This window comes from Natronorubrum halalkaliphilum (assembly GCF_009834785.1).
GTDB classification, from domain to species: Archaea; Halobacteriota; Halobacteria; order Halobacteriales; family Natrialbaceae; genus Natronorubrum; species Natronorubrum halalkaliphilum.
In genome coordinates, this window is record NZ_WUYX01000021.1 from 1 (window position 1) to 110,810 (window position 110,810).

At 64.7% G+C, this 110,810-nt stretch carries 110 protein-coding genes and 2 pseudogenes; 50 read left to right on the forward strand and 62 right to left on the reverse strand.

The window, feature by feature from the left end:
* On the reverse strand, window positions 1-406 hold a 406-nt coding region (locus tag GS429_RS05265), incomplete at its 3' end, for a hypothetical protein (RefSeq protein ID WP_160063413.1).
* A 349-nt stretch (window positions 407-755) separates the two neighbouring features.
* On the opposite strand from GS429_RS05265, the gene GS429_RS05270 reads away from it, so the two are divergent.
* From GS429_RS05270 to GS429_RS05280, 3 genes are all read left to right on the forward strand, one after another.
* The gene (locus GS429_RS05270; RefSeq protein ID WP_328821252.1) at window positions 756-1,937 is read left to right on the forward strand and encodes an inorganic phosphate transporter; all 1,182 of its coding nucleotides are present in this window, start codon (window positions 756-758) and stop codon (window positions 1,935-1,937) included.
* Between the two features lie 272 nt (window positions 1,938-2,209).
* Complete coding sequence (gene fer / locus GS429_RS05275) at window positions 2,210-2,599, forward strand: ferredoxin Fer (protein WP_160063415.1); 390 nt, start codon at window positions 2,210-2,212, stop codon at window positions 2,597-2,599.
* A 150-nt stretch (window positions 2,600-2,749) separates the two neighbouring features.
* The gene (locus GS429_RS05280) at window positions 2,750-3,853 is read left to right on the forward strand and encodes an A24 family peptidase C-terminal domain-containing protein (protein WP_328821253.1); all 1,104 of its coding nucleotides are present in this window, start codon (window positions 2,750-2,752) and stop codon (window positions 3,851-3,853) included.
* A 25-nt stretch (window positions 3,854-3,878) separates the two neighbouring features.
* Here GS429_RS05280 and GS429_RS05285 read toward each other — a convergent pair whose 3' ends face one another.
* The 3 genes from GS429_RS05285 to GS429_RS05295 form a co-directional block, all read right to left on the reverse strand.
* Window positions 3,879-4,103, reverse strand: a complete 225-nt coding sequence (locus GS429_RS05285) for a hypothetical protein (protein ID WP_160063417.1) — start codon at window positions 4,101-4,103, stop codon at window positions 3,879-3,881.
* A gap of 73 nt (window positions 4,104-4,176) precedes the next feature.
* A complete protein-coding gene (locus tag GS429_RS05290; RefSeq protein ID WP_160063419.1) occupies window positions 4,177-4,596 on the reverse strand; it encodes an HIT family protein in 420 nt (139 codons plus the stop codon).
* 440 nt (window positions 4,597-5,036) lie between these two features.
* Window positions 5,037-5,753, reverse strand: a complete 717-nt coding sequence (locus GS429_RS05295; protein ID WP_425438179.1) for a uracil-DNA glycosylase — start codon at window positions 5,751-5,753, stop codon at window positions 5,037-5,039.
* A gap of 94 nt (window positions 5,754-5,847) precedes the next feature.
* On the opposite strand from GS429_RS05295, the gene GS429_RS05300 reads away from it, so the two are divergent.
* Window positions 5,848-6,090, forward strand: coding sequence for a DUF8151 family protein (locus GS429_RS05300; RefSeq protein ID WP_160063421.1), 243 nt, complete (start codon window positions 5,848-5,850; stop codon window positions 6,088-6,090).
* Between the two features lie 98 nt (window positions 6,091-6,188).
* Window positions 6,189-9,416, forward strand: a complete 3,228-nt coding sequence (gene ileS, locus GS429_RS05305; RefSeq protein WP_160063423.1) for an isoleucine--tRNA ligase — start codon at window positions 6,189-6,191, stop codon at window positions 9,414-9,416.
* Window positions 9,417-9,496: 80 nt separating this feature from the next.
* Here the strand turns inward: ileS and GS429_RS05310 are convergent, their stop codons facing one another.
* Window positions 9,497-9,691: a hypothetical protein gene (locus tag GS429_RS05310; protein ID WP_160063425.1), complete on the reverse strand. Its 195-nt coding sequence runs from the start codon at window positions 9,689-9,691 to the stop codon at window positions 9,497-9,499.
* A gap of 125 nt (window positions 9,692-9,816) precedes the next feature.
* Between GS429_RS05310 and GS429_RS05315 the strand changes: the two genes are divergently transcribed.
* On the forward strand, window positions 9,817-12,021 hold the full coding sequence (locus tag GS429_RS05315; RefSeq protein ID WP_328821254.1) for a CARDB domain-containing protein: 2,205 nt from the start codon (window positions 9,817-9,819) through the stop codon (window positions 12,019-12,021).
* A gap of 34 nt (window positions 12,022-12,055) precedes the next feature.
* Here the strand turns inward: GS429_RS05315 and GS429_RS05320 are convergent, their stop codons facing one another.
* From GS429_RS05320 to GS429_RS05335, 4 genes are all read right to left on the reverse strand, one after another.
* Window positions 12,056-12,598 carry a heme NO-binding domain-containing protein gene (locus GS429_RS05320; protein ID WP_160063427.1) on the reverse strand — a complete coding sequence of 181 codons (543 nt, stop codon included), beginning with the start codon at window positions 12,596-12,598 and terminating at the stop codon, window positions 12,056-12,058.
* Between the two features lie 231 nt (window positions 12,599-12,829).
* Window positions 12,830-13,684 (reverse strand): ribose-phosphate diphosphokinase, encoded by an 855-nt coding sequence (locus tag GS429_RS05325; RefSeq protein WP_160063429.1) that lies wholly within the window; start codon window positions 13,682-13,684, stop codon window positions 12,830-12,832.
* Between the two features lie 235 nt (window positions 13,685-13,919).
* Window positions 13,920-14,462 carry an Ig-like domain-containing protein gene (locus GS429_RS05330; RefSeq protein ID WP_160063431.1) on the reverse strand — a complete coding sequence of 181 codons (543 nt, stop codon included), beginning with the start codon at window positions 14,460-14,462 and terminating at the stop codon, window positions 13,920-13,922.
* Window positions 14,463-14,547: 85 nt separating this feature from the next.
* On the reverse strand, window positions 14,548-15,453 hold the full coding sequence (locus GS429_RS05335) for an HVO_0234 family beta-propeller protein (protein ID WP_160063433.1): 906 nt from the start codon (window positions 15,451-15,453) through the stop codon (window positions 14,548-14,550).
* An 82-nt stretch (window positions 15,454-15,535) separates the two neighbouring features.
* Here GS429_RS05335 and glmM point away from each other — a divergent pair, with 82 nt between their 5' ends.
* Window positions 15,536-16,900 (forward strand): phosphoglucosamine mutase, encoded by a 1,365-nt coding sequence (gene glmM, locus GS429_RS05340; RefSeq protein WP_160063435.1) that lies wholly within the window; start codon window positions 15,536-15,538, stop codon window positions 16,898-16,900.
* A gap of 225 nt (window positions 16,901-17,125) precedes the next feature.
* Here glmM and GS429_RS05345 read toward each other — a convergent pair whose 3' ends face one another.
* The 5 genes from GS429_RS05345 to hisI form a co-directional block, all read right to left on the reverse strand.
* Window positions 17,126-17,617, reverse strand: coding sequence for an HPP family protein (locus GS429_RS05345; RefSeq protein ID WP_160063437.1), 492 nt, complete (start codon window positions 17,615-17,617; stop codon window positions 17,126-17,128).
* A gap of 123 nt (window positions 17,618-17,740) precedes the next feature.
* Complete coding sequence (locus GS429_RS05350) at window positions 17,741-18,166, reverse strand: universal stress protein (RefSeq protein ID WP_160063439.1); 426 nt, start codon at window positions 18,164-18,166, stop codon at window positions 17,741-17,743.
* A gap of 150 nt (window positions 18,167-18,316) precedes the next feature.
* A complete protein-coding gene (locus GS429_RS05355; protein WP_160063441.1) occupies window positions 18,317-19,765 on the reverse strand; it encodes an amidase in 1,449 nt (482 codons plus the stop codon).
* Window positions 19,766-19,912: 147 nt separating this feature from the next.
* A complete protein-coding gene (locus tag GS429_RS05360) occupies window positions 19,913-21,079 on the reverse strand; it encodes a DUF7118 family protein (RefSeq protein ID WP_160063443.1) in 1,167 nt (388 codons plus the stop codon).
* A gap of 6 nt (window positions 21,080-21,085) precedes the next feature.
* The gene (hisI, locus tag GS429_RS05365) at window positions 21,086-21,457 is read right to left on the reverse strand and encodes a phosphoribosyl-AMP cyclohydrolase (protein ID WP_160063445.1); all 372 of its coding nucleotides are present in this window, start codon (window positions 21,455-21,457) and stop codon (window positions 21,086-21,088) included.
* Window positions 21,458-21,865: 408 nt separating this feature from the next.
* Here hisI and GS429_RS22580 point away from each other — a divergent pair, with 408 nt between their 5' ends.
* Window positions 21,866-21,994 carry a DUF7577 domain-containing protein gene (locus tag GS429_RS22580; protein ID WP_425438180.1) on the forward strand — a complete coding sequence of 43 codons (129 nt, stop codon included), beginning with the start codon at window positions 21,866-21,868 and terminating at the stop codon, window positions 21,992-21,994.
* Between the two features lie 210 nt (window positions 21,995-22,204).
* Here GS429_RS22580 and serA read toward each other — a convergent pair whose 3' ends face one another.
* On the reverse strand, window positions 22,205-23,791 hold the full coding sequence (gene serA, locus GS429_RS05370; RefSeq protein ID WP_160063447.1) for a phosphoglycerate dehydrogenase: 1,587 nt from the start codon (window positions 23,789-23,791) through the stop codon (window positions 22,205-22,207).
* A 213-nt stretch (window positions 23,792-24,004) separates the two neighbouring features.
* Between serA and GS429_RS05375 the strand changes: the two genes are divergently transcribed.
* A complete protein-coding gene (locus GS429_RS05375; RefSeq protein WP_160063449.1) occupies window positions 24,005-24,790 on the forward strand; it encodes an MOSC domain-containing protein in 786 nt (261 codons plus the stop codon).
* A gap of 213 nt (window positions 24,791-25,003) precedes the next feature.
* On the opposite strand, the gene GS429_RS05380 is transcribed toward GS429_RS05375, so the two are convergent.
* From GS429_RS05380 to GS429_RS05410, 7 genes are all read right to left on the reverse strand, one after another.
* Window positions 25,004-27,277 carry an ABC transporter ATP-binding protein gene (locus GS429_RS05380; protein ID WP_160063451.1) on the reverse strand — a complete coding sequence of 758 codons (2,274 nt, stop codon included), beginning with the start codon at window positions 27,275-27,277 and terminating at the stop codon, window positions 25,004-25,006.
* A gap of 6 nt (window positions 27,278-27,283) precedes the next feature.
* The gene (gene nikC / locus GS429_RS05385) at window positions 27,284-28,213 is read right to left on the reverse strand and encodes a nickel transporter permease (protein WP_425438181.1); all 930 of its coding nucleotides are present in this window, start codon (window positions 28,211-28,213) and stop codon (window positions 27,284-27,286) included.
* Window positions 28,210-29,154 carry a nickel ABC transporter permease gene (gene nikB / locus GS429_RS05390; RefSeq protein WP_160063453.1) on the reverse strand — a complete coding sequence of 315 codons (945 nt, stop codon included), beginning with the start codon at window positions 29,152-29,154 and terminating at the stop codon, window positions 28,210-28,212. Before nikB ends, nikC begins: the two co-directional genes overlap by 4 nt.
* A 1-nt stretch (window position 29,155) precedes the next feature.
* Window positions 29,156-30,694, reverse strand: coding sequence for an ABC transporter substrate-binding protein (locus tag GS429_RS05395; RefSeq protein ID WP_160063595.1), 1,539 nt, complete (start codon window positions 30,692-30,694; stop codon window positions 29,156-29,158).
* 344 nt (window positions 30,695-31,038) lie between these two features.
* The gene (locus tag GS429_RS05400) at window positions 31,039-32,484 is read right to left on the reverse strand and encodes a DUF6498-containing protein (protein WP_160063455.1); all 1,446 of its coding nucleotides are present in this window, start codon (window positions 32,482-32,484) and stop codon (window positions 31,039-31,041) included.
* 74 nt (window positions 32,485-32,558) lie between these two features.
* Window positions 32,559-33,455, reverse strand: a complete 897-nt coding sequence (locus GS429_RS05405) for a DMT family transporter (protein ID WP_160063457.1) — start codon at window positions 33,453-33,455, stop codon at window positions 32,559-32,561.
* 121 nt (window positions 33,456-33,576) lie between these two features.
* A complete protein-coding gene (locus GS429_RS05410) occupies window positions 33,577-34,320 on the reverse strand; it encodes a DUF7978 family protein (protein ID WP_160063459.1) in 744 nt (247 codons plus the stop codon).
* Window positions 34,321-34,440: 120 nt separating this feature from the next.
* On the opposite strand from GS429_RS05410, the gene serB reads away from it, so the two are divergent.
* Complete coding sequence (gene serB / locus GS429_RS05415) at window positions 34,441-35,091, forward strand: phosphoserine phosphatase SerB (protein ID WP_160063461.1); 651 nt, start codon at window positions 34,441-34,443, stop codon at window positions 35,089-35,091.
* A 400-nt stretch (window positions 35,092-35,491) separates the two neighbouring features.
* Window positions 35,492-35,872, forward strand: coding sequence for a hypothetical protein (locus GS429_RS05420; protein WP_160063463.1), 381 nt, complete (start codon window positions 35,492-35,494; stop codon window positions 35,870-35,872).
* Window positions 35,873-35,915: 43 nt separating this feature from the next.
* On the opposite strand, the gene metX is transcribed toward GS429_RS05420, so the two are convergent.
* The 3 genes from metX to GS429_RS05435 all read right to left on the reverse strand — a co-directional run bounded on the left by metX (window position 35,916) and on the right by GS429_RS05435 (window position 39,342).
* Window positions 35,916-37,121, reverse strand: a complete 1,206-nt coding sequence (gene metX, locus GS429_RS05425) for a homoserine O-acetyltransferase MetX (RefSeq protein ID WP_160063465.1) — start codon at window positions 37,119-37,121, stop codon at window positions 35,916-35,918.
* A complete protein-coding gene (locus GS429_RS05430; protein ID WP_160063467.1) occupies window positions 37,118-38,464 on the reverse strand; it encodes an O-acetylhomoserine aminocarboxypropyltransferase/cysteine synthase family protein in 1,347 nt (448 codons plus the stop codon). The genes metX and GS429_RS05430 overlap by 4 nt, the downstream gene beginning before the upstream one ends.
* A gap of 221 nt (window positions 38,465-38,685) precedes the next feature.
* Entirely contained in the window at window positions 38,686-39,342 is a 657-nt protein-coding gene (locus tag GS429_RS05435; RefSeq protein WP_160063469.1) for a DUF6517 family protein, read from the reverse strand.
* Between the two features lie 123 nt (window positions 39,343-39,465).
* Here GS429_RS05435 and GS429_RS05440 point away from each other — a divergent pair, with 123 nt between their 5' ends.
* The 3 genes from GS429_RS05440 to GS429_RS05450 all read left to right on the forward strand — a co-directional run bounded on the left by GS429_RS05440 (window position 39,466) and on the right by GS429_RS05450 (window position 42,596).
* Window positions 39,466-40,698, forward strand: a complete 1,233-nt coding sequence (locus GS429_RS05440) for an MFS transporter (RefSeq protein ID WP_328821255.1) — start codon at window positions 39,466-39,468, stop codon at window positions 40,696-40,698.
* 128 nt (window positions 40,699-40,826) lie between these two features.
* On the forward strand, window positions 40,827-41,294 hold the full coding sequence (locus tag GS429_RS05445) for a plastocyanin/azurin family copper-binding protein (protein WP_160063471.1): 468 nt from the start codon (window positions 40,827-40,829) through the stop codon (window positions 41,292-41,294).
* Between the two features lie 189 nt (window positions 41,295-41,483).
* Window positions 41,484-42,596, forward strand: a complete 1,113-nt coding sequence (locus GS429_RS05450) for a pyridoxal-phosphate-dependent aminotransferase family protein (protein ID WP_328821256.1) — start codon at window positions 41,484-41,486, stop codon at window positions 42,594-42,596.
* A 101-nt stretch (window positions 42,597-42,697) separates the two neighbouring features.
* On the opposite strand, the gene GS429_RS05455 is transcribed toward GS429_RS05450, so the two are convergent.
* Window positions 42,698-44,068, reverse strand: a complete 1,371-nt coding sequence (locus tag GS429_RS05455; RefSeq protein WP_160063473.1) for a S8 family peptidase — start codon at window positions 44,066-44,068, stop codon at window positions 42,698-42,700.
* 498 nt (window positions 44,069-44,566) lie between these two features.
* Between GS429_RS05455 and GS429_RS05460 the strand changes: the two genes are divergently transcribed.
* Window positions 44,567-44,845, forward strand: coding sequence for a hypothetical protein (locus GS429_RS05460; RefSeq protein WP_160063475.1), 279 nt, complete (start codon window positions 44,567-44,569; stop codon window positions 44,843-44,845).
* A 224-nt stretch (window positions 44,846-45,069) separates the two neighbouring features.
* Here GS429_RS05460 and eif1A read toward each other — a convergent pair whose 3' ends face one another.
* Window positions 45,070-45,360, reverse strand: a complete 291-nt coding sequence (gene eif1A, locus GS429_RS05465) for a translation initiation factor eIF-1A (RefSeq protein WP_006065309.1) — start codon at window positions 45,358-45,360, stop codon at window positions 45,070-45,072.
* A gap of 126 nt (window positions 45,361-45,486) precedes the next feature.
* Here eif1A and GS429_RS05470 point away from each other — a divergent pair, with 126 nt between their 5' ends.
* Window positions 45,487-45,666, forward strand: coding sequence for a DUF7470 family protein (locus GS429_RS05470; RefSeq protein WP_160063477.1), 180 nt, complete (start codon window positions 45,487-45,489; stop codon window positions 45,664-45,666).
* Window positions 45,667-45,892: 226 nt separating this feature from the next.
* Here GS429_RS05470 and GS429_RS05475 read toward each other — a convergent pair whose 3' ends face one another.
* A complete protein-coding gene (locus tag GS429_RS05475) occupies window positions 45,893-47,866 on the reverse strand; it encodes a DUF460 domain-containing protein (RefSeq protein WP_328821257.1) in 1,974 nt (657 codons plus the stop codon).
* Window positions 47,867-47,957: 91 nt separating this feature from the next.
* Here GS429_RS05475 and GS429_RS05480 point away from each other — a divergent pair, with 91 nt between their 5' ends.
* A complete protein-coding gene (locus GS429_RS05480; protein WP_160063481.1) occupies window positions 47,958-48,737 on the forward strand; it encodes an ABC transporter permease in 780 nt (259 codons plus the stop codon).
* 208 nt (window positions 48,738-48,945) lie between these two features.
* Window positions 48,946-49,734: a pentapeptide repeat-containing protein gene (locus GS429_RS05485; protein WP_160063483.1), complete on the forward strand. Its 789-nt coding sequence runs from the start codon at window positions 48,946-48,948 to the stop codon at window positions 49,732-49,734.
* 342 nt (window positions 49,735-50,076) lie between these two features.
* Here GS429_RS05485 and GS429_RS05490 read toward each other — a convergent pair whose 3' ends face one another.
* Window positions 50,077-51,429 (reverse strand): TIGR00341 family protein, encoded by a 1,353-nt coding sequence (locus tag GS429_RS05490; RefSeq protein WP_160063485.1) that lies wholly within the window; start codon window positions 51,427-51,429, stop codon window positions 50,077-50,079.
* 144 nt (window positions 51,430-51,573) lie between these two features.
* On the reverse strand, window positions 51,574-52,500 hold the full coding sequence (gene rnz, locus GS429_RS05495; RefSeq protein ID WP_160063487.1) for a ribonuclease Z: 927 nt from the start codon (window positions 52,498-52,500) through the stop codon (window positions 51,574-51,576).
* A 185-nt stretch (window positions 52,501-52,685) separates the two neighbouring features.
* Here rnz and GS429_RS05500 point away from each other — a divergent pair, with 185 nt between their 5' ends.
* From GS429_RS05500 to GS429_RS05510, 3 genes are all read left to right on the forward strand, one after another.
* A complete protein-coding gene (locus GS429_RS05500) occupies window positions 52,686-53,909 on the forward strand; it encodes a DUF7282 domain-containing protein (protein ID WP_160063489.1) in 1,224 nt (407 codons plus the stop codon).
* A 219-nt stretch (window positions 53,910-54,128) separates the two neighbouring features.
* Window positions 54,129-55,133: an AAA family ATPase gene (locus GS429_RS05505; protein ID WP_160063491.1), complete on the forward strand. Its 1,005-nt coding sequence runs from the start codon at window positions 54,129-54,131 to the stop codon at window positions 55,131-55,133.
* Window positions 55,134-55,258: 125 nt separating this feature from the next.
* A complete protein-coding gene (locus GS429_RS05510) occupies window positions 55,259-55,702 on the forward strand; it encodes an acyl-CoA thioesterase (RefSeq protein WP_160063493.1) in 444 nt (147 codons plus the stop codon).
* Window positions 55,703-55,757: 55 nt separating this feature from the next.
* On the opposite strand, the gene GS429_RS05515 is transcribed toward GS429_RS05510, so the two are convergent.
* On the reverse strand, window positions 55,758-57,146 hold the full coding sequence (locus GS429_RS05515; protein ID WP_160063495.1) for a hemolysin family protein: 1,389 nt from the start codon (window positions 57,144-57,146) through the stop codon (window positions 55,758-55,760).
* Window positions 57,147-57,248: 102 nt separating this feature from the next.
* Between GS429_RS05515 and GS429_RS05520 the strand changes: the two genes are divergently transcribed.
* The 3 genes from GS429_RS05520 to GS429_RS05530 all read left to right on the forward strand — a co-directional run bounded on the left by GS429_RS05520 (window position 57,249) and on the right by GS429_RS05530 (window position 58,769).
* The gene (locus GS429_RS05520) at window positions 57,249-57,560 is read left to right on the forward strand and encodes a glutaredoxin family protein (protein WP_160063497.1); all 312 of its coding nucleotides are present in this window, start codon (window positions 57,249-57,251) and stop codon (window positions 57,558-57,560) included.
* Window positions 57,560-58,072, forward strand: a complete 513-nt coding sequence (locus GS429_RS05525) for a redoxin domain-containing protein (RefSeq protein WP_160063499.1) — start codon at window positions 57,560-57,562, stop codon at window positions 58,070-58,072. The genes GS429_RS05520 and GS429_RS05525 overlap by 1 nt, the downstream gene beginning before the upstream one ends.
* Before the next feature lie 70 nt (window positions 58,073-58,142).
* On the forward strand, window positions 58,143-58,769 hold the full coding sequence (locus GS429_RS05530; RefSeq protein WP_160063501.1) for an L-threonylcarbamoyladenylate synthase: 627 nt from the start codon (window positions 58,143-58,145) through the stop codon (window positions 58,767-58,769).
* Between the two features lie 270 nt (window positions 58,770-59,039).
* Here GS429_RS05530 and GS429_RS05535 read toward each other — a convergent pair whose 3' ends face one another.
* The 3 genes from GS429_RS05535 to GS429_RS05545 form a co-directional block, all read right to left on the reverse strand.
* On the reverse strand, window positions 59,040-59,399 hold the full coding sequence (locus tag GS429_RS05535) for a hypothetical protein (protein ID WP_425438182.1): 360 nt from the start codon (window positions 59,397-59,399) through the stop codon (window positions 59,040-59,042).
* 118 nt (window positions 59,400-59,517) lie between these two features.
* Complete coding sequence (locus tag GS429_RS05540) at window positions 59,518-60,204, reverse strand: CRISPR-associated protein Cas4 (RefSeq protein WP_328821258.1); 687 nt, start codon at window positions 60,202-60,204, stop codon at window positions 59,518-59,520.
* A gap of 298 nt (window positions 60,205-60,502) precedes the next feature.
* Window positions 60,503-60,901 (reverse strand): hypothetical protein, encoded by a 399-nt coding sequence (locus GS429_RS05545; protein ID WP_160063503.1) that lies wholly within the window; start codon window positions 60,899-60,901, stop codon window positions 60,503-60,505.
* A 252-nt stretch (window positions 60,902-61,153) separates the two neighbouring features.
* Here GS429_RS05545 and GS429_RS05550 point away from each other — a divergent pair, with 252 nt between their 5' ends.
* Window positions 61,154-61,744, forward strand: a complete 591-nt coding sequence (locus GS429_RS05550) for a diacylglycerol/polyprenol kinase family protein (RefSeq protein ID WP_160063505.1) — start codon at window positions 61,154-61,156, stop codon at window positions 61,742-61,744.
* Between the two features lie 62 nt (window positions 61,745-61,806).
* Here the strand turns inward: GS429_RS05550 and GS429_RS05555 are convergent, their stop codons facing one another.
* Window positions 61,807-62,145: an ABC transporter permease subunit gene (locus GS429_RS05555; protein WP_201293961.1), complete on the reverse strand. Its 339-nt coding sequence runs from the start codon at window positions 62,143-62,145 to the stop codon at window positions 61,807-61,809.
* A gap of 155 nt (window positions 62,146-62,300) precedes the next feature.
* Here GS429_RS05555 and GS429_RS05560 point away from each other — a divergent pair.
* Window positions 62,301-62,444 (forward strand): annotated as a pseudogene (locus GS429_RS05560) (MFS transporter); the annotation flags it as partial.
* A gap of 48 nt (window positions 62,445-62,492) precedes the next feature.
* On the opposite strand, the gene GS429_RS05565 reads toward GS429_RS05560, so the two are convergent.
* Entirely contained in the window at window positions 62,493-63,002 is a 510-nt protein-coding gene (locus GS429_RS05565) for a TspO/MBR family protein (RefSeq protein ID WP_160063507.1), read from the reverse strand.
* A gap of 66 nt (window positions 63,003-63,068) precedes the next feature.
* Window positions 63,069-63,347, reverse strand: a complete 279-nt coding sequence (locus tag GS429_RS05570; protein WP_160063509.1) for a hypothetical protein — start codon at window positions 63,345-63,347, stop codon at window positions 63,069-63,071.
* A 264-nt stretch (window positions 63,348-63,611) separates the two neighbouring features.
* Between GS429_RS05570 and GS429_RS05575 the strand changes: the two genes are divergently transcribed.
* The 3 genes from GS429_RS05575 (at window position 63,612) to GS429_RS05585 (ending at window position 69,903) form a co-directional block, all read left to right on the forward strand.
* Window positions 63,612-65,282, forward strand: coding sequence for an HTTM domain-containing protein (locus GS429_RS05575; protein ID WP_160063511.1), 1,671 nt, complete (start codon window positions 63,612-63,614; stop codon window positions 65,280-65,282).
* A 134-nt stretch (window positions 65,283-65,416) separates the two neighbouring features.
* A complete protein-coding gene (locus GS429_RS05580) occupies window positions 65,417-67,927 on the forward strand; it encodes a DEAD/DEAH box helicase (RefSeq protein WP_160063513.1) in 2,511 nt (836 codons plus the stop codon).
* Between the two features lie 389 nt (window positions 67,928-68,316).
* A complete protein-coding gene (locus tag GS429_RS05585; RefSeq protein ID WP_160063515.1) occupies window positions 68,317-69,903 on the forward strand; it encodes an HTTM domain-containing protein in 1,587 nt (528 codons plus the stop codon).
* 442 nt (window positions 69,904-70,345) lie between these two features.
* Here the strand turns inward: GS429_RS05585 and GS429_RS05590 are convergent, their stop codons facing one another.
* The 4 genes from GS429_RS05590 to GS429_RS05605 all read right to left on the reverse strand — a co-directional run bounded on the left by GS429_RS05590 (window position 70,346) and on the right by GS429_RS05605 (window position 73,608).
* Complete coding sequence (locus tag GS429_RS05590) at window positions 70,346-71,128, reverse strand: Sjogren's syndrome/scleroderma autoantigen 1 family protein (protein WP_160063517.1); 783 nt, start codon at window positions 71,126-71,128, stop codon at window positions 70,346-70,348.
* 136 nt (window positions 71,129-71,264) lie between these two features.
* Window positions 71,265-71,711 (reverse strand): GNAT family N-acetyltransferase, encoded by a 447-nt coding sequence (locus GS429_RS05595; protein WP_160063519.1) that lies wholly within the window; start codon window positions 71,709-71,711, stop codon window positions 71,265-71,267.
* Between the two features lie 160 nt (window positions 71,712-71,871).
* A complete protein-coding gene (locus GS429_RS05600; RefSeq protein ID WP_160063521.1) occupies window positions 71,872-72,336 on the reverse strand; it encodes a TIGR00725 family protein in 465 nt (154 codons plus the stop codon).
* Window positions 72,337-72,384: 48 nt separating this feature from the next.
* On the reverse strand, window positions 72,385-73,608 hold the full coding sequence (locus GS429_RS05605; protein WP_160063523.1) for an MFS transporter: 1,224 nt from the start codon (window positions 73,606-73,608) through the stop codon (window positions 72,385-72,387).
* A 179-nt stretch (window positions 73,609-73,787) separates the two neighbouring features.
* Here GS429_RS05605 and mdh point away from each other — a divergent pair, with 179 nt between their 5' ends.
* On the forward strand, window positions 73,788-74,702 hold the full coding sequence (gene mdh / locus GS429_RS05610; protein WP_160063525.1) for a malate dehydrogenase: 915 nt from the start codon (window positions 73,788-73,790) through the stop codon (window positions 74,700-74,702).
* Window positions 74,703-74,762: 60 nt separating this feature from the next.
* On the opposite strand, the gene GS429_RS05615 is transcribed toward mdh, so the two are convergent.
* Window positions 74,763-76,205: a cytochrome P450 gene (locus tag GS429_RS05615; protein WP_160063527.1), complete on the reverse strand. Its 1,443-nt coding sequence runs from the start codon at window positions 76,203-76,205 to the stop codon at window positions 74,763-74,765.
* Between the two features lie 81 nt (window positions 76,206-76,286).
* Here GS429_RS05615 and GS429_RS05620 point away from each other — a divergent pair, with 81 nt between their 5' ends.
* Window positions 76,287-76,940 carry a helix-turn-helix domain-containing protein gene (locus GS429_RS05620; protein WP_160063529.1) on the forward strand — a complete coding sequence of 218 codons (654 nt, stop codon included), beginning with the start codon at window positions 76,287-76,289 and terminating at the stop codon, window positions 76,938-76,940.
* A 5-nt stretch (window positions 76,941-76,945) separates the two neighbouring features.
* On the opposite strand, the gene GS429_RS05625 is transcribed toward GS429_RS05620, so the two are convergent.
* Complete coding sequence (locus tag GS429_RS05625; RefSeq protein ID WP_160063531.1) at window positions 76,946-77,191, reverse strand: ferredoxin; 246 nt, start codon at window positions 77,189-77,191, stop codon at window positions 76,946-76,948.
* Between the two features lie 114 nt (window positions 77,192-77,305).
* Here GS429_RS05625 and GS429_RS05630 point away from each other — a divergent pair, with 114 nt between their 5' ends.
* Both GS429_RS05630 and GS429_RS05635 read left to right on the forward strand, forming a co-directional pair.
* A complete protein-coding gene (locus GS429_RS05630; protein ID WP_235920741.1) occupies window positions 77,306-78,148 on the forward strand; it encodes a class I SAM-dependent methyltransferase in 843 nt (280 codons plus the stop codon).
* Window positions 78,149-78,244: 96 nt separating this feature from the next.
* Window positions 78,245-79,453, forward strand: a complete 1,209-nt coding sequence (locus GS429_RS05635; protein WP_160063533.1) for an inorganic phosphate transporter — start codon at window positions 78,245-78,247, stop codon at window positions 79,451-79,453.
* Window positions 79,454-79,523: 70 nt separating this feature from the next.
* Here the strand turns inward: GS429_RS05635 and GS429_RS05640 are convergent, their stop codons facing one another.
* Window positions 79,524-79,751 (reverse strand): hypothetical protein, encoded by a 228-nt coding sequence (locus tag GS429_RS05640; RefSeq protein WP_160063535.1) that lies wholly within the window; start codon window positions 79,749-79,751, stop codon window positions 79,524-79,526.
* A gap of 48 nt (window positions 79,752-79,799) precedes the next feature.
* Window positions 79,800-80,291: a universal stress protein gene (locus GS429_RS05645; RefSeq protein ID WP_160063537.1), complete on the reverse strand. Its 492-nt coding sequence runs from the start codon at window positions 80,289-80,291 to the stop codon at window positions 79,800-79,802.
* A 105-nt stretch (window positions 80,292-80,396) separates the two neighbouring features.
* Between GS429_RS05645 and GS429_RS05650 the strand changes: the two genes are divergently transcribed.
* The 3 genes from GS429_RS05650 to GS429_RS05660 all read left to right on the forward strand — a co-directional run bounded on the left by GS429_RS05650 (window position 80,397) and on the right by GS429_RS05660 (window position 84,067).
* A complete protein-coding gene (locus GS429_RS05650; protein WP_160063539.1) occupies window positions 80,397-82,742 on the forward strand; it encodes an ATP-dependent DNA helicase in 2,346 nt (781 codons plus the stop codon).
* The gene (cgi121, locus tag GS429_RS05655) at window positions 82,742-83,275 is read left to right on the forward strand and encodes a KEOPS complex subunit Cgi121 (RefSeq protein WP_160063541.1); all 534 of its coding nucleotides are present in this window, start codon (window positions 82,742-82,744) and stop codon (window positions 83,273-83,275) included. Before GS429_RS05650 ends, cgi121 begins: the two co-directional genes overlap by 1 nt.
* Window positions 83,276-83,503: 228 nt before the next feature.
* The gene (locus tag GS429_RS05660) at window positions 83,504-84,067 is read left to right on the forward strand and encodes a carboxymuconolactone decarboxylase family protein (RefSeq protein WP_160063543.1); all 564 of its coding nucleotides are present in this window, start codon (window positions 83,504-83,506) and stop codon (window positions 84,065-84,067) included.
* Window positions 84,068-84,262: 195 nt separating this feature from the next.
* Here GS429_RS05660 and GS429_RS05665 read toward each other — a convergent pair whose 3' ends face one another.
* Window positions 84,263-84,844: a VIT1/CCC1 transporter family protein gene (locus GS429_RS05665; protein ID WP_201293962.1), complete on the reverse strand. Its 582-nt coding sequence runs from the start codon at window positions 84,842-84,844 to the stop codon at window positions 84,263-84,265.
* Window positions 84,845-84,846: 2 nt separating this feature from the next.
* Complete coding sequence (locus GS429_RS05670; RefSeq protein ID WP_160063545.1) at window positions 84,847-85,131, reverse strand: DUF211 domain-containing protein; 285 nt, start codon at window positions 85,129-85,131, stop codon at window positions 84,847-84,849.
* A 116-nt stretch (window positions 85,132-85,247) separates the two neighbouring features.
* On the opposite strand from GS429_RS05670, the gene GS429_RS05675 reads away from it, so the two are divergent.
* Window positions 85,248-86,612: an oxidoreductase gene (locus GS429_RS05675; protein WP_160063547.1), complete on the forward strand. Its 1,365-nt coding sequence runs from the start codon at window positions 85,248-85,250 to the stop codon at window positions 86,610-86,612.
* A gap of 15 nt (window positions 86,613-86,627) precedes the next feature.
* Here GS429_RS05675 and GS429_RS05680 read toward each other — a convergent pair whose 3' ends face one another.
* Both GS429_RS05680 and GS429_RS22090 read right to left on the reverse strand, forming a co-directional pair.
* Window positions 86,628-87,386: a rhodanese-like domain-containing protein gene (locus GS429_RS05680; protein ID WP_160063549.1), complete on the reverse strand. Its 759-nt coding sequence runs from the start codon at window positions 87,384-87,386 to the stop codon at window positions 86,628-86,630.
* A 358-nt stretch (window positions 87,387-87,744) separates the two neighbouring features.
* Window positions 87,745-88,530 (reverse strand): homing endonuclease associated repeat-containing protein, encoded by a 786-nt coding sequence (locus GS429_RS22090; RefSeq protein ID WP_328821259.1) that lies wholly within the window; start codon window positions 88,528-88,530, stop codon window positions 87,745-87,747.
* 118 nt (window positions 88,531-88,648) lie between these two features.
* Between GS429_RS22090 and GS429_RS05690 the strand changes: the two genes are divergently transcribed.
* The 4 genes from GS429_RS05690 to cysE all read left to right on the forward strand — a co-directional run bounded on the left by GS429_RS05690 (window position 88,649) and on the right by cysE (window position 91,948).
* Complete coding sequence (locus GS429_RS05690; protein WP_160063551.1) at window positions 88,649-89,239, forward strand: IMP cyclohydrolase; 591 nt, start codon at window positions 88,649-88,651, stop codon at window positions 89,237-89,239.
* A 163-nt stretch (window positions 89,240-89,402) separates the two neighbouring features.
* A complete protein-coding gene (locus GS429_RS05695) occupies window positions 89,403-90,071 on the forward strand; it encodes a metallophosphoesterase family protein (RefSeq protein ID WP_160063553.1) in 669 nt (222 codons plus the stop codon).
* Between the two features lie 66 nt (window positions 90,072-90,137).
* Window positions 90,138-91,208 (forward strand): aminotransferase class I/II-fold pyridoxal phosphate-dependent enzyme, encoded by a 1,071-nt coding sequence (locus GS429_RS05700; RefSeq protein ID WP_160063555.1) that lies wholly within the window; start codon window positions 90,138-90,140, stop codon window positions 91,206-91,208.
* 230 nt (window positions 91,209-91,438) lie between these two features.
* The gene (cysE, locus tag GS429_RS05705) at window positions 91,439-91,948 is read left to right on the forward strand and encodes a serine O-acetyltransferase (protein WP_160063557.1); all 510 of its coding nucleotides are present in this window, start codon (window positions 91,439-91,441) and stop codon (window positions 91,946-91,948) included.
* Window positions 91,949-91,982: 34 nt separating this feature from the next.
* Here cysE and GS429_RS05710 read toward each other — a convergent pair whose 3' ends face one another.
* Entirely contained in the window at window positions 91,983-92,354 is a 372-nt protein-coding gene (locus GS429_RS05710) for a hypothetical protein (RefSeq protein ID WP_160063559.1), read from the reverse strand.
* Between the two features lie 224 nt (window positions 92,355-92,578).
* A complete protein-coding gene (locus tag GS429_RS05715; protein ID WP_160063561.1) occupies window positions 92,579-93,979 on the reverse strand; it encodes a phosphoglucomutase/phosphomannomutase family protein in 1,401 nt (466 codons plus the stop codon).
* A gap of 167 nt (window positions 93,980-94,146) precedes the next feature.
* Between GS429_RS05715 and GS429_RS05720 the strand changes: the two genes are divergently transcribed.
* Window positions 94,147-94,740: an NADPH-dependent FMN reductase gene (locus GS429_RS05720; protein WP_160063563.1), complete on the forward strand. Its 594-nt coding sequence runs from the start codon at window positions 94,147-94,149 to the stop codon at window positions 94,738-94,740.
* Between the two features lie 29 nt (window positions 94,741-94,769).
* Here the strand turns inward: GS429_RS05720 and GS429_RS05725 are convergent, their stop codons facing one another.
* The 4 genes from GS429_RS05725 to larB form a co-directional block, all read right to left on the reverse strand.
* Window positions 94,770-95,795 carry a DUF8054 domain-containing protein gene (locus GS429_RS05725; RefSeq protein ID WP_160063565.1) on the reverse strand — a complete coding sequence of 342 codons (1,026 nt, stop codon included), beginning with the start codon at window positions 95,793-95,795 and terminating at the stop codon, window positions 94,770-94,772.
* An 84-nt stretch (window positions 95,796-95,879) separates the two neighbouring features.
* A complete protein-coding gene (locus GS429_RS05730; protein WP_160063567.1) occupies window positions 95,880-96,128 on the reverse strand; it encodes a GIY-YIG nuclease family protein in 249 nt (82 codons plus the stop codon).
* Between the two features lie 84 nt (window positions 96,129-96,212).
* Window positions 96,213-96,362, reverse strand: coding sequence for a DUF7563 family protein (locus GS429_RS21750; protein ID WP_201293963.1), 150 nt, complete (start codon window positions 96,360-96,362; stop codon window positions 96,213-96,215).
* Between the two features lie 128 nt (window positions 96,363-96,490).
* Complete coding sequence (larB, locus tag GS429_RS05735) at window positions 96,491-97,249, reverse strand: nickel pincer cofactor biosynthesis protein LarB (RefSeq protein ID WP_160063569.1); 759 nt, start codon at window positions 97,247-97,249, stop codon at window positions 96,491-96,493.
* A gap of 279 nt (window positions 97,250-97,528) precedes the next feature.
* Here larB and GS429_RS05740 point away from each other — a divergent pair, with 279 nt between their 5' ends.
* The gene (locus GS429_RS05740; RefSeq protein WP_005578700.1) at window positions 97,529-97,696 is read left to right on the forward strand and encodes a DUF1931 family protein; all 168 of its coding nucleotides are present in this window, start codon (window positions 97,529-97,531) and stop codon (window positions 97,694-97,696) included.
* 101 nt (window positions 97,697-97,797) lie between these two features.
* Here GS429_RS05740 and fni read toward each other — a convergent pair whose 3' ends face one another.
* Complete coding sequence (fni, locus tag GS429_RS05745; RefSeq protein WP_160063571.1) at window positions 97,798-98,859, reverse strand: type 2 isopentenyl-diphosphate Delta-isomerase; 1,062 nt, start codon at window positions 98,857-98,859, stop codon at window positions 97,798-97,800.
* Window positions 98,860-99,006: 147 nt separating this feature from the next.
* On the opposite strand from fni, the gene GS429_RS05750 reads away from it, so the two are divergent.
* Both GS429_RS05750 and GS429_RS05755 read left to right on the forward strand, forming a co-directional pair.
* The gene (locus GS429_RS05750; RefSeq protein WP_160063573.1) at window positions 99,007-99,441 is read left to right on the forward strand and encodes a hypothetical protein; all 435 of its coding nucleotides are present in this window, start codon (window positions 99,007-99,009) and stop codon (window positions 99,439-99,441) included.
* 61 nt (window positions 99,442-99,502) lie between these two features.
* Entirely contained in the window at window positions 99,503-99,919 is a 417-nt protein-coding gene (locus GS429_RS05755) for a hypothetical protein (protein WP_160063575.1), read from the forward strand.
* Between the two features lies 1 nt (window position 99,920).
* Here GS429_RS05755 and rpiA read toward each other — a convergent pair whose 3' ends face one another.
* From rpiA to GS429_RS05770, 3 genes are all read right to left on the reverse strand, one after another.
* Window positions 99,921-100,628 carry a ribose-5-phosphate isomerase RpiA gene (gene rpiA / locus GS429_RS05760; RefSeq protein ID WP_160063577.1) on the reverse strand — a complete coding sequence of 236 codons (708 nt, stop codon included), beginning with the start codon at window positions 100,626-100,628 and terminating at the stop codon, window positions 99,921-99,923.
* A gap of 234 nt (window positions 100,629-100,862) precedes the next feature.
* Window positions 100,863-101,714, reverse strand: a complete 852-nt coding sequence (locus GS429_RS05765) for an ABC transporter permease (protein WP_328821260.1) — start codon at window positions 101,712-101,714, stop codon at window positions 100,863-100,865.
* On the reverse strand, window positions 101,711-102,643 hold the full coding sequence (locus GS429_RS05770) for an ABC transporter ATP-binding protein (protein ID WP_328821261.1): 933 nt from the start codon (window positions 102,641-102,643) through the stop codon (window positions 101,711-101,713). Before GS429_RS05770 ends, GS429_RS05765 begins: the two co-directional genes overlap by 4 nt.
* 144 nt (window positions 102,644-102,787) lie before the next feature.
* Here GS429_RS05770 and GS429_RS05775 point away from each other — a divergent pair, with 144 nt between their 5' ends.
* The 3 genes from GS429_RS05775 (at window position 102,788) to GS429_RS05785 (ending at window position 105,406) form a co-directional block, all read left to right on the forward strand.
* Window positions 102,788-103,195 (forward strand): DUF5788 family protein, encoded by a 408-nt coding sequence (locus GS429_RS05775; RefSeq protein ID WP_160063611.1) that lies wholly within the window; start codon window positions 102,788-102,790, stop codon window positions 103,193-103,195.
* A gap of 103 nt (window positions 103,196-103,298) precedes the next feature.
* Window positions 103,299-104,096 carry an ABC transporter ATP-binding protein gene (locus tag GS429_RS05780; protein WP_160063579.1) on the forward strand — a complete coding sequence of 266 codons (798 nt, stop codon included), beginning with the start codon at window positions 103,299-103,301 and terminating at the stop codon, window positions 104,094-104,096.
* Window positions 104,096-105,406, forward strand: coding sequence for an ABC transporter permease (locus GS429_RS05785; RefSeq protein WP_160063581.1), 1,311 nt, complete (start codon window positions 104,096-104,098; stop codon window positions 105,404-105,406). The genes GS429_RS05780 and GS429_RS05785 overlap by 1 nt, the downstream gene beginning before the upstream one ends.
* A gap of 39 nt (window positions 105,407-105,445) precedes the next feature.
* Here the strand turns inward: GS429_RS05785 and GS429_RS05790 are convergent, their stop codons facing one another.
* Both GS429_RS05790 and GS429_RS05795 read right to left on the reverse strand, forming a co-directional pair.
* Complete coding sequence (locus tag GS429_RS05790) at window positions 105,446-106,000, reverse strand: DUF5518 domain-containing protein (RefSeq protein ID WP_160063583.1); 555 nt, start codon at window positions 105,998-106,000, stop codon at window positions 105,446-105,448.
* Between the two features lie 261 nt (window positions 106,001-106,261).
* Entirely contained in the window at window positions 106,262-107,398 is a 1,137-nt protein-coding gene (locus tag GS429_RS05795) for an AI-2E family transporter (protein ID WP_328821262.1), read from the reverse strand.
* 89 nt (window positions 107,399-107,487) lie between these two features.
* Here GS429_RS05795 and GS429_RS05800 point away from each other — a divergent pair, with 89 nt between their 5' ends.
* Both GS429_RS05800 and GS429_RS05805 read left to right on the forward strand, forming a co-directional pair.
* Window positions 107,488-108,687: a thiamine ABC transporter substrate-binding protein gene (locus GS429_RS05800; protein ID WP_160063585.1), complete on the forward strand. Its 1,200-nt coding sequence runs from the start codon at window positions 107,488-107,490 to the stop codon at window positions 108,685-108,687.
* 270 nt (window positions 108,688-108,957) lie between these two features.
* On the forward strand, window positions 108,958-109,269 hold the full coding sequence (locus GS429_RS05805) for a DUF7521 family protein (protein ID WP_160063587.1): 312 nt from the start codon (window positions 108,958-108,960) through the stop codon (window positions 109,267-109,269).
* Between the two features lie 171 nt (window positions 109,270-109,440).
* Here GS429_RS05805 and GS429_RS05810 read toward each other — a convergent pair.
* Window positions 109,441-110,733: pseudogene (locus tag GS429_RS05810) on the reverse strand (ATP-dependent DNA helicase); the annotation flags it as partial.
* Window positions 110,734-110,810 lie beyond the last annotated feature (77 nt).

Sequence of the window (110,810 nt, forward strand, 5' to 3'; positions counted from 1 at the left end):
TCTCCTCGACGGTTTCACCGACTGTCTCTTCGACGGTTTCACTGACACTCTCCTCGACAGTTTCGCCGACTTTCTCTTCGACCGTCTCGCCGACCGTCTTCTCGACCGTTTCGCCAACCTGCTTTTCGACCGTCTCACCGACCTGCTTCTCGACAGTCTCGCCGACGCTCTTCTCGACGGTTTCACCGACGCTTTCTTCGACCGATTCCTGAACGGCCCTGGTCATCCAGTCGGGATCGAAACGCGCCATCTTCCAGACGACGTGAACGACGTAGGAAGCGAACACGCCGACCCCGAACGCGATTCCGACGTTCGTCCCGAGGACCATTATCAGGACGATCGACAGGGCAATCAGTGCACCGTACGCGAGGTCAACGGCCGCGTCGACCCGAACCGGATTTAGCATGGCTGATCGCCACCGATACGGCCGAATCGGACGGCTGTTGGCCGTTCGCTACCGGCGTCGGTCCCGATGGGCCGAGACATCGGTCGGATTCCCCCCTGCTGGTCTCTCGAATTGAGTGTCCTATCGAAATACATGATACTGTACTCCATGGTATGACTGTTGAAGTTCTTTAGGATCGAAACGCATCACGGACGATCGCCGAACGTCGGTGCTTCCGGGCCGACCGCGATGGATTGGCGACCGGCCAACCGGCGTGACAGACGGATGACCATTCGAACGGCGAGTACGCGGTTTCGATCGCTGGTATCAGATAGGCGTATTTTTAGGGCCGGATGATGTGAGTACGGACGTGACAGAAGTACTGCTTATCGTGGGGCTCCTGGTCGCGGTGTTCGTGGGCTACAACATCGGCGGTGCAACGACAGGGCCTGCGTTCGGTCCGGCCGTCGGTGCCAACGTGATCACGAAATTAATGGCGGCGACGCTGATGTCGATTTTCTTCTTCGTCGGCGCGATCACAATCGGTCCGCAGGTCGTCGACACGCTCGGGAACGACCTCGTCCACGATACGGGGATCTTCACCATGCGATCGAACGTCGCCGTCCTCTTTTTCATCGGCGGCGCGCTTTTCGTGGGCAACTACGCCGGCGTTCCCGCTTCGACCTCGATGACCGCCGTCGGTGCGATCGCCGCACTCGGTTTCGCGACCGGCGAACTCAACCTTGCCGTTCTGGGAGAGATCGTCGTCTGGTGGATCGTCGCCCCGATCATCGGGTTCTGGGTGGCTGGGGTCGTCGGGCGCTATTTTTACCCGCGAATCAACGCCTGGGTCGCTATCGAGGGGAACCGAGAGGGCCGCGAAATGGTCACCGTCGACCGCTCGGGTCTCGCTCCTCGACTCCGCTTCGGGGAAAACGCCGATCGACGCGAGATTTCGGGCGCACTGGTCGTCGTCGCAATCGGCTGTCTGATGGCCTTCTCCTCGGGAACGAGCAACATCGCCAACGCCATCGCACCGATCTACGGCACCGGCGACATCGACATGATCCCCCTGATCCTGATCGGCTCCGCGGCCGTCGCGGTCGGCTGTTTTACCATCGCCCGCCGGACGCTTGACACGCTGGGCAACGACATTACGAACCTCCCGCTGACGGCCGCAATCGTCGTCGCCGTCATCAGCTCGGGAATCGTCATCGGCCTCTCGTGGATCGGTATCCCCGCGAGTTTCGTCGTCATCGCGACGATGAGCATCATCGGCCTCGGTTGGGGCCGGGCAACCCGGACGACCACCTTGTCGGACGTCAGAGCCGGCGAAGAAACCAGGGTCTCCGTCGGTGCCCTAACCGCCGAAGAGGAAGGCGAGCAGTCACCCGATATTGGCGAGGAAAAACCCGAAAACATTCCGAAAGCCTCCGACCTCTTCGATCCGTCGACGACGGCCCGTGTCGTCCTCATGCAAAACGTCGTCCCGGTTATTTCGACGGTCGGCGCCTTCCTCACGTTCCGGTTCGTCCCCATTTTCGGCTTCTGAGAGGACCGTCCCTCGACGTGTCCTCGATGCAAACGGCGTACGCGAACTCGTGTCTTCCCGCCCCGCTGTGCCCACCGAATCCTGACCGAACGAGCGAGACGCGACTCGCAGTGAAACGACGACCGAGCCAGCATTTCATTTTCTCAGCTAGTTTCCGACCCGTCGTTTGACGGATATTGAGATTCTTTCCTTCGAACGTCCGAAATCCGAGTGAAAGACAATTGAAGACCGAACAGCAAGCTATACCAGTGCGGGACTCGAATCATCGGGTGATGCCCACGGTAGAATACCTCAACTACGAAGTGTTGGACGACCACGGATGGGAGATGGACGACGACGATCTCTTCGACGAGGCCGCAGACGCCGGTCTCGACGAGGAGGACTACGGATCCCTCGACGTGGCCGAAGGTGAGTACATCCTCGAGGCTGCTGAGGCTCAGGGCTACGACTGGCCCTTCTCCTGCCGTGCAGGCGCCTGTGCGAACTGTGCGGCCATCGTCTACGAGGGCGAGATCGACATGGACATGCAGCAGATCCTCTCGGACGAGGAAGTCGAGGACAAGAACGTCCGTCTGACCTGCATCGGCTCGGCCGAGACCGACGAGGTGCAGATCGTCTACAACGCGAAACACCTCGACTACCTGCAGAACCGCGTCATTTAAGATCGCAGCGGAAACCGAACGGTTTCCAGGCGACCCCCGTCACCGGGGATGCATTTTCACGATCACAACGGCCAGCGAAGAGCCACGGCGCACACTCCGGATCCGACGGAGCCGAAAGGATAACACTCCCCCACTTCGAGAGAGGTACCTGTGACACTCGCTGGCTCCGTGGCGACGACGCCCGACCTCCTTCGGCTCGTCGCCGTCCCCGTCTTCGCCTGGGTCGCGATTCGCGATATCAAGACCAGGCGGGTCTCGAGTACCGTCTGGATTCCCCTCGCCCTCCTCGGAGCCGTCCTGCTCGTCTGGGACGGCTGGCTCGCCTGGAACGCCGACAGCTACGCCTGGAGTCACGAGTTTCTCATCCCGACGGCGGTGAGTCTCGGCTTCGTCGTCCCCATCGCGTACCTGTTCTGGTGGTTCGGCGGCTTCGGCGGTGCCGACGCGAAGGCGCTGCTCGTTCTCGCGCTGCTGTTTCCGACCTTCCCCCAGTACGCGGTTGGGTCGTGGACGCTGCCGCTGACGAGCACCCCTATCGGGACGTTTTCGTTTACCATCCTGACGAACGCCGTCATCGTCGGGATCGCGGTTCCGGTCGTCATCGCGCTTCGCAACGCCGCCGCCGGCCGGGTTTCGTCGGTGATGGTCATCGGCTGGCCCGTCTCGACCGATCGGATTCCCGTGACCCACGGCCGACTCCTCGAGACCCCGGAAGGGCGCTCCCGCGGCGGCCTCGATCTGGACGCGCTGCGGATGTACCTGCGCTGGCGCGGACTCACGCTAGCGGACGTACGAAACCACCGCGATCGGTACCGCGATCCAGCGACGCTGCCCGACGAGCCGAATCCGCCGACCGACGGCGCGGTGACGGCGGCGGTTCGGAGCGACGGCGGGAGGGCACTCGAGGGTGCGGACGATCTAGACGAGGTCGAGGACGCAGACGATGCCGACGCACTCGGGGACGCAACCGAATCCGAACGGAACCTCGACACAGACGCCGAGTCGAGCGCAGCACCCGCCGGCGCTACCGACTCCGAATCGACAGCCGACCCGTGGGGTGCGGAGGCCTTCCTCGCCGATATCGAGGGCACGGCTTACGGCACCACGCCCGAGGAACTTCGGGAGGGACTCGAGGTGCTCGCCGCCAAGGAGACGGTCTGGATCTCGCCGGGAACACCGTTTCTGGTGCCGGTGTTCGCCGGGCTGGTGATCGCACTCGTCTACGGGGACCTGCTTATCGGGACGTTGTTCTGAGCGGTCACCGATCCCTGTGCTTGTGCTACATCGTTCGTTCGTACAGCGGCACCAGCGCCGTCCAGAAGACGACGAACGCGGCGCCGATTCCGATCAGCGCGAGCCACGGCTCGCCACGACCGGTCGGCGCGCCGCTGGAGAGCAACACGAGCGTCCCCACGAACAGCAGGAAACAGACGAGGACGCTGCCGAGTTCGAGGGCCGTGGCGATGGGGTGGGCCCGAAACTGCGCAGCGAGATTCGCGATCATACGCGAGCGTCACGCGCAAGCGAGAAAAGCGTCACGGCGGCGCACCCCCCGTGCCGATTAGTCGGAGCGGAGTTCAGGCTCGAGACTCGATGTCCGCGGCGATGTCGTCCAGTTCGTCGTCAGCGAGGTCCGGGACGTCGCCGGCGATCCCGTGGATGGGGCCACCGCCGTCGCCCTCGAAGCGGGGGACGATATGGCAGTGGACGTGTGGCACCTCCTGGCCGGCTTCCTCGCCGTTGTTGAACGCGACGGTCGTCGCGTCGGCGTCGACGGCGTCTTCGACGGCGGGCACTAACTGATGAATCGTCGCGTAGAGATCCGTGGCGACGTCGTCGGGCACGTCGTTCAGTCGTTCGTACTCCGCTTTCGGGATCACCAGTGTGTGGCCCGGTGCCAGCGGGTTGGCATCGAGAAAAGCGATCGTCGTCTCGTCTTCGTACACGATTCGGGCGGGGATCTCTCCCTCGATGATCTGACTGAAGATCGTGCTCATACGCGAGTGTGTGTCGGCCCGCTGTAAGAAACTTACCCGCTCGAGCACTCGCGATCCACCGAAGCAGGTGCCCGACCGAAGAGATTCACCCGTCTCAAGCGGTTAAACTGGGGTAAAGTCAGCGTAATCCGACTTATTTCTCGAGAATTGAGTTCGACGATCGCGAATGTTCAATACCGATGTCTGTCTCGGGTCGAGTGCCCACCAGGGCGTCACCGTATCGCATCTGTACCAGCACCACATCACGCATCCTGACACCACCGCTGTCGATTTTTTGGTAACGACTGCGTGAGCGCCAGATAAGCAGGTAGCGGCCGCCGTATCCGGGATGTTCGGTACCGATAGTGTGACCGATCGGTCGATCGGTCTGACCGGTCTCTCTCGCGGGGACGTTCCGGCGAACGATGACCGGAAACCGCAGCGAAGTGGAACCGCGGCAATTAGGCGTCGGACCGCGTTCGGACCGCTTCGAGCGTCGCTCGAATCTCCTCGAGATACTCCTCGGGTTCGAATCCGAGTCGGCCGATCCAGACGTCCTGGTACGACGGATGCAGTATCGGCACGAGCCAGACGCCGAGTCGGTCACAGCGAACGGGCTCGAGAACGCTGTCGATGAACCCCTCGAGGTGACGGTCTTCGGCGGCGAGGACCGTCTTCGTTGCGTGTTTGCCGGTCGCGAGGACCACGTCGGGCTCGACGGTTTCAATTTCGGTCAGCAGGTGACCGCGGCAGTTCGCCCGCTCCTCGGGCGCGGGTTCGCGGTTGCTCGTCGGATCGTCCGGGTCCGACGGAAAGCACTTGACCGCGTTCGTGTAGTAGGCGTCGTCCCCGTAGCCGATCCGCGCGAGCATGCGGCGGATCCGCCGACCGGAGTGGCGGGACGTGTACGCCTTGCCGGTCCAGTTCCCGCCCTGCCACCGGTCAGCGTCGGGATTGCCGCGGCCCGGCGCTTCGCCGACGACGAGGACGCTCGCGTCGAGCGGGCCGGTCCCCCACGAGATGCACTCTCGACCGTCTGTGAGCGCCGGACACCGGTCGCAGCCAGGTTCGATCACGTTTCGCGTGGCCGGAAAGGCGGGATCGGTCGCGGACGCGGACTCGCCGTCAGATGTAGTGGGATCGGGAGTCGAATCGTTACTGGAGGGTGACGGAGACACGACCGTATCGACGGCCTCGATCGGGTTAGATCGCTCGGGTCCGGATTTCGTCGGAGGGATAGGTTTACCTTTGTAGAGCGGCTCCCACCAGCAAATGGGATCGGCTACTCCGGAAGTACTCGCAGAACTACTGCCAATGCTCGCCTATACGATCATCGCCGGCGTGTTGACCGCGGGCGGTATCGCCGCCGAATACGCGAGTCTCCAGCACTTCGGCTCCGGCGAGGCCATGGTCGGCGTGTGGCTCGCCGCGATCGGCTGTATCATGCTGTATGCCGGCGTGTACGGAATCGGTTACAAGAAAGTGGCCGTGAACTTACTAAACGTCGGACAGTAGTCGAACCGCCTCCTTCTCTCACCGCCGCCGAACCGAACAGCTACGCCGTCGCCTGCAGGACCGATTCCCCTTTAATCACGGAGTGAGTGTGCTTGCGTATGAGCAGGTTCGACGAGGTCGACGACCAGTACGATCCCCACGCCGTAGAGCAACGGGTCTTCGACTACTGGGACGACGTCGACGCCTACGAGCAGACGGTCGAGCACCGATCGGACGGCGAATCGTTCTTCTTCGTCGACGGCCCGCCGTACACGTCGGGATCGGCACACATGGGAACCACCTGGAACAAGTCGCTGAAGGACGTCTACATCCGATTCATGCGGATGCAGGGGTACGACGTGACGGACCGTCCGGGCTATGACATGCACGGGCTTCCCATCGAGACGAAAGTCGAGGAACAACTCGGCTTCGAGAACAAGAAGGACATCGAGGAGTACGGCGAGGAGAACTTCATCCAGGCGTGTAAGGAGTACGCCAATGAGCAACTCGAGGGACTCCAGGAGGACTTCAAGTCCTTCGGCGTCTGGATGGACTGGGACGATCCCTACCGGACCGTCACTCCCGAGTACATGGAAGCCGCCTGGTGGGGCTTCTCGAAGGCCGCAGACCGCGGCCTAGTCGAGAAGGGCCATCGCTCGATTTCCCAGTGTCCACGCTGTGAGACCGCCATCGCGAACAACGAAGTCGAGTACGAAAACGTCGAGGACCCCTCGATCTACGTCAAATTCGATCTCTCCGAGCGCGAGGGCTCGATCGTTATCTGGACGACCACGCCGTGGACGATCCCCGCGAACACGTTCACCGCCGTCGACCCCGAAGGCGACTACGTCGGCGTCCGTGCGGTAAAAGACGGCGAGCGCGAGCCACGAGACGGAGAACTCCTTTATCTCGCCGAAGCGAAACACGAGGAAGTCCTCAAGGAGGGACGCTACGAAGAGTACGAAGTCGTCGAAGAGCTCACCGGCGAGGAACTGATCGGCTGGTCCTACGACCACCCTCTCTCCGAGGAGGTCCCCGACCACGCCGACCATGAGGGCGCACTCGAGGTGTACGCCGCCGACTACGTCGACACGCACGGCGACGGCACCGGGCTGGTCCACTCCGCACCCGGCCACGGTGAGGAGGACTTCGAGCGCGGTCGCGAACTCGGCTTCCCGATCTTCTGTCCCGTCGGCGGCGACGGCGTCTACACCGACGAAGCCGGCAAGTACGAGGGACAGTTCGTCAAAGAAGCGGACGAGGAGATCACGGCCGACCTGGACGAGAACGGCGCGCTCCTCGCGTCGGGTACCGTCCACCACAGCTACGGTCACTGTTGGCGCTGCGATACGGGCATCCTCCAGATCGTCACCGACCAGTGGTTCATCACGATCACGGACGTCAAAGACGAGTTGCTCGACAACATCGAGGACAGCGAGTGGCACCCCGACTGGGCTCGAGACAACCGCTTCCGGGACTTCGTCGAGGAGGCTCCGGACTGGAACGTCTCCCGTCAGCGCTACTGGGGCATCCCGCTTCCGGTCTGGACGCCCGAGGACCGGGACGACGACGAGGACCGAATCGTCATCAGCGAGCGCGAGGAGCTCGCCGAACGCGTCGATCAGGATATCGACCCCGCAACCGTCGACCTGCACAAGGACACGGTCGACGACCTCACCATCACCGAAGACGGAACTACCTACACGCGCGTACCCGACGTCTTCGACGTCTGGCTCGACTCCTCCGTCGCCTCGTGGGGGACGCTCGACTTCCCGTCCGACGACAGCCAGTTCGACGAGCTCTGGCCCGCCGATTTCATCCTCGAGGCCCACGACCAGACGCGGGGCTGGTTCTGGTCCCAGCTGGGGATGGGGACCGCCGCGATGGGCGAAGTGCCCTACGACACGGTCCTGATGCACGGCCACGCGCTGGACGAGGACGGCCGCAAGATGTCCAAGTCCGTCGGGAACGTCGTCGAACCAGACGAGGCTATCGAGCGCCACGGCTCCGACGCGATGCGCATGTTCCTGCTCTCGGCGAATCCACAGGGCGATGACATGCGCTTTTCCTGGGAGGAGATGGGGACGATGGAGAACCACCTCCGGACGCTGTGGAACGTCTTCCGGTTCCCGCTGCCGTACATGCGGCTGGACGGCTTTGACCCGGACGAAACCACGCTCGAAGACGTCGACGAGGATCTCGAACTGATCGACGAGTGGATTCTCGCTCGCCTGCAGTCCACCGAGGCCGAGATGACCGACCATCTCGAGGAGTTCCGCCAGGACCGCGCCCTCGAGGCGCTTATCGAGTTCGTCGTCGAAGACGTCTCACGGTTCTACATCCAGGCCGTTCGCGAGCGCATGTGGGAAGAGGAAGACAGCGACTCGAAAAACGCGGCGTACGCGACGATCTACCGCGTGCTTCGGGAAAGCGTCGCGCTCCTCGCCCCCTACGCGCCCTTCGTCAGCGAGGAGATCTACGGAACGCTGGCCGGCGACGCCGAGCACGACACCGTCCACATGGAGGACTGGCCGACGGTCGAGGAGTACTGGCAGGACGAACAGCTCGAGACGGATGTCGCCATCCTCCGTGCGATCGAGGAAGCCGGCGCGAACGCGCGCCAACAGGCCGGCCGGAAGCTTCGCTGGCCCGTCCCGCGCGTCGTCGTCGCCGCCGACGACCAGCGGACCGTCGAAGCCGTCGAGCGCCACACCGCGCTGCTCGAGGATCGGCTCAACGCCCGCGAGATCGAACTCGTCTCGCCAGACGACCGCTGGGGCGAACTGAACTACAGCGCCGAAGCGGACATGAGCGAACTCGGCCCGGCCTTCGGCGACCGGGCGGGCCAGGTCATGAACGCGCTCAACGAAGCCCGTATCGACGAACCGGGCCTCGAAGCGATCGAGGCGGCCGTCGAAGACGTGCTCGAAGACGGCGAGAAAATCGAGGAATCGATGGTTTCGTTCGTCACGCAGACGCCCGACGGCGTCGCCGGCACCGCCTTCGGCTTGAACGGCGACGACCGCGGCGTCGCCTACGTCGACGCCTCGCTGACCGACGACATCGAGAGCGAGGGCTACGCTCGCGAGGTCATCCGGCGAGTGCAGGAGATGCGCAAGGATCTCGAACTCGACGTCGAGGAACGGATCGCGCTCGAGTACGCGATCGACGACGACCGTATCGCCGACCTGGTCGCCGAGCGCGAGGACCTGATCCGCGAAGAGGTTCGCGCCGACGAGATGGGCGACCTCGAGGTCGACGACGGCAACCGGAAGGAGTGGGAGGTCGAAGGCGTGTCGATGGAGATTGCGATCGAACCGCTGGCCGCCGCTGAGGCGTCCGATTAACGACCGCCGAACGTCGCGAACCGATCTTTTCGATAACACCGTAATTCAGCGTAAAACGGCCGATTCGATGCAGATGCCGATCAGCCGTCAGTACCCCTTTTGAGCCAGAATAAGACCCCCGCACCCAAGAGAAGGACAACTCCCACTAGCACGTAGAAGACACCATCCGGTAAGTGATCCGGGAGGTCGAACGTGCCGCCGAGGATGAGCGCCAGGCCTATCGCGAGAAACACGAGTGCAACTATTCTGCCGTTCTGAGGGGTGTTGCTTGCCATCTATACTCACTGTTTGCTCGTGAGTGATAAGTGTGAGTACTGGTACACAGACGATAGAAAACATAACTGCACGGACAGTCTCGAGGTCACAAGAGTCATAATGGCTGATTTGCCAGAGAGGGGTAGTGACATCCCGGGCCGTCGTTCTCGTCATCGTTTTGCTGCTTCTCGGAGCCGTCCCAGCCGGTATCGCCGGCGTCGGTGGGTCGTCGACACCAGCCGGTTCCGAAGCCGGCGGTACTGAGCCACCCGTTGAAACTGCTGTGAGCGACGGCTCGAGCGCCGCCATAACCGACGAAGACGATATCCTGCATCGGACCACGGAACTCCGACAACTGCCGGATCGGCCGGGCGAGTTCGAGGCCGAGATTTCCGTCGAGGTTCCGGCCCCGATAAGCGGGCTCGAGATCGAACTCGAGCCCGAAGCCGACGTCGCGGACGCCGAGGGCTTCGAGGCGACCGATCAGGGAACGTACCGCTGGACCGAGACGACCGACGAGCCCGCGATTCGGCTGACGATGCCGGCTAATCGGACGGGTGACGTGGGCCACCACCACGACGAACACTCGGATTCGAACGGGACGCTGGAGTCGACGGCACCGGCCGCGTCCACGACGACACCAGCACCGACCGCGCTCGAGGACGGCTACACCTTCGTCGAGACCGGCGACTGGGGCGTCGTACAGGTTCCCGACGCGAGGCTCAGCTACAAGAAACCCGCGTCCGTCGCTATCGGCGTCGAGGAGACGGTTACCGTAGACGGTCCCGGCGCGGCCGGCAGCGACATGGCCGTCTTCGGACCGGTAACCGAATACGAGCGGACCGTAGGCGGAGAGACTATCCGGCTGGTCGTTCCCGACGCCGCCGACCTGCAGGAGTCCCCGGCGGACATTCTCGATAGTCTCGGGGCCGCAAGCGAACGACTCGACGTGGGCTCGAGCAGTCCCGAGGGAGTCGTCATCGCCGTTCCGAGCGACGTCGACTGGGGTCCAAGAGGGGTCCAGTACGGCCAATCGGACGCGTGGGTCGTCGCCGACGCGGGCCTCTCGGAGCCGACCAACGTCTGGCTCCACGAGTACGTCCACGTTCGACAGGGGTTTGCTAACGCCGGCACCGGGGCGTCAGCCGCGTGGCTCGTCGAGGCCCAGGCCGACTATTACGCCGGCTTGCTCGCCTACGAACAGGGGCTCGTCAGCTTCGACGAGTTCAGTCGGCTGCTCGAGCGCGGCGAGCGCTCACCCTACGCGGACGGCGTGCTCGCCGACCCGGGGAGTTGGGACCACGAACGGACCGACTACGCGAAGGGGGCGCTGGTCTACGGCGAACTGGATCGACAGCTGCGGCTGGCGACCGACGGCGACCGGACGCTCGATGACGTCTTTCGGACGCTGAACGCTCAGGACGGGCAGATCGGCGAGCGAGAGTTCCTGGCGGCGCTCGAGGCCGCGGGCGGCGAAGACGTGCGAGCTACCGCCGAGCGATACACGCAAACGGCGGCGACGCCTGACGCGTGGAGCCGATCCGAACACCGCGCGGCGTTCGATCAGTCGGGACCAGCCGTCGAGTATCGACTCGGATCGGCGCCGATCGAGGTCGCGGGCGAGCCGTGGGAGCGCTGGAATCGGAGCGAGCGAGACGGTGTCGACGATCGCGACGCTGCAGGCGGAACCGAAACCGAAAGCGGAGACGCCACCGCCGACAACGGCGTGCTGGCGGTGCCGGCCGGCGAACCCGTCACGGTCCCGGTCGAAATCGACAACGTCGGCGACCGAGCCGGCACCGCCGACGCGACCCTCCAGATCGACGGCGATATCGTCGACTACAGACGGACCGTTCTCGAGGCCGGCGAGAGCGCAGCCGAGACGTTTTCGTGGAAGCCTACGGAGCCGGGCGTTTACGACGTTCGTATCGGCTCGGATCGACTGACGGTGTTCGTCCGGTCGACGCCGAGCCTGACCGTGACCGACCTGCGGGTCGCCCCCGAGAGCGCCAATCCCGGCGAGTCGGTGACGGCAACTGCAACCGTCGCGAACGAGGGCCCCGTCCCCGCCGCGGGCACGCTCGAGTTCCGAACCGCAGTGGCTACCGCGGCCGGCCAGCCGATCGCACTCGCACCCGGCGAGACCGGGACCGTCGAGGCGACCCTTTCCTTCGACGACGAAGGTCGGTACGAGGTTACGACCGGCGGTCAGTCCGCGACGGCCACCGTCGGCGGCGTGCTGGGGCAACTCGACTCGGTACCCGGCTTCGGCGCCGCTGCCGCTGCTGCTGCGGTCGTCGTGGCACTGGGGGTCGTCCTCGCGGTGACGGTCCTCGGACGGCGGGGCTGACGCGCTGAACGCCGGTCGAGAATCCGTTACGTGGTTACGCGCCCTCGACCAGAAACACACACGCCTCGTCCCCGTCGCGAACGCAGGCCCGTTTCGTGACGGTCGCGTCGGCCTCGAAATCGGCGGCGAACCCCTCGAGAATGCCGTGGGCCAGCGCGCAGTAGACCGTCTCCCGATGCGTCCGATACGTGACGCGTGCACGAGCAGGCGACTCTCGAGTACAGGATACCGCCGGCAGCGAGTTCGCATTGGTCGTCGCGTCGACGGCCTCCGCGATCGACTCTACGTGCTCGAGAAGATCGAACAGGCCCCATTCGTTGCGAACGTGAGCGTTGAACGTGGTCAGCAGTTCGGGTCCGAGCGTCCGACCGAGATCGCGTTCGATCTGTGGCCGTTCCTGGACCGCCATCGACGACAGCGTCTCGAGGATCACCTCGATTTCGTTATCATCGTAGGCGGAGACGGGCAGATACAGCGTCGACTCGATCCCCGTGCGGTCGACGATCGACTGCCAGGTCTCCTCGTCAGTCTTCGCGACGACGTACTCTTTGACGGTTTTGTGGACGATTCCGTGCATCTGACCTGGTGTGTCGTGGACTGCTATTGAGGGTCGAACGCGCTGCGCTGTCCCGTCGGGGCGACCCCTTCGAACGGCTAGTAGGTTACTCAGTGTACAGTAGTCACTTAACAGTTACAAAGATAGCGGCCGAGGGGAGAGCGATACTGATACTGCTGGACAGAACTACTGTGGCGATTCGCCGTCTCCGTCCGGCGAATCTTCTTCGTCGACTTCTGCCCGGCAGTATGACTACAACTGCGCTGCGAGCGACGGCGCAACCGAAACTGCACTCGTCTGTCCCTCGATCGTATCGGTCCCGTAGATCGTCTCGACGCCCGCTCGAGACAGTTTCGTAACGGCGTTACGGGCGAGCAGCGGGTGGACGCAGGTGACGAAAACCCGACCGACGTCTCGCTCCTGCAGGACGCCAACGGCTTCGCTCATGGTCGACCCCGTTGCGATGATGTCGTCCGTGACGACGACGTCGCGGCCGGCGACGTCGACGTCGCTGGGCGTGATCTCGACCTCGGTGCCCGAGTGGCGCGTCTTCTCGAAGTAGTCCGTCTCGCCGTCGCCGTAGGCGTCTCGGACCGTTTCGGCGAGTTCGACCGCTCCCGCGTCGGGCGAAAGGAAGACCGGGTTCTTGAGGGCATCCGGGAGCGGTTCGGCGAGCTGGTCCGCCGCGTCGACGGCGGTCGCCGTCGGTTCGAAGAACTCACACACCGCTTTCTCGTGGGGGTTGACGGTCAGCACGCGATCCGCGCCGGTCGAAATCGCCCGGGCGACCGCCCGCGCGGAGACGGGGTGGCCCGACTCGAAGGCTCGGTCCTGCCGGCCGTAGCCCATGTACGGCACGACGGTGACGACGTCTTCGGCACCGGCCTCGCGGACGGCGTCTTGAAGCTGGAGGAGTTCGAGGTGTGCGTCGCTCGAGACCGTCGAGCCGACGATGATCGCCCGATCGTCGTCGAACTCGGGAACGGCGGCGAGCAGTTCGCCGTCCGGGAACCGGTCGTACTCGACGACGGCGAGCGATGCCTCCAGTTCGCGGGAGAGCGCAGCGGCAAGCGCCTGCGATTCGGAGCCGCTGACGATCGTAGTCATACTCGAGTGGACAGCGCGGGGGATAAACCAGTTTTCGTTCTCGATGTCGGTCACGTCGAGTGGCGGGTGACGGGACGGTACCGGAAGGCGTCGGTTGTGGGGATGGAACCAGCGGTGAGCGTCGGCAATCGTAGAGCCGGCACAGGACGACTACAGTAGCTACCGAAAGTCAATACGCATCTGACCGGACGATAGCGTTTCGATCAGTATGGAAATCGGTTCAGTAGCTACTGTACTACTCTTCCTCGGCGTCGTCGAGATCCGCGGCGCCGTCGCCACAGGGGCCGCCGTCGGTGTTGGTCAGAAACGCCAGATCGCCGTCGCGATCGATGCGCACGAAGAGGTTCAGACAATCCGGATCGCGCTCGGCCGACGTGATCTCGCTCAGTTCCGCCTCGTCGAGGCGAGCCGTCACGCGAAACTCACCCGGATCGGACGGCCAGCTTCGTTCGAGTGTGACGCCGCTGTCGGACTCGAGTGACGCGGTTTCCCAGGCCTCGATCTCACCGTCGAACTCGACGATGACGTCGACCGAGTGAGCCGTCGCGTTCAGATTATCGATGGTGATGTCACCGAGTACCGTGCCGTCGACGGCGGTCGTGCTTTCGGTGTCGGGTTCCCCGTTTTCCGAATCGGGGTCGAGGTCGGAGTCCGGGTCGGCCGCGTCCCCGTTGTCCTCGTTCTCGTCGCCGTTGTCGCTGCTCGAACAGCCCGCGACGGCGGCCGTAAGCGTCGTGCCGGTCACCGCGAGAAGTCGGCGGCGTGGAAGCTCGCTCATGTTCGGATTGCAAAGTAACCAGGATAGTTAAATGTCCGTCAGACGCCTCGAGTTCGTCAGCGCGAACGCAGGTGGACGGATCGCGTTACTCGGTTCGTGGAACGGCGAGTCCGGTCACGTCCCCGATACCGAGCGTTCGCGAGCGCCACGGCTCGTCGTCCTCGGCCTCGGCCTCGGGAGTCGCCGAGAGAAAGGTTCCGCGTTCCGTGACGGCGTAGATCGTCCGTCCGTAACCGATGCCGACGATCGGCGCGCTCGAGCGGTCGTACTCCGCCCAGGTCTCCGCCTCGGCGTCGTAGGCGTAAATCGTCGTTCCGGAGACCGCGCCGGCGCGCGACAGCCGTCCGGGTTCGGTGTGTGGGTCCGCAGCGACCGTCTCGAACGGCCCGTCGAGCGCTTCCATCCAGCCGTTGCCGAGTTTGTAGAGACCGTCGGCGGTCGCGGCGAGGGGGACCCCGGCCGCGGAGACGTCGCGGACGTCCGTGAGGCCGGCATGGTCGAGACCCGACTCGTGGACGCGGTAGACGCCGGCATCGGTCCCGATGAGGTCGCGATCGATCGCCCGGACCGCCGGGATCGCGTCGCTCTCGAGCGAGACCCACGCACCGGTAACTGAACCGGCATCGCCAGTCGCGTTCGAGTCGGTAGCCGTACTCGAGTCGGCCACCAACCGGGCGACATCGCCGTCGGGACCGGCGACGATCAGCCCCGTGTCGCCGTAGCCGACGGCGACCGCAGGGCCGAACCCGGCGTCGACGAAGGTCGGGTCGTCGTCCTCGAGCGACAGAATTCGGACGTCTTCGTCGGTCGCGATGGCGACGGCGTCGTCCGTCGCCGCGATGTCGCGGGCGTTACAGCGATCACAGAGGCCGAACTCGCCGACGGTGTCGCCGGCGACGCGAACGCGGACGACGCCGATCGAACTCGCGACGTAGGCCTCGGTGGCTCCCTCGCGGTCGTCGTAGACGCGTTTCTCCTCGATCGAATGCATACGTAGACGGTCGGGGTCACGCGCCGAAAGCGTTCTGTCTGCTTCGGAATCCCTTTGGGGTATCCGGTCGGACTAGCGCGTAATGCAAGTATTCGGATCGAGCGGGACACGCGGCGTCGCCAACGAGGAGTTGACGCCCGCGTTCGTCCTGCGCGTCGCGAAAGCGGCGGGAACGGCTTGGGGGGCCGATCGGGTTGCTATCGCGCGCGATACCCGATACACCGGACGGATGTTGGCCGACGCGGCCGCGAGCGGACTCGCCAGTACGGGGACCGACATCGACCGACTCGGGATCGTACCGACGCCGGGTGCACAGGCCTACGCCGAACGGGAGGGGGTCCCCGTGATAGTGATCACGGCCTCGCACAACCCGCCGCAGTACAACGGCGTCAAACTCGTCGGCCGGGACGGCATCGAACTCGCGGTGTCGGACCTCGAGTCGATCGAAGAGGTGTTGCTCACGGAAGCGTTCGACGTCGCTCCGTGGGACGAGACCGGCCGCGTGCGGGAGGTCGAGAGTACCGCGCAAGCGTACGTCGACGAACTGCTCGCGGCGGCGGACCGAGAGACCATCGCCGACGCCGACCTGACGGTCGCGCTCGATCCCGGCCACGGTGCGGGTTCGCTCACGAGCCCCGAATTCTTCCGCGATCTGGGCTGTCGCGTCGTCACCGTCAACGGCCAACCCGACGGCCAGTTCCCCGGTCGGGATCCCGAACCGGTCCCCGGTAACCTCGAGGAACTCGGCCAACTGGTCCGGGCCACCGACGCCGACATCGGCATCGCACACGACGGCGACGCCGACCGCGCCATCTTCTTCGACGAAAACGGGGAGTACGTCGAGGGCGACGCCGCCCTGGCCGCGCTGGCCGCGGCCGAACTCGAGGCCGGGGATACGACCGTCTCGGCGGTCAACGTCTCCCAGCGGCTTGTCGACGTCGTCACCGAAATCGGTGCCGACCTCGAGCTGACGCCCATCGGCTCGACGAACATCATCACCCGGATCGAAGAACTCGAAGCTAACGGCAAGCGCGTCCCGATCGCGGGCGAGGGCAACGGCGGGATCTTCTTCCCCTCCTTCCGGCTCTCGCGAGACGGCGCGTTCACCGCGGCCCGGTTCCTCGAACTCGTCGCCGAGCGGCCGGTCAGCGAGATCGTCGCGCCTTACGACGGATACGCGAACGTCCGGCACAACATCGAGTACGAGTCGACGGCCGAACGCGACGCGATGTTAGACGCGGCCGCGAATCACGCGCAGTCGTCCGACGCCGAACTCAACACGCGTGACGGCTACCGGCTCGATCACGGCGACGCGTGGGTGCTCGCCCGCCCCTCGGGAACCGAGCCGCTCGTCCGAATTTACGCCGAGGCCCGCGACGAAGACCGCGCGAAAGAACTGGCCGACGAACTGTACGAGACGCTGGACGAGGCGAAGCGCGAGGCCTGAGACGGGGCGTTATCGACCGCTGTCGGGCGACCGCAGCGCGGTCGCGTCGTGCCGTTCGGGACAGCAATTCGTCGACTCGAGCAACGACGCGAACGCCGCGTTCGAAACCCACCCGCGTTCGTTGGTTCGGTTCCGTGATCGTAACGAAACAGTATCAGGAGTGCGATCGAGCGAGGGGCGAAAAAACGAGAGCGTCGACGGTGTTCCTACGACGGCGTCGGATCGTCAATTCCGCGGCAGTTTCTGTATCGAGACGAGCAACAGCCGGTGGGCGACCACCAGCACGACGACCGCGAGAACGATCAGCGCGCCCTCGAGTACCGTCGACAGCAGGCCGAGGGAGACGATCAGCGTCGTCGCGCAGGCCGGCGGATGTCGGGTCTCGGTCGCGAGCATTCCGCCCGCGGTCAGCGTCGTCGCGAGGACGCCGCTCGCCGCGAGTCTAAACCCCTCGAGCGAGCCGGGATCCGTCGCGGCCGTCATGGAAACGCCGCTCGCGAGCAGGTGATACGCCAGCAGGCCGGCGACGACGCCGATGGCGTGGCCGCCGATCACCCGCCGCGGCGCGGTCGCGTCGCTGTTCTGGAACAGCGCCAGCACGAACGCCGACGGCCCGAGACTCGGAAAGAGCATCGGAAGCCCGGACAGCCACGCTAGCACCGCGGTCGTCGAGAGTAAGAAGCCGGTGTGCAGCGTCGTCCCCGTCCGGTCGTCCATGGCGTCGGCTTTGCGACTCGAACGAAAAACACCCCCGATTCGGCAGTCGTCGGGTTCGCGAGTGAACCGACACCCCGACGGATCTATCGGCCGGCTTTGTATCGGCGGCCGCGGACCGGACGCCTACGCCGTCGACGACGGCACGATCGTCACCGGAATCGACGACCGCCGCGTGACGGCCTCGGCGACGCTTCCCAACAACATCCGAGAGACGCCCGACCGTCCTTCGCTTCCCATGACGATCTGATCGATACCCGCGTCCTCGGCGTACTCGAGGATCGCGTCCGCCGACGTTCCCTCGATGACGGCCGTCTCGATGGTGTCGCCGCGTCGATCGGCGATCGAGCGAACGTCGGCGAAGAACTCGGGTTCGGTCTCGTCGCCATCGCCGCTTACCGTCACCGGCGGCCGCCCGGCGTAGCCCGCCTCGAGGTCGTCGACCGCATGGACGACCGTCACCTCGTCGTCGGGGAAGACGGTGAGTGCGTGCTCGAGGGCCGCGCGGGCCGTCGCGGAGTCGTCCATGGGAACGAGCAGGTGTCTGGTCATACCGACTGTACGGCCGTCGGCCCCTTCAGTTATTGGCACGGTGTGGCACAGAGGGTCTCGAGACGGCGAGATCTGATTGGAGTGGAGTAGTCGGTTACGTTACGTCCCAGGCAGTTGAATCGAGTTCCGCCGTCCGAAACCGCTTGGGGATCAGGGTCCGACTGCCGCTTCGACTGTGGCACCCAGCCGGACGGCTGTCGGCTCGGCGTGGCGGTCGGCGACGATCTGGAAGCCGACGGGTTTGCCGTCGGTTTCGCCGCAGGGAACGGACAGTGCGGGATGGCCGGTCAGGTTGAACGGACCGGTGTTGGCGACGGTCTGGACGAGATCGTCGAGGGCGGTCACCTCGCCGAACGGCGGCGCGGGGATCGGCGTGGTCGGCGTCACGAGGGCGTCGTAGTCGGCCAGCCGGTCGTCGACGGTCTCGGTAAACTCCCGGCGAACGTTCTGAGCCGCCACGTACAGGCGACCGTCAGTGGTCGCATCGGTCGCGTCGCCGGTGATCAATTGATCGCGAACGTTCTCGCCGTATCCGCCGGAATCGGTCGTGGTAGCGACCGCCGTTCGCCACGCCTCGCTGTACCCCGTTCCGGTGCCGTAGAGCTGTCCGTTGGTACGGATAAGCCTCGAGAACTCCGGCCCCATCGTCCCGAGCACCGCCAGCGGAGCCTCCAGATACCCCGGCACCGACACGTCTTCGACGGTCGCCCCTGCGTCGGCGAGAGCCGTCGTCCCGTCCCGAACCGTCTCAACAACGCCGTCGGTCGAAAGCGCCATCGCCTCCTCGACGACGCCGATCCGAAGCTCATCGACGGGTTTGCCGACGGCGTCAGCCACCCCGGTCGCAGGCTCGACGCCGAGCGTCGATGGATCCGCGTGCGCCGGTCCGGAGATCGCTTCGAGGCTCTTGGCGGCAGTCTCGACATCCCTGGCGAGCGGCCCGACGTGGTCGAGCGACGGGGAAAGGTCGGCGAAACCAAAGCGGGGCACCGTTCGATGTGTCGGTTTGAACCCGACGACGCCGCAGAACGACGCCGGAATCCGGATCGATCCCCCGGTGTCGCTGCCGAGTGCAACGTCGACCGCACCCGCGGCGACCGCCGCACCCGAACCGCTCGAGGAGCCGCCGGGGACGCAGCCGTCGACGACGGGGTTCTCGGTGCGGCCGTGCGCACAGGTTTCACCGGTGCTGAAGTACGCGAACTCGTCCATATTGGTCGTGCCCACGAGATCCGCACCCGCGTCCAGAAGCCGTCGGGTGACCGTCGCGCTGTAGTCCGGCGTGAACTCGACGGCCGCCGACCCGCAGGTCATCGGCACGCCCGCGACCGCGATACAGTCCTTCACTGCGACCTCGAGTCCGGCCAGTGCTCCCGTCTCACCGGAGAGCCGACAGCGGTATCGGAACGCGTTGTGCTGATCAGTTCCCTCACTGACGTCTGCCGCACGCTCGTCGGTCTCCGGCGTCGACGACTCGAGAGTCGACAGCTGCGCGCGAACGTCGTCGATACCGTCGGCATACGCCGCGATTTCCTCCGGCTCCAGATCGATGCCGAACGCCGTCGCAGCATCCCGTACTGCGTCGGAATCGTTGTCCATACTGTGTGGTATGTTACCTCATTTCCAATAACGATACCGACGGATTTCACTGTCACACTTCGCTTTCGCGTTCGCGTACGCGTTCACCGGCGGGACTCGTCCTCGCGACACGGCGAACGGAAAACCGGGGAATTCGCTCGGACCGGCTTAGATCGGATCGTCGACCTCGAGCGTCTCCGTCAGGCGCTCGCGTTCGGACCGCATGGACTCGAGTTCGGCCGCGACCCGGCCGTCGGTCAGGCGTTCACGTTCCGCAGGCGTAAGCTGGGCGACGGCCTGGGCCGCCGTCTGCAGGCGGTCGTACTCGAACTCGGGAGCGGTCGTGAGCCGGCGGATCGATCGCAGTCGAGCGACGAGATCCTCGTCGGCGACCCGCTCGACGAACGGTCGGATCTCGCGGGTCCGCCGCCGGAGGACGGCCGCCTCGCTCGGCGGCCACTCGATCGTCAGCGGCTCGCCGTCGATCCCGTCGAGAAACGTCTGCTGGGTCGCGACCTGCCGCTTGAGTTCGTCCGCGCTCTCGACGTAGTGCTCGAGCTTCGACCGGGAGTACGTGGCGTAGTCGAGCAGTTCCGGAATCGTGTACTCGCCGGCCGGATCCTCTCGAACGTAGGCGGCCAGATCGTCCGGCGGCTGTTCGTAGTCGACGAAGGGGTACCAGCGGCTGCGCTCGAGCAGCGCGAACACCTCCCGAGCGGAGGCCTCGAGGCGAAACTCCTCGAAGGCCGTCTCGATCGCCTCGTTGTACGCCTCGATGGGGTCACGGAGATCCCCGACCGGCGCGTCGAGATCCGCGTTCGCGAGTTCGAGCAGGCGCTCGCGATCGTCGATTTCGTCATCCAGCGTCCGAAGCCGTTTGGCCGCGGCCGTTCGGGCGTCGTCGATCGCCTCGCGGGCGGCCTCGCGTTCGTCGAGCAACTCGGCGTACTGGCCGGCGGGCTCGAGGGCGTCGTGAGCCCGCTCGAAATCCGATTCGCTGAGCCGGCGCTTGTCGATCGCATCGAGGGCCTCCTCGAACGCCTCGCGGCCCTTGAGATCGGCCGGCAGACCCTCGACCAGCGAGTCGAACTTCCCCTCGAGTTCGATGTAGGCCTTGAAGTTCTCCCGGCCGGTTCCCGTCGCCCGGTCGACGTAGTCCTCGAGCAGTTTCGTCGCGTCTCGGTAGGCTTCGGCGGCCTCGGCGACGGCCTCGCCGCCGTGGTCGTCGATCCGTCGTTCGGCCTCCGCGAAGCGATTTCGGGCACCCTCGAGGGCCTCGAGCGGAGACCGTTCGTCGCCGGAGTCCGCGCCGGAGTGGTGAACGCGCTCGCTCATCGTCTGTTAGTCGTCGTAAACGGCGTCGGGGTCGAACACCTGTTCGCCGACGTTCTCTCCCTCGATGGTGCGGTAGAAACACGACCGATGGCCGGTGTGACACGCGCCGCCTTCCTGGTCGACCAGGTAGAGCAGCGTATCGGCGTCGCAGTCGACCCGGACTTCCTCGACGGTCTGGACGTGGCCGCTCGTCTTCCCCTTCTCCCACAGTTCGTCCCGGCTGCGGGAGTAGTAGTGGGCCCGTCCCGTCTCGCGGGTCCGCGTCAAGGCCTCCGGCGAGACGTAGGCGAGCATGAGCACCTCGCCCGTCTCCGAATCCTGTGCAACGGCGGGGACGAGTCCGTCCTCGCCGAAGTCGACCGCGATGCCGTCGTCCATATGCGGGAAGAAGGTTTGGAAGGGCGATAGGTCTTTTGCCACCGTCTCACGGTTCGACGGTCGGTGCGCGCACCGCCTCCTCCCCTCTTCGTTGTTCATCCAATCGATCCGGATGCGGAGCGCGTGCGTGTCATCGAACGGACGCGGGCATCAGTATCGCCACTACGACCGACAGCGCAACGAGCCAGACACCGATGGCGAACGCCCGGCTTCGAACGAAATGGCGACCGGACCTGTCAGCACCAAGAGACCGATTGCGAGCCGACCTATCGACGTTTCGATACTGCAGGAACCGCCTGAAGGAGCGTCGCGCCGTCCCGAGCTCTCGAGAAGTGTGAGCTATGTGCCGCTTCTGGGCTTGCAAACGTCTGCTAGCAGGGTATTTGATACGGGGCCCGATACACGGTAATGAGTTCGCGAACGACCATCGACCGGCCAGTTAGCTGCCGAGTGTGCGGGACCGAGAACGATCACTTCTACACGTACTGTCGTAACTGCCTGCAGACGTTGCCCGCACAGGCCGACACGAAACCGTGAGCGACGGCAACGGGGGAGAGATACTCGAAATCGCCACCCCACTACTCGGTATTGCGGTTAGAGTTCGGAACTGACGAGAAGAACGGCGTTGACGACCGGTGAGGCCGATACCGGGTTGTGGTTCGACTCATACTGTCTGCCGTATGTCATTTCCGATGGGACCGCAGAACGACTCGCGGTCCCACCGGCAAATCGTTACGGCAAACCGTATCAGGCCTGTCCGTTCAGCGTGATGTAGTTGATGCCGATGATCCGCTCGTCCGCCTCGAGATCCTCCTTGGCCGCGTCGGGGACCTGACTGTCGACGTTGTAGACCGTCAGCGCCTCCCCGCCGATGGTTTCGCGGGCGTTGAACATGCCCGCGATGTTGACGCCGTGTTTGCCCATCACGGAGCCGATGAGTCCGATGACGCCGGGTTCGTCGGTGTTTCGCGTGACGACCATCTTGCCGTGTGGAATGGCGTCAACGCGGTAGCCGTCGACGCGGACGATCCGCGGATCGTCACCCGCAAAGAGGGTCCCGTCGACGGAGACTTCGTCCTCGTCGTTGCTCACCGTCACCGAAATCAGGCTCTGGAAGTCCTCGGCCTGGCGCGTTTTCGATTCTGTCACGTCGACGCCCCGATCCTCCGCGATCTGTGGCGCGTTGACCGCGTTGACCTGCCACTCGAGGGGCTGAAAGACACCCTTCAGCGCGCTCGCGCTGACGAACTCGACGTCCTCGTCGGCGATGTCGCCTTCGTAGGTGATCTCGATGGTCTCGATGCGACCGTCGAGCAACTGGGCAGCGACCTTGCCGGCCGTCTCCGCGATCTCGATGTAGGGCTCGACGCGGGGGAACGCGCTCTCGTCGATCGAGGGCGCGTTAAGCGCGTTCGCGACCGGTTCGCCGACGAGTGCGGCGTTGACCTGTTCGGCCGTCGAAGTCGCGACGTTCTCCTGGGCGGCCTCCGTGGACGCGCCGAGGTGGGGCGTGACGATGATCTCGTCGTGTTCGAGCAGCGGTGAATCCGCCGAGAGCGGTTCCTCGGCGAAGACGTCCAGCGCCGCGCCGGCGAGGGTGCCGTCGTCGACCTTGGCGGCGAGCGCGTCCTCGTCGATGATGCCGCCGCGGCCGACGTTGACGATGTAGCCGTTGCCGAGCAGATCCAGTTCGTCCTCGCCGATCATGCCCTCCGTTTCGGGGGTCAGCGGCGTGTGGATGGTCAGGAAATCGGCGCGCTCGAGACAGTCCTCGAAGTCGACGAGTTCCGCGCCGAGGCGATCGGCACGCTCCTCGGAGATGTAGGGGTCGAACGCGACGATGTCCATGCCCAGCGAGTCGAGTTTCTTGGCGACTTCCTGGCCGACCCGACCGAGACCGACGACGCCCAGAGTCTTGCCGTCGAGTTCGGCACCGAGGTAGTCGCTTTTGGCCCACTCGCCGTTTTTCAGGCGGATGTGAGCCTGCGGAATCGATCGGGCGGTCGCGAACGTCATCGCGACGGTGTGTTCGGCCGCCGCGCGAACGTTCCCTTCGGGCGCATTGGCGACGATGACTCCTTCATCCGTCGCGGCCTCGATGTCGATGTTGTCGACCCCGATGCCCGCTCGGCCGACGATGGCGAGTTCGTCGGCGGCCTCAAGCACCTCGTCGGTCACCTCGGTCCCCGAACGGACGATCAGTCCGTTCGCGTCCGAGACCGCGTCGAGGAGGGCGTCGCCCTCGAGTTCGTAGCCTGTCTCGACCTCGTGGCCGGCATCTCTGAGTACGTCCAGACCCGCGTCAGCGATCGGATCCGTGACGAGTACCTTCATGCGCGAGACAACCGGTCGAATCGTGTAAACCCTTCCGTTGTTGCCATGGGTGGCAAAAACTACCTCAACAGCAGTTCGAACTGCTCTCTCCGCGGTATCCAAGACCGGACGGTCGAGCAAATCACCCGCGAAACGATGAGGTCGTGTCCCGAATGCCCGGTCGGAACTGTTCGAACGGACACCTATATGTGGGTCTCGTGGTACGTACCACTAATGGCCCTACTCGACCGACTCAGGGTGTATCCGGTGAAGGGACTCGACGGCATCGAACTCGAGGCGGCCGACGTGCTCGAGGGCGGCACGCTGGCTCGCGACCGGGAGTTCGCGCTCGAAGACGCCGACGGCGACGTGATCAACGGCAAGCGAACCGAGCGGGTCCACGACCTGAGGACGGGTTTCGATCCCGATACGGCCGTCCTCGAGGCCCGGGACGAGGCCTCCGACGGCGAAGTCGTGCAGTTCAGCCTCGAAACGGCGACGGACCGCGACCGCGCCGCGGAGTGGTTCAGCGGCGTTTTCGGCGTCGACGTAAGCCTCGAGCGAGACCGAACGTTGGGGTTCGTCGACCGACGCGAGATGGGGCCGTCGGTGATCAGTACGGCGACGCTCGAGACCGTCGCGGACTGGTTCGACGACCTGACCGTCGACGGCGTCCGGCGTCGGCTCCGGGCGAACATCGAGATCGGCGGCGTCGAGCCGTTCTGGGAGGACCGATTCGTCGGCGACGACGCGCCAGCGTTCAAAATCGACGGCGTTCGACTCGAGGGCGTCACGCCCTGCGGTCGCTGTGTCGTCCCCAAGCGCGATCCCGACACGGGCGACGCGCTCCCCGAGTTTCGAGAGCGGTTCGTCCAGAAGCGCGAGGCGACGTTTCCCGATTGGGCCGACGAAGCGGCGTTCGATCACTACTACACGGTCATGCTCATCGCGCGGGTGCCGGGGTCCGACCGCGGCGAGACGCTTCGCGTCGGTGACGGGGTTCGCGTCGTCGACGACTGAGACGGTTTCCTGTAGTCAATTACCGCCGATCATCGGGACGTGGTCGGTGATCGGCGGTACATAGTTACAGCAATCCGTATGAGGCGGCCTACCGTACCGATGTCGATGTACCGGCCTCCGCAGAACGCGGACGACCGGAACTGACCGCCACCAATCCGTCTGAGTCGCTTCGTTCGTCCGGAACGCATCCCGCCATCGATCGCGGACAGGCGGTCACCAGTCGCGGGCGAAATGACACTTCGAGCGGACCGCTCCATCTCGCGCCCAGTCCGGCTCGGTGTCGGCACACTCCGGTTCCGCCTCTGGACACCGGGGATGGAACGGACACCCGCTCGGCGGGTCGATCGGACTCGGAACCGACTGTTCGAGCGCGAACCCGCCCCTCTTATCCGTCTCGAGCGACGGTATCGCCTCGAGCAAGGCGTCCGTGTACGGGTGGTTCGGGCTCTCGAGGACTCGTTCGGCGGGTCCGACCTCCATCAGTTCGCCGAGATACAACACGGCGACGCGATCCGCGATGTGATCGACCACGTCCAGATCGTGCGAGATGAGCAGATAGGTCAGATCGAGGTCGCGCTGCAGTTCCAACAGCAGGTTGAGGATCCGGGCCTGGACCGACACGTCGAGCGCGGAGACCGGTTCGTCGAGGACGACCAGTTGCGGGTCGAGGGCGAGCGCACGAGCGATGGCGACGCGCTGGACCTGGCCGCCGGAGAGTTCGTGGGGATAACTCGTCGCGTGACGCTCCGGAAGCCCCACAATCTCGAGGAGGTGTTCGACCCGGGCCCTCCGTCGTTGCTCGTCCCAGCCCTGGGCCTGCAACGGTTCGGCGATCGTCCGTTCGACCGTCAGCCGCGGGTTGAGACTCGAGTGGGGGTTTTGGAAGACGACGCCGACGTCGGCGAGGGTATCGGCCGAGCGCTCCGCGGTCGGCCCGACGGACTCGCCGTCGAGTCGGATTTCGCCGGCCGTCGAAGCCTCGAGTCCCGTCACCAGATTCGCGAGCGTCGACTTGCCGCTCCCGCTCTCGCCGACGAGGCCGAGCGTCTCGCCCTCGCGAATCCGAAGCGTGACGTCGTCGAGGGCCCGGAGGTGTCGCGTCGTTCCACGGAGCCGGTCGATCACCCCGTCCTCGAGCGAGAACCGTTTCGAGACGCCCTCGAGCGAGACGAGCGGCGCGCCTTCAGCCGCAGCGGTTTCCGAGGTCGAGGCCGAGACCGGGGTGCCGTCCGGACGCAAACTCAAACTCGAACCCGAATCCGGGTCCGACGGCCGCGCCGAGTCGGCGTCGGTACCGGGATCGGTTCCGGCGTGTCCGTCCGAGGCGGTGCTGGAGCGTGCGGACGAGATTCCTGACCGGTCGGTCGCGTCGGCCGAACAGCCGGCGCCACCGCCACCGCCACCACCATCAGCAGCAGCGGCGGCAGCGGCGGCCGCCGGAACCGAGTGGGACGAAACGCGCTCGTGGGGTTCGAACACGACCGGTTCCCCGCAGGTCGCGGTACCGGCCTCGAGTTCGACGGTCGGGATCTCGCCGGTCCAGCAGCCGTCGGCCGCGGACGGACACCGAGACGCGAACGGACAGCCCGACTGCTCGCCGAGTCGCTCCGGAACGGTCCCTTCGATCGTCGGCACCCGCCGTTTTCGCTCGCTCGTCTGGGTCAGACACTCGAGCAACGCCCGCGTGTACGGATGTGCCGGCTCCTCGAGGACGCGCTCGGTGGGCCCCGTCTCCATCACGCGGCCGCCGTACATCACGACGATTCGATCGCAGACGTCGGCGACGACGCCGAGGTCGTGGGTGATCAACAGCAGGGCCATCCCGCGGTCGTCGCTGAGTCGGCGCAGCCGCTCGAGGATCTGGGCCTGCGTCGTCGTGTCCAGCGCCGTCGTCGGTTCGTCGGCGATCAGCAGGTCGGGATCGGACGCGAGCGCGATGGCGAGTCCGGCCCGCTGGCGCATCCCGCCGGAGAGTTCGTGAGGGTACGCGTCGACGCGATCCTCGGGGCTCGCGATACCGACCTGTTCCATGAGGTCGACGGCGCGTTCGCGGTGGTCGGTCCAGTCCGACCGCCGACTGAAAAGCGGCGCGTGCAGGTACTCGAGCAGCCCCTGCGAGTCGGGTTGTTCGTGGACCATGAGCGACTCGGCGATCTGCTCGCCGACGTCGAACACTGGGTTCAGGGTCTGCGTCGGATCCTGGAACACCATCGAGGCGGTGTCGCCCCGAAGCCGTCTGAGCTGCCGATCGCTCGCTTCGGCGACGTTGACGCCGTCGAGGTGAACGGATCCCGCGACGATCTCGCCGGGGTCTTGCAGCCCGACGATCGACCGGGCGGTGACGGACTTGCCGCAGCCGCTTTCGCCGACGATGCCGACGGTTTCGCCGTCGGCGACGCGAAAGGAAACGCCGTCGACCGCGCGAATGGCTCCCTCGCGGGTTCGAAACTGCGTGTGAAGGTTCTCGACAGTGAGGAGGTCAGTCATAGTTGGTCAGGCGGTTTTCTCGATGGCCGTGTCGTGTTTCGGGTCGAGGACGTCGCGGAGGCCGTCGCCGAGTAAGTTGAACCCGAGGACAGTGAGCATGATCGCGACGCCGGGGACGTTCGCGATCCACCAGGCGTCCCGGAGGTGGTACCGGCCAGCCGAGAGCATGGTTCCCCACTCCGGCGTCGGCGGCTGGGCTCCCAGACCGATGAAGGATAGTCCGGCTGTGCCCAGAATGACGGTCCCCATGTTCAGCGTCGCGAGCACGATAACGGGACTGGCGACGTTCGGCAGGAGGTGTCGGATCGCGATCCGGAATCGGGAGACGCCCATCAGCTGCGCCGCGCGGACGAAGTCACGTTCTTTCGTCGAGAGGACGCTCCCCCGGACGATTCGGGCGTAGGACGCCCAGCCGACGACCGCGAGCGCGATCATCACGTTTCGCAGGCTCGGACCGAGGATCCCGGCGATCACCAGCGCGAGGATCAGCCCCGGGAACGCGAGTTGGACGTCGACGAGTCGCATCAGGAACTCGTCGACCCAGCCGCCGGCGTAGCCGGCGACCAGTCCGATCGTCGTCCCGAGAACGAGCCTGATCGCGGTGACGGCGACGGCGATGCCCAGCGAGAGTCGCGCGCCGTGGAGCAGCCTCGAGAGGACGTCCCGTCCGAGTTGATCGGTGCCGAACGGATGGGCGAGGGACGGCCCTTGCAGCCGGTTTGCGAGGTCCTGACTCGCCGGATCGTACGGGGCGACGATCGGCCCGAGAACGGCTGCGATCGTTACCGTCGCGACGATCACCAGTCCGGCGAGGTTGAGCGGGCTCGCACAGAACGCCGCGACCGCACGCGAGTTGCGAGTCGATCGGTACCGCCCCGCCAGACGCTCATAGCGCCGTCGGAGCGCAGCCTCGAGTCCGCCGTTTGACTCGTTCACGGCGTCTCACCGCCGAGCGTGACACGCGGATCGAGGTAGCGGTAGGTGACGTCGACCAGCAGGTTCGTCGCGACGAAGACGACGCCGGTAAAGAGGGCGATGCCCTGTACGACCGGATAGTTCCGGTCGAAGACGGCGTCGACGAGCAGCATGCCGAGCCCCGGCCGCTGAAAGACGATTTCGACGACGACCGCGCCGTTGAGCAGCGAGCCGAACTGCAATCCGACGATCGTGACGACGGGGATGAGCGCGTTCCGCAGCGCGTGTTTGTAGACGACGATCCGCTCGCGCAGCCCCTTCGAGCGAGCCATATCGACGTACTCCTCGTCTAACACCTCGAGCATCGACGTTCTGACGAGCCGAGTGACGACGGCGGCCATGCCGGTCCCGAGGGTGATCGCCGGGAGGACGAGTTGGCTGAAACTGCCGGCTCCGGCGACCGGGAGGACGCCGAGCGTCAGCGCGAACACCATGATGAGCAGGTAGCCGAGCCAGAAGTTCGGCATCGAAACGCCGATCAGCGCGCCGAGTTGGCTCGCGTAGTCGACGGACGTCCCGCGGTGGACGGCGCTCAACACGCCGGTCGGTATCGCAAGCGCGAGCGCGACGACCATCGATGCGGCGGCCAACTCGAGGGTCAGCGGGAGCGCATCGCGGACGAGCGTCGTCACCGCGGTGTCGGTGTAGTACGACGTGCCGAGGTCGCCGCGAAGCGCGTCGGCGAGCCAATCGACATACTGAACCGGGATCGGATCGTCGAACCCCTGTTCCGCCCGGAACGCGTCGACTTCGGCCTGAGACGGCTGGCGCTCGAGTTGCTGGGTGAGGATGGTTCTGGCGGGGTCGCCGGGAGTCAAAAAGACCAGCCCGTAGGTGACGACCGAGACGCCGAAGAGCACGACGACCGACGTCGCGAGCCGAGACACGAGGTAGTTGTACATGTTACGTTTTCAGGGTCCGCCACTCGACGAGGCGGTCGATGGGATGGAGATCGAACCCGTCGATGTTGGCGTCCGCGGCGACGGTGTACTCCTGATAGAACAGCGGGATGACGACCGCCTCCTCCATGATCCGGCGCTGAGCATCGACGTACGCCTCGCGTTTCTCGTCGGGATCGGTCGACTGAAACCCGGCCTCGATCAGGTCGTCGACCTCGCCGCCGAGGTTGTGCAGGCCGGTTCCCTCGGTCTCGTACAGATCCTTGTTGCTGATCCCCATCGTGTGGAAGTTCTCCCACATGATGTAGTCCGCCGCCGGACTGTTCGACTGCGAGCCGTCGACCTCGAGGTGGAACTCCCCGCGGTCGGTTCGGTCGCTCACCGCGGCGTCCTCGAGCACTTCGACGTCGACGTCGACGCCGATTTTCTCGAAGTCGGACTGGAGGATCTGGACGATGTCTCTTCCGTCGTCCATATCGTTTTTGACGAGACAGCTCAGTTCCTTGCCGTCGTATGACGACCGCTCGACGAGCTCACGGGCGGTATCCCGGTCGTGCTCGTAGCTCGGCAGTTCGTCGTCGGCCGCCCAGTCGATCACCGTCGAGATGGGACCGCGAGCGGGCTCGCCGATCCCCTCGAGGACGGTGTCGACGATTTCCGTCTGGGAAATCGCGTAGTTGAGCGCCCGCCGGAGGTCGGCGTCGTCCGTCGGCTCCCTGTAGAGGTTGATCGAGACAAAATTCGAGCCCGATGACTGGGTTGACCAGAGCGTGATGTCGTCGCGGTCGCGAAGCGAGGCGACGCGGCTCTTCGCCGGGTCGAAGATAATGTCGGCTTCACCGGACTCGAGGAGGTCGGTCCGGGTCATCACGTCCTCAGCGGCCCGGAACGTGAGTTCGGTCGGCTCCACGTCGCCGCCCCAGTAGTCCGCAAAGCGCTCGACGCGGAGCTGTTGGCCGTCGGTTTTCTCCTCGAAGGTGAACGGTCCGGTACCGATGATATCGCCGGCCCGTCGGTCGGCCTCGGGCGGTTGGATGTCGATCATGTTGTGGGCGATCGTTCCCGGGAACCCGGAGAACGGCTCCGTGTTCTCGAATTCGACCGTGTACTCATCGATTTTCGTCACGCTCCCGGGCTCGAGATGTAGCCACCCGTAGACGAAGTCACCCCGCTCGGCCAGGATGTCCTCCTCGAAGGAGTGGACCACGTCGTCTGCGGTCATCTCCGCGCCGTTGTGGAAGGTGACGCCCTCGCGGAGTTCGAACACCCACGTCGTGTCATCGGTCGCCGTCCAGTCGCTCGCGAGCCACGGCTCGGGTTGCATATCGTCGCTTCCCCAGACCAGGGGTTCGACGACGCGGGTCCAGTAAGGCGTCATCCCGCCCCACGACCCCCAGGAGTCGCCGCTTCCCGTCGGATCCATGTGCGGGATAATCGTAAACGACCCGTCGGCGTCGGCGCTGGATGCACAGCCGGCGAGGCCGGCGAAACCGCCGGCAGCCAGTCCGCCGAGCAGTCGTCGGCGTGAAAGCGTCGAGTTCATCACGTTAATACAATCCATAACTACTTAATAAGTATTGTTAATTTTAACTATTATTTTAATATCAATTGTGTCTCCGGTCCTGACGCCGGAACGGAGTAATCGCTCGAGGAGGTGGGGTACAGTCGGGTTTCGGTAGTCGGTGACGGAGGGGATCGGTTCGGATCGAGTGGACCGAGATCGGGCGGTCGAATCGCCATCATCAATCTGAGTTGTAGTTCTGAAAGTATAGTTGTAAAAGTTCTGGTTCGATCCCTGAACTGATAGTCGGGCCGAACGGAAGGGCGCTGATACTCGAGCGACTGTCTACGAGCGGAGACGCCGGTACACAGGTCCAACAGAGCGTATTAGTCGCCGTCGGGACACGCCCACGTCCAGAGTTTCCAGGGCACGAGCGAGCAAAAAAGCGGGACGACCAGCCCGTTAAAACGGGTCTCCAGCGGTATGCCCGGGACGGCGATCAACGCGATAGCTGCGAGGACGATCCTCGCGGCGAGGACGCCCGCGCCGATCGCGAGCGGCCGGTTGATCGGCTCGAGGTCCGTCGTCGCCAGGGGGAGTTCGAAGACGTCGACGAGGCGGTCCGGTTCGTCGACCGGACCGAGGCGGCGCTCGGTTTCGGTCGATCGGATGCCGGTCGTCACCCGAATCGTCCGAGTCCCCAGCAACCGGTCGACGAACCGGTCACTCACGAGCGACACGTTGCGAAGTCGAACCACCGACTCCGCCCACTGCGGCTCCTCAAGGAGGCGGTCGTAGGCGACGAGGTAGTCCCCGCGACGCCGGTACTCGAGCGTGCCGTACTCGAGGTAGTGTTTAGCGGCCTGAATGCCGACCGCGAGGAGCAAGATGACGGCGGATGCGACCACGCCGAGCCAGAACACGAACACCGAGTCCAACCAGCTCACGACGACGAGCACGATGAAGAGCCAGAGCACGCCGAAGAAGGGGATGAGGAACGCGGTTTTCCAGAACCCCAGCAGCAATCCCTCGAGAAGCAGCGCCTTCCGGACGGGACGAACGCGTGCCGAGGGGTCCGTCGACGGGGCCCGAACCGGGTCGAGGGAGCCGGTCGGCTCCGACGGACCGGCAAACCACGCGACGAAGCCGTCGGCGAAGCGGTTCGCGTCGGTTTCGTCGCGCTCCGCTCGAAACGACGACCACTCGACGAGCAATTTCAGACAGACGACCAGAACGAGCGACCCCACCGAACCGAGCGCGAGACCGAGAAACGCGAGCGAAAACAGCAACACGAACAGCTGCCGCGCGGGGGTTTCGACGACGGCGTACGGAGAGACGCGTTCGTACACGCGGCGACCGAAGTAGCGGCGTTTCGCCTCGAGAAATTGGCCGACCACGAGCGCGACGACGCTCGCCAGTACCGCCGGATCCGTCACCCCGCCGACGGACTGGAAGATCGCGAACACGACGGCCCCGAAAAAGACTGAGTACATCACGAGCGCGAGAATCACGCTGAGAGCGAACGGAACGTTACGGAGGTATATCGGCGGGAGAGAGTCGTGTATCCGAACACTGCCGCGTTTGTCAGTGAGCGGCCCCTCCGAAACGGTGATGACGCCTTCCTGGTCCGCCGGCGGTGGCTGCTGGGCGAACAACGCCTTGCCGCCGGCCAACAGAACTGAAACCAGCAGTTCGAGACCGTAGATGAGCACGAGCGTCGCCGGCTGCCACCCGAGCCAGAGCACGCCGACGAGCGGGAAGATATTCGCGAGGAAGATCGGCAGAAACGCGTCTCGATCCCGTTCTCGGTCCGGAAGACGTAGCGACGACATCGGATCGTCCCTTCGACTGTTGTCTCTCAGACGACATAGTGGCCCGTTTCTCACCGGATAACACGTCCCAACGGTCAGAGCGTAATCAACACGGCCCCGGCGACAACCAGCGCCGCGCCCGCGACGACGCCTTTCGTCACCCGCTCGAGGTCGCGCAGGAGAACTGCGGCGAACAACAGCGTGAACAGCGGCGCGGTCGCGACCAGCGGATCGACGATGGCGATCCGCCCCTCCTCGAGGCCCAGCGCGGCCATCAGCGAGAGCATCGCAACGGTGGTCAGCAGACCGCTCACGACGAAGTACCGGTAGGATGCCGACGGGCGGTCCAGGACGTCGCGGCCGCCGGTCGCCGCCGCGTACGCGACGAGGGCGATCAGCCCCGCCGTCTCGTTGAGTGCGACCGCCTCGAGCGCGGAGATCGGCGTCTCGAGCATGCCGTACCGGCGGGAGACGTTCGCGACGGCGAACGTCGCGGCGGCGGCGACCGGCCAGAGCAGATCCCGGGGTCGCCAGCCGCCGAGATCGCCGCCGCTCGAGGCCGTCAACACCGAGAGACCGGCGACGAGGACGACGATACCCAGTCCGGTCACCGGCCCCAGGGGCTCCCCGAGGAAGACGAGCGCGATCAGCGTCGCGAAGAGCGGCCGCGTGCTGAGGATCGTGCTGTTGAGACTCGCGCCCACTTTGTCGACCCCGACAAAGATCGTGATCCGTCCGAGCGCGGTGCCGACGACGCCCGCAAAGGCAAAGACTGCAAGCACCTCGACTGTCAGTCCCGAGAACGCCGACCGGCCGTAGACGGCGGCGATGACGAGCCAGTAGATCACCGAGTCGACGATGACGACTACCAGCGACGCCTGCACCGAGCCTCCGCCCGCCGCCATGCCACGCTTGTCGAAAACCGGCGTGAAACCCCAGAAGATCGCCGGGATCAGGGCGAGGGCGAGGACCTCGATAGTCGCGGTCGTCATCGGCCCATCTCACCCGGGCGTAGTCGATCGCTCATCGGCGGATGTGAGCCGGGAGGGCGGGTCAACGTTGCGGTGGCGGTTCGATTCGCTGGCTCTCGTTTCGGCCCGGGTCGTGGCCGCTTCAGTTGGGCCGGTCGACCAGTTCGACCGGGGCCAATTCGAGCAGCCGCGGGAGGGCGGCGACGGCGGCGCCGACGAGGACGAACACGAGCGCGGTACCGGTGACCGACACGACCATCGAGAGATCCGTCGCGGCGGCGATGGTCTCCGCTTCGCCGTTGGCACCGGCCTCCTCGTTCGGCGACCAGCTGGTGATCATCGAGAGCCCGACGGCCAGAACGACGTAGCTCGTGACCAGCGATCCGAGCGCGAGAGCCCCGTCCCGAGACGTTTCGAGGGAGACGTACCGGACGAGCAGATAGCCGGTAACGAGCAAAACGGCGACCGGAATTAGCGCCGTGACGTCGGAGGCCAATCCCGCGGTGTAGGGGCTTCCGAATCCGCCTTCGATCGGCTCGCCGTCCAGTTCGATCGGCACGCCGTGGCTTGCGAGACTCGCCAACCCCGCGAGCACCCACCGGCTCGGTCCGTCTTCCACGCCGGCGAATCCGCCCGTTGCGGTCATCGTAGCGGCCAGTTGGTAGGCCGCGGCGAAGACGACCGCGAACGCGCTCACGCCCGAGACGAGTCCGGCCAGCCACGGTTCGACGGCTGCGACCCGGCGATTACTGTCGGTCGGTCCGCCCCCGTTGTTTTCGTTGCCGTCCCCTTCGCCCTCATCGGCATCGCGCTCGTTCTCGTCGCCCGGCTGCTCGGCGTCGGGCCGTGGTCCCTTATCGTACTCGAACCGTCGATTCGACGACATGAATCCGGCAACGAATCCGGACCGGTAATACGTTTCGGTCGGCCGCCGCGCGGATCGAAGAAACCCCGCCCACGGCGAAAACCTGAACTGGTTTATCCAGGGCGCGAGAATTGGCGAGCGATGACAGTCGTCGCTTTCGACTTCGACGGGACGCTTTCGGACTCCGAGATGACCGTGCTACTCGGCGACCGCTGTGGCGTCGCCGACGATATGGCCGAGATCACCGAACGATCGATGAACGACGAAATCGACTACGCCGAGAGCCTTCGCAAGCGGGCGGCCCTGCTCGAGGGACTGCCGGAGGCCGACGTCGAAGCCGCATTCGACGAGGTCGAACTCCGCGAGGGCGCGGCCGACCTCATCGAGGAACTGAACGAAGCCGGCGTTACGACGGCGATCCTTACCGGCGGCTTCGAACGCGGCGTCGCGGCCGCACTCGAGCGAGAGGGCGTCTCGGTCGATCACATCGTCTCGAACCGACTCCCGATGACCGACGATGCAACCGAACTGACCGGTGCGGTCGAGGGGCCGCTCATCGAGGGAACCAAAGACGACGCGCTCGAGGACCTCGCCGACGACGTGGGTGTCGACATGGACGACACCGTCGCGGTCGGCGACGGGGCGAACGATCTCCCGATGCTCCGGGTCGCCGGCCTCTCGATCGGCTTCGAGCCGAAACCGGCCGTCGAGCCCCACTGCGAACTCGTCGTCACCTCGATGACCGAGGCCCGCGAGGTGCTGCTCGAGGAGGGCGTTCTGCCGGAGCCCTGATCCCGCTGCGCTCGCGCGCTCGAGTATCGTCCATCCTCCGGCGACCGGAACCGAGCCGTCGCCGTCGACTGCTACCGTTCGATCCGCCGATTCGATCGCAAGAGACCGGGAAAGCAACGCGGGCAATCCGGCCCTCGTCGACTCGAGCGGAGTGGTATCTTCGAGTGGTAATCCGACGCTGCTCGGCAACGATGCACGTGTGATTCACTGAATACCACTGGAACTCCGGCCCGTGAACGCGGCAAATCCGGGTTCGATCCAAGGAGCGATTCCCGGCGGTTTCCGATCAATTCTGTCAGGAACCGCCAGAAGGAGATGTATCCGAAACGGTGAATATCCGGTTCAACAGCCGATTTCGGGACCGAGAAGGTTATTAACTCGTCGCCGAGTAAGTAGTTGTATGATGTGGCAAGACCTTGTATTCATGCTCGGAAGCGGCCTCTCGATCATCTTTCTGGCACCGACGCTGCGCGACGCCAGCGCACGCGTGCCACTCGGCACAAGCCTTCCCTCGATGGGAATCGGATTCGTCTACGGAGCGACCTTCTTTACGCTCGGGATGACGTTCTCCGCGCTGGGTGCACTCGCGGCCGGTGCGATGTGGTCCCTGATCGCCCTGATCCGGTCGCCGGCCGGAATGGGACTCTCGGCGCGACTCTTCCGGATGGAAAGCCCGACCCTGTTCGCTCGAGACCTCTACCGATGGGTCGCCGGCTACCGAACGTCGTCGGTCCCCGATCAGTACGTTACGGCCGATTTCTCCGGTTACGACCAACGCTAAGCCGTCATTCTTCTTCCGCCGTCACTTCTCGCACCCTCGAACCCTATTCGGAGAACAGGCTCGTGTGAACCGGGGCGAACGATTCGGGTTCCTCGGGTTCCGGTTCGGTGTCGGTGATCGTCCGTCCGGAAAGCCCCATCTCGAGCAGTTCTGACAGCGGCGGCCCGACCTTTTCGGGTTCGACAAGGAACGCGTCGTGACCGTGGTCGGATTCGACGACGTGGTGGGCGACGTCGACGGCGGCCTCGCGGCAGGCGCCGGCCAGCGCTTCGGCCTGTTCGACGGTGAAGTGCCAGTCGCCGGTAAACGACAGGAGGAGCAGTTCCCCCTCGAAGGCAGCCAGTGCGTCGGCGTCGGACTCGTACCCCGCGGAGAGGTCGAAGTCGTCCATCGCGCGGGTCATGTAGAGGTAGCTGTTTGCGTCGAACCGATCCGTGAACTTATCGGCCTGATAGTCCAGATAGGACTCGACTTCCCGGTAGGGGAAAAAGGCGGCCGCGGGATCCGGCGGCGTCTCGCGGACGGCCTCGCGACCCGCCGAACGCCGGCCGAACTTCCGGGACATCGAGGCCTTCGAGAGGTACATGATGTGGCCGATTTGGCGCGCTCGAGCCAATCCGTCGTCGGGCCCGGGCCCGTCGTAGTAGTGGCCGCCGTTCCAGTTCGGATCGCTGGTGATCGCCCGCCGGGCGACCGTATCGAGGGCGAGACACTGCGGATCGAGTCTGGCGGCGGTGGCGACGGCGGCGGCGCGGTCGACGTCGTCGGGGAACCGCCGCAACCAATCGAGGACGTTCATGCCGCCGACGCTGCCGCCGACGACCGCGTGGAGGCGACCGACGCCTAACTCGTCGAGCAGTTGCCGCTGGGCGCGGGTCCAGTCGCCCACCGTGACGGGCGGGAAATCGGTTCCGTAGGGCTCGCCCGTCTCCGGATTCTCGCTCGAGGGGCCCGTCGTGCCGTAACACGACCCCGGCGCGTTCACGCAGACGACGTAGTACTCGCTGGTGTCGATCGCCTTCCCGGGGCCGACGACGTCGCCCCACCAGGCCCGAGCCTGGCCGGCCGTGTCGCCGCCCGCGTCGGGGCGGCGGGCAACGTGGGAACTGCCGGTCAGCGCGTGACAGACGAGCACGGCGTTGTCGCCCGTAAAGTCACCGTAGGTCTCGTAGGCCACCTCGAGGGACGGAATCGTCTCCCCCGAGAGAAACTGGAACTCGCCGAGATCGATCGTATTTTTTGTCGTCATGTGTCTTGGTTGTTATTCGTCGCACCGGCGGATGCCCGTGTCGCCGTTTCGATCGCCTGTTCGAGGTCGGCCAGGATGTCTTCGGGATCTTCGATCCCGACCGACATCCGAATAAGGTCGTCCGTCACGCCCGCTTCAGTCCGTTCCTCGGACGTTAGCTGGCCGTGGGTCGTGCTCGCCGGATGGATCACGAGCGTCTTCGCGTCGCCGATGTTCGCGAGGAACTGGGCGACCTCGACGCTCTCGCAGAAGACCTTGCCCGCTTCGTATCCACCCTCGAGGCCGAACGCGACCATTCCGCCGAAGTCCTCGAGATACCGCGAGGCGTTGTCGTGGGTCGGGTGGTCCTCGAGTCCCGGCTGAGTAACCCAGGCGACGTCCTCGTGATCGACGAGATAATCCGCGACGACGGAGGCGTTCTCGCAGTGTTTCGCGACCCGCAGGGGCATCGACTCGAGCCCCTGAAGGGTCTGCCAGGCGTCGAAGGGGGACTGTTGGTTGCCCAGACTGCGAAGCGACCGGTATCGTGCGGTCGCGGCGAAGGGGGCCTCCGAGAAGTCCCGCGAGAAATCGACGTCGTGGTAGGCGTGATTCGGGCCCGCGATCTCGTCGTAGCCGTGGTCGCCCCACGGGAAGGTACCGCCGTCGACGAGCACGCCGCCGACGGTGGTGCCGGAGCCGTGGAGCCACTTGGTCGTCGACTCCCAGACGACGTCGGCTCCGTGCTCGAGCGGCCGGCAGAGCGCGGGCGTCGCGAAGGTGTTGTCGACGACCAGGGGAACGCCGTTCTCGTGGGCGATCTCGGCGACGCGCTCGAAATCGGGCGTCACGAGCGAGGGGTTGCCGATCGTCTCGACGTGGACGAACGCGGTGTCCTCGTCGATGGCGTCCTCGTAGGCGTCGTACTCGAGGGTGGGCACGAACGTCGTCTCGATGTTTCGCCGGGACGCCGTCTTCGAAAAGTAGGCCGTCGTCCCGCCGTAGGTATCCGTCGAGCAGACCACGTTGTCGCCGGCCTCGGCGAGGATCAACACCGCGGAATCCAGTGCGGCCATGCCGCTGCCCGTCGCGACCGCGCCCGCGCCGCCCTCCAGCGAGGCGAGGCGATCCTCGAGGGTGGTGACGGTCGGGTTGGCGATTCGAGAGTAGATGTAGCCCTCGGCCTCGAGGGCGTAGAGATCCGCAGCGGTGTCGGCGTCGTCGAAAACGTAGGACGTCGTCTGGTGGATCGGCGGTGCCATCGCTCCGGTCTCCGGGTCGGGAGACTGACCGGCGTGGACGCTTCGCGTACCGAGTCCCCGCTCGGGACAGCCCGAATCGGCGTCGCTCTCGTCGTCGCTCATGTTTAGTATGCATACTACTCCACGCTCATATGCGTCGCAGTAACGGCAAAAACCGCAGACTAGAGAATACCACACACGAGCGATTCGGCGGCTCGAGGCCGATCTTACTACACGGATCCGTTACGGGCTCGAACGCTACTACTGGACGGCGATGTAACTCGCGTGGGCGGACGGACTTCCCGCCCCGGCGTCGCGCCGGGAGGTCGGTACAGCAGTCCGTCTCACTCGTGTTCGAGGGACTCGAGCAGCGTCCGTACCGACCTCGATTCGGTCTCGAGTCCGGCGGCTTGCGGGGAGACCGCGACGCCGATCACGAAGTCGTCGCCGTGAGCCACGGGTTCGCTAAGCTGGAGAAACACGTCGAACGTCGCGCCGATATCGATCAGTCGGGCGCGAGCGAGATACCGGGTCAGCGTAGTCTCGGTGCCCAGAACCGAGATGGCGGTTTCGTCGACGTACCGGACGTCCTCGAGTTCGTCGTACCGGTCCTGAATCAACTCGACGAGTTCGTCCGTCGAGTACTCGCCGACGGGGTTGAACGTCCGGCCGAGAAACGAGATCTGTGGCGTGGTGAGCACCGAGACGACCGCCGCCTGCAGGCGCGTCAGTCCGATCGCATCGAGCGAAACCGCCCGATCGTACTCGGCGTACCAGTTTCGGACCTCGATCGATCGCTCGATTCCGAACCGGCCGACGGTCCGCTCGACGACGAGTTCGTCGACGACGTGTTCACCGTAGCCGGTTTCCGAAAGCGCCGCTCGAGGGACGGACGCCGGTGACGACGCAAGCGACTCCCCGACGGCGTCGGTACAGCCGGCGACGGCCCCCGCGGCGGCGGTCGCCCCCATCGCGAGAACCTGTCGGCGCGTGACTGTCATCGACAGGAACAGGTTGGCGAGCAACGAAAACGTATCGCTTCTGGGCGGAGCAGCCGGGGTGGACGACCGGGTGGATCGGCCGAGACGAACGACTTGATATTCACGTAGTGACAAGCACCCGGCGTGCACTCGAGTGACCGGGATCGGATCGTACTCGCCGCCGTCGTTTTCGCCGTGCTGTTCTCGCAGTTGCTGCTTTACCCGGGCGTCGCGACGCTGGTCGAGACGCTCGGAGCCGACGCGACCGCGTCACCGTTTGCCGCGTCCGCCCTCGACGCGAGCATGTGGTTTCTCGTCGCCGAGTTCGCCGCCTACGTCGCCTTCGTGGGCGTCTGGGGCGCCGCGAGCGATATGACGGGACGGCGCACGCCCTTCATCGTCGCCGGGGCACTGGCCGGCTCGGTCGGCTACGCTGCCCTCGCCGCCGTTCCGGCGATCGGATCGATCCCCTTCGAGGGCGTTCTCGTCCTGCGGGTCGCCCAGGGCGCGATGACGATCGGCGCGTTCTCGCTGACGATGACGATGTTGATGGATCTCGAGGGCGGCCACGGCCGAAACATGGGTGCGGCCGGGATCGCTATCGGGCTCGGAGCCGCCCTCGGCGCGCCCATCGGAGGCCAACTCACCGAACTCGACCCGCTCGCACCGCTGATCGGGGCCGCCGTCTTGCTCGTCTGTGTCGGCGGACTCGTCTCGATCGTCGAGGACCGAACACCGAGCCAACGCCGGACCGCTCGAGCGCTTGTCGACGGCGTGCGGAAACGGCCGACGCTGTCGATCCCCTACGCGTTCGGCTTCGTCGATCGGTTAACGGCCGGCTTTTTCGCGCTCGTCGGCACGCTCTACTTCCAGGAGACGTTCGGCCTCGATCCCGCCGCAACCGGCCTCTTGCTGGCGTGCTTTTTCGCCCCGTTCGCCCTGCTGCAGTATCCGATGGGCGCGCTCTCGGATCGGATCGGCCGAACGATCCCCATCGTCGTCGGCTCGCTGTGTTACGGCGTCGGGATCCTCGCCGTCGGTGCCGCACCGTCGGTCACCGCGGCGGCGATCGCGATGATCACCGTCGGCGTTCTCGGAGCGCTGGTTTCGCCGGCAACCATGGCGCTCGTCACCGATATCGCCGCCGAGAGCGAACGTGGCGTCGCGATGGCCGGGTTCAACATCGCCGGCAGTCTCGGCTTTCTCGGCGGCTTTCTCATCGGCGGCACCGTCGCCAGCAGTTACGGCTACGGCCTCGCCTTCCTCACCGTCGGCAGTCTCGAGATCGCGATCGCCCTAATCGCCGTCCCCGCGTTTCTCCGGCTCTCGATCGGGCGAAACGAGCGTCTGGGGACGGAAGATCGCGGCGGCGCCTGACTGCTCTCGGGCAGATTTCGACCGGTCGGCGGTTGAGAACTACCACCCTGCTAACTTGGTATGGAACCGCATGACAGCGTCACGATAGAGGGTATTAATTTTTATGTGCTCAACCCTAACAACCGATGATGGCACGAGATAACCCTATTACGCGGCGGACAGCGATGAAGCTCACGGGCGCAGCAGCGGCAACCGCACTCGTCGCCGGTTGTTCCGACGACGACGATAACGGCAACGGAAACGGTAACGGCAACGGCGGCTTCAACATGGAAGCCGGCGAAACGATCGAACTCAACGGCCTGATCGGCGGCTGGGAAGGGATTTCGCCGGACGAAATCGCAGGCGAAGAGAATCCAACGCTCATCCTCGAGGACGGCGAGGACTACGAGATCGGCTGGCCAGAGGGCGACGGCAACGATCACAACATCGAGATCTGGGACGAAAACGACGAACTCGTCGAGGACTACCAGACCGACACGACCACCGATACCGAGCCCGACGACCAGATGCTCGACATCACGGCCACCGAAGAGATGGCCTACTACGTCTGCGAACCCCACGACAACGCGATGCGCGGCGAAATCCAGGTCGAGTAAGCCGCTTTCACCGGACTGCAGTTTTTCGGCGTACCGCTACGCCCGACCGGCTTCGTTTCCGCACAACGACCGGTTTCGGTCTCGCTTTTCACGCCAACAGCCACGGGAGTGTCGGCGGCTTCAGCTCTGACGAGGCATCAAAAGTACCATACCACCTCGCGACCCAGTAGGCCCTATCAGGTGGATCACGTGAGCAAGAAACGCGAATACAAAGACGACTATCCCGAGAAGACGCTGTACATCCCGGGACCGACCGAGGTGCGCGAGGACGTCATCGAGGCGATGTGCGAGCCGATGTTCGGCCACCGAATGGACCGGATGACGGACCTCTATACGACCGTCGTCGAGGACACAAAGGAGTTCCTCGGCACCGACAACGAGGTCGTCATCCTCACCGGTTCGGGGACGGAGTTCTGGGAGGCGTCGACGCTAAACCTCGTCGACGAGAACATCCTCGTTCCGACCTGTGGCAGCTTCAGCGAACGCCACGCCAACGTCGCCGAGCGACTGGGCAAAACCGTCGACCGTCTCGAGTACGAGTGGGGACAGGCAATCAAGCCCGAGGACATCCGCGAGGAACTCGAGTCCGGTACCACTGACTACGACGTGGTTGCAACCGTGATGAACGAGAGTTCGACCGGCGTCCGCAATCCCATCGAAGAGATCGGCGACGTCGTCGCGGAGTACCCGGACACGTACTTCGTCGTCGACGCCGTCTCCGCGCTGGGTGGCGACTACGTTGACATCGACGACCACAACATCGACGTCATCTTCGCGTCGACCCAGAAGGCCTTCGCCATGCCTCCCGGATTGGCGGTCTGTGTCGTCAGCGACGACGCCTACGAGCGCGAACTCGAGAAGGAGTCGGCGTCGTGGTACGGCGGCTTCCAGCGCACGATCGACTACTACGAGCGGAAGGGCCAGACCCACTCCACGCCCGCGATTCCGATCATGCTCGCGTATCGGAAACAGATGAAATACATGCTCGAGGAGGGCCACGACGCCCGCAGCGAGCGCCACCGCGAGATGGCCGAGTACGTCCGCGAGTGGGCCGACGAACACTTCGACATGTTCCCCGAGGAGGGCTACGAATCCCAGACGGTGGCCTGTATCGAGAACACCCAGGGGATCGACGTCGCCGAAACCATCGCAACCGTCGACGAGGAGTACGGGATGGTCTTTTCGAACGGCTACGGCTCACAACTCGGCGAGAAGACGTTCCGCATCGGTCACATGGGCGAACACGATCTCGAGTCGGTCCGGGAGTTGACCGACGCCATCGAAGACGTGGCCGGGTTGTGAATTCTCGATATTTGTAACCGACTACCGAGGGAACGCTGGGCGACCGAACTGCCGCCGCGTGGCGAGGACACGTCGGCGATCACCGTCACCGTCGACGGCAGCTACCCGAACAGTCCGCGAAGCCAGTCGAGGACGCCTGCGATCAGATCGACGACTCGCTCGAGTGTCGACGCGATTCGATCGAACAGCGACCCGGAACCACCACTGTCGACGAACGAGCCGTCTCTGGTCTCCTCGCCGCCGTCTGTCGCGCGGTCGTCGCCGACCGCCGCGCGGGCGTCGACGAGTCCGTCGCCCTCCTCGCAGGTTCCGAGCACGGCCTCCGCCGTCTCGCCGAGGATCGCCCGAATCGAGTCGTTGGGTCCCGGCCCGTCCTCCTCGCGCGTCTGCCAGCAGAGCGCCGCAACGCCGGTGACGAACGGCGTGGCAACGCTCGTTCCGCTCGCTTCGGCGTACCGATTCCCGACGGTGGCCGAGGTGACCTCGGTTCCCGGTGCCAGCAGATCGACGGCCGAACCGACGCTGCTGTAGGACGCCAGGGTGTCGTCTTCGTTCATCGCGGTGACCGCGACGACATCGGGGTGCGTGGCGGGATACTGCATCGTCTCGGCCTCGCAGGAGCCGTTGCCGGGATTGCCTTCGTTGCCGGCCGCACAGACGAGGAGGTGTCCCGCGGCGTTAGCGTCCTCGATCACCTGATCCACTGTCGAACTGCTCGTCTCGCCGCCGAGGCTCATCGAGATCAGCTCGATATCGTTCGACAGACACCAGTCGATTCCGGCGACCAACTCGCTGTATCGGCCCCGTCCGTCGTCGTCGAGCACTTTTACGGCGTGGAGGTTCGCGCTCGGGGCTACCCCGACGACACCGAGGTCGTTGTCGGCCGCGCCGGCGACGCCCGCGACGTGTGTCCCGTGGCCGTGGCGGTCTTCGTAGTCGCTCGAGAGGCCGTCGCGAGTGAAGTTCCGCCCGCCGGCGACCTCGAGGCTACAGTGATCCGACTCGATTCCCGTATCGAGAATTCCGACGTCGACGCCCGATCCGTCCGGTTCGACGGCGTCTGCACCGATCCGTTCGACGCCCCAAGACGGTCGCTGGCTCGGGTGCATCGAACAGTCGGATCCGCCGCCGGGGTTCAGGATATCCCGCAGCGACGGGGACCAGTCGGAGGGCAGCCTCGTCTCCTCGTCCTCCTCGACGGAGTCCACGCGACGGTCCTCGAGCAGCCTGGAGACCGCGCTCGTCGGCACGTCCGCGACCACGAACTCGAAGTTGTCGAACTCGAGGACCGTCTGCCCGCCGACGGCCTCGATCACGCCGATGAGTTCGCCGATTCCGTCGAGCAGTCCCGTCCGCGGGTGAACGAACAGTCTGGTTCGGTCGGGCTCCGTCGCCGACGCGGACGTACCGAGTACGCCGGCCGCGACGCCGGCCCCGACACCCTGGAGTAACCGTCGCCGACTGAGTTGCATGGGCGGGCCGACGAACAAGGACGGAATAAGTCTTCCGTGTACTGGTGACTGTCTGACGAGACGAGGTGTTCCAAGTTCTCGGGGACGACGGGTCCGCACTCGGAAGAACGGGTTCTCGAGAACGGTACCGACGAAGACCGATCCGGTCCCGCCGAAACGCGCTGGTAGCGGTGAGTCTGGAATCCGAGGCGTCCAGCGTCGGCGAAATCAGGAAGAGGGACCCAGAGGCGCTATCGACGCGGCGCTGTAAAAGTAACAGAGCGCTACAAAAACACCTGGGCAGTGGTGTCGGATTTGTAATATAACTATTCGGTATAGTTGATATGGAATACCATGGTAACAGTTACAGGGCGTTAGGAGCTGTATATCCCTAATTTTCATGTGTGTCTAATGGTAACGTCTGCCGACTCCTACCAGAGATATGAAACTATATGTGCCCCGAGATAGTAGGTGAGAATGAAACTGACCGGCCCCCATCCCGGAACCCAGTACCCACCCATGACACGATACTCAGCCCCTTCGTCCGACGGCATCGCCCCGAAACCGTACGTCTACAATCAGTCGGTCGGTGGCGGGCTCGTCTTGATCGCTATCCTGTTCGGCCTGCTGGTCGCCGTCAGTCATCCGGTGTACACCATGATGGCCGTCGGCGCAGTCGCCGTCGCCGTGTCGCTGTTTCGCGTGACCGCCGCGGTCGGCCGCCGACTCCACGGTCGGATGACGGAACTCGACGTTCCGGGCGTCGGAACCGTCCAGATTCGCGTCACCGGCCGCTAACTGTTACGGACTGCTGACGAAACTACTCTCACTCGCTCTTCTCTTCTTCGCTCCGTTCGATTCCGATTCGGCAACGAACGTTCGATGTTCGATGTTCGATACCCGAGCGAGTCTCTATCGGACAGTCCGACGCCGACGGCGACAGCGCCGCCGCTCTCGAGATCGTTGGTTGCCCAGAACTCGGTTGGAAATCGAGCCTACCGACGCGTCGACCGCTGGCCGCGCTACTGAATGTGCCCTTCCCGCCGGAGCTGGTCGGCTTCGCTCTTCTCGTAGCGCCACGTGATGTCGGCCTTTTCGTCCTGCCAGTCCCAGGGCTCGACGAGTACGACATCGTCCTCGCGGATCCAGATGCGTTTTTGCATCTTGCCGGGAATGCGTGCAGTGCGCTCCTGGCCGTCCGCACAGCGTACCTTGACCCGATTCGCCCCGAGCATGTTGGTGACGGTCGCGAAGACCTCGTCGTCCTCAGGCATCCGGAGGTTCTTCCGACCACCCTCACCGTCGTCACTCATGGCTCGTACTTCGCATTCGAACGGTTTAATCCTTTATCGATTTCAGTTGTGCGCCGCGACGCCGGCGGCGACTCCCGAAACCGGGAAACCACGCCGTTTATTTCCCTCGGCTGGCCACCCCTTCGTATGCTGAAGAATCTCGGACCGCAGGGAATTGCGGGCCTCGTGATCGTTCTCGCCGGAATCGCACTTATCGCGTACCAGAGTCTCCTGATCGCCGCTGGCATGGCCCTCGTCCTCGCCGGCCTCGGTCTGGTCGTCAAGGCGCTGATCTCCGGGATGCTCCAGAGCTTCGGGATGTTTTGATCGACGGGATCGCCCCGTTTCTTGCCCTTCGACGCGTTTTGTCGCTTCGTCGCCACCAGCATCATCCGGGAAACACCCTCCAGTAGATCGACGTCGAAGAGTCCGCAGGTACTACGGCCGGTGGCCTCTCCGGAGTCCCCGCCTCAGACGGTTTACTGTACGTCATTTCCAGCGCAACCGCCGCCCGGGTCGCGGTTGTGCCGGTAAATCGTTACAGCAATCCGTATCAGACCTCGTTGTCGCCCGCCCGGTGCTCGCTGATGACCTGATCGACCATCGACGCCTTGCGGTCGCGTTTTCGCTCCGCCGCACGGTCATGCCAGTCGTCGATTACCGCCTCGACGTCGTCCTCGCGGGCGACGGCCAGTTCGTCGACCTCCTGCATGGCGACGTCGTCGCCCGGTCCGACGGGGATCTCCTCTTCGAAAAGTATCTCGTCGGCGATTTCGGAAAGCCCCCCCTGTTTCAGAATGACCCGCGGCTCGAAGTCGGCGAGCAGTTCGGCCGTCGACCGACCCGCACCGCTCGCGTCCCGGAGGAAAACGACGTCGTCGGATGCGATCCCGTACTGCTCGTCGGCCTCGCGAATCGCCCCCTTCGTGAACTTCTCGATTACCTTGACCGGGACCAGCCCCTCCTTTTTCGCCGAAACGTCGCTGAAGTTCGAGTGATCGAGCTTCCAGAGCGCCTTCATCCGCTCGACCTTCTCCTCGAGCGCGTCGACGTCTTCCCTGGCCTCGTCGCGTTCGCGCTCGAGCCGATTCGCCTTCCGCTCGAGGCGGCTCACTTCCCGATCCTTCCGGACTTGTGTGCGTTCTTCGCGACGCGCAAGCGAGAGTTCGGACTCGAGTTCGTCGATGCGTTCGTCGCGGTCCTCGATGCGACCCTCGAGGGTCTCGACGTGTGACTGGAGGCGTTCGACCTGCCGCTCGAGGTCTTTGATGCGTTGTTCCTCCTCGCTCAGCTCTCGGGGCTCGTGTTCGGTGGACTCCTCCTCGCTCTCCTCGTCGTCGTCCAAATCCGCGAGAACGGCCTCGACGCTCTCTTCGCCGGCGACGACGCGAGCCGTCACCTCGCCGCGGTCGAGGCCCGCGGGGAGTTTTTCGGCGATGCGTTCGAACTGATCCTCGTGGGCGTCGAACGCGTAGAGCGCGGCGGCCATCGCGTCGCGCTGGTGGTCGTCGTCGTACGGCTGCTCGCGCGTTCGGTGTTGTTTCTCGTCGATCGGAAGATCGCTCGTGGGCGTCCAGCCCGCAGCGTCGAAGCTCCGGCGGAACTTCTCGACCGTCTCGGGTATCGGAGTGACGTCCGCCGCGACGATGATCGGCCGGCCGCGCTCGACGATCCACTCGATCACGTCGGCGGTGTCGCTGGTCCGGGAACTCCAGACGTCCAACACCTCACCCTCGAGCGAGACGATGGCGGCCGCGGTCGTCGTCCCGGGGTCGATACCGACGAGGACGTGATCGCGGCGTTTGGCGAGCGGGTGAAACTCGATGCCGTCCCGGCGCTCGCGCTCGATTTCGACGCGGACGTCGCCGGAGCGGTTCCGCGAAACCGGGATGTCGCTCGGGCGAGCCCGGACGGTGAACACGGCGTTTGCGAAGCCGCCGTAGGCCTCGCGGACGTCTTTTTCGTACTCGAGATTCGCCTCCTCGAGTTCGGATTCGACCTCGCGGGCCCGCGTTCTCACCGAGCCGTGGATCCGCCGGGTGTAGCGGTCCTCGCTCCAGCCGCCGCTGCCGGTCGACCGGCCCCTCGAGACCTTGACCTCGGTCGTGTCGGTAAAGGCCGAGACCTCGTGGCCGACGTTGTGGGCGGCCAGTCGGGCCGCGGCTTCGGCTTCCTGCATCGGGTCCTTGCCGTAGGGGATCCCGTGTCGTTTCGCGACGCGAGAGAGGGGTTCGGGCTGTTCGTCGCCCGTCACCTGGACGAGCTTCGTCCCGGAGGGAAGCGAGCCGAGGAAGTGGATCAGCTGGTCCTTGTCGGCCGCCAGCTCGTACATGTTGTCCGTCGCGATGATCGCCGGCTCCTCGTCGTCGATCAGTCGCCGGAGTTTTCGATGGGTGACGACGTCTCGGTCGACCTCCTCACCGTCGTAGACGGCGAGTGCGTACGAGGGTGCGTCGCCTCGCACGTCACCGCTCTGAATGTCGACTCCGAAGACGACTGCATCGAGGGCACTCGTTCGGGTACTCACGGGAGGGCATAGGGGCGAGTCGAGTATAAATCCGGCGCGGGTTTCGGACGCTCGACCCAACCACTAAGGATCGACCTGTTGTGTCGATAACATGGTTGATCGAGACCAGCCTGAGGAGGGAACTTGTGTCGATAACATGGTTGATCGAGACCAGCCTGAGGAGGGAACCGATGACCCGCACAGCCGAGGGACGGACGCAGAACGGAGTCGTGAAAGCGATCCGGCGCGAGCGGCCGAGAGCGATCCGACACGGGCTTCCGAGAGCGACACACCGCTGACGCCCGACAGCGGTTCGGGACGAACACACGAAAACGCCCCCACACGAACTCGAGGGACCGAGACGACCGGTGATTCGGTTGTCGACCTCGCCCGGCAGCCGGTCGTCAAGGCGTGGACGACGTACCTAACGCTGCTGTTCGCGCTGGTCGCCGTCGGATTCGGCCTCTTCGGCATCCTCAGCGACGCCGTCGACGAGGGAATCGTCGATACGACTGGCGGAGGTACGGGATTCGACGCTGCGTTCGAAGCGGCGTTTTCGATCCCGCTCACGGCCAGCCCGTATCTAGCGATTCTGATCGCCGTCTTCGTCGGTGCCGCCCTCGGCTGGCGACTCGAGCGTGACCGGTCGACGGCGTACGTGGTCGCCGGGATCGGAACGGGCGTCGCGGCGTTTGTTTTCTGGGTGCTCGCTGCACTGTTCGGTACGATTCCGCTCGACACCGTCGCTATCGATATCGGCGGACTGCTCGTCAATGCGATCTTCGCGGGCGTCGTGGCGGGAATCGTCGCCATCGGCGGCGTCTGGGCGACGCGAACGCGGGGACCGGTCGTGCACACCGACTCGCGGCGGGACGTGCCTCGAGAGCGCTGAGAAGAGCGCTACTCCGGTATCGTCGGTGTCGGTATCGGGCACCCGCTATCGCTATCGCTACCGCGACCCGCCCCTCACCGTGACCGCCGCCGGGCGAGCGGCCGGTATCTCACCAGCCGGATCGACTCGATGATCGTCGACGCGGACCACAAAGGATTTGCCAACGTGTTGTCGTTCTTCGATGAACGAGACACCGTTCGCCGAGACTATGCGAAAAACGAATACCGGAACTAACGCGGAGTCGAGTACGTCCAGACGGCAGTTACTCGAGCGCGTCGGGGCGACCGCCGCCACTGGCGCGGTCGTCGGACTGGCGGGCTGTCTCTCGTCGCTCGATACGGGAGACTGCAACGGCCACTCGATCGAACCGGAAGCGGCTCTCGAAGGGGCCGATCTGGCGGACTGTGACCTGTCCGGCGCGGATCTCTCGATGGCGACGCTCACGGACGCGACGCTTCGCGGGGCGACGCTTCGCGAGGCGGATCTCTTTCTGGCGGATCTCGAGGGCGCAGATCTTCGCGAGGCGGACCTCACGGACGCCGCTTTTCTGGCCAGTTCGATCGCGGATGCTGACGTGAGGGGGGCGACCCTCACGGGTGCCGATCTCTCCGGGGCGGCGCTTCGTGGCAAGGCGTTCCCGGACGTCACCCTCGCCGACGCGACGCTCGTCGAGACGGACCTCGAGGAGGCGGATCTTTCGGACGCGGAGCTCTCGAACGCCGACCTCACGAGCGTCAATCTCGTAGCTGCCGATCTCTCGGGCGCGGACCTCTCGAACGCGGATCTCACGGACGCGATCCTCGAAGCGACGGATCTCTCGGGCGCGGACCTCACGGGCGCGGATCTCACGGACGCCTACCCCATCGATGCCGATTTCACGGACGCGGATCTCTCCGGAGCGACGTGGATCGACGGCTCCGCGTGTGAAACGGCGGACTGCGGCGATGGCCCCTCGCGAGTTGGAACGGCGTCGCTGTCGGGGTTCGGAAACCGATAGGACCGACCGAAACTGTTCGGACGCCGATCTCGCTCGAGCGTCGAGCGCGTGGCTGCAGACGAAGGTTAGGGCTGGAACCGGCGTAGAAACTGACGGCCCAATCCATTTGTCGATGCCACGCATGCTGAGCGTATGCCGTCGATATACAGATGTCAGTCCTGTCGCGCTCACTTCAGGGCATCCCGCAAACAGTGTGGCGTCTGTGGCACGACCGGTCTCGAGACGGACCGAGACACGTGCCCGAGTTGTGGGACGAGTTTCACCGAGTCGAAACACCAGCGGTGTTCGCGGTGTGGATCGGACGACGTCGAACTGGTCCAGGTGGAGTAGCCGGGTCTGGAATTACGTATCGTCGTCCGCGCCGGGAGCCGTTGCCGGCGTGTCCTCGGCCCCGCCGGTCGTGACGAATCTGACCTGAACGTCGGTATCACCGGTGGTCTCCTGATTGATCCGTTCGTCGATCGCAGCGACGATTTCGGGGTCGTACGACCCCGGCGGACCGCCGATTTCGACGATCACGAGATCGATCTGTCCCGTCGCATCGAACGACGCATCGAACGGAAGGCCCTCCTCGCGGACTTCGACCTCGGTGCCGAGCAGGATGAGATCCTCGTGATCGTTCAGCACGTCTTCGGCCTGCTCGTCCGTCGTCTGTTCGAACGCCGACATCTGATAGGAGGAGTAGGTAACCCCGGTCAGAAACAGCGAGAGGAGGAAGATAACGCCGACGAGGACCGCGACCTGTTTGAAAAACTGCCGCTGTGCCGTCGAGATTTCGAACCAGCTACCGGGGCGATAGCCGAGATAGCGGAGCGTCAGGAGTCCCGCGAGATTGACGCCGAGGAGGTTCACCAGGACGAGTACCGTCGATCCCAGTGCGGCGACGGGGAGTCCGTAGGCGAGGGCGACGCCGGCGGCCGCCATCGGCGGAACCAGCGCCGCCGCAATCATCACGCCGACGATCGCGATCGAAAAGCCGGTCGCGAGACTGAGGATGCCCGCAGCGCCGGCCCCGAGCGCGACGGGCAACAGGAGCAGTTCCGGGGCGATCCGTTCCGCGACCTCGTCGAGTTCGGTGATCTCTGCCCCGGGCGGAACGAGAAACAGCGCCTGAAAGATCCACGCGAAGACGGCCGCGGCGATAATCCCGCCGAACACGCCGGTGAACTGATACTTCATGCCGGTGAGAAACACCTCCCGATCGTTGGTGACCGTCCCGATCGAGGCACTCAGCGCGGGACCGATCAACGGCGCGATCACCATCGAACCGACCACGACGGCCGGCGAATCGAGCAGGAGTCCGACGGTCGCTACCACGGCGCTGATCAGCGTCATCACGAAGAACACGCTGAACGTCGGCGTCAACTCGTCCGCTCTGGTGAGCAGTTCCTGTCTCGAGATCTGTTCCTCTTCGACGGATTCGGTGGCGTGTTCGTTCTGCAACTGCTCGAACTTCCGGGAGATAACCGTCTCGGCGTCGACGACGACGGTGTAGGATTCCTCGTCGACGCCGGCGTCCTGAAGCGAATCGAGAACCGGTTCGACGGCGTTCGTCGGCACCGGAAACGACACCACAGCGTCGTACTCTCGACTGCTACTTTCGTCGGTAACGACGTAATCGATCCCCTCGTCGTCTAACAGGTCGAGTATCGTCTCCCGTTTCCCGATCGGGATCGTGACCTGAATGTGACGCATTTTCTATCACTCATCGTCCGAGAGCAAAATAGCTGGGTCGGAAACTGCATGCCGTCGTCGATCCCGTCAAACCGGGCCGTCAGTCGAGGGTGCGTCTCGAGCGCGATCGACCCGCGAAGCCGGTTCTGTCAGCGTGGTCAAATACTATCCGTCGGGGTACGGAAGCTCGAGCGTCTGACCGTCCTCGGGAACGAAGACCTCCCCGCCGAACACGTCGCGAGCCTGTTCGAGGTGATCCTCGGTGTGGCCGGCGTACCGCGATGAGAGATGCATCAGGGCGAGCCGGCCGGCTCCGGTCCGCCTCGCGATTTCGGCCGCCTGTCGGGCCGTCGAATGGGCCGTCTCGCTCGCACGCTCGGCGCGGTCGTCGGCGAACGTCGCGTCGTGGATCAACAGCTCTGGGTCGTCCGCGATCTCGATCGTCGCCGTCGCGGGTCGCGTATCCCCCGTATAGACGATCGACCGGCCGGGCCGGGGCTCGCCGACGACTTGTTTCGGGTCGACGACGGTGCCGTCCTCAAGTTCGACCGACTCTCCCGCATGCAGTTTCGAGAACTTCGGACCGACGGGGACGCCGAGTTCCTCCGCGCGTTCGCGGTCGAACCGTCCCTTGCGGTCGTCTTCGACGAGTGCGTACCCGACCGACCGGGCGTCGTGGTCGGTGCCGAACGCGCGGACTTCGTACTCGTCGGCGCGGTAGGCGACGTCGCCGTCGCCGACCTCGTTGATCCGGACCGGAAACGAGGGGCGGTTGCCCAGGGCGTTTACCAGCGACTTGAGCTGGCGGCGCGTCCCCTGGGGCGTGTGAATCGCCAGGGGGTCCTTGCGGTCGTTGAAATCCATCGTCTGGAGGAGGCCCGGAATCCCGAGGACGTGGTCGCCGTGGAGATGCGTGACGAACAGGTGTGAGACGGAAAACCCCGTCCCGAAACGCATCATCTGGCGCTGGGTCCCTTCGCCGGCGTCGAACAACAGCTTCTCGCCCTCTCGAGCGACGAAGATGCTACTCGGGTTCCGCTCGGTCGTCGGGACCGCCCCAGCCGTCCCTAGAAACGTCACACGCAATGACATCGCTCGAACCTCCGGCTGCCGTGACTAAACCCCCTTCGATGGACATCAGGTCGGTGGCCGGCGGTCCGCGCTCGAGAGTAAGCAGGAACTACTCGACCGAGCTGTGTCGAACCGATCCGGTTTCTGCGAACGAACTCGGCGTTTTACGTCTCTCGAGTCCGTACGGGGGAACGATACCACCCCCAATGAGTTCGAGAGAGACGTTAGGCACGATCAAGCGCATCGGTGCGATCCTGATCGCGATCGTGGTCGTGCTCGCTGCGGGGATCGTCGTCGGCCAAGCGCCCGCCATCTTCGGCGTCGAAACCGATTCCGAGGCGTCGATCGTGTTCGAGGACCAGCAAAGCGACGGAGAAACGGTCATCATCGACGGGGAGAACGTCACCGTCGACGAAACGGCCGTCGTCATCGACGAGGTCTCCCTCTCGGACGGCGGCTTCGTCGTTGTGACCGGCGGCGGTGACGATCCGCTCGCCGTCTCCGACTACCTCGGCTCCGGGACCCACGAGAACGTGACCGTCGAACGCGAGGAAGACGCCGACGGAGAACTCGTCGGCCAGCTCACCGCGACGGTTCACCAGGATACCACCGGCGACGAAACCTACGCGTACGGGGAAACCGACGGTGCGGAAGACCGTCCCTACCTCGAGAACGGGTTCCCGGTTTCGGACACCGCGACGGTGACGAGCGAAGACGACGGTGTGCTGGGAGACTCGTTCGCTGTCGACAGCTTCAGCACACCCTCCTCGGCCACCACGAACGAGACCATCGAGATCGTCGCCGAGATTTCCAACCCGACCGACCTCGGAACCCAGCAAAACGTCGATCTCCGTCTCGACGGTGCCCTACTCGAGCAACGGGCAGTGACGCTCGAATCCGAGGAATCCCGCGAAGTAACGTTCGAGATCGACACCGTCGGGACGCCGCCCGGCGAACGAACGATCGGCGTCTACACCGACGCCGACGGTGCGGTCGAATCGATCGACCTCGAGTTCCACACTGAGCCCGCCGTCGAGGTCGTCGCTGCGACCGACGAGAACGTCACCCTCGACGTCGCGATCCCGGTCGACGGCTTCGTCGCGATCGAGGACGAGAACGGGACGATTGTCGGGGCGAGCGATGCACTCGAGCCGGGCGAACACGCGAACGTTACCGCCGAGTTCGACGAGAACGCGACCGTCGAGGACGACGACGAACTCACCGCCATCCTCTACGAGGGCGATCCGGACGAACCCGACGAGGCCTCGCCGTTCGAGCCGCAGGACGACGACGAGATCGAACTCGACGCGGACAGCGAATCCGTCGAGACGACGTTTACGATCGCGGACGTGAGGGAGGAAGCTGATGACGATGCGGATGACGATGGCGATACCGATGACGGCGACGACGCCGATGACGAGGAGACGTAACTATTTACCGCCGATCACCAGAGACGGGGTCGGTGATCGGCGGTAATTGACTACAGTAAACCGTATAATACGGTCGAACAGAAACAACGTGAAGATCGGTCGCGCTACTGCGGCTGTCTCCGACGTCGACGGCCGCGAATTCGCGACCGACTACGTATTGACTGCTATCCGACGGTATAACCGACCGATTCTTACCCGACCCGCTCCTATCGACTGGCGATGGACGCGCCGCTGTGGACCGATACCCACGCCCCCGAGCTGGCCGAGTTGCCACAGGACGACGCTCGCGAGTACTTACAGCGGGCCGTCGACGAGCCGATCAACCTCCTCCTGCAGGGCCCGCCCGGAAGCGGGAAGACGGCCGCCGCTCGTGCGCTGGCTCGCGAAGCTCATGCGGACCCGGACAACGACCTGATCGAGATCAACGTCGCCGACTTCTTCGGCCGCACGAAAACCGAGATCAAGAACGACCCTCGCTTCGAGCAGTTCCTCGTCGGCCGCTCGTCGATGTCCAAACGGGACATGATCAACCGCGTGCTCAAGGAGTCCGCGAGCTACGCCTCCGTTTCCGGCGAGTACAAGACGATCCTGCTCGACAACGCCGAAGACGTCCGCGAGGACTTCCAGCAGGCCTTGCGTCGAATCATGGAGCAACACCACCGAACGACGCAGTTCGTAATCGCCACCCGCCAGCCGACCAAGCTCATCCCGCCGATCCGCTCGCGGTGTTTTCCCGTCTCGGTGCGGGCGCCCTCGAGTCCCGAAATCGTCACCGTCCTCGAGCGAATCATGGAGAACGAGGGCGTCGCGTACGACGACGACGGCCTCGAGTTCGTCGCTGGGTACGCAAACGGCAACCTCCGACAGGCCGTGCTGGCCGCCCAGACGACCGTCGAGGACGAGGGCGAGTTGACGATGCAGGCGGCCTACGAGACCATCGGCGAGGTCGGTCTCGAGGACGAGATCGAGGCGATGTTAGACGACGCCGAGGCGGGCGAGTTTACGGACGCCCGGAAGGCCCTGGACGACCTGCTCGTCGACGAGGGTCTCGACGGTGGAGAGGTCATCGAGTCGATTCTCAGCGTGGCACGGAAACGGTATCAGGGCGAGCGACTCGCGGAGATCCACCGGCTGGCCGCGGATATCGAGTTCGAGATGCACGAAGGCTCGAGCGATCGGATTCACGTCTCGCATCTGCTGGCCGAACTCGGCCGAGACGCCTGATACTGTTGGACAGAACGACGTGAATCCGATTGTTTTGCTGAGGTCGTCACCGTGGGCACCGAGAAACCGGCCTGAGCGCCGGACTCGAGGCTACTTTTTTCGCGGTTGGGCCACCACTAGCCGATATGCCAACCGTTCTCGAGACGCACATCAAGAATCGATTCCGCGTCCAGCCGAATCACGCGAACAACAACGACACGCTCCACGGGGGCAACCTCATGAAGTGGCTCGACGAGGTCGGGGCGATGTCGGCGATGCGTTTTGCCGGCGAAACCTGCGTCACCGCCCGCGTGAACGAACTCGACTTCGAGCGGCCGATCGGTATCGGCGACACGGCGCTGGTCGAGGCGTTCGTCTACGACGCGGGCCGGACGAGCGTCCACGTCGGGCTTCGCGCCTGGCGCGAGGAACCCAGAAGCGGCCAGGCGGAGCGGACGACCGAATCGTCGTTCACCTTCGTCGCCATCGACGAGGACGGATCGCCGGTTCCCGTACCGACGCTGTCCGTCGACACCGACCGGGGCCGTGAACTTCGCGAACGGATGCTCGAGAGGGAAGTCGGCGAGTAGTCACGCCGACTCGCGAGGGGTATCAGATCGATCAGAAACCGCAAGAACACGACGTTCAGTCCCGGACGACTGACTCCTCGTCGGCGGCCTGCTCCTCGTCGGCGTCGGGTGGCCGCTCGAGTTTTCGCAGTCTCGCCTTTAGAATTCGCGTGTTCTCGACGGTTTCGACGGTGATTCGAACGCCGTCGTAGGTGATCTCCTCGCCTTCCTCGACGAGGCGACCCGCGCGGTTGAAGATGAAGCCGGCGATCGTCTCGAACTCCTGGCCCTCCGGCAGATCGATATCGAGGGCTTCGTTGACGTCCTCGATGTTGACCTCGCCGCGGACGATCACGGTGCGCTCGTCGACTTCCTCCACCGGTTCGTCCTCGCCGGATTTGAGTATCTCGCCGACGATTTCTTCGATCATGTCCTCGACGGTGACCAGTCCCTCGGTCGTGCCGAACTCGTCGATGACGATGGCCATGTGCATCCGGTTTTCCCGCATCTCGGTAAGGAGTTCGTCGACGTTCTTCGACTCGGGAACGTGCAGCGTCGGCTGGATGAGATCGTCGAGTTGGAGGTTCTCGGCCTCGGTTTCGCCGTAGTTGAGATCGCGGACGAGGTCGCGGATGTGGACGACTCCCTGGACGTTGTCGAGGCTGCCCTCGTAGACCGGCACGCGAGCGTGACCGCTCTGAATACAGGTCTCGATGGCTTCGTCGATGTCCGCGTCTTTCGGAACGGCGGTCATATCCAGCCGAGGAGTCATCACCTCCTTGACGATCGTGTTGTTGAAGCGAAAGATTCGCGTGAGCATCTCGTGTTCTTCCTCCTCGAGGACGCCCTCGCGTTCGCCGGACTCGATCATCTCTTGGATCTCGTCACGGGTGACGTATGGCGACTCGATCGCACCCGTCGAGCCGATGAGTTTGTTGACCTGTCTGGTGAGGTAGTCGAAGAGAATAATCAGCGGATACAGCAGGTACTCCGTGGCTTTCAGCGGTTTCGAGATTCGAATCGACCACGACTCGGTGTTTTCGACCGCGTAGGACTTGGGGACGCTCTCGCCGAAGAGGAGGACAAGTGCGGTGATGCCGAACGTCGCGAGCAAGACGCCGACCAGGCCGCCGAAGTGGATCGACAGGACCGCCGTCGCGATCGATGACATCGCGATGTTGACGATGTTGTTCCCCACCAGAATCGTCACGAGGAGTCTGTGTGGATCGTCTTTGAGGCTTTTGACCAGTGTCGCGCCGGGCACGTCGTCCTCGACCATCCCCTCGAGACGGTGTTTGGGAAGGTTGAACATCGCGATTTCGGAGGACGAAAAGAACCCGGAAAGAACGATAAGAACGGCCACAGCGAACACACCGAGAATCGTCACCGTCGACTGATCGATTTCCAAGCCCACGACTGGGACCTGGTAGGCGACCACGGCCTCGAGCAGCGGAAAGAACGCCATTGATGTCGTGATTTATAGCCGGATCGGTTAACCGTTTACCATTTAGGGGTCCGCTCGGCCGCCGACGATACGTTTACCCGCCCGTTTCCCGAACGAATGGGTATGGGAGCATCCGCCAGTGCAGACGGCGACGCACCGATCACGTTCTATCGACTGCAAGCGTGTCCGTACTGCGAACGCGTCGCTCGACTGCTCGAGGAGTACGACCTGACGTATCAGTCGCGGTTCGTCGAACCGATGCACTCGCGGCGTGACGTCGTCAAGCGAGTCGCCGGCGTCCGCACCGTTCCGGTCATCGTCGACGACGAAACCGGCGTCACGATGGCCGAGAGTGCGAACATCGTCAGCTACCTCGAGAAGACCTACGGCGACGACGGTGCCGAAGCGACCACGGCGGCCGGAGGTGAGAACTGATGCCCGACTTCGAAGTCGTCGATCTCGGGCCCGCAGATGGCGTCGAATCGGGGACGAAAGCCGCCGACTTCGCTCGGCCGCTGGTCACCGACGAATTCTGGGAGGATCGAAGCCTGTCCGACGTCGTCGCCGACGACGGCCGAACGATCCTCGTCTTTACCCCCATGATCGGGTCGTTCGTCGGCAAGTACGTCTGGGAAGAACTCGACGAGCGCGACTGGTTCGATCGTGCGGATCGCATCGTCGGCGTGACGGCGTCGACACCCTACGGCGTTTCGCGGTTCCTCGACGAAAACGAGTTCCCGTTCGCGATCTTCTCGGACCCGAGCAACGAGATCGCCGACGCCTACGGCGTCCCCCACGACCTCGACGGGATGGCGGGCCTCAGCGAACCGCGAATCGCCGTCTTCGCTCTCGAACCGGACCTGACCGTCGAAACGAGCTGGGTCGCCACCGAGTGGCCCGAGTTCCCAGACTACGACGACCTCGAGCGCCAACTGGGACTCGAGTGAGTTGCAATCCGAGCCCGCCACGAACGAACAGGACGGTACGTTTTTGCCGCCGACACGGCGATGACTAGCCATGAATGCGGACGATCTCGAGCGCGCGGTAACGGCGATCCGAGACGGCGGACTGGTGGTGTATCCGACCGAAACCGTCTACGGTCTCGGTGCCGACGCGCTCGATTCCGACGCCGTCGAGCGTGTGTTCGCGGTCAAGGGCCGTGACCGGTCGAAGCCGGTCTCGTTCGCCGTGCCGACGTTCGAGGCGGCAGTCGAGGAAGGGTACGTTCGGGTGAGCGATCGCGAACGCGAGTTCGCCGAGGAATTCCTTCCGGGGCCCGTGACGCTGCTTTGCGAGCGACGGGGGGTCATCTCCGACACGCTCACCGCGGGCAACGATCGGGTCGGCGTTCGCGTGCCCGACTGCGAGCCCGCACTCGAGTTCCTTGAGCACGCGGAACGGCCGATCACCGCAACGAGCGCCAACGTCAGCGGCGAGCCGAGCGCGAAACGGGTCGACGACATCGGCGAGCAGGTGCTCGACGAAGCAGTCGTCCTCGAGGCAGATTACCTGTACGACTCGCCGCAGCGATCTGCGGGCGACGAGAGCGAGCCGGCGAGCACCGTCGTGGACATCGCGTCGGGAACGATTCACCGCCGCGGCGCGCTGGACGACGAGATCGAAGCGTGGCTCGAGGAGCAGTGACGGCGTTACTGATACTGTCGGACAGCAGTCATTGATACGGATTGTTGTAACTAGTTACCGCCGATCACCAGAGACGGGGTCGGTGATCGGCGGTCATTGACTACAGGAAACCGTATGAGAAGTCGGTCGCGAATTCGCGGCCGTCCTCGGGGATGACGGCCGCAGTAGCGCGACCGATCTTCGAATCGTTCTGTCCGGCAGTATGACACCCGTCGAACCGGAATCGACGGACGGCCCGCATAGCTGCTGTCGGCGCTGCCAGAAAACAGGTTAGTCGGCCGTTTGTTCGCGTCCGGCGGGAGCGTGCTGGTCGCCTCGAGTACCGGTCAGGAGCCGGTGGCTGCGTCGAGCCATCGACGCTACGAACCGCACGATGTTTTTCGGGCCGGTCTGGGGACCGGGGGCGCGATAGCACACGATCAGCGTCCACATCGCCGCCACACCGGCCGAGCCGAGCGCCGAGAACCGCATCCCCATGGTCGCGTAGGTGAACGAGTAGATCGCCCCGATGGCCATCGACGGAAAACTCGACCCGAGGGGGATTCGAGCGGACGAGTCCCGAACCGTGGGTGCGAGGAAGACGATCGAGAGGACGCTTCCAGCGAGGAACACGAAGTCTTGCCACATCATCAGTGAATCGGTTACTCGGTTACGAGTAAAAGGTTCACGGTATCGGGTCGGGGCGGACGGTAAATCGTCCGGAATAGAGATGTTCAGGGTTCAGTACAGGTACTCTCGAAGACGGATATTAGCGAAAATCGAGCAGTGACCGAAGCGTTCGCGTCCGGACGCCACACTGCGTCGCGAACTCGCAGGACTTACACTTCGACCGATTGCTGGTCCGAGCCGGCGGGCCGTCGAGTTCCCGGACCGTCCGGAGCGCTCGCCGATACCGCGCCTTCCGGCGCGTCGTCAGGTCGACGGTTCGAACGACGCCGCAGGCGGGGTACTCGAGCCAGACGCGATCGACCGACGTCTGGTGTTCCCAGGCCAGCGCCTTCGCGGCGCCAACGGCCTGGACCGACTGCGCCTCCCAGACGCCCTGTTCGGGCGGTTCGCCGGTCGAGATTACGACGGGCTCGAGGGGATCCTCGAGCACCTTGTGGACGATCCCGCGACAGTGCCGGCCGGTTGCGAGGACGTTTCGATCGACGGGTTCGCAGAGACGTGCCCAGTGGCCGTCGTCGGTAAGACGGTCACGGGTCGCCGCGAGTCGGTCGCGATACCGGGCGGCGGGAACGGCGATGGGTTCCGCCTCGAGGGCGTCCGCCGGAGCGGCGAGCAACTCCTCGTACCGCATCGCGAGTGCGCGGATCGATTCGACCTCCGGCGGCGGCTCCCGGTCCGCCTCGTCGCTCGTCCGCTGGTAGTAGCACTTCCGCGGACAGTACGCCGCCGTCCGCAGATCGCTGAAGGAAACGTGGGCTCGAGACACGACCGGTCTGGCCGCTCCTTCGCATAAAAAGGCTCGTGGAAAGGCCGGTCCGACTCCGCGGTAGTTGGCTGCGCCTCGGAAGAGGACACGAAGTCGTACCGATCGCGAGTGGAGCGCCGCTCGGCCGCTTTGTTCGCGGGGGTATCCGAAGTCGACTCGAGAGACGGAAAGAAAGAACCCCGCGTTCCGTATACTGTCGGGAAGCAGTCAATACGAAGCCGATCGTGAATTCGGGGTCGTCGCCGACGGTGACGACTCCAGCAAAACGATCGGCGTCACGTCGTTCTGTCCAACAGTATCAGTCCGGGCTCCAGCCGCCGAGATCCCGAGCGACGAGCAGGTGACCGAGGACGTAGAACGGAATCAGGAGCGCAACGCCGATCATGGTGTCGACAGCGATTTCGCCCGAAATCGGCGGCAGAAACACGAAGGCCACTACGGCGGCGCCCCCGATTGCGATGACGAGGATGCGTCCACCGATCCCGAGATCGCGGGCCATCGAATCGATCTGCCGACCGATCGGCGACTGCGCGAGTGGCCCCATTACGAGCGCGCCGATGACGACGCCGACGGCAACCCAGCGCCAGTCGTCGACGGTGGACGCGTTGAGCGCCACGAGGAGGACGCCACAGACGGCGCCGACGAGGTCGCTCTTCGTCGGCGGCCGATTCGGAAAGACCCCATACCAGCGTTGCATTCCCCTCGAGTCTCGATTATCGCGGCCGGATCGAATAGCTATCGGTTTGCCAACAGCTCCGACGGAACGGGCTTCGGTCGACCGCTTGAGACGGTTTACTGTAGTCAATGACCGCCGATCACCGACCCCGTCCCTGGTGATCGGCGGTAACTAGTTACAGCAATCCGTATGAGACAACGACACCGCAACTATCGCTCCCCGGCGCACACACAACCGACGAACTGAAGGTCCCGTTGTCCGAGAGGAAACGTGATGGCCGACGAACTGAAGCGACGGCTCGTCCACTCGAGCGGAGCGGGTCTCGTCGCCCTCTACCTCCTCGCAGAGTACTTCGAACTCGGACTCACGTGGCCCCGGTTTCAGCTCCTGATGGTCGTCCTCGCGGTCGGCACGATCGGCCTCGAGTTCCTCCGACTCCGCGCCGGCCTCGACTGGGCGCTGTACGACAAACTGACCCGCGACTACGAACAGAATCAGTTCGCGGGCTACGGCTACTACATGGTGAGCATGACGGTCGCCGTGCTCGTATTTCCGCCCGAAGTTGCGTTACCCGCGATGTTGATGCTCGCGATCGGCGACCCGATCAGCGGGGCCGTCTCCGACGACAGCCTCAAGTTCGTCAAGGGACCGAAGGTGCTCGTCACGATGTTCGTCGTGAGCGCGATCATCGCCGCGCCGTTTCTCTACGAGACCCCGCTGGCCGTGCTCGCGGCAGCGGTCGGCGCGACCGTCGCCGACGGCATCAAGGTCCGGATCGGCGATTTCATCGTCGACGACAACCTGACGATTCCCATCTACGCGGGCCTATTAGCGTATCTGGTCCTCGAGTTCGCGCCCGTCTGATCGAATTTTTTCGCGGATATCGGCAGCAACCGAGACGGCACACGCAACGCGTTGGAAGCCGACTAGATGTCCGTCGCTCGGAACCGTCGGTAACTGAACCCGACGGCGGCGACGATCCAGCCGACGAGGACGACGAGTGCGAACGTCGGGTCCTCATAGAACGCCGGGTCCGAGGGCGGCCGGACGAGCGTCCCGGCATCGAGGTCCGGGAACAGCCCAGTGAGCAGGTGCGTGTACGCGGCGATCGGGTTCAGCGCGGAGACGAACGCCACCCATTCGGGCGTCGTCTCGGGGAACGAGAGTTCGTGTCGAACGTAGAGTTCGGCTCGAGGGAACTGCACCCAGAGCTGGAAGAAAAAGAGGACGAAGACGCCGAACGCGGCCGGTTCCGGTATCGGCAACACCGTACCGGAAAGGTGCCCTCATGGCCGACGGTCACGGAGGAGGTGGTACAGTGAGACGGCTGTTGGATTTCGACGGCTCGTCGACAGCGAAAGCGGTGCTTGCGGAAAAATCGAGGCGAAAGCCTCGCGCTTTAGCGCGGGGAGGATGTCAAATGACAATTGGAGCCGCCAGTCCGGTCCTGTTCGGCGCGTTCGCCGATCGCGGGTTCTTCAACGAGGGGTACATCGTGCTGGCCGGGTTCGCGGTCGTGGCGATACTGCTCGTTCGGTGGCTCCCGCCGGCGACCGAAACGTGAGGAGCGGTCGAAGAGAAGAGCGAAAGAGAGGAAGGGTTTCGTGGCCCATCACGCGTTCAACCGCCAGAGCTCGAAATTGAGGACCGACGCGAACGTCACCCACGCGAGATACGGGACGAGCAAGGCCGCCGCCCGCCGGTCGACGCGCCGGAACGCCTCGATCGTCGCGACGACCAGCACCCAGAGAGCGAGGATGACGCCGAGACCGAGCAACGGGTTCTCGAGCGAGAAAAACGACGGCGTCCACGCGACGTTAAACGCCATCTGTACGACGAAGAGTCCGAGCGCGAGCCGTCGACCCGACGCGTCGCTCCTGCGCCAGACGAGCCAGAGCGCGACCCCCAGTAGCGTAAAGAGCAGCGTCCAGGCGATCGGAAACGCGATCCCAGGCGGGTAGAACCACGGCTTCTCGAGGCTCCGGAACCACGCCGTATCCGTCGAGGAGAAGACGCCCGGCAAACTCCCGACGATGTTGACGAGAAGGACGAATCCGACGGCTTGAATCAGCGGATCGGGGCCGGGCAACCGACGGGTGACGTTCGTGATGGAACTGGCCATGATCGAACGGACGGCTCGAGCGCGCAAAATACCTGCACTGGCAGCAGACAGTGTTCCCGGTTAGGGTTACCCGTCTCGGAGGGCGGTTGCGATCGACTCGAGTTCGGCCTTCCGGAACGGACGCTGTGCATCGGCGGGGTCGTTCTCGTCCGCGACGCCGATCGTCCAGAGAATGCCCGCGCGCATCTGGGGTTTCGAGGGGCGACCGTTCGTCTCGGGTTCGTAACCGACGGCCTCGCAGATCGCGGCGAGGGCTTCTTTCGTGAAGGCGGTCGACTCGAGACGTTCGTGCCGCCCGACGGCTAGGCGGATTTCGTCCCGAAGATCGTCTACGGTGTCTGCCATACCGATAGCAACGAACGGGTCCGCCGTGTAGATTTGGGTCCTAGATCGAGACGAACCCGGCGTACCCGACAGCCACCGGTGACGCGAAACGGTCGTTCGCGACGACCGAAGGAGAAGGATCGGTCGCGAACCGAAGATTACCCGCGTCGGTTGGAGAGTTCGCCCTCGAGCGACCGATTCGGGACGCGGTGGACGGTCATTGACGAGCGGAGTGCGGTACCTAATGGGAAAACATATGCTGTTGCTGTAGAATCACGTTGGCAAATGAGTCCCGCCGTCCCTCCCGGCGTCCTCGAGTCGGGACGCCGACTCCGCCGCTTCGGCCGCCAGTGCGTTCGAATCGATACGCGAACGCTGGCCGTCTTCCGCGTCTTCGCGGCCCTGCTTATCGTCGCCGACCTCTTTCTCCGGGCGCGAAACTTCTCGTACTTCTACACCGACCGGGGCGTCGTCCCGCGCTCGCTGGTCCTCGAGACCGCCTCGACGTATCCGTTCTCGATCTACCATCTGACAACGGATCCGACGCTCATCGCAGCCCTGTTCGTTCTGCAAGGGCTGATCGCGATCCAGTTGCTCGTCGGCTACAAGACCCGACTCGCGACGATTCTGTCGTTCCTGTTCGTCGTCTCGTTAGACCATCACAACCCGTTCGTCCTGAGCTACGCCGACACGCTGTTCCGGCTGCTGTTGTTCTGGGCCATCTTCCTCCCGCTCGGCGAACGCTGGTCGATCGACGCCGTCCACGCCGACCGCGAGCCCAGACCGTCCGTCGCGAACGCCGCGTCCGCACTGATCCTCTGTCAGATGATATTCATGTATTTCACGAACGGGCTGATCAAATCCCAATCCGACGTCTGGACCGGGGGCGACGCAGCGCCGCTCGTGCTGGGACTCGACGAGATGACGTTTCTGCTCGGCGATTTCGTTCGCCAGTTTTCGACGCTGCTCGAGTACGGCGGCCTGCTCTGGTTCGTCATGCTCGTTACCTCGCCCCTACTGTTGCTCCTCCGGGGCCGTCCGCGGATGCTGCTGGCCGCGACGTTCGTCGCCGGCCACCTCTCGTTTGCGCTGACGGTCCGCATCGGCGCGTTCTCCTACGTCGGAATCGCGGGCGTCACGCTCTTTCTGCAGAGCCAGTTCTGGGACGACGCGAACGCGGCGGCGAGACGGGTGGGGGTGGGAATCGACGGCTCCCGCGTCGCGACACGCACGGCCAGCCTCGAGCGACTCGCAGCGCGAGTTCCGGACTATCGGCTCGAGGGTGAGCGGATACTGCGACTGCGGAGACACGCGTACACCGCCACGCTCGGAATTATCGTCCTCACCGTGCTGTTCGTGACGAGCATGTTACTGTTCAATCTCGCTCCCGCCGCGACCGGCGCGGACGGCGAGGAGTCGTTCGAAGACCGAATCGACGGGACGATCGACGAAACGATGACGGAGACGACCGGCGTCCGCCAGGTGCAGACGGTCGCCTCGAGTCTGGGAATCGAGCAACCGATCGGCTGGGGCGTCTTCGCCGGCCCGGATCCCCGGACGACGGACCGGTACTACGTCTTCCCGGCGGAGACCGAGAGTGGCGAACGAGTCGACGCCTACAGCGAGCGCGAGTTGACGGCCGAACGACCGCACGACGAGTTACAGAAGCAGTACGGCACCTACCGGGAACGATTCTACATGAACAGCGTCCGTCGCGGCGGGTTCCAGAACGACGTGCCGGTAGTGCTGGCGAGCCATCTCTGCGAGACGTGGGCCGACGAACACGGCGAGGAGCTCGCGTATCTCAACATGTACGTAATCGGCGAAGAAATCACCCACGAGACGATTCACGAGCCTGAAACCCGGGACCGCGAGTACACGATGATCTACAGCCACGGCTGCGGCGACAACGGAACGAAAGCGATCGAGCTACCGGCGGACGGTCGGGAGGATTGACGGTTCGGCGACGATAGCGCGGTGCATCCCCGCTCGAGCGGTCGCCGTCCACGACACGCTGAGTTCTACGGTCGACGTTTCACTTTCACCCCGCATTCTCAACGTTTAACCACGGCCGCCACGAATCGGCGGCAATGGCAGCGACGGACGAGGGCGCGGATCCGCCCTCCATCGAGCATGCACTTCTCGAGCCGAACTTCCTAGAGCGGCGACTCTACCAGCTGAAACTCGCCGGGACGGCCGCGAACCACCACACGCTCGTGTGTCTCCCGACGGGGCTCGGTAAAACCACCGTCAGCCTGCTCGTCACGGCTCGGAGACTCGACGAGGTCGGCGGCAAGTCACTGATGCTCGCCCCGACCAAGCCCCTCGTCCAGCAGCACGCGGACTTCTATCGCGAAGCCCTGCAGATTCCCGATGACGAAATCGTCGTTTTCACGGGCGACGTCAGTCCGGACGACCGCGCCGAGACGTGGGACCGGGCGACGGTCGTGATGGCGACCCCACAAGTGATTGAAAACGACCTCGTCGGCTCCCGAGTTTCGCTCGCCGACGTGACCCACATCACCTTCGACGAGTGCCACCGCGCGACCGGCGACTACGCCTACAACTACATCGCCGAACGCTACCACGCCGACGCCGATCGGCCGCTCGTGACCGGGATGAGTGCGTCGCCCGGCGGCGACGAGGAGGCCATCCTCGAGGTCTGTGAGAACCTCGGCCTCGAGGAAGTCGAGGTGATGACCGAGGAGGACGCCGACGTCGACGAGTTCACCCACGACACCGACGTCGAGTGGGAGCGCATCGACCTCCCCGAGGACGTCATCGAGATCCGGGATACGCTCAACGAGGTCATCAAGGACCGGCTCGAGAAACTCAAGGAGCTGGGGGTCGCGAGCTCGACCCAGCCCGATCAGTCCCAGAAGGATCTCAACCGGATGCGCGCCGAACTCCAGCAGCTGATCAACAACGACCAGTCGGAGGGGTTCAAAGGGATGTCAGTCCACGCGGAGGTGATGAAGCTCCGGCAGGCCGTCACTCTCGTGGAGACCCAGAGCGTCGAGGCCGTCCGTCGGTATTTCGACCGCCAGCGCAATCAGGCCCGTTCCTCGGGGGCGTCGAAGGCCAGCCAGCGGATGGTGTCCGATCCTCGCGTGCGCGAGGCCATGCGTAAGGCCGAGAGCTTCGACGAACTCCATCCCAAGTACCGCAAGAGCAGAATGCTCCTCGCGGAGACGCTGGGGCTCGAGGGCGGCGAGCGGGTGATCGTCTTCACCGAATCCCGCGACACGGCGGAGGCGCTGACCGAGTTCCTCTCCGATAGCTTCGACGCCAAGCGCTTCGTCGGACAGGGCGACCGCGAAGGGTCGGACGGGATGACCCAGAACCAACAGCAGGAAGTGCTCGACGAGTTCCGGGCCGGCGAGTTCGAGGTGCTCGTCTCGACCTCCGTGGCGGAGGAGGGCCTGGACGTGCCCGAAGTCGATCTCGTCTTATTCTACGAGCCCGTGCCGACGGCGATTCGGTCCATCCAGCGCAAGGGGCGAACGGGCCGGCAGTCGGAGGGCCGCGTCGTCGTTCTCATGGCCGAGGACACCCGCGACGAGGCCTACTTCTGGATCTCACAGCGCCGCGAGAAGGAGATGGAGTCGGAACTGCGCGAACTGAAGGGGATGACCGACGAACTCAAAGACGAGTTGGACGATTCCCAGCAGGCGCTGTCGGATTTCGACGCCGAAAGCGAGAGCGAAGTGAAAGTAGACGGGAAAGACAATAACCCCGACGCCGTCGGCGATTCTTCCAGTGGAACTGAGGGGGTTTCGGCACAGCCCGGACTGCAGGATTTCTCGAAAGACAACTCGGAATCGGGTACCGATGACGGAAGTGCTGGGAACGGTGACTCGAGCGACGACAGCGGCGAAGGCGAAGCCGACCCTGCGGACGAGTCCGTCGAGACGCACGAACCGCACGCCGACGGAGACACCATCGAGATCGTCGCCGACCAGCGCGAGATGGACGCCAACATCGCGCGGGATCTCTCGAGGCGCGAAGAGATCGAGATCCGTCTGGAGACGCTCGACGTTGGCGACTACGTCTGTTCGGACCGCGTCGTCGTCGAACGAAAGTCCGTCGCGGACTTCGTCGATTCGCTGGTCGGTGGCGACCGCTCGGTCTTCGAGCAGGTCGGCGCGATGGCCAGACACTACTCTCGGCCGATCGTGATCGTCGAGGGCGAGGGCCTGTACGAACAGCGGGACATCCACCCGAACGCGATTCGAGGTGCGCTCTCGAGTTTGGCCGTCGATTTCGGCGCGAGCATCCTGCGAACCGAGAGCGAAGCCGACACGACCGAACTGCTCGGCGTGATCGCGGGTCGCGAGCAGGAGACCGCCGACCGGGAGGTCTCGGTTCACGGCGAGAAACAGTCCAAGACGGTCGGCGAACAACAGGAGTACGTCGTCTCCTCGATCGCCGAGATCGGCCCCGTCACCGCGCGATCGCTGCTCGAGGAGTTCGGGACCGTCGAGGCGGTGATGATCGCGAGCGAGGAGGAGTTACAGGAAGCCGACGGCGTCGGGACGGTGACGGCCGAGCGGATGCGGGAGGTTATCGGAAGCGAGTATACAGGGGCGGGATCGAACTGACCGACGGGGACGAACTCGGATTCGGATTTGAATCCGGATTCGAAGTGAGATCTGAAACTCGAGGACAGAACTCGTTTTTCGTCTCGATTTGAAACCGAAAGTGAACGCTCGAGCGACGCGAACCGGTCGGGAAGTGCCGAGCAGAAAACATATATCAGATGACTCTCGATTGGAAGAGAGATAGTCGAGCGACGCCCTCCACGGTGATCCCGGAGTCGACCACACACCAGTCGAGTCTGGCGCAGTAGAACGCGGCGGGCGGTTCGTAACACCGGTTTCACGCATACAATGATCGATACCGCAGGCTTCAGAGACGCGACGACCTCGAGAGAGGACGCGGAGAACCGTTCGAGCAACGAACAGTCGCCGAAACCGACAGACGTGAACGGATGACGAACAGCGTACGTTCCGGAGTGCGAACCGCCGCGGGGCGTCTGCGGGAAAACGTCGAGGAGTCCGTCCGAGTCGATACGCGGACGCTGGCCGTGTTCCGGATGTTCGTCGGTCTGTTGATCGTCGTAGACGTCCTACTCCGGTCGCGGAACTTTACGTACTTCTATACGAACGACGGCGTCGTGCCGCAGTCACTCGCGACGCAGTTCGGTCCCGACAACGCGTTTTCGTTCTACCACTTCACGACGGATCCGACGCTGATCGCGGCGCTGATGGGTATCCAGATCCTGATCGCGATCCAGCTGATCGTCGGTTACAAGACTCGGATCGCGACGATTCTATCGTTCCTGTTCGTCATCTCCTTAGACCATCACAACCCGTTCGTCCTGAGCTACGCCGACACGCTGTTCCGGCTGCTGTTGTTCTGGGCCATCTTCCTCCCGCTTGGCGAACGCTGGTCGATCGACGCCGTCCACGCGGACGGAAAGCCGAGAGCGACCATCGCGTCCATCGCATCCGCGCTGATCCTGGGCCAGATGGTCTACATGTACTTCCTCAACTGGTATCACAAGTCCCAGGACGAGCTGTGGACCGGCGGGGACGCGACGCCGCTGATCATGGGACTGGACGATATGACCTATCTCTTCGCCGGATACGCCCGACAGCTACCGGCGCTGCTCGAGTTGGGCACCTACCTCTGGTACTACATGCTGATGTTTTCGTGGCTCCTGCTCGTGCTCGTCGGACGAAAGCGGATGCTCCTCGTCGCGCTGTTCGTGGGCGGGCACGCGTCGTTCATCTTGACGGTTCGCATCGGGGCGTTCCCCTACGTTGCGATGGCGGGACTGCTGCTGTTCCTCCAGACGCAGTTCTGGGACGACCTCGAGTCCGTCGCGGCGATGCTGGAGATCGATCGGACGCGACTCACGGCCGCCCGCCACAGACTCGAAGCGTTCGGTGCAGCCGTCCCGTATCCGCGGCTAGAGCGGCCGTCAATAGAACGGGCGAAATCGGGGCTGTACAGCGCGTCGCTGGGGCTCATCGTCGTCTTCTTCGTGGTGTTTTCGGCGTTCGCGTACGTCCCGGCCGGCGGCTTCGTCACCGACTCGAGTCCGAACGAACGGGCCGAAGACGTGGCGGCGAGCCTCAGCGTCGATCAGCCGAACTGGAGCGTCTTCGCCCCGACGCCGCGGACGACGGACCGCTACTACGTCTTTCCGGCGGAGACCGCGGACGGTGATCGAATCGACGCCTACAACGAACGGCCGTTGACCTACGATAGATCCCACGACGAACTCCAGAACCAGTACGACACGTATCGACAGCGCTTCTACATGAACAGCGTCCGTAACGGCGGCTTCAACGACAACGAGATTCCGGAAGTCCACGCCGAATATCTCTGTACCGTGTGGGAAGAAGAGTACGACACGGAACTGACCCACATCAACATGTACGTCGTCTACGAGGACATCACCCTCGAGACGATCGACGATCCATCCGAACGGGAGACGCGAACGTCGCACCTGTACGCACACGGGTGTGGCGACAACGAGCCGAAGGAAATCGCGCCGCCGGACTTCTGATCGGGTGTCCTGTTTCGAGCGGTTCGAACGCGACCGACGGAGTCGCTCGTTACCAGTAGACAGTAGCACGATTTCGGTATTCAGTTTCGTACCTGGAACTGGAACAGGCGATTCGGTGACTAAGCGTACACAACGAACTTTTTCCGCGTCGGGTTCGCTTCGCTCACCCTCGCGCAAAAACTTCGATGAAAAAGGCCGAATGCTCGGCCTTTGGCTTCGCGTCGGTGAACCGAACTCGCTTCACTCGTTCGGATGCTACAGCGGTAACGCCTCCGCCTGTACTGAACGCGAATTTCATACCTTACACTGGACAACGAAACCGTGCTACCAACTACTGTTAGGAACGATATTCCGGGAAGCAGGTAACTCGAGTATCGACCCCGAGGAGACCGAACACACCCACACTCGCACTCGAGCGGTATACCGGCGAAACCGGCCGCGCTCAGCGCAACGACTCGAGCGTCTCGCTCGCCTCGCGAGCGGCCTCGAGACACGCCTTGGCGTGGCGCGGATCGTCCGTCGCGGCGGCTTTCCCCGCGAACTTCTCTAAGGCCCGGACGAGCGAGTCGTGGGCGGCCTCGAGGTCCCCGGTGGCCGGTTGGGCGGATGACGGCGTGTGACGATCGCTCGAGCGGCGGTCGTCGCTGCCAGCGGAGTCGCGGCCGGTCGAGTCGGTCCGCGTCCGCGGTTCGGAGGTCGTTCGGTCGTCACGGGAAGCATCCGGTGTCGATGGATCCCGGCTCGAGGACTGCGCTTGCGAGCCGTTTGCGCCGGACGGATCGGACGGCTGGCGCTGTTGGCGCTCTGGCTTCGACTTCGACTCCGATTCCGGTTCCGGCTCCGACACTGGATCCGCGTTCGGACCAGCATCTGCGCCGCGTACATCAGCTGCTCGAGCGTCGTCCGTCGTGGTACTCGAGGACGCACGGCTCGGAACGGGTTCTGACGCCGGGTCGGTGTCCGCTTGCCCGGCCGACTCCTCGGCCGGCTGGGCCTCGAGATTCGTCCCCTGAACGGCGTCGGGGTTGCCGTGACAGCTCGGACAGAAGGTGGTGCCGTCCTGCTGGAAGAGCGGGTCGCCACAGGTGCCACAGTGGGAGTTCGTCATCGTCGCGCCCTTGAGCAGCAGGTCGCTCATGCGCTGGGTCGCCTGCCGTTCTTCCTTGTCGCGTTCGTACTTCTCTCGAAGTTTCTCGCGCTCGGCTTCCTTGTCGAAATCGCTCATAGTCGTCTCAAAGCGGTGGAACGTCGAAAAACCTGCGAAGCGATGACGTGCGTGAAGGATGGATCCAAATCGGGGCCGTCGGCTCTCGAGCGACGACGAACCACCTGCTGGCGGCGTGTCGAACTGCGACGCCGCGCTACTCCATTCGACGATACATTCCCTTCGATTCGGGACGCACCGTCCGGTAACCGAACTCCTCGTAGAAGCCGTCGACGTCGGCAACGAGGTTCACGTACGCTCGAGGCGGCGCGGCCTCGTCGAGATATCGCTCGAGGGACGCCATCATCCGCGTGCCGAGGCCACGGCCCTGGTGTTCCGGGCGGACCGCCATGTCGGAAATCTGGTAGACAGTGCCGCCGTCGCCGACGACCCGACCCATGCCGACGACCTCGTCGGTGGGGTCGTGGACCGCGATTACGCCGTACAGGGAGTTCGGGAGGCCGCGTTCGATCCCCTCGAGCGAGCGCGGCGGCATACCGGCGGCCTCGCGAAGCGCGGCGAACGTTTCGGGCGCGGGAAGTTCCTCGCGGATGGTGTAGGAATCGCTGTCGTCGGAGCTAGGGTCGGCGTCGAAATCGCTCATACGGCACTCGAGACGCCGCGGGAAAAAGATGGTTCTGGGTTCATACTGTCGGACAGAAGTCAATGTGAAGTCGGTCGCGAATTCGCGACCGATCATCGAATCGTTCTGTCCGACAGTATCAGTGCTGGGCCAACCGTCCGTCTCGCATCCCGGTCTCGGGTCAGAGACGCCGCTCGAGCGCCGCTTCCGCGAGATCGACGGCCCCTTCGGGTGTCTCGGCGGACTCGAGGTCGATCTCGACGTCGGAGACGTCGTGGGTCTCGAGGCCGACGATGGGCCGGTCGTAGATGCCGGCGAAGCCGATTTCCGAGAGCGTGCCGACGCCGCCGGTGAGCGCGATGACCGCGTCGCCGTTCAGGGGGACGAGCGCGTTCCGGGCGTGGCCCAGTCCGGTTGCGATGGCGTGGTCGACGTAGTCGTTCGCCTGGTCAGGGTGTTCGCCGGGAAGGATACCAATCGTCGTTCCGCCTTCGGCTTTGGCACCGCGACAGACGGCTTCCATCGTCCCGCCGCGGCCACCGCAGACGACCGTGTGACCTCGGGCCGCGAGTTCGCGGCCGACGCCTTCGGCGCGGGCCGTCTGCTCGTCGGTGATCGCACCGCCGCCGATAACGCTGATACGCATACGTGGGTGAGGGACGGCGAGCGCAAAGACGGGTTCGATACGTCGGTCCTACCCCGGCCGGGAACGGACGAGGAGAACCCCGGCGAGGGCGAGTCCGATCAGCGGAAAGACGGCCAGGACGCCGAACAGGACGGGCGTCCCGCCGTACGTGAGGGCGATTCCGGCGACGGACGCTCCCGCGGCCCCGATCCCGAAGACGCCCAGGTACGTGTAGCCGAAGGAGAGTCCCTGGATGTCCGCCGGGACGTACTCGCCGATGAGCGCCTGATGGATCGGCACTTCCATGAAGACGAAAAAGCCCAGCGCGGCACAGATACCGATCGTCGCGACCAGTCCGAGGCCGGTGACGAACGGAAACAGCACGGAGACGACCAGTAGCGCGGCGAACGCCGCGACGATTGCTCGCTCCGGCGACCGACTGTCGCTCAACTTGCCGCCGACGAACTGGCCGGCGGCGCCGAGGAGCAACAGCCCGGCGTAGGCGTACTGACTCGGTTCGAACGTCTCGCTCGCGACTTCGACCGGTTCGAAGACGGGCAGGCCCGCGAGGACGTCCGGAAGGAACGTAAACAGCCCGCGGTAGTACATCCCTGCGAGGATCGCGATGCTAAACACGAGGAAGAACCCGCCCACGAACAGCAGCCGCGTCTGGGCGACGAACGCGGACAGTCGAGCGCCGCCGTCCGTCGTCACGGACTCGGCTTCGGGATCGACGGCCGCTCGCTCGTCGAACTCGAGTCGGGAGGCGGCGACCACGGCGACGGCGGCGGGGACGACGAAGAGTCCGGCGACGAGTCGCCAGTCGAAGAACGTGAGCAAGAGCGCCGCGACCAGCGGGCCGACCGCCGTTCCCAGGTTGCCCGCAACGCCGTGGTACGCGAGGACGGTCCCCTGTCGCTCCGCGCCGCGGGTGATGAGCGACAGTCCCGCGGGGTGGTAAAGACTCGCCGCAGCGCCCCAGATTACGAGCGCGAGGCCGAGCGTCCAGACGGTCGACGCGAGACCGACGAGTGCGAACCCGCTTCCCATCCCGATCATGGAGAGGACGACGAGACGTTTCGAGCCGTACGCGTCGGCGAGCGCGCCGCTGGGGAGTGCCCCGACGCCGATGAGCGCGTATCCCACCGCGACCACCGTTCCCAGTACGGCCGGCGAGACGTCGAAGGCGTCGAGCCAGACCACGACGAACAGCGGAATCGTCAGCTCGTAGAGGTGGAACGTCGCGTGCCCGAACATCGTGAAGTGGGTGATCGTGCGATCGTTCCGATCCATACGGTTCATAGGTCGAACCGGCGGGATAGGCGTTGTGAAAGCGTCGAACGGCCGCGACGCACTCTCGAGTACGCGAGATCGCGCCGGTTCGACGATCGACGTATTAGCCATCGTCATTGTCAGTCGTTCGTGGCGAATCCGACGGATTTAACGCGTCGGCAGGTGCAGCTTTACGTGGTATGACGAAAGTTAGCGTGGTCGGCGCGGCCGGGACGGTTGGGGCCGCCGCAGGCTACAACATCGCACTTCGGGACATCGCAGATGAACTCGTGCTCGTCGACATTCCGGACAAGGAAGACGACACGATCGGCCAGGCTGCAGACACGAACCACGGCGCAGCCTACGACTCGAACACGACGATCCGACAGGGCGGCTACGAGGCGACCGAGGGCTCGGACGTCGTCGTCATCACGGCCGGCATTCCGCGCCAGCCGGGCCAGACCCGCATCGATCTGGCGGGTGACAACGCGCCGATCATGGAGGACATCGGCTCCTCGATCGCCGAGTACAACGACGACTTCGTCACCGTCACCACGTCGAACCCCGTCGACCTGCTCAACCGCCACCTCTACGAGACTGGCGACCGCGCACGCGAGCAGGTAGTCGGCTTCGGCGGTCGACTCGACTCCGCCCGCTTCCGATACGTCATCTCCCAGCGCTTCGACGTCCCCGTCCAGAACGTCGATGCGACCATCCTCGGCGAGCACGGCGACGCCCAGGTTCCCGTGTTCTCCAAGGTGCGAGTCAACGGTCGGGACCCCGAGTTCGACGACGACGAGAAAGAGGAACTCCTCGAAGAGCTCCAGACCTCGGCGATGAACGTCATCGAGAAGAAGGGTGCGACGGAGTGGGGGCCGGCCACCGGCGTCGGCCACATGGTCGAAGCCATTCTCCGCGACACCGGCGAGGTCCTCCCCGCAAGCGTCACGCTCGAGGGCGAGTACGGACACGAGGACACCGCGTTCGGCGTCCCCTGTAAGCTCGGCTCCAACGGCGTCGAGGAGATCGTCGAGTGGGACCTCACCGAGTTCGAGCGCAACCAGCTCGGCGAGGCCGCCGAGAAGCTCTCGGACCAGTACGACGAGATTTCGTAATCGGCGTTCCACCGACGCCCCGCTTTCGCTTTTATCGAACCTCGATCGACAGCTACGGCGCTATCGCCGTCGAACCCGCATCTTCACCGGGCCGGGATCGAGCGACACCTTCGGCGTCGGATCGATCGACTCCGTCACTCGCTCGAGGTCGACGCGACGAGCCAGCGTCGCCAGCGAGAGCGTGAGTTCGGTCATCGCGAACCGCATCCCGATGCAGTGGCGCGATCCGCCGCCGAAGGGGAAGTAGGCGTACTCGGGACGGTCGTCGGGATCGGCGACGACGAATCGGCCGTTCTCGTCGTCCGCCAGCCACCGATCCGGCCGGAACGCGTCGGGTTCGGACCACCAGCGCTCGTCGCGGTGGATGCCGTACATATTCAGCTGGACCGTCGTTCCCGATCCGATCCGATAGCCGGCGAGCGCGGTTTCTTCGTGGGGCTCGCGCTGCAGGAACGGCAGCGGCGGGTAGAGACGCATCGCCTCTCGGCCGACCGCCTCGGTGACCGCCAGGTCGGGCAGGTCCGCAAACGTCGGATCTCGGTCGCCACAGACCGAATCGACCTCGCGCTCGAGTCGCGATCGGACGTCCTCGGCGTCGGCGGCGGCGAGCAGCCAGCAGGCGTAGGTCAGCGCGGTCGCCGTCGTCTCGTGGCCGGCCAGCAAGAACAGCTGTAACTGATCGGTGATCTCCTCGGCCGTCGGCCTGGAGCCGTCAGGGTACTCGCCGGTCGCGAGCACGGAGAGCAAGTCGTCGCCCTCCGCGTCGGACCGGCGACGCTCGGCCACTAGGTCCTCGACGAGGGACGCTATGTCGGTCGTCGCACGCCGGTATTCGCGTTTGGCCCGACTCGGAAGCCACGTCGGGAGCACGGCACGGGTGCCGAAGAACTCGTTGTCGCTGTACGCCCCCATAGCGTCGACCCAGCGTCGCACGCGGTCGGCGCGTCCATCGCCGAACTCCAAGTCGAACAGGGTCCGAGTCAGCGCCCGCAGCGTCAGCGTCGACATCGCCTCTCGGACGGCGACCACTTCGCCGTCCGACCAGTTCTCGACCAGACGCACGGTTTCCTCGACCATGTCGTCGGCGTAGGACTCGATTCGCGCCGGCGTGAAGGCGTTCTGGAGCAGCAGCCGCTGCTGTCGCCAACGTTCACCCTCCGCGAAGAACAGGCCCTCGACGTCGAGGAGTTCGCTGAACTCGTGTTCGAACTCGCCCCGCCAGAACTCGTCGTCACGGCCGACGGTTACTTCCTCGACGAGCCCGGGATCCGAGACGACCACGAACTCCCGACCGAAGGCCTCGTACCGGGCGACGTCGCCGTACTCGCGCATCGAGGCGAGGAACTCGAGCGGGGCGCGAGCGAACGCGAGGGTGCTGTCGACCAGCGGGAGTCCGTGCGGGCCGGGCGGTGGCGTGACGACCGTCGAACGCGTCGATCCGGCGTCGCTGTTCGCGTCGGTCTTTGGTTCTCGGTCGTCCGCCGTCGCGTGCATCTCGGTCATACTCGTTCGTTCGAGGCGAACGACTGTCGGTGCTCTCCCGAAGCACTGAACTTCTTTATATACTGCCGCCGAACGACCGGTATGCAGTCGGCAGACCTTACCCTGCGACTTCCGCCGTCGATGCAACTGCCGGCGCCCGAGGATCCCCTCGAGGCGTTCCGGCGCGAGGAGGTGCTCTCCTGGGAGGTCGATCCCGACGCCGAAACCGTCCGCTTTCTCTCCCTTGTCGTCGGCGATCCCGATGCGCTCGGGAACCTGGCCGAGGACCTCGAGTCAGTGCGGCGGTACGACGTCACGCCCGTCGACGGGGACACGTTCTACGGCTACGTCGAGATGGACCTGCGGGCCGCCGACGCCACGCTGCTGGGAACGTTCGACCGTCCCGGGCTGATGATCGTCCCGCCGATGGTCTACACCGGACGGGAGAACGTCCACGTCACCGTTCTCGGCGAGCCAGAGGCCATGGCGGGGCTGCTCGAAAAAGCTCCCGACGACGTGGAAATCGACGTTCAGCGCGTGAGCGAACACCAGCGACGCTCGGAGACGCTGGCCGGCCGGCTCACGGCCAGACAGTTCGAGGCGCTCGAGGTCGCTCGCGAAATGGGCTACTACGAGGTGCCACGGAGCGGCGAACTGGCGACCGTAGCCGAGAAACTCGACTGTTCCGAGAGCGCGGCGTCGACGCTGCTGCGGTCGGCGGAGAAAGAACTGGTCGATGCGGCGTTACGGCGGTAGAACGGTCAGGGAATGAGCTGCTCGCCCTCGTCGTCGTAGATAACGATCGCGTCGACGGGACAGGTCCGCGCGGCGAACTTCGCGTCGAGCTCCGCGTCCTCGGGGATCTCGCGGACGAAAACGCCGTCCTCGACCTCCTCGCTGTCCTCGAGAATCGCCTTCCCCTTCGATTTGTCCTTCGTGAAGGCGTCCCACTCGGCGACACACTGGAACATCCCGATGCAGGTGTCCTCGTCGAATTCGACTTGCATGGGCTCCGATTGGACCGATCGCCGTAAATCGTTAGCGATCGGAGACTGTGTTCGGTGGTACCAGAGACCACATGTCATCGTGATTTTATTATCCGGCGTGTCGTTCCGTTGAGCATGCGCCAGGAGTCCCCCGACTCGAGGGTACAGTCGGACGACCGCCGGAGACGAGCGCCCGATCCGCTCGGTCGAGCGATGCTCGCCCACCAGCGCGACGAGCCGGGGCGGCTCACCTACCGCGACGGCGCGGACGTACAAGATGGCTCCGTCGAGAGGTTCTATTTCTCGAGTCCCGACTCGTGGGATCGAGAAACGACCGAGGTACTCGAGCGCCTCGCCGATCGCGAGCCCATCCTCGACGTGGGCTGTGGCGCTGGCAAACACCTCCTCTGGTGGGCCGAGCGCGACGTCGACGCCGTCGGAGTCGACGTGAGCCCGTACGCGGTCCTGACGGCTCGCGAGCGGTTCGAGGTCCGCGGGATCCCGGAGCGAAGCGGCGAAGACGCGGAGCGCGGCCTCGAGAACGTCCTCGTCGGCGATATGGCTGAACTGCCCGTGTCCACGGGTGCGTTCGGCGCAGTCCACGCCGTCGGCACCCAGCTCGGACTCGGCGGCTCGCTGGCCGGCATTCGCGACCTACTTGCGGAATTCGCCCGCGTGACCGACGACGCGGGAGTCGCCGTCGTCGACAACTACGACCCGACGGGACTGGACGAGGAGTTCTTCGGCTACCGGTCGGATCCGCGGGACGGAATCGCTCATCGGTGTTTCCACCTCGAGTTCGAGCGCGAGCGATCGGACGGGAGCCGCGAGCGAGCGGTCGGCCGGACGCTGCACTTTCTGCTGTGCTCGCCCGCTCGCCTTCGGGAGACGACGATCGGAACGCCCTGGCGCATCCGCGACGTGGCTCGAGCCGATGGCACGGCCCACTACAGAGCGGTGCTGGAAAAGCAGCGATGACGGCGCGACGACGGTCCACACGCTCCCCTGTCGCCGCGGTATCGCGTGAGACTCGAGCGAACGCTTTTGCACCCGGTCGTGAAATTACGACGGAGGATGGTCGCACTGTCGTTCGTTGCCCTCGTCGGGGCCGCCATCGTCACCTGTCTGTTCATGGCGTGGGTGCTCGGGGCGAACAGTAACTCGCCGCCGTTTGCGCCGGCGATCGGTGCAAACGCGATTTCGACGATGCAAGCCGCGTTCGTTATCGGCCTGCTCGCCGCCGCGGGCGCGCTCATGCAGGGCGGAAGCATCTCCGAAACCGTCGGTGCGGACCTCATCGACGGCGTCACGATCACGCCGCTTGCGGCCACCGCGGGGCTGCTGACGGCGGCGACGTTCATGGCCATCGGTATCTACACGCGGTATCCGATCCCCGCGGCCTTTGCGACGACTGGCGCGATGGTCGGCGTCGGGCTCTCGCTCGGCGGTGATCCGGCGATAGCGACCTACCAGCGACTCGGCATCTTCTGGCTGCTCGTTCCGTTCATGTCGGGCGGATTGGCCTACACGACTGCGGTCACCTTACGGCGTGACGACATCCCCGAATCGGTCGGCGTCCCGCTGCTCGCGGGGATCGTCGGCGCGATCGTCGCGAACATCCGGCTCGGCGTCATCCCGGATCCCGCCGCCGATCAGGGCAGCCTCGCGAGATTCGTTTCCCGACAGTTCGGCGGCGGGCCGACGCTCGCCGCCGGTGTCGACCTCGGAACCGTCCTCGTGACGATCGGGGTGGGTGCCCTCGCCTTCTACTGGGTCCGACAGCGCGTTCTCGTCTCCGTCGAGGCCGGGATTCGGTCGTTCCTGCTCGTGCTCGGCGGTATCGTCGCCTTCTCCTCCGGCGGCTCGCAGGTCGGACTGGCGACCGGCCCGCTCGAGAACCTCTTCCGGATCGAACTCGGATTGCCGGGAATCGTCCTGCTCGCGCTGGGTGCCGCCGGCATCCTCGCCGGGGCCTGGATGGGCGCACCGCGGCTGTTGCAGGCGACCTCGCGGGAGTACGCCCAGCTCGGAGTTCGGCGCTCGATTGCCGCTCTCGTCCCCGGCTTTATCATCGCGCAGTTGGCGATCGCACTCGGCATTCCGATCTCGCTCAACAACATCATCCTCTCGGGGGTGATCGGCGGCGGCCTGGCGGCCGGCTCGGCCGGCGTTTCCCGTCGGAAGATCGGGTTTACGATCTCGTTCTGGCTGCTCACGCTCGGGAGTTCGGTCGTGGTCGGCTACGGACTGTATCAGGTCCTCGCGATGGCTATCGGCGGCTGATCGGGTGCAACGGTCGATTCGGGGTCGAAAGGGTGTCTTCCCCGTCCAATCACCACTCTCGAGTGCCGGCTCACTCCGCGGGCGACAGCAGGTAGCTCCCGCCGATCGCGATAATTCCGACGAAAACACCGAACAACCCGACCGGTGGGGAGACGAGCGCCAACGCAGCACCGAAGATGAGCGCGCCCGCTCCGAATCGCCACGCGATCGACGTCGGGTTGTAGCCGCAGTGTGGACACTCCTCGGCAGTGCGAGAAATCTCCGCGTCGCACCGACTGCAGACGTAAACCGGTTTCATACGAGTGGGGGAGTGAGTAGGGCAGCGAGTGACTTGGACCGTCCGATACTACTCGAGGACCGTCACCGGACTTGCGGTTCGTTCGACGACCGTCGTGGCGATGCCGCGGCCGAGAAACCGTCGCACGAACCCCGTCGAACTGGTCCCGTGGCCGTGGATGACGACGTGATCGACGCCCTCGTTGCTCGCGTACTGTGGGACGATAGCGCCGGGTTTCCCTTCCGCAATCTCGCTCCGCACCCGTTCTCGCTCCTGGCTCCGGGCATCGAGCGACTCGAGGAGTCGACTCGCCCGATCGCGTGCCTCCTCGGTTCGCTCCTCGCTTCGCTCGAGCACGCCGCCCTCGCTGAGCGGCGCGTCGAGCGGCGTGACGACGGCGAGCAGGGTGACGTCGGCGTCAGGGAACGTCTCGAGGGCGTAGCCGAGAGCCTCATCCTCTCGCGGGCGGCCGAGCGTGGGGACGAGGACGTGGTCCGGGTCGGCCCCGAGGTCCGGTTCGGGGTCGGGTTCGGGTTCGGAATCTGAAACGGCGTCGTCCATACTCCCGGATTCGATCCGGATCCCCATCGGTCTATCGCCGACGAACCCGCCGAGTCGAGCGCTCGAGACGATAGTTTAAACCGCAGGACGAGCCAAGCAGGGATAATGAATATCGAGGAGCTGTCGGGGCTCCCAGCCGGTGCCCGCGAGCACTTCCGCAGCGAGGGCATCGAGGAGCTCTACCCGCCACAGGCCGAGGCCGTCGAGGCCGGCGCGACCGAGGGCGAAAACCTCGTCGCCGCCGTCCCCACCGCCAGCGGGAAGACCATGATCGCCGCCCTGTCGATGCTGTCGGCGATCCAGCGGGGCGGGAAGGCGCTCTACATCGTCCCCCTGCGAGCGCTCGCCAGCGAAAAAAAGGCCGAGTTCGAGGCCTACGAAGCGTTCGGCGCGACGGTCGGCGTAACGACGGGCAACTACGAGAGTACGGACGAGTGGCTCGCCACGAAGGACATCATCGTCGCCACGAGCGAGAAGGTCGACTCGCTCGTGCGCAACGGCGCGGACTGGCTGTCAGATCTCACCTGCGTCGTCAGCGACGAGGTCCACCTCATCGACGACCGGAACCGCGGCCCGACCCTCGAGGTGACCCTCGCCAAACTCCGCAAGCTCAACCCGACCATGCAGGTCGTCGCGCTCTCGGCGACGGTCGGAAACGCCGACGAGATCGCCGACTGGCTCGACGCCGCGCTGGTCGATACCGACTGGCGACCGATCGACCTGCAGATGGGGGTCCACTACGGCAATGCGTTAAATTTCGACGACGGCTCGACGCGAGAGGTCCCCGTCGAGGGCAGCGAGAAACAGGAGGCCGCTCTGGTTCGCGATATCTTACAGGAAGGCGGCTCCTCGCTCGTGTTCGTCAACTCTCGCCGGAACGCCGAGGCCGCCGCAAAGCGGCTGGGACAGGTCTCGAGTCGTGAGTTGACCGACGACGAACGAACGGATTTGGCCGAACTGGCCGACGAGATCCGCGACGACAGCGACACCGAGACGAGCAAGGATCTGGCCGACTGCGTCGAGCACGGCGCGGCGTTTCACCACGCCGGCCTTTCGAACACTCAGCGGACGCTCGTCGAAGACGCCTTCCGCGACCGGCTGCTGAAGGTCATCTCGGCCACGCCGACACTCGCGGCCGGCGTCAACACCCCCGCTCGGCGGGTCATCGTCCGCGACTGGCGGCGCTTCGACCCCAGCGCGGGCGGGATGGCCCCGCTGGACGTCCTCGAGATCCACCAGATGATGGGACGAGCCGGTCGGCCGGGGCTCGACCCCTACGGCGAGGCCGTCCTGCTCGCCAAGAGCCACGACGAGAGCGAGGAGCTGTTCGATCGCTACATCTGGGCCGATCCCGAGGCCGTCCGGTCGAAACTCGCCGCCGAACCCGCCCTGCGGACCCACGTGCTCGCCACCATCGCCTCCGGCTTCGCCCGCACGCGAGAGGGTCTGCTCGAGTTCCTCGAGGCCACCCTCTACGCGAGCCAGTCGAGCGAGGCGGGCCGGCTCGAGACGGTGACGGAGACGGTCTTGCAGTACCTCGAGTCGAACGACTTCATCGAACGCTCGGGGGGTGAAGCCGACACCGAACCGGACGACGGCGCGTTCACCTCCGCGGCCGACCTCGCAGAGCAGCAGGCTGCAAAGGACGAGCAGCGACTCGAGGCCACCAGCCTGGGCCACACCGTCTCCCGGCTCTACCTCGATCCGATGAGCGCTGCCGAGATCGTCCACGGACTCGAGAGCGCGGACCGGCGACCGACCGCGCTCGGACTCTACCACCTCGTCTCGCGAACCCCCGACATGTACCAGCTCTACCTCCGCTCGGGTGAAGACGAGGAGTACGGGGAACTGTTCTACGAGCGCGAAACGGAACTGCTCGGCGACGCGCCCAGCGAGTACGAGGACGACCGGTTCGAGGACTGGCTGGCCGCGCTCAAGACCGGCAAACTGCTCGAGGACTGGGCCAGCGAGGACGAGGAAGAGCGGATCACGGACCGGTACAAGATCGGGCCCGGCGATCTCCGCGGGAAGACGGACACCGCCGAATGGCTGCTCGGCGCGGCCGAATCGCTGGCCGCCGAGATCGACAGTGAGTGGACCGTCGCCGTCCGCGAGGCCCGCGCCCGCGTCGAACACGGCGTGGACGAAGAATTACTCGAACTCGTCAGCGTCGGCGGCGTGGGCCGCAAGCGCGCCCGTCGGCTCTACGAGGCCGGCATCGAGGAGCCAGCCGACCTCCGAACCGCCGACAAGGGGGTCGTCCTCAGCGTGCTCAAAGGGGAGAAGACGGCCGAAAACATCCTCGAGAACGCCGGCCGGGAAGATCCCTCGATGGAGGGCATCGAGCCGGCCAGCAACGGAGCCGGAACGACGACGGCCGTCTCGAGTGACAGCGAGACGGAAGCGATGGACGGGAACGACGACAGCCAGGCGAGCCTGGGTGACTTCTGATGGAGGTTTTCGAATGTACCCTTTCGATCGACGATCTGGACGCGTTCGTGGCCGAACTCGGCGACGTCGGCGACCGTCACGGCGTGACGATACAGGCGTTCGACGCGCGCTACGTCGCCGATCGGGCCCACCTCGAGCGGAGCGTCGAACTGGCTGACCGCGCCATCGCCCGCGGCGAGAACATCGCCCGGGATCGAGCCGTCGAGATCCTGCTGTACGCCGCCGGCCGCCGGCAGATCGATCGCGCCCTCGAGATGGGCGTCGGCGAGGGCGAGACCCGAGCCGTGATCCTGATCGACGACGGGTCCGGTGGAACCGAAGGCGGTCCGAGTGAGGCCGAAACGGCCGCTCGGAACGGGCTCGCGGATCTGGACGCCGTCGTTGCCACGGAGCCGACGCTCGAGTTCGAGGGGCGGGGCGAGGAGACCCTCTGTGCGTTCTTCGACGTCACCGACGCGGAGCGAGCGGCGACCGACGCGTCTCTTGCAGAACTGGTCGGCGAACGGGTGGCGTTGCTCGAGGTCGAAAAGTAGCGAGAGCGTCTCCCGGTTCGACCTCGGCCTCGGTCTCGAGGGAGGAGTCAGTACAAGTCGCCGAGACGAGCAATTACTCGCGGCTCTCACCGGAACCGGTGTGGACGAAATCGAAAGCCGAGAACTCGAAACTGAGAGCCGAGAGCTGAGACCTGCGAACTGAGTGTCGAGAACCGAAAGTCGATTTTGCCAAACCCTTAACTCCGGATAGCAGGGAGAGTAGCTATTATGGCACGCATACGGCAGTGGGAGCCCGAGGAAGTAGACGACGAGGAGATCCAGGAAATATTCGAGTACGTTCGGGAGAACCAGGGATCCGTTCCGAACCACTTCAAGATCGAGGCCAACTTCCCCGAACTATTCAAACACGTATTCAACACGCAGCGGGCGCTCTGGGAGGACGGTCCGCTGTCGATAGAGACGATGGAGCAAATCGCCATCGCCGTTTCGATGGCGAACGACTGCGACTACTGTACGGGCGCTCACTGTACGATTCTCGGGAACAAGGGCACCGATCGGAAGGAGATCGTCGCGTTCCAGGAAGGGGTCAAAGGCGGCTCGCTAAACGAGTTCGAACAGACCGTTATCGACTTCGCGCTCCAGGTGAACGACGACCCTCACGGCGTTACGGAAGCGGATATCGACGAACTCCGGGCAGATCACGACCTGTCCGACAAAGCGTTACTGCAGATCGTTCAAGGCGTCAACGCGTTTGCGGCTGCCAACCGCGTGAATATCGTCTTCGACACGGAGTACGATCACCCGTGGAAACGAGGGTCCGCCGAGGACTGAGACGGACTGCTGTACCCCACTGACGGCAATCCGCAAAACCAGCGGGGGCGCTCGGAATCGTTACAGCAGACCGTATAGCGCGGTCCGCGGGTTCGCGTTGGACGCGACGACGACGGAGCGGTCGAAACGGTGGTGTGATCGGTCAGGGACTCGAGGACCCAAATCTCCGAAAGTGACGACACCGAGAGCGACCGTTCAGCCGGGCAGGACGACGTTGATCGCGGCGACGACGATCCCCGCCAGCCCCATCCGCACGGCGGCGACGTACCACCGCTGTCTCGAGATCGACGCTAGATAGACGCCGAACGTCGCCAGGATCGCGATCCCCACGAGAATCGACGCCAAGACGGCCTGAAACATCGTGAAGACGACGCCCTCGAGCGCCAGCGGCGAGAGCGTCAACACGATCGCGAGTATCGGACCCGTGGCGCTCGCGGTCGCGTGGACGATCTGTGCCGCCCGGTGCTCGCGCTGGACGCGTGTGTCCTCGAGTTCGGTGAGCATCGATCGCTCGAGCCGTTCTTGTTCGGCCAGCGCTTCCGCGCGTTCGATCTCCCAGACGCTCCAGACGCCGGAGGTCCCGAGACCGACGGCCGCGCCGAGACCGATCGTAATCGCCGTGACTCCGTTATCGATCCCGGAAAGGTACGCGCCGACGACGACGCCGATGCTCGTGAGCGTGCCGTCGAACCCGTTGGCGATGAAGTACCGTCGGGAAATCGAGCGAACGTCATCCTTTCCGAGGACACGCTTGAGTCGGGCGAATCGACCGGCCATCGTCAGCTATCGACCCAGGGGTCCCCAACGGTCCGCGACCCGCAGGCGACCTGATCGATCGAGTGAATCGACGCGCTCAGATCCTCGATCTCGGTACGGATCGTCTCCAGATCGAGGTTCTCTCCTTCGATCGTCACGCGAAGCGTCTTTACGTTCTCGTCGACCTCGACGACCGTCGCGGTGACCGCATCGAGCCCCTCGAGGTCCCCGAGCTGCGTCGTGAACGTAACGACACTGGGATCGTGCGGTTTCAGCACGTCCAGTACGAGTCGGCGTATCGGAGCCATAGGCGTTCGAACGGCGGGCGAACGGAAAGGCCTACGGACCCCGGAACGTCACGCGGACGGCGAGACACTCACCATCCGGACGGCACGCTCTTGTACGATCCCGTGATACCCTCGCTATGACCACCCTCGAGGATGCCATCGAGATCGGCGGCTGCGAGGTCCCCAACCGACTCTATCGCGCGCCGTTGCTCGAGTGTGCGGGGAACGGCCCCGACGCCGTCGACACGCTGATCGACGATCTCGAGCCCGCTGCGGCGTCGGGCGTCGGGCTGCTCTGTCAGGGCGCGACGATCGTCCGGGGCGACGGCGGCTGTGCCGCACCCGGAATGACTCGCGTCCACGACCCCGACTTCGTGGACCGACTGTCGCGGTTGACCGACCGAATCCATGACCACGGCAGTCGGATCTTCATACAACTCGAGCACGGCGGACTCCGCAGTATGGAGACCTGGCACGCCGAGTACCGCCGGGAGCACCCGGAGCTGGAGCAGCTGGCGGTCTCGAAGCCGCCGTGGCAGTTGCGACTCCTCGACCGGCTGGGAATGCTCTCGTACAATCCGGACGTCCTCTCCACGGAGGAAGTGTACGAACTCGCCGCCGATTTCGGTCGCGCGGCCGCGTACGCCGCCGACGCGGGCTACGACGGCATCCATCTCTCGGGGGCGAACATGGGCATCGTCCAGCAGTTTCTGTCGCCGTTTTACAACCGACGCGACGACGAGTTCGGGGGAAGCCCCGAAGCGCGACTCGAATTCCTCGCGCTCGTCCACGACGAGATCCGCGAGCGCGCCGGCGACGTTCCGCTGCTGACCAAGGTCCCGGCCGAGACGCCCGCCCCGCCGTCGCCGATCGTTCGGCGGAAACTCTCGCTGACCGACGGGGTCGAAATCGCTCGGCGACTCGAGAAAATCGGCTACGATGCAGTCGCCCCCGTCCAGACCTCGGTCGTCTGGGACATGAGCATCGTCCGCGGAAAGTACCCCGACCGGGCCTGGGAGAACGAGAGCCTGCGAGACGAGTACGACGCGGCCTTCGGGGGTGCAACGCGCAGGCGGCTGGTGGCGCTTGGCAACTGGCTCGAGTCGCTGCAGTACGACTTCGAACCCGCCTGGAACGAGGCGTTCTGCCGGCGGGTTCGCGAGCAGGTGTCGATTCCCGTGCTCAACGAGGGCGGGATCCGAAACCGGGCCCAGATGGATCGACTGCTCGGCGACTCGAGCGACGGTCGCGGAGCGACGGCCGCGGAGCCCGCCTGTGACATGGTCGGCATGGCTCGCCCCTTCTACGCCGAACCGCGGGTCGGTGCGCGACTGCTCGAGACGGACACCACGGCAGGGGACGACGCCCCTCGCGTTCTCTGTGAAAGCTGTAACAACTGTACGGTCCCACAGGTGACCGGCGCGCCGGGGATCTGCCGAACGCCGGCCGTCCTGCGAAAACGCGGCGAACTCGAGCGCGAGGGCGCGTACGAACGACAGTGAGAACAACCAGGAGTCTCAGGCCGTGACGACGTCACGGGTCAACTCCTCGAGCGTCAGTTCGCGGGTGTAGTCGGGCGCTTCGACCTCGAGCAGCGAATCGGGCTCGAGGCCGGTAAAGTGAAGCGTCAGTTCGTAGGAGCCGTCCGAATCGACGACGCTCATTTCGCGCTTGTCGGCACCGACGGTTCGAACGGAGACGTATTCGCCGGCGTAGGCCGGATCGGACTGACCCTGAACGTGGTAGGCGGGGAGGCTCGCACTGGTTTCCTCGACCTCTGCACCCTCGATCGGATAGCCGAAGTCGATCCAGGCCTGGAACCCTTCGTCCAGCGCGTAGACGTTCTCGTAGCCGTCGTCGATCAACGCTGCAGCGCGCTGGCCAGCCATCGCGTGCGGACAGACGCAGTAGGTGACGATTCGATCGTCCTGTGACCAGTCTGCAACCGGGTCGTCGCTGACGCCGTCAGGTGCACTGCTCAGCGCGGCACCGGTGATGCGCGCGTCCTCGAACGAACTGGGGCCGCGCGTATCGACGATCCGTGTTTCTTGCCGTTGATACCAGTAAAAAACGTCCTCGATCGGTGCGAGCGGTACCTCGATCCCGTCGAACGCCTTCGTCGCGTAGGCATCGGTATCGATCGACCGCTCGTCGGGCATCGACTCCGGTTCCGGACCGTACCCGTCACTCTGTTCGCCATCGTCGCCGCCGAGACACCCCCCAACGCTCGTTACCGCTACCGCCGCACTCATCGCGAGAAACTGCCGTCGATTCATTAGCGGCTGCTACGTAGTCCGCTTCAATAGGGGTTCTGGTCGGCGACATCTCGTGCAGACCCCTTCGTTTCAACTGGAGATGCGGAGATGGGGCGCTGAGAGTTCTCGAGTCGAAAGAACGGGAAGAGTAGTCCATGCTGGATTCGAACCAGCGTCGGAGCCCCCAGAAGGCTCCAGGATTGGCCTCTACCCCAATGGACTGACATGTTTCCGTCGGTCCCGATTTCCGACGGTGTACTCCTTCGTAGCGGCCGTTCGTATTAGAGTGTTACGAACTCGATCGGGCAAATCACGAGACGGTACGATGATCAGTATAAGTCTCGGGTGGGTAACTCGACACGAGAGAGTCGGATATCAATTACGCTATCGGAGGCGTGTGGTGTTCTTTTCGGTGACAATTCGCACAGAGAACAAGACACCGATCGATTTCGGATCGGATACGGTCTATCAGGTGACCGTTGGAGACGAGTTTCGCGACGGTGGCCTCCTTTTTATCACCGTGGTGATGGAAGTCCAGACAGGCGGGGTCCGACTCATCACACCTTCCACATCCGGACTCTCGCTTTCGACTGTGAACCCATCGTCGGCGTCCCTGTCTCGGCTGTGTGTAATGCAGTTTCCGGTGGCAGTTCGCACACAGAACCTCACACTTCGAAATTTCCTCCCGGAGTGCGTCTTTCCCGTAGCCGAAGGTTACCATTCGCCCGACCGCCATCTCCTTTGTCGTCTCGTCAGTGTGGTGGAAGTCCAAACAGGCGGCAGAATTGACGTCACATCGTGAACAGCCTCGTTCACTCTTTCGCTCGTTGATCCACGAACGAAGCCGAGACCGACGACGTGACGTCCGCTCTTTGTTCCACTCGGCGTTCCGATAGTGCCACCGCTGGTCCACGCTGAGTTCCCCCCAGGACGTTCCCGCGGGGAGTTCGACATCGTCCGGTTCCGGGCCGACTCGAGGGCCCCTGGAGTGGGACGTTTCCAGTCCAGCACGCTCTTTCGCCTCGTTCCAGCCGCCACACGTCCGGATAATCGTCGCCGACGCGGGCGTCAGCCCTAGCTCCTCGTACTGGGCTTTCGTCGGCGACTCGCCAAGTCGATCCGCGGCTTCCTGTAGCGCCTCAAGACACGCCGCTTCAGTCGTCACACGGCAGTTGGCCGCGGCTTCGTATATAAATCATAGCCCGAAAAGTACACAGTTTCGATGAATCACCGCTCGAGTCCGAACCGACATTCCTTTTCCTCCCTCCCGCACACTCACGCATATGTACGTCGGACGATTCGTCGTTGTCGGTCCCGAAGTCGGCGCGTACCGCGTCTCTTCGCGCTCGTTCCCGAACCGAGAGATCACCGCACGAGAGGAGTCCCTCACCGTCGGCCCCACGGAAGACGCCCCGGAGACGGACAACCCCTACGTCTCCTACAACTGCCTGCGTGTCGTCGACACGCCGACGGGCGAGACGGCCGCGTTCGGCAACGGCTCCCATGTCGATCCGATCGCAGAGAAACTCGAGTTGGGGTATCCCGCTCGAGACGCCCTTGCGGAGAGTCTGCTGGCGCTGGATTACGAAAAGGACGACTACGACACGCCCCGCATCGCGGCGACGATCGGCGGCGACGGCGAGGCGCTGATCGGCACGGTTCGGAAGGACGCCCTGCTCATCGAAACCGTCGACGAACCGACGCTGGTGGCGACCTACGAGAAGGACACGCCCGAGGCGTTCGATCTCGAGGCCGAGAGTGCCGAAGACGCGGCGCAAGCGGTCTACGACCTCGAGTTCGAACACGCCGTCTGTGCGGCTGGCATCGCGCGGACGGACGACGGTTTCGAGACTGCGATCGAGAACGGAAGCTGAAACCGAAACCGAAACCGAAACTGAAACCGACGCAGCCGTCGCCGAGTCCCGGTTCCCCACTAACAGCCCCGTTCGCAGTCACGTTCGCGAGCGGTCTGTCCCGCATCGCACTCGAACAGCGAGCGGCTAACCTACAAACCCCTTGCTACTGTTAGCGACGGACATGAAGGTCGGACTCATTTCGGACGTCCACAGCAATCGGGTCGCTCTCGAGGCCGTCCTCGAGGCGATGCCGCCGGTCGATCAGCTCCTGTGTGCCGGCGACGTCGTCGGCTACAATCCCTGGCCCGGCGACTGCGTCGACGTACTCCGGGATCGGAACGTCCCGACGGTGATGGGCAACCACGACGCCGCGGTCGTCGAGGGAACCGCGTTCCGATTCAACGGGATGGCGCGGGCCGGCGTCGAGCACGCTAAAACACGCCTCGAGGAGGATCAGCTCGCGTGGCTCGAGTCCCTGCCCGAAGAGCGACTCGCCTGCGACGGGCGGGTAAAACTCGTCCACGGCCATCCCGACGACCCGGACCGATACACCCGGTACACCTACCCGAAGGAGTTCTCGCCCGGCCTGCTCGAGGACGAAGACGTCCTCGTGCTCGGCCACACGCACGTCCAGGGCGTCGAGCAGTTTGCGGAGGGGATCGTGGTCAATCCGGGCAGCGTCGGGCAACCGCGAGACGGCGATCCGCGGGCGGGGTACGCGGTGGTCGACCTCGACGGATTGACCGTCGAAACGCACCGCGTCGAGTACGATATCGAAGCTGTTCAGGAAGCCGTTACGGAAGCGGGACTCCCCGACCGGATCGGGCAACGGTTAGCCCGCGGGAAGTGACGCGGGAGGGTCGATCGGTCGCGTGCTGAACAGAGGGTATATGATTCGTCTCCGCTGATACCCCCTATGGAGATTCCTCCGTTCGAACTGGAGCGGTGGCTCGACAACTACGAGCCCGACGCCGACCTGATGCTCGCCGAAAGCGGCGTTCGGAGTCTTCCCGCCGATCGGTTCGATCTCGACGTCGGCGAACTCGGCTACGTCATCCCGACCGACGGCTCCCCGGCGTTCCGGGCGAAGATCGCCGAACGGTACGGGCGCGACGCTGCGGAGGTCGTTCTCACCTGCGGCACGCAAGAAGCGGACTACCTCACGTTCACGGCGCTCCTGGAGGAAGGTGACCACAGCGTGGTCGTCTCCCCGACCTACCAGTCGCTCGCGAGCGTCCCCGCCGCCATCGGCGAGGTAACCGAAGTCCGGACCGAGCCGCCTGACTGGGAGCTCTCCGTCGATGCCGTCGCGGAGGCGATGCGCCCGGAAACGCGACTCGTCGTGCTCACGAATCCGAGCAATCCGACGGGTAAGTACCTCGAGCTGGAGACGGTACAGGCGCTGTACGACCTCGTCGAGGACCGCGACGCCTTCCTCCTCGTCGATGAAGTCTACCGGATGCTGGCCGCTGACCCGCACGCCCCCGCTGCGTCGCTCGGACCGCGAGCGATGTCGACCGCCGGCGTCTCGAAGTCCTACGGCCTCGCGGGGGCGCGTCTCGGATGGGTCGTCGCAGAGCAAGGACTCGCGGACCGGGTTCGGAAGTGGAAGGACTATACGACGATTTCGCCGCCGATTATCGGGCAACACATCGCTGAACAGGCGCTCGGCGAGCAGGAAGCCGACATTCTCGCGGCCAACCGTCGTCACGCGAGGGCAAACCGCGAACGCGTCGCCGAGTTCGTCGACCGCTACGATCTGGAGTGGTACGAACCGACGGGCGTCAACGGCTTCCCGACGATTCCGGACGGGTTCGAGAACGGCAAGGAGTTCTGTCGAACGCTGTTCGAGGCCGAGAGCGTCGTCCTCGCGCCCGGCGAGGTCTTCGGCTATCCGAACCGATTCCGAATCGGATTCGGTCTGCACACCGACGAACTCGAGGCGGGCCTCGAGCGAATCGGTCGACACATCGAAACGTACGGCTGACAACGCGTCTACGGGACCGACCGCAGCGGGGCGAGAAACGAATCTTTTTACACGGACTGGACTGCTAGGTTCGTCCATGCTATCCACCGGCCACACCGCGTGTACCGACAGCAAACGCCCGCGTCACGTTGTGGCCCGGTGTCATCTGGCACCGACTCGAGCGTCGGCGCGAGTCCACCAGCGTCGCTTTTCCACCGTTACCCCGGATTCACAGCCACGGTCACAGACACATGTTCGGACGACTGCGTGAAGACGCCCGGACGATGTGCGAGCGCGACCCCGCCGCGACGGGGTGTCTCGAGGTCGTGCTCTGTTATCCCGGGCTCCACGCCGTCTGGGCCCACGGACTCATCCACTGGCTCTGGAACCGCGGCTTTCGGCTGCTCGCACGGCTACTGTCACACATCGTCCGGCTGCTAACGGGGGTCGAGATCCACCCCGGGGCGACGATCGGTCGACGGGTGACGATCGATCACGGAATGGGTATCGTCATCGGCGAGACGGCCGAAATCGGCGACGACGTTCACATGTATCACGGCGTCACGCTCGGCGGCGGGACGAACGAGCCGGTCAAACGACATCCGACGGTCGAGAGCGGTGCTCAACTCGGCGCGAACGCGACGCTGTTAGGCGACATTACGGTCGGCGAAGACGCCGCCGTCGGGGCGGGATCGGTCGTCACCCGGGACGTCGAACCTGGCGCGACTGTTGCCGGCGTCCCGGCAGAACGAGTGGAGTAACCCTCGAAGCGGACGAACGGCCATCGATGTGCGACTACTGCTGATCGTCGTTTACCGTCCCGTCCGAACCTGCAGGGGATCCCTCCGCAGGGACGCCCTCGCCCGTCGAGACGCTCTCGGCGGACTGTTCGGCGTTCGACTCGGTAGCCTCGGGGTCGGGATTGGACGTATACCCGAGTTCGAACCAGAGTTTCGCCGTACAGTCGAAGGTTTCTTCGTCGAGTTCGGTCTCTCCCTCCTGTTGGTCGAGATACCCGTTACAGCGGCCGTGTTTGACGACGTTCATGAGCGTCGCCGCGGAGCCACACTCCGGACAGTCGATGTAGTAGTTCCCCTTGTCGTTTTGGTGCCAGGAGTCCGGAGTGAGTTCCGTGTACGCGGCGTCCTCGCGGTTGCCTTTGCTCATGTCCGTAGGATCGGGTCCGACGCTGGTAAAGAGGGGCCCGGAGCACGCAACCCGGCGACGAGAAACGGGTCACGAGCGGTTTCGAGCCGCCGAAGCGATCGAACCCCCAATCATGTGGTTCAGTTAGCTCCGGTTTTTCGGTGTTTCCGACGAAGAGTCGCGGCCTCAATCGGAACCGACGGAAGGTCACGGCCTCAATCGGAACCGACGGACAACCGTTCGTGTCAGACCAGCGGATCGACCAACGCCTCGCCGGCCTCGAGCAACTCCCCAACTCGCCGCTCGTCTTCGGCTTCGGCGTAGACCCGCAGTACTGGCTCGGTTCCGCTGGGACGGATCAACAGCCACGAGCCGTCGGCGAGTTGGAGCTTGAAGCCGTCGGCGGTGTTGACGCCCTCGACCGTCGTTCCCGAGACGGTTTCGGGAATTTCGTCCTCGAGATCCGAGAGCACTCGCGCTTTCTCGTGGTCGGGACAGGACACGCTGATCTTGTCCTGGACGACGGTGCCGTGCTCCTCGAGCAGTCGGTCGACGCGGTCGTCAAGCGGTTCGGCGGCGTGCATCGCGGCCGCGAGCAGCGCCATCAGGACGCCGTCTTTTTCGCGGACGTGCCCCCGAACGGTGAAGCCGCCGGACTCCTCGCCGCCGACGAGGGCGTCGTGTTCGCCGATCGCTTCGGCGACCCACTTGAACCCGACCGGGACCTCGTGGACGGTCTCACCCCGGGCCTCGGCGACGCGGTCGATCAGGTAGGTCGTCGAGACGGTCCGGACCACCGAGCCCGAATCGTCCTCGAGCAGGTAGTCGTAGAGTGCGGCGAAAAACAGGTTCTCGTCGAGGTAGCCCCGTTCGGGCGTGACGATGGCGATGCGATCCGCGTCGCCGTCGTTTGCGACCCCCAGATCCGCATCGGTTTCCTCGCCGGTGACCAGATCGATTAGCGAGTCCAGGTTCTCGGGTGCGGGTTCGGGCGCGCCGCCGCCGAACTCGGGATCGCGCTCGCAGCGCAGGAGTTCGAGCGACGCGCCAGCGCGCTCGAGCAGGGCGTCGGTGGTCCCCCGTCCGCTGCCGTGCATGGCGTCGTAGGCGACCGTCAGCTCCGCGGCCGAGAGGTCGGCGCTGCCGGTAATCTCCTCGACTAACTCGAGGGCGGCGTCGGCGTGTGGAGTTGTGAGGTCGACCTCTCGGACGGTCCCGTGTTCGGCTTCGGGGAGCGGATCCGGTTCGGCGAGGCGCTCCGCGATCGCGTCGGTCACGTCGGGCAGCGCCGGCGCACCGTCTTCCGGAATGAACTTCACGCCGTTGTACTCCGGCGGGTTGTGCGAGGCGGTGATGGCGAACCCGCCCACGAGGTCGCGCTCGACGATGGCGTGGGCGACGAGCGGCGTCGGCCGATCGCGCTCCGGCATGATCACGTCGAAGCCGTTCCCGCACAGCACCCGCGCCAGTTCTTCGGCGAATCCGCGCGAAGTCTCGCGGGCGTCGTAGCCGACCGCAACCGTCCCCTCAAGGCCTTCCTCGTGCAGATACGTCGCGACGGCCTGTCCGACCATCCGTACGCGCGGCGTCGTGAACTCTGCTAACGTCGCTCGCCAGCCGTCAGTCCCGAAGCTGATCGTCTCCATACGCGCACGTCTATGCCGGCGGCGAAAAAGGCGACGCTGTCGGTTAACTGCGAAACGGGACGAAGAACCGACGATCGGATCGGTAACGGGTATGCGGTCGCCAACGCGACGGACACTCGGTGAATGATTGCAACGGTGTTTTCCCGACCGTCGTCCTTACGAGACACATGAGCCACACCCCCTCCATCGTCGCCGTCAACGGCAGCCTCCGCGAGACGAGCTACACGCGAACGGCGCTGAAATACGCGCTTCAGGCTGCCGACGATGCCGGTGGGGAGACGACGTTGCTCGACTTACAGGAGTACGACCTCCCCGTCTACGATCCCGATGTCGACGAACAGGGCGACGCAGAGGCCGCGATGGAGATCGTCCGCGACGCCGACGCCGTCGCGCTCGGAACGCCGGTCTACCATGGCTCCTACTCCGGCGCGCTGAAGAACTTCCACGACTACTGCGGCTGGGACGAGTACGACGACACCACCGTCGGACTGCTGGCAACCGCCGGCGGCGGCAGCTACGGCTCGACGCTCGATCACCTGCGAATTACCGTTCGAGGCGTCCACGGCTGGGTCCTGCCCCATCAGGTCGGCCTCCGAAACGCGTCCGACAAGTTCGAAGCCGACCCCGACGCCGTCGACGGACGGCGCTTTCGCGATCCTGACCTACAGGAACGGGTCGAGAAACTCGGCCGCAACCTCGTCGAATACGCGTTTATCGATCCAACCGTCACGTCGTCGCGGTCGGCAGCCGCCGACGACTGACGATTTCAGCGAGCTACGTTTCGAACGAGCTACCGCTGCATCCGTTTCGTCGAGGTGTTAACCCGTTGTTCGAAGAGTCGTTCGCCGGTCTCGTCGCAGGTCACGGCGACGACCTCGTGCGAGCTACAACAGGACTCGACGACCTCCTCTCCCATGCTCACCTCGCCGCCGGTCGGACACGTCTCGAGGAACATCCGGAGCCCGTTGAGCACCTGCCCTTTCGTCTCGGGCTCGTGGACGTTCCATTGGGGATCAGGAGTCCAGTTCTCGAGGGTGCGACTCGCGGTAATATCGGCGAGTATCGCGGCCTGCGACGGCCAGCGACCGGCGACGCCCCGATCGGAACGGAGCAGTGTCGCGTCGTCGCGGGACTCGAGGTCGAACGCGTCGGGGTCGGCATCGAATCCGAACGCGTCGACGGCGTCCGCGGCGTCGATAGTCGACGCGTCGAGCGCTTCGATTTCCTCGAACCAGGCGTCCTCGAACGCGTCGGTGAGACAGAGGTCGTCCCGATCGGCACAGGGCTCGAGCACGTCGTGGTCGAGGAAGTACGTCTCGAGGTCGAGTTCGTCTCGTTCCGGTTCTTGTCCCTGCTCCTGGCCTTCCGATTCGGCCACCTCGGCCGTCCCGGTCCCGCTACCAGCTTCCTCGCCGGCCTCGACGGCGGCCTCTTCGTCGTACGTCGCGACTTCGGTTCTGTCAGCCGCCGAACTACCCGTTTCGGACTCGGATCCGTCGGTGGCAGCTGCCGACGCGCTGTCGACGGCGCCGAGGCCGCTGGCCAGTTCGGGGTCCGGCTCCTTGCCGAACCAGCGCAGGACTTCCGGCGGGAGATACCGCTTGGTGAGCGTCGGGGTGCCCGGGACGAGATAGCCCCGGAGATAGATGAGTGCGATCGAGACGCCGACCGCGATCAGGCCGCCGAGTTTGGATTTGCGCGCGATGATCGAACCCGCAACTACGGCGATGGCCAGGTTCAAAATCGTACACGGCTCACACCGGTTGTCGCCGGTGTACTCCGGTTGTTTGAGGTCGTCGACGATATCGAGATCCATTTCATACCGATAATGTGTCCCTAATACTATCTGTTTTTCGGACGGATAAGCCGAACTGAGAGGGGAAGACGAGGGATGCAAGCGTTACTCGAGACCGACGAGTCGTTCCTTCGCCCGACGAGAGAGCTGTTTGATCTCGTACTCTCGAGACATCGCGGCGGATTTCGAGTCGAACCGCTCGTGGTAGCGGAGTTCGACGGGTGTTCGGCCGCGGGTGTACTTCGCGCCCTCGCCCGCGTTGTGTTCGCCGACCCGTCGCTCGAGGTCGGTCGTATACCCGGTGTACAGCGAGCCGTCGGCACACTCGAGGACGTAGACGACGTGACCGGTCATACGATAGCGTTCGAACGGGACGTAAAAAGCGCCACGTAACGGAGGCGCGGACACGTGGTGGTCGGTCGCGATTCTCGGGCGGGATCAGGTACCGCGAGCGCGTTCTCGGGCGGCTTCTGCGATCCCAGCGTTGGCCGAGCAGCTGATACACGCCCGGATTTCGCCGTTCGCATCGGCGAAGACGCGTGCAAAGCGCTCGGAAACGTGCGCGTCACAGTGGTCACACTTGGGCATTGGGCAATGGTCACACCGGCCGAAGCCGGTATACGATTCTATCCGGCGAATAGATAAATAACCTTCCCCAAACGCCGTTTGGCTTTCGTATGTTGGAAGAATATTTTTTCGGTAGGCGGCAGTCAGTTTCAGTTACGGCCAGCGTCGATTGCTCGAGCGATCAATACAGCCTGTGCACCGGCGACGAACCCCGCATCGATATTGACGACCGAAAGGACGGTACACGACTGTAACATCCCTGCAAGCGCTGCTTCGCCGCCGCCGCCGTGGCCGTAGCCACTCGAGACCGGCACACCGATGACCGGCGTGTTAACGAGACCGGCAATAACCGTCGGCAGGGCCCCCTCGCGGCCGGCGGCAACGATCAAGACATCGGCGTCCCGGAGTCGGTCGACCTGATCGAGCGTGCGGTCGAGTGCCGCAACGCCGACGTCGTCGACCCGGTCAATCGTGGCACCCGCGTCGGCACAGACGACCTCGGCCTCGGCGGCGACCGGTCCGTCGACCGTTCCCGCCGTGACGATACCGACCGTCGCCGCGAGCGACGGCTGCTCGTAGTCGGCCGATAGCACGCGAACCGTCGACCCTCGTCGTTCGAGCGTGGCATCGGGAGCCGTCTCATCGAGACTCGTCTCGAGGGCATCGAACTGGCGGTCCGAGATTCGGGTGACGAGTGCTCGGTCGGTCGTCTCGAGGGCGGTTTCCGCAAGAGCAACGACCTGTTCAGGTGATTTTCCTTCGGCGAGGATCGCTTCCGGAATCCCGCGACGCTGCTGTCGGGCCGCGTCCAACCGGCCTGCATCACCGGTTACGTAGCCCATAAGTTCGGCTTCGGCTGTCGCCGGCGACAGGGAGCCGTCGGCAACGGCCTCGAGGAGTTCGCGCATACACGGTACTCGGGAACGACCGTACTCCAATCCGTCGACCGATCGACGCGACCGAACAGCCTCGAACCGAGAACCCGCAAGCGCACACGAACGGTCAGAGCAGCGCGCGCGAGCCAGATTTCACCCGTCGATGGCGGTCGAACTCGGTTCGCAGATTCATTGGACATATACTTTCCGGTGGGAACCACCGTCGAAACGGGCGGGTTAACCGCTGCAACCCCCGTATTCCAGATCGTAACCAAAGCATTTATATTGGGTAACGCGATATCCGTATATCGTATGGCAGACCTTATCGTCAAAGCCGCCGTAAAGGAAGCGCTCGATGACAAGAACGTCGCCTCGGACTTCTACGAAGCACTCGACGAGGAAGTCGACGAGCTTCTCGAGGACGCCGCCCGACGCGCAGAAGCAAACGACCGGAAGACGGTCCAGCCCCGCGACCTGTAAGGTACGCCAGTTGCTCGATTTTTTGACGACGCTACGGAAGACAGCGACGGCAGTGGCCAATCGCGAACACAGCAGTAACAGTAACTAACGATAATCAGTGCCTAGTCGCGTCGCTGTTCGACGTACTCGTTCGTTCGGCCTCGAATCACGTAGTCGGCCGACCGGAGTTCGTCGACGGTCGCCGAACCGGTGACGAACATCGCGGTTCGTAACTCCAGCGTGAGCGTTTCGATCAGGTCGACGACGGCGTCCGTTCCCTGTCCGGCCGGCCCGAGGAACGGCTTCGCGAGACCGCCGGCGCGAGCGCCGAGCGCGATCGCCTTCGCGATGTCGAGTCCCGAACGAACGCCGCCGCTGGCGATGACGCAGTCGTGGACCGACGCCGCCTCGAGCGTGCTGACCGCGGTCGGCACGCCCCACGCACGGAACAGTTGGCCGATCTGTTCCTGGCGCGATGCGCCGACGGCGGCCGCCCTGTAGGATTCGATTCCCGACCAGGTGGTGCCGCCCTGTCCGGCGACGTCGATGGCGTCGACGCCGGCGTCGGCGAGGCGCTCGGCCGTCTCTCGGGCGATTCCGTTTCCGGTCTCCTTGACGACGACCGGAACCGAGAGGTCGGCGGCCACCCGTTCGATGGCTTCGAGACAGCCGCGTGCGTCGACGTCGCCTTCGGGCTGGACGGCTTCTTGCAGGAAGTTTAGATGTACCGCCATCGCGTCGGCGTCGATCATCTCGACGGCTTGTTCGACGTCGTCGACGTCGTACTCTAGCAACTGGGCCGCACCGACGTTGCCGTAGAGGAACGCGTCGGGGGCGACGTCCCGGACAACGGTGTAGGACTCGAGAAGCGCTTCGTCGTCGAGTTCGAGACCCGCGCGCTGGCTCCCGACGCCCATGGCGACGTTCGTTCGCTGGGCGGCTTCGGCGAGCGCGCGGTTGATCTTCGTCGTGTTCGGGTGGCCGCCGGTCATGCTCTCGATGACGATCGGTGCCGACAACTCGTGGCCGAACAGCGGCGTCCTGGTCTCGATCTCGTCGCGATGGATCTCCGGGAGCGCCTCGTGAACCAGATCGATGTCGGCGAATCCCGCTCCAGAGGTCTCGACGTCTTCGTCCTCGATAATACGGATGTGATCGTCTTTCCGGTCGGATGTTTCGGGCATCGAATCGTCTCAAACGAAACCTAGCCGGACGCCGTTGAAAAGCTGTCCATCGATAGTGACCGCCGACCGGGAACGGGACAGCCGACAGCCGACAGCCGACAGCCGACTCGAGTTTTTTCCCGGTAGCCGATGTACCCGTGATCGAACATGCTTCGGAAACTCTTGATCGGGTTCGGCTGCGTTGAGATCGTCAGGCCCCAGCCGGTCATCGACATGTGCGAACGGATCGGTCTGGAAAACCCCGACGAGGCACAGTTGCGTCCGCAGGCGCTGCTGGGTGCCCGACTCGAGGGCCTCATCTTCGTGTGGCTACTCGTTCGCGGCCGAACGGGCTCGACGGTCGTCAGTACGCTGCTCGGACTGGCCGGAATCGCCCTCGTACTGCTTCCGCAACCGATCATCGAACTTAGTCAACGACTGGTTTACGAGAACACCGACGAGCTCGAATTGAAGCCGTGGATCGAGCCCGCAGCCCGAGCGCTCGGGGGGCTTTACCTGCTCGTGGTCGTGCTCTCGAAGCGCAGCGACGAGCCGGACGGGGCTGCGTCGGCGAAGTCGGCAACCTCGTCTGAGTCGGCATGACTCGAGGGCAACGTCGACGACCACGGCCAACCGTTTTGCGATTGGCATCCCTACGAACGGTATGCGACGACCGCTCGCCCTCGCGCTGGGACTGTTGCTGAGTATCGCACCGAACCGAATCGTCGACGCCGTCGAACAACTCGCCTTCGAGAACCCCGACGACGGCAGGCTGCGACCGTGGACGCTGCAGGCGGGCCGGTTCAAGGGGATCGTCGTTGTCTGGCTGCTCAGCCGCCACCCCGAACACACGTCCATCCTCAAACGGCCGCTCAGTGTGATCGGATTAGTGATGATACTGGTGCCGCGACAGGCCCTTGCCGCCGGTCTCGACCTCGCCTACGAGAATTCGGACGAACTCGAAGAGAAGTCCTGGATCCGCCCGCTGACCCGTCTCCTCGGCGGCTGTTTCCTCGTCGTCGGCCTGCGCGCGGTCCGTGCCGCCGGACGGAACACCGAAACCGCGTCGACGAACACCTGACTCAGTAGGTCCGTACGTCGACCCCGTTCTCGCGACCGACGTAGGTCGCGTCCGCCAGCCCGACGAACAGCCCGTGCTCGAGGACGCCCGGCAGCCCCGAGAGTACCGTCGCGAGCGCGTCCGGATCGTCGATCGATCCGAACGCACAGTCGAGCACGAGGTTGCCGTTGTCGGTGACGACCGGGCCGTCCTTCCGTGTCGCGTCCCGAAGCGACGGCTCGCCGCCCAGATCTCGAATGCGATCGGCGACGACGGTGTGTGCGTCGGGAACGACTTCGACCGGGACCGATCGTTCGAGCGCCGGCGCGAGCTTCGAGGGATCCGCGACGACGACGAACCGATCGGCCGTCGAATCGACGAGTTTCTCCCGCGTGTGCGCTGCGCCGCCGCCCTTGATGAGCGCGCCGTACCCCGCCGCTTCGGGGTCGTCGACCACCTGATCCGCGCCGTCGATCGCGAGGTCTACACCGTCGGCCGCGTCGAGAGACGTCACCGGAATCCCGACCTCGAGCGCCAGCTGGCGGGACTGAAACGAGGTCGGAATCCCCCGTACCTCGAGGCCGTCGTCGACGGCTCGACCGATCGCTCTGATCGCGTAGGCCGTCGTCGAGCCGGTGCCGAGTCCGACGACGAATCCGTCTTCGACTTCCTCGGCTGCGCGTTCGCCGGCCCGACGTTTCGCCGCGTCGGAGCCACCCTCCGTCTTCATGGGGTATACCCCGAGGGGCGACGGGAAAAACGTTGTAGTTCGACGCCCAGACAGCCTGAACTCATACTGTCGGACAGCAGTCACTGAGAAGTCGGTCACGGATTCGCGGCCGTCCTCGAGGATGACGGCCGCAGTAGCGCGACCGATCTTCGAATCGTTCTGTCCGGCAGTATCAGTACCGTACAACCGCGAACGGGCCGTGGTCGCGCCGGGAGATCGGTACGGCAGTACGTATCAGAGATCGGCTCGATCGAAACGCCAGAGACCGAATCCGAGCGGAACGAGCGCCCAGAATGCGAGCAGGACGAAGCCGAACCACGGCTCCGCGAGGAGCGGCAGGCTCTCGGTTTCGTAGATGCTGGCCATGGTAAACCCGTCTTCACCGAGGATGGTCCCGAGCGCCGCGGCGTAGGCCGAGTCCGGGGGCAGGGAGACGACGCTGAGATACCATTCGGGGAACGACTCGACCATGAAACTGCCTTCCCGCCAGAACAGCACCAGCTGGGCGGCGATCCCCCAGACGAACCAGAACAGGAGGACCATGCCGAGCGCACCGACGGCCGCCTTGGTCGTCGAACGCGTCATCGAGGAGAGGCCCACGCCGATACAGACGTAGACGAACCCGAACAGGATCGTCACCAGCGTAAACAGGAGATAGTCGACGACCGAGACGGAGCCGACGAACGTGACGAGTCCGACCAGCCCGACGGCGAAGCCGACGAGAATCGAGACGGCGACGACGGCCGTCCGGCCGAGAATCTTGCCGAGCACGACATCTCGGCGCGTGTGGGGCAGTCCGAGCAGGAACTTCAGGCTCCCGCTCTCTCGCTCGCCGGCGATGGCCGCGTAGCCGACGACCAGCGCGATGATCGGAACGAGGAAACTCGCGGGCGTCTGGAGGGCGAAGAGGAGGTCCATCGTGGTTTGTGCACCATCTCCCTCGATCTCCCCGAACAGCTCTGCGGTCCAGGAGGCGAGAAACGCCCCGCCGAACGTAAACAGGGCGAACACCAGGGTCAGCGCGAGCAGCGTTCGCGACCGGACGGCATCGCGGAAGTCCTTCTTGGCGACGGTGATCGCGCTCACGGCGTCACCTCCGTTCGATCGTTCGACGTATAGGCCATGAACAGATCCTCGAGCGAGGACTCGTCGGTCGCGAAGTCCTCGACCGAGACGTCGTACTCCTCGATCGTTCGCAAGACGGCCGTCTTCGCTCGATCCTCGCAGGCGACGACGAGCGTCGTTCCGTCGGCTGAGACCTCCGAGACGCCGTCGATCGATTCGAGCGCCTCGAGGGCAGCCGATGAGTCCGCTGGAATTCGATCGACCTGAACGCGAAGTCGGGTCTGATTCGGCATGGAGTCCCGCAGCCCTTCGACGGTGTCTTCGGCGATCAGGTGGCCGTCCCGGAGAATGCCGACGCGGTCACAGATCGCTTCGACCTGTCCCAGGACGTGGCTCGAGAAGAAGACGGTCGCGCCGCGTTCGTTCTCCTCGCGGATGATATCGCGCATCTCTCGGGCTCCGTTGGGATCGAGACCCGTCGAGGGTTCGTCCAGAATGAGAAGGTCGGGGTCGTCCACGAGCGCCGTCGCGAGCATGAGTCGCTGAGCCATCCCTTTCGAGTAGCCGCCGGCCTTCTTGCCGGCCGCGTCGGCGATACCCACTCGCTCGAGCAGGGCGTTGGGGTCGTCGTCCGCCGCCTTCGATTCGATCGCGAACTCGACGTGTTGGCGGCCGGTCAGCCGGTCGTAGCACTCGGTGCCTTCCGGGAGAATACCCGTTCGAGATCGGATCTCGAGGCTGTCCTCGCGGGCGTCGAGTCCGAACACCTGCACCTCGCCCGCGGACGGCCGAATAAAATCGAGGATCAGGTTGATCGTGGTCGACTTGCCCGCGCCGTTCGGACCGAGAAAGCCGTAGATTTCGCCGCGCTGGACGGAAAGGTCGAGCCCCTCGAGGGCCGTTTCGTTCCCGTATCGCTTCGTCGCCTCGGAGATATCGATAGCAGTCACGGTTTAATTACTTGCAGTTTTGTTATTCCAAAGACATATAGTTTTCTTCATTCGATCGGTCGAGGGAACGGAAGCGGACGTCGTTACAGTAACAACTTAGTCTCACACCAAAATTGGCTTGTTGTGACAGATCCCACCGCCGATATGGACGCGGCCGACCGACGTGCGCTCCTCGAGCGCGCCAATCGCCAGAGCGCAACTATCGGACAGGAGTTGCCCGAGACGATCACCGTCGGCGCGAACGAACTGGCGCTCGAGGAGTTCCTGATCGAGACCCGAAAAGTCGAGGGGATTCCCGACGACGTCAAGCCGCTCGTCAGGGAGACCGAGCGGGAACTGACCGCCGAACGTAAACGCCTCGTCGAGCGACTCGAGTCGGCACCGATCGACCGCGAGGAGGGCGAGCAGCTCGTCGAGGCGATCGTCGGCATCGACCGCGCGTCGAACGCGCTTCGGAGCCTCCGCCGGGAGCGATTCGGTTCGCAGGCCCGATCCGCGACGATCGACGGTCACGAGCGCTGGCTCGACTTCCTGAAGTCGATCCGGGGCTAGGGCATCGGCTATCGCAACCACCCTCGAAGGCCCGGCCGGTACCGCTCGGCGAAACCGCCCGTTTGGCTCGGCCTTTTTTCGCGACGACGGTGTAGGGGGCCGCATGGAACCACCGGCTACCGGGGCTGCACCCGGAACTGGCACCGCAGTCACCCTCGAGAACGTTCGCAAGACCTACCAGCTCGGTGAGCCGGTCCACGCCCTAGACGGCGTCTCCCTCGAGATTCCGCGGGGGTCGTATACGGCGATCATGGGCCCGAGCGGCTCGGGCAAGTCGACGCTGATGAACCTCGTGGGCTGTCTCGATACGCCGACGGACGGCACCGTCGTCGTCGACGGCGAGGACGTCGCGGCCCTCGACGACCGCGAGCGAACCACCCTTCGCGGAACGACCGTCGGCTTCGTCTTCCAGACGTTCAACCTGATGCCCAGACTGACCGCCCTCGAGAACGTCGCCTTGCCCCAGTTGTTCCAGAACGTCGACCGCTCGGAGCGCCGCGATCGGGCCCGGGAACTGCTCGATCGCGTCGGCCTCGCGGATCGCGAAGACCACCTGCCGAACGAGCTCTCGGGCGGGCAGCGCCAGCGGGTCGCGCTGGCTCGAGCGCTGGTCAACGACCCCGCCATCGTGTTGGCCGACGAGCCCTCGGGTAACCTCGATACGGAGACCGAAGCCGACATCCTCGATCTCTTCGCGGAGTTTCACGACGCCGGAACGACGATGGTCGTCGTTACCCACGAGCGCCACGTCGCCGAACGCGCAGAACGGATCGTCCACCTGCTCGACGGTAAAATCGAGCGTATCGAGGCCCTCGACGGGGCCGGTGAGGGGTCCTCGAGTCCGTCCAGCGGGTCGAGCGAAGTAAGCGAGTTCAGCGACTCCAGCGGAGTGAGCCCCTGATGCGACCGCTCGAGAGCCTCCGACTCTCCTGGCGTTCGATCCGGGGCCACAAACTGCGCTCGTCGCTGACGACGCTCGGAATCGTGATCGGTATCGCCGCGGTGATTGCGTTCGTCACGCTGGGCGCGAGCCTGCAGGCGGGCGTTATCGGCGACATCAGCCCCGACGATCAGCGCAACATCTACGGCTGGGCCGCCGATCCCGATACCGAGGGCGGTCCGCTCGCGGGTGCCCAACCGGTCTTCAGTCAGGACGACCTCGACACGCTGGACGACGACGGTGATATCGAGGCGGCCTACGGCTACATGCCGTTATCGACCCAGGCGCTCGTTTACGACGGGGAGCTATCGCCACAGAGCGACGCGCTGGTGGCGGCCGGGCCGCCGTACATCAGGGAGAGCAGCCTCGACGAAGGCGAACAGTTCGAACAGGGCGAGCGCGAGGCGGTCATCAACCCGGCCGTCGCCGGTCAGTTCGAGGAGGACGTCACCGTCGGCGACGAGTTGACCATCGCGCTACAGGGCGGCCAGCAGACGACCGTCACCGTCGTCGGCATCACCGAGAGCTCCGAGGGACTGAGCCCGTTCGAAGGGTTCGAGCCCTCGCCGCGCGTTTACGTGCCGACGGATCCGTTCTACACGGAGGACGCCGCAGGCGCGATCCCGGGCGGTGACGGCGGTCCCGGTGAGAATAGCGATGCTGACGCCGATCAAGAGACGGGAGCGGGCGACGACGCGCTCTTCCTCGCGATCATCGTCGAAGCCGAATCGGCCGACGAAGGGGATATCGACGGCGCTCGAGAGAGCGCGATTGCCTACCTCGAGGGCGACGACTCCGACGCCGGCGAGTTGCTCGGCGACGACCTCGAGGTGACCCTCCAGACGAGCGCGGAGTTACTCCAGCAGTTAGAGGACGTTCTGGAACTCCTGCAGAACTTCATCGTCGGCATCGCGGCGATTTCGTTGCTGGTCGGCTCGATCGGCATCGCGAACATCATGCTGGTCTCGGTGACCGAACGGACCCGCGAGATCGGGATTATGAAAGCGATCGGCGCGCAGAATCGAGAGATACTGGGCCTGTTTCTGGCCGAGGCAATAATACTCGGCGTGGTCGGCGCGATTCTGGGGACGGCGCTGGGACTCGTCGCTGGCTATCTGGGCGCGTGGTACATCGATCTCCCGCTGGTCTACCCCTACGAATACGTCGCGCTGGCGATCGCCGTCGGGATTTTCGTGGGGATCGGTTCCGGGCTGTATCCGGCCTGGCGGGCCGCACGAACCGATCCGATCGACGCGCTCAGATACGAATGAGCGGCCGCAGGTGGTGATTCGATCGACGACGGGTGCCCGTTACGATCGATCCCGTTCGGTATCGTGACCGCGCCTCGAGTCGTCCGCGTACGGGCGATCGCTCTCGCGGTCGCGTTCCCGCGACGAGTCTCGCCGCGGTTCCCGCGGCCGGGCCGGTTCGACCCTCCGGGACGGGGACGGAGACGACGGCGACAGTCCAATCGCCTCCCGGATCCGGGCGCGTTGCTCCGGATACTCTCGTGCGAGGTAGGCCCCGAGATAGCCACCGAGCAGCGACAGACCGACGGTGTAGAGGAACACGACTATCACAGCGACGACGACGAAGGCTGCGATAACCGCGAATCCATCGAGCGGGGCCGCTGCGATCCCCATCCCGAACCCGAGAACGCCGAGTCCGAAGATCGCGATACCGGCGATCGGGAGGAACGCGATCGCGCCCGAAAGCGCCCCCACGAGCGCACCCTCGCGAGGGTCAGCTCCTTCGAGAAAGCCCGCGGCGACGCCTCCGAGGACGGTCGAAAGCGGGACGAACGAGAGCAAGACGCCGATGACGGCTCCAACGATCGCGTTGAGCACCGTTTTTGCGGAGATCATACGGAGAAAACGAGCGGTACGGAGAAAAGTAACGGTGGTACCGAAGATGGACGGCCGAGTTACGAACCGGGGTCCAGAAGTCGGTTACCGAGTCCTCACACTGTCTGCTCTCAGTCGTTTCCGATTGGACCGCAGGACGGCTTGCGGTCCCACCGGTACATCGGTACAGCAAACCGTCTCATACGTATTACTGTAACTATGTACCGCCGATCACCAGGGACGGGGTCGGTGATCGGCAGTAATTGACTACAGCAAACCGTATCAGTCGTCGGCCGGTCGCGAGCCGGATTCCTCGGGCGGCGTCATCGTGGTTTCGGTGCCGGTACGGTCGCCCGGTGGCTCCTCGACATCGGCCTCGACGAGTTCGGTAAACGTCGTGCTCCCGTTGACCTCGTCTGCGAGGAGGTCGACAGCTTCGACGAAGACGGCGACGATCAGCGGGCCGACGACGATACCGATCGCACCGAGGGTAAAGAGCCCGCCCGTGAAGCCGACGAAGTAGAGGCTACCGGGCATCCCCGCGGACCGGCGGGCGAGACGCGGACGGATTCCGACGTCCGGGAACCAGGCGATGAGCGCGATTCCGAGGACGCCGACGAGGACGGCCGCGACGAGTTCGCCCGCCACGACGTGATAGAGCGCGATCGGAACGATGAGCAGACTCGGGCCGATGATCGGCACGAACTGCAAAATTGCGGCGATCATCGCGAGAGTAAACGCGGCGTCGTAGCCGAGCAGCGAGAACAACGGATAGCCGATGATCAGCGTCGCGACCGACGTCGCGAGCTGGAGCACGTAAATCGCGTACAACGTTTCGCGTGCCCGTTGAGCGAGCGCGTAAACGATGTCGCGGTACTCGTGTGGTACCGGCGCGATAGCGGCCCGACCGGCGGCATCACCCTTGAGCAAGAGCCCGAACAGGAGGATGACGAACAGGGCGAACTTGATCGCGAGCACCGGTAGCGCCGAGGCGAGCGAGACGGCGGTGGTGCTCAGGAAGTCGATCGCGAGCGACTGGACCTGCGCGACTTCGATCGTATACGTGACGTCGAAGACCGTCACGGGGACCTCTCGAGGGATCCCCTCGACGACGCCCAGTACCTGATCGAACCGAAAGTAGAGCGTGATGAAAATCGGCGAGAAGACCGCGATTGCGCTCACAAAGCCGATTACGGTCGCGGCGACGGCCGACAGCCACTCCGAGAGACCGCGTCTGACCAACCAGCCCTGGACGGGCAACAGGACGTAGGCGACCGTCAGTGCAAACAGAATCGTCCCGAGAACGTCGAGCAGAATGCCGCCGGTAATGATCCCGAGTACGCCGACGAGACCCGCGAGGACGTACCGTCGGGATCGGTCTGCGTTCCCGTTCCCCTTCTCGTTCGCGTTCGCTGTCACACCCGTGGGTCACACTGGGGCGATAAAACCTTTCGGTCCCGAAGAAAGTTGGGAACGAGACTTATGTCCGCAGTTCGTATCCCCGGTGAATGAAACGTCGGACGGTCGTTCGGGCCATCGGAGGAGCAAGCGGAGGGGCATTAGCCGGTCTCGCCGGCTGTACGACCCGGAACGGCGACGACGAGCCGCCGGACGGACCCGACGATGAAGACACCGAACCGGAAGATCCCGATCACGACGGGACGCTTCGGATCGCGACCTACCGGTCGATGGTCACGGGAACGAACCCGGCCGGACCGTGGCTCGCCGAAGCGTTCGAAGAGACCTATCCCGACGCCGAAATCGAGTGGGTGCTCCCGGAGTCGGGCGTCGAGCACTACGTTCGACGCGGCGAGTACGACACCGAGATCGACGTCGACGTGCTCTTCGGGTTCACGGTCGGCGATCTCGCTCGAATCGACGACAGGGTTGGAGCCGGCGGGCTCCTCCGCGAACTCAACCTCAAGCGGGTCGAGGGTGCCGAACGCATCCGCGACGGCCTCGACCTCGGCGATCCGCACAACCGGGCGCTCACCTACGATGCAGGCTACGTCAGCCTCGTCTACGACGAGCGCGAACTCGACGCGCCCGACACGTTCGCCGAGTTGCTCGAGGACGAGTACGAAGACACGCTGCTGGCTCAACATCCCGGAACCTCGATTCCGGGGCAAGCGTTCCTGCTCTGGCTGATCGAGACCGCCGGACCGGACGACGCCCTCGAGTACTGGGAGGAGCTCGCGGCGAACGGCGTTCGGATACACGAGTCCTGGAGCGACGCGTACAACGACGCCTACATGGGAGAAGAGCGACCGATGGTCGTCTCCTACTCGGCCGATCCCGTGTTCGCCGCGGCGGAGGAGTACGACATGGAACGCCATCGGGTTGCGTTCCCGAACGACGAAGGGTACGCAGTCCCCGAGGGCATGGGCATCTTTGAGGGGGCGCGTGCTCCCGATCTCGCCTACGCGTTTCTCGAGTTCGTCCTCTCGACCGAGGCCCAGATCGAACTCGCTCGACGAAACGTCCAGTTTCCGGCCATCCGAGACGTCGAACTCCACCCCGCGTTCGGAGAGTACAGACGGGAGCCGCCGGAGCCGGTCAGTATCAGCTACACCGAACTCCGCGGGAGTATCGGCGACTGGCTCGGCGACTGGACGGACAGGTTCGACGAGCATCTGGTCGAAGACGGGGACGGGAATGGAGATGGAGACGGAACCGAGAACGGGAACGGGGACGAAGACGGCAACTAGTAGCGAACCCCACCACATTCCTTCCGACTGAGAACTGGCGGCCCCACTAAATATCACAACCGCGCAGTAACCGGTAGAGAGACCGGCGCTCGAGGCATCCGAATTCCGGTGGTACTCGAGCTGATGGTGATACTGTCGGACAGCAGTCGATACGAAGCCGATCGTGAATTCGGGGTCGTCGCCGTCGGTGAGGACTCCAGCAGAACGATCGGCTTCACGTCGTTCTGTCTGACAGTATGAAACGATACGGATCGACGGTCACCGCAACACATGAACGAATACACGCTCCTCATCGCCGTTACGAACACCGCAACGCTGCTCACCGGCGGTGCGGTCGCGTTGCTCGCCTATCGGGCGTTTCGACGAACCGGCTCGAGAGCGCTCCGCGCGGTCGCGATCGGGTTCGGCTTCATCGTCGCCGGGTCGGTCGGCGGCGCGATCGCGCACCTGTTCGCCGGAAACGTCGCACTCGGCGTCACGATTCAAAGTGCGTGTACCGCGGGTGGATTTGCGTTCTTGCTCTACTCGCTGTACGCGGAGACGGAGATGACAACGACGGTCACGCTACAGCGGTCCGACTGAGACGGGCCGCTGTACCCGTGTTTCGGGGCGGTCTCGAGAGATCTTGGAATCGCGACGGCACTGACGTACAGCAGACCGTCTGAAGGCCGCGCCGTCTTCGGGCCCGACTACAGCCGCAACTGCGCAACTGAAACGAGCTACACACTGCTTACCTGCATTGTCCGCGGTCCGTCACCGGCTCTCGAGGCGATCCCGGAATCGGTCGAGCCCCATATCGAGCATGTCCGGGCTGACAGTCTGAAACTCGCCGTCGTCGGGCAGGAACTGTCTGACCGAATCCCAGCTATCGCGAGCGTAGCGCTCGTCTAAGAGGACGCGAACGCCGACGTCCTCGGGCGAACGGATGACGCGACCGATGGCCTGGCGCGCCTTTCGAACCGCGGGAATCGTCAGCGCGTACGTAAAGCCGTCGCCGAACTCATCGTCGTAGGCCCGGCGGACCGCCTTCGTGCGCGGACTCGAGGTGTTGACGATGGGGACGCCACAGACCACCGCCGCCGAGAGCCGGTCGCCGCTGTAGTCGACGCCCTCGGTCAGGGTCCCGCGGAGACTGGTGACGAGCACCTTCCCCTCGCCCGCGAAGAATTCGCGTTTGAGCGACTGGGTTGTGTCGTCGTCGCTCGCGGCGTCGAGCAACACGGGTTTGTCGAGTCGGTCCTCGAGCGTGCCCGCGATCCACTCGGCCTCGGCGTAACTGGGCATCCCGACGAGGACGTTCCCCGGGAGGCGACCGACTTTCGAGATGGCGTCGGCGTAGTGCCTGCGAGTCGGGTTCTCAGTTCCCGGCCGATCACGGTTGTCGTAGGTGAACTTCGGCGCCGCGACCGCGAAACTCTCGCGGTTTTCCGCGGGGAAGTGCAGACCATAGCGGCGTTCGACGACCGGTCGGTCCTCCTCGAGCGCGAGGTAATCGAGGCCCGTGACCTCCGTGAACGCGTCCATCGGCTCCAGGGTCGCGCTCATGAGGATGCCGCCGCCGAACGCGCCGAGTCGCTCGCCGATGGCGTCGCTCGGCACACAGTTGTGCAAGGCCAGTCGAGCGTTGTAGGCTCGCCGCCACGAGTCGGCCGGTTCGGTGTCGTCCCAGGTGCGCTCGAGTTCGATCTCCCGAAAGTAGTCGGTGTGATCCCGGCGGTACCACTCGCCGAGGACGCGGCCGACGGCGGGGGCCGCACGAGCCCGATCCTCGTCTTCGGCCTCGTTCAGAATCCGTTCGGCGACGGCTCCGACGGATTCGGCGCGGACCCAGTCGGCGTCGCCGTAGCCCGCCTCTCTGGCCCACGTCGTGAGTTCGTCTTCGGCGGGGTCGGCGGGATCGCGAAGCGGAATCTCCTCGTCCCGGAGATCGTTCAAATTCGACTGCCACCCCCTGTGTTTCCGGTCGAGAAAGGCAGTCACACGACGGTCGAGTTCCTCGCGAAGGTCCCGGACGAACTCGAGCGTTCGGTTGAGTTCCTCGTATGTGTTTACCCCGAGGTCTCGACAGCCGGCACAGCGTGAGCCCGTGAGATCATCTCATTGCTGCTGACGACTCGGCGAAG

Coding starts and splice junctions, on each gene's coding strand:
- fer (WP_160063415.1), top strand. CDS start 2,210: ATGCCCACGGTAGAATACCTCAACTACGAAGTGTTGGACGACCACGGA.
- GS429_RS05285 (WP_160063417.1), bottom strand. CDS start 4,103: ATGATCGCGAATCTCGCTGCGCAGTTTCGGGCCCACCCCATCGCCACG.
- GS429_RS05290 (WP_160063419.1), bottom strand. CDS start 4,596: ATGAGCACGATCTTCAGTCAGATCATCGAGGGAGAGATCCCCGCCCGA.
- GS429_RS05300 (WP_160063421.1), top strand. CDS start 5,848: ATGGGATCGGCTACTCCGGAAGTACTCGCAGAACTACTGCCAATGCTC.
- ileS (WP_160063423.1), top strand. CDS start 6,189: ATGAGCAGGTTCGACGAGGTCGACGACCAGTACGATCCCCACGCCGTA.
- GS429_RS05310 (WP_160063425.1), bottom strand. CDS start 9,691: ATGGCAAGCAACACCCCTCAGAACGGCAGAATAGTTGCACTCGTGTTT.
- GS429_RS05320 (WP_160063427.1), bottom strand. CDS start 12,598: ATGCACGGAATCGTCCACAAAACCGTCAAAGAGTACGTCGTCGCGAAG.
- GS429_RS05325 (WP_160063429.1), bottom strand. CDS start 13,684: ATGACTACGATCGTCAGCGGCTCCGAATCGCAGGCGCTTGCCGCTGCG.
- GS429_RS05330 (WP_160063431.1), bottom strand. CDS start 14,462: ATGAGCGAGCTTCCACGCCGCCGACTTCTCGCGGTGACCGGCACGACG.
- GS429_RS05335 (WP_160063433.1), bottom strand. CDS start 15,453: ATGCATTCGATCGAGGAGAAACGCGTCTACGACGACCGCGAGGGAGCC.
- glmM (WP_160063435.1), top strand. CDS start 15,536: ATGCAAGTATTCGGATCGAGCGGGACACGCGGCGTCGCCAACGAGGAG.
- GS429_RS05345 (WP_160063437.1), bottom strand. CDS start 17,617: ATGGACGACCGGACGGGGACGACGCTGCACACCGGCTTCTTACTCTCG.
- GS429_RS05350 (WP_160063439.1), bottom strand. CDS start 18,166: ATGACCAGACACCTGCTCGTTCCCATGGACGACTCCGCGACGGCCCGC.
- GS429_RS05355 (WP_160063441.1), bottom strand. CDS start 19,765: ATGGACAACGATTCCGACGCAGTACGGGATGCTGCGACGGCGTTCGGC.
- GS429_RS05360 (WP_160063443.1), bottom strand. CDS start 21,079: ATGAGCGAGCGCGTTCACCACTCCGGCGCGGACTCCGGCGACGAACGG.
- hisI (WP_160063445.1), bottom strand. CDS start 21,457: ATGGACGACGGCATCGCGGTCGACTTCGGCGAGGACGGACTCGTCCCC.
- GS429_RS22580 (WP_425438180.1), top strand. CDS start 21,866: ATGAGTTCGCGAACGACCATCGACCGGCCAGTTAGCTGCCGAGTGTGC.
- serA (WP_160063447.1), bottom strand. CDS start 23,791: ATGAAGGTACTCGTCACGGATCCGATCGCTGACGCGGGTCTGGACGTA.
- GS429_RS05375 (WP_160063449.1), top strand. CDS start 24,005: ATGGCCCTACTCGACCGACTCAGGGTGTATCCGGTGAAGGGACTCGAC.
- GS429_RS05380 (WP_160063451.1), bottom strand. CDS start 27,277: ATGACTGACCTCCTCACTGTCGAGAACCTTCACACGCAGTTTCGAACC.
- nikB (WP_160063453.1), bottom strand. CDS start 29,154: ATGTACAACTACCTCGTGTCTCGGCTCGCGACGTCGGTCGTCGTGCTC.
- GS429_RS05395 (WP_160063595.1), bottom strand. CDS start 30,694: ATGAACTCGACGCTTTCACGCCGACGACTGCTCGGCGGACTGGCTGCC.
- GS429_RS05400 (WP_160063455.1), bottom strand. CDS start 32,484: ATGTCGTCGCTACGTCTTCCGGACCGAGAACGGGATCGAGACGCGTTT.
- GS429_RS05405 (WP_160063457.1), bottom strand. CDS start 33,455: ATGACGACCGCGACTATCGAGGTCCTCGCCCTCGCCCTGATCCCGGCG.
- GS429_RS05410 (WP_160063459.1), bottom strand. CDS start 34,320: ATGTCGTCGAATCGACGGTTCGAGTACGATAAGGGACCACGGCCCGAC.
- serB (WP_160063461.1), top strand. CDS start 34,441: ATGACAGTCGTCGCTTTCGACTTCGACGGGACGCTTTCGGACTCCGAG.
- GS429_RS05420 (WP_160063463.1), top strand. CDS start 35,492: ATGATGTGGCAAGACCTTGTATTCATGCTCGGAAGCGGCCTCTCGATC.
- metX (WP_160063465.1), bottom strand. CDS start 37,121: ATGACGACAAAAAATACGATCGATCTCGGCGAGTTCCAGTTTCTCTCG.
- GS429_RS05430 (WP_160063467.1), bottom strand. CDS start 38,464: ATGAGCGACGACGAGAGCGACGCCGATTCGGGCTGTCCCGAGCGGGGA.
- GS429_RS05435 (WP_160063469.1), bottom strand. CDS start 39,342: ATGACAGTCACGCGCCGACAGGTTCTCGCGATGGGGGCGACCGCCGCC.
- GS429_RS05445 (WP_160063471.1), top strand. CDS start 40,827: ATGGCACGAGATAACCCTATTACGCGGCGGACAGCGATGAAGCTCACG.
- GS429_RS05455 (WP_160063473.1), bottom strand. CDS start 44,068: ATGCAACTCAGTCGGCGACGGTTACTCCAGGGTGTCGGGGCCGGCGTC.
- GS429_RS05460 (WP_160063475.1), top strand. CDS start 44,567: ATGACACGATACTCAGCCCCTTCGTCCGACGGCATCGCCCCGAAACCG.
- eif1A (WP_006065309.1), bottom strand. CDS start 45,360: ATGAGTGACGACGGTGAGGGTGGTCGGAAGAACCTCCGGATGCCTGAG.
- GS429_RS05470 (WP_160063477.1), top strand. CDS start 45,487: ATGCTGAAGAATCTCGGACCGCAGGGAATTGCGGGCCTCGTGATCGTT.
- GS429_RS05480 (WP_160063481.1), top strand. CDS start 47,958: ATGGTTGATCGAGACCAGCCTGAGGAGGGAACTTGTGTCGATAACATG.
- GS429_RS05485 (WP_160063483.1), top strand. CDS start 48,946: ATGCGAAAAACGAATACCGGAACTAACGCGGAGTCGAGTACGTCCAGA.
- GS429_RS05490 (WP_160063485.1), bottom strand. CDS start 51,429: ATGCGTCACATTCAGGTCACGATCCCGATCGGGAAACGGGAGACGATA.
- rnz (WP_160063487.1), bottom strand. CDS start 52,500: ATGTCATTGCGTGTGACGTTTCTAGGGACGGCTGGGGCGGTCCCGACG.
- GS429_RS05500 (WP_160063489.1), top strand. CDS start 52,686: ATGAGTTCGAGAGAGACGTTAGGCACGATCAAGCGCATCGGTGCGATC.
- GS429_RS05505 (WP_160063491.1), top strand. CDS start 54,129: ATGGACGCGCCGCTGTGGACCGATACCCACGCCCCCGAGCTGGCCGAG.
- GS429_RS05510 (WP_160063493.1), top strand. CDS start 55,259: ATGCCAACCGTTCTCGAGACGCACATCAAGAATCGATTCCGCGTCCAG.
- GS429_RS05515 (WP_160063495.1), bottom strand. CDS start 57,146: ATGGCGTTCTTTCCGCTGCTCGAGGCCGTGGTCGCCTACCAGGTCCCA.
- GS429_RS05520 (WP_160063497.1), top strand. CDS start 57,249: ATGGGAGCATCCGCCAGTGCAGACGGCGACGCACCGATCACGTTCTAT.
- GS429_RS05525 (WP_160063499.1), top strand. CDS start 57,560: ATGCCCGACTTCGAAGTCGTCGATCTCGGGCCCGCAGATGGCGTCGAA.
- GS429_RS05530 (WP_160063501.1), top strand. CDS start 58,143: ATGAATGCGGACGATCTCGAGCGCGCGGTAACGGCGATCCGAGACGGC.
- GS429_RS05535 (WP_425438182.1), bottom strand. CDS start 59,399: ATGATGTGGCAAGACTTCGTGTTCCTCGCTGGAAGCGTCCTCTCGATC.
- GS429_RS05545 (WP_160063503.1), bottom strand. CDS start 60,901: ATGCAACGCTGGTATGGGGTCTTTCCGAATCGGCCGCCGACGAAGAGC.
- GS429_RS05550 (WP_160063505.1), top strand. CDS start 61,154: ATGGCCGACGAACTGAAGCGACGGCTCGTCCACTCGAGCGGAGCGGGT.
- GS429_RS05565 (WP_160063507.1), bottom strand. CDS start 63,002: ATGGCCAGTTCCATCACGAACGTCACCCGTCGGTTGCCCGGCCCCGAT.
- GS429_RS05570 (WP_160063509.1), bottom strand. CDS start 63,347: ATGGCAGACACCGTAGACGATCTTCGGGACGAAATCCGCCTAGCCGTC.
- GS429_RS05575 (WP_160063511.1), top strand. CDS start 63,612: ATGAGTCCCGCCGTCCCTCCCGGCGTCCTCGAGTCGGGACGCCGACTC.
- GS429_RS05580 (WP_160063513.1), top strand. CDS start 65,417: ATGGCAGCGACGGACGAGGGCGCGGATCCGCCCTCCATCGAGCATGCA.
- GS429_RS05585 (WP_160063515.1), top strand. CDS start 68,317: ATGACGAACAGCGTACGTTCCGGAGTGCGAACCGCCGCGGGGCGTCTG.
- GS429_RS05590 (WP_160063517.1), bottom strand. CDS start 71,128: ATGAGCGATTTCGACAAGGAAGCCGAGCGCGAGAAACTTCGAGAGAAG.
- GS429_RS05595 (WP_160063519.1), bottom strand. CDS start 71,711: ATGAGCGATTTCGACGCCGACCCTAGCTCCGACGACAGCGATTCCTAC.
- GS429_RS05600 (WP_160063521.1), bottom strand. CDS start 72,336: ATGCGTATCAGCGTTATCGGCGGCGGTGCGATCACCGACGAGCAGACG.
- GS429_RS05605 (WP_160063523.1), bottom strand. CDS start 73,608: ATGGATCGGAACGATCGCACGATCACCCACTTCACGATGTTCGGGCAC.
- mdh (WP_160063525.1), top strand. CDS start 73,788: ATGACGAAAGTTAGCGTGGTCGGCGCGGCCGGGACGGTTGGGGCCGCC.
- GS429_RS05615 (WP_160063527.1), bottom strand. CDS start 76,205: ATGACCGAGATGCACGCGACGGCGGACGACCGAGAACCAAAGACCGAC.
- GS429_RS05620 (WP_160063529.1), top strand. CDS start 76,287: ATGCAGTCGGCAGACCTTACCCTGCGACTTCCGCCGTCGATGCAACTG.
- GS429_RS05625 (WP_160063531.1), bottom strand. CDS start 77,191: ATGCAAGTCGAATTCGACGAGGACACCTGCATCGGGATGTTCCAGTGT.
- GS429_RS05630 (WP_235920741.1), top strand. CDS start 77,306: ATGCGCCAGGAGTCCCCCGACTCGAGGGTACAGTCGGACGACCGCCGG.
- GS429_RS05635 (WP_160063533.1), top strand. CDS start 78,245: ATGGTCGCACTGTCGTTCGTTGCCCTCGTCGGGGCCGCCATCGTCACC.
- GS429_RS05640 (WP_160063535.1), bottom strand. CDS start 79,751: ATGAAACCGGTTTACGTCTGCAGTCGGTGCGACGCGGAGATTTCTCGC.
- GS429_RS05645 (WP_160063537.1), bottom strand. CDS start 80,291: ATGGACGACGCCGTTTCAGATTCCGAACCCGAACCCGACCCCGAACCG.
- GS429_RS05650 (WP_160063539.1), top strand. CDS start 80,397: ATGAATATCGAGGAGCTGTCGGGGCTCCCAGCCGGTGCCCGCGAGCAC.
- cgi121 (WP_160063541.1), top strand. CDS start 82,742: ATGGAGGTTTTCGAATGTACCCTTTCGATCGACGATCTGGACGCGTTC.
- GS429_RS05660 (WP_160063543.1), top strand. CDS start 83,504: ATGGCACGCATACGGCAGTGGGAGCCCGAGGAAGTAGACGACGAGGAG.
- GS429_RS05665 (WP_201293962.1), bottom strand. CDS start 84,844: ATGGCCGGTCGATTCGCCCGACTCAAGCGTGTCCTCGGAAAGGATGAC.
- GS429_RS05670 (WP_160063545.1), bottom strand. CDS start 85,131: ATGGCTCCGATACGCCGACTCGTACTGGACGTGCTGAAACCGCACGAT.
- GS429_RS05675 (WP_160063547.1), top strand. CDS start 85,248: ATGACCACCCTCGAGGATGCCATCGAGATCGGCGGCTGCGAGGTCCCC.
- GS429_RS05680 (WP_160063549.1), bottom strand. CDS start 87,386: ATGAATCGACGGCAGTTTCTCGCGATGAGTGCGGCGGTAGCGGTAACG.
- GS429_RS05690 (WP_160063551.1), top strand. CDS start 88,649: ATGTACGTCGGACGATTCGTCGTTGTCGGTCCCGAAGTCGGCGCGTAC.
- GS429_RS05695 (WP_160063553.1), top strand. CDS start 89,403: ATGAAGGTCGGACTCATTTCGGACGTCCACAGCAATCGGGTCGCTCTC.
- GS429_RS05700 (WP_160063555.1), top strand. CDS start 90,138: ATGGAGATTCCTCCGTTCGAACTGGAGCGGTGGCTCGACAACTACGAG.
- cysE (WP_160063557.1), top strand. CDS start 91,439: ATGTTCGGACGACTGCGTGAAGACGCCCGGACGATGTGCGAGCGCGAC.
- GS429_RS05710 (WP_160063559.1), bottom strand. CDS start 92,354: ATGAGCAAAGGCAACCGCGAGGACGCCGCGTACACGGAACTCACTCCG.
- GS429_RS05715 (WP_160063561.1), bottom strand. CDS start 93,979: ATGGAGACGATCAGCTTCGGGACTGACGGCTGGCGAGCGACGTTAGCA.
- GS429_RS05720 (WP_160063563.1), top strand. CDS start 94,147: ATGAGCCACACCCCCTCCATCGTCGCCGTCAACGGCAGCCTCCGCGAG.
- GS429_RS05725 (WP_160063565.1), bottom strand. CDS start 95,795: ATGGATCTCGATATCGTCGACGACCTCAAACAACCGGAGTACACCGGC.
- GS429_RS05730 (WP_160063567.1), bottom strand. CDS start 96,128: ATGACCGGTCACGTCGTCTACGTCCTCGAGTGTGCCGACGGCTCGCTG.
- GS429_RS21750 (WP_201293963.1), bottom strand. CDS start 96,362: ATGCCCAAGTGTGACCACTGTGACGCGCACGTTTCCGAGCGCTTTGCA.
- larB (WP_160063569.1), bottom strand. CDS start 97,249: ATGCGCGAACTCCTCGAGGCCGTTGCCGACGGCTCCCTGTCGCCGGCG.
- GS429_RS05740 (WP_005578700.1), top strand. CDS start 97,529: ATGGCAGACCTTATCGTCAAAGCCGCCGTAAAGGAAGCGCTCGATGAC.
- fni (WP_160063571.1), bottom strand. CDS start 98,859: ATGCCCGAAACATCCGACCGGAAAGACGATCACATCCGTATTATCGAG.
- GS429_RS05750 (WP_160063573.1), top strand. CDS start 99,007: ATGCTTCGGAAACTCTTGATCGGGTTCGGCTGCGTTGAGATCGTCAGG.
- GS429_RS05755 (WP_160063575.1), top strand. CDS start 99,503: ATGCGACGACCGCTCGCCCTCGCGCTGGGACTGTTGCTGAGTATCGCA.
- rpiA (WP_160063577.1), bottom strand. CDS start 100,628: ATGAAGACGGAGGGTGGCTCCGACGCGGCGAAACGTCGGGCCGGCGAA.
- GS429_RS05775 (WP_160063611.1), top strand. CDS start 102,788: ATGGACGCGGCCGACCGACGTGCGCTCCTCGAGCGCGCCAATCGCCAG.
- GS429_RS05780 (WP_160063579.1), top strand. CDS start 103,299: ATGGAACCACCGGCTACCGGGGCTGCACCCGGAACTGGCACCGCAGTC.
- GS429_RS05785 (WP_160063581.1), top strand. CDS start 104,096: ATGCGACCGCTCGAGAGCCTCCGACTCTCCTGGCGTTCGATCCGGGGC.
- GS429_RS05790 (WP_160063583.1), bottom strand. CDS start 106,000: ATGATCTCCGCAAAAACGGTGCTCAACGCGATCGTTGGAGCCGTCATC.
- GS429_RS05800 (WP_160063585.1), top strand. CDS start 107,488: ATGAAACGTCGGACGGTCGTTCGGGCCATCGGAGGAGCAAGCGGAGGG.
- GS429_RS05805 (WP_160063587.1), top strand. CDS start 108,958: ATGAACGAATACACGCTCCTCATCGCCGTTACGAACACCGCAACGCTG.